89 protein-coding genes and 1 pseudogene are annotated in these 90,493 nt (G+C 63.6%); 61 read left to right on the top strand and 29 right to left on the bottom strand.

Annotated elements, in window-relative coordinates; all coding sequences use genetic code 11:
- Nucleotides 1-80: 80 nt before the first annotated feature.
- Nucleotides 81-575 (bottom strand): hypothetical protein, encoded by a 495-nt coding sequence (locus tag ABEA12_RS17300; protein WP_210101361.1) that lies wholly within the window; start codon nucleotides 573-575, stop codon nucleotides 81-83.
- 391 nt (nucleotides 576-966) lie between these two features.
- Here ABEA12_RS17300 and ABEA12_RS17295 point away from each other — a divergent pair, with 391 nt between their 5' ends.
- Nucleotides 967-1,677, top strand: a complete 711-nt coding sequence (locus ABEA12_RS17295) for a hypothetical protein (protein ID WP_210101360.1) — start codon at nucleotides 967-969, stop codon at nucleotides 1,675-1,677.
- Between the two features lie 815 nt (nucleotides 1,678-2,492).
- Entirely contained in the window at nucleotides 2,493-3,185 is a 693-nt protein-coding gene (locus ABEA12_RS17290; protein WP_210101359.1) for a GntR family transcriptional regulator, read from the top strand.
- Between the two features lie 83 nt (nucleotides 3,186-3,268).
- Here ABEA12_RS17290 and ABEA12_RS17285 read toward each other — a convergent pair whose 3' ends face one another.
- The 5 genes from ABEA12_RS17285 to ehuB form a co-directional block, all read right to left on the bottom strand.
- Nucleotides 3,269-4,750, bottom strand: coding sequence for a M24 family metallopeptidase (locus ABEA12_RS17285; protein ID WP_210101358.1), 1,482 nt, complete (start codon nucleotides 4,748-4,750; stop codon nucleotides 3,269-3,271).
- A 244-nt stretch (nucleotides 4,751-4,994) separates the two neighbouring features.
- Nucleotides 4,995-5,843: an ectoine/hydroxyectoine ABC transporter ATP-binding protein EhuA gene (gene ehuA, locus ABEA12_RS17280; protein WP_425571800.1), complete on the bottom strand. Its 849-nt coding sequence runs from the start codon at nucleotides 5,841-5,843 to the stop codon at nucleotides 4,995-4,997.
- On the bottom strand, nucleotides 5,827-6,495 hold the full coding sequence (gene ehuD, locus ABEA12_RS17275; RefSeq protein ID WP_210101357.1) for an ectoine/hydroxyectoine ABC transporter permease subunit EhuD: 669 nt from the start codon (nucleotides 6,493-6,495) through the stop codon (nucleotides 5,827-5,829). The genes ehuA and ehuD overlap by 17 nt, the downstream gene beginning before the upstream one ends.
- A complete protein-coding gene (gene ehuC, locus ABEA12_RS17270; RefSeq protein ID WP_345469076.1) occupies nucleotides 6,492-7,220 on the bottom strand; it encodes an ectoine/hydroxyectoine ABC transporter permease subunit EhuC in 729 nt (242 codons plus the stop codon). The genes ehuD and ehuC overlap by 4 nt, the downstream gene beginning before the upstream one ends.
- A gap of 152 nt (nucleotides 7,221-7,372) precedes the next feature.
- The gene (ehuB, locus tag ABEA12_RS17265; protein WP_210101356.1) at nucleotides 7,373-8,293 is read right to left on the bottom strand and encodes an ectoine/hydroxyectoine ABC transporter substrate-binding protein EhuB; all 921 of its coding nucleotides are present in this window, start codon (nucleotides 8,291-8,293) and stop codon (nucleotides 7,373-7,375) included.
- Between the two features lie 394 nt (nucleotides 8,294-8,687).
- On the opposite strand from ehuB, the gene ABEA12_RS17260 reads away from it, so the two are divergent.
- The 3 genes from ABEA12_RS17260 (at nucleotide 8,688) to ABEA12_RS17250 (ending at nucleotide 10,830) form a co-directional block, all read left to right on the top strand.
- The gene (locus tag ABEA12_RS17260) at nucleotides 8,688-9,458 is read left to right on the top strand and encodes a GntR family transcriptional regulator (protein WP_210101355.1); all 771 of its coding nucleotides are present in this window, start codon (nucleotides 8,688-8,690) and stop codon (nucleotides 9,456-9,458) included.
- A gap of 160 nt (nucleotides 9,459-9,618) precedes the next feature.
- Entirely contained in the window at nucleotides 9,619-10,377 is a 759-nt protein-coding gene (gene dapB, locus ABEA12_RS17255) for a 4-hydroxy-tetrahydrodipicolinate reductase (RefSeq protein WP_210101354.1), read from the top strand.
- A gap of 6 nt (nucleotides 10,378-10,383) precedes the next feature.
- Nucleotides 10,384-10,830: a hypothetical protein gene (locus tag ABEA12_RS17250; RefSeq protein ID WP_210101353.1), complete on the top strand. Its 447-nt coding sequence runs from the start codon at nucleotides 10,384-10,386 to the stop codon at nucleotides 10,828-10,830.
- Nucleotides 10,831-10,884: 54 nt separating this feature from the next.
- On the opposite strand, the gene ABEA12_RS17245 is transcribed toward ABEA12_RS17250, so the two are convergent.
- On the bottom strand, nucleotides 10,885-11,580 hold the full coding sequence (locus tag ABEA12_RS17245) for an SDR family NAD(P)-dependent oxidoreductase (protein WP_210101352.1): 696 nt from the start codon (nucleotides 11,578-11,580) through the stop codon (nucleotides 10,885-10,887).
- A gap of 128 nt (nucleotides 11,581-11,708) precedes the next feature.
- Between ABEA12_RS17245 and ABEA12_RS17240 the strand changes: the two genes are divergently transcribed.
- Entirely contained in the window at nucleotides 11,709-12,089 is a 381-nt protein-coding gene (locus ABEA12_RS17240) for a DUF952 domain-containing protein (protein WP_210101351.1), read from the top strand.
- Nucleotides 12,090-12,305: 216 nt separating this feature from the next.
- Nucleotides 12,306-12,509, top strand: a complete 204-nt coding sequence (locus tag ABEA12_RS17235; protein WP_210101350.1) for a hypothetical protein — start codon at nucleotides 12,306-12,308, stop codon at nucleotides 12,507-12,509.
- A 688-nt stretch (nucleotides 12,510-13,197) separates the two neighbouring features.
- On the opposite strand, the gene ABEA12_RS17230 is transcribed toward ABEA12_RS17235, so the two are convergent.
- Complete coding sequence (locus ABEA12_RS17230) at nucleotides 13,198-13,461, bottom strand: SRPBCC family protein (RefSeq protein WP_210101349.1); 264 nt, start codon at nucleotides 13,459-13,461, stop codon at nucleotides 13,198-13,200.
- 367 nt (nucleotides 13,462-13,828) lie between these two features.
- On the opposite strand from ABEA12_RS17230, the gene ABEA12_RS17225 reads away from it, so the two are divergent.
- The gene (locus ABEA12_RS17225) at nucleotides 13,829-14,512 is read left to right on the top strand and encodes a VOC family protein (protein WP_210101348.1); all 684 of its coding nucleotides are present in this window, start codon (nucleotides 13,829-13,831) and stop codon (nucleotides 14,510-14,512) included.
- A 100-nt stretch (nucleotides 14,513-14,612) separates the two neighbouring features.
- Here ABEA12_RS17225 and ABEA12_RS17220 read toward each other — a convergent pair whose 3' ends face one another.
- From ABEA12_RS17220 to ABEA12_RS17210, 3 genes are all read right to left on the bottom strand, one after another.
- On the bottom strand, nucleotides 14,613-16,136 hold the full coding sequence (locus ABEA12_RS17220) for a GntT/GntP/DsdX family permease (RefSeq protein WP_210101347.1): 1,524 nt from the start codon (nucleotides 16,134-16,136) through the stop codon (nucleotides 14,613-14,615).
- Between the two features lie 11 nt (nucleotides 16,137-16,147).
- Entirely contained in the window at nucleotides 16,148-16,690 is a 543-nt protein-coding gene (locus ABEA12_RS17215) for a gluconokinase (RefSeq protein ID WP_210101346.1), read from the bottom strand.
- A gap of 65 nt (nucleotides 16,691-16,755) precedes the next feature.
- Nucleotides 16,756-18,000 carry a heparan-alpha-glucosaminide N-acetyltransferase domain-containing protein gene (locus tag ABEA12_RS17210; protein ID WP_210101345.1) on the bottom strand — a complete coding sequence of 415 codons (1,245 nt, stop codon included), beginning with the start codon at nucleotides 17,998-18,000 and terminating at the stop codon, nucleotides 16,756-16,758.
- 64 nt (nucleotides 18,001-18,064) lie between these two features.
- Between ABEA12_RS17210 and dapA the strand changes: the two genes are divergently transcribed.
- The 12 genes from dapA to dapF all read left to right on the top strand — a co-directional run bounded on the left by dapA (nucleotide 18,065) and on the right by dapF (nucleotide 31,514).
- Entirely contained in the window at nucleotides 18,065-18,982 is a 918-nt protein-coding gene (gene dapA / locus ABEA12_RS17205) for a 4-hydroxy-tetrahydrodipicolinate synthase (protein WP_210101344.1), read from the top strand.
- Nucleotides 18,983-18,997: 15 nt separating this feature from the next.
- Nucleotides 18,998-20,704, top strand: coding sequence for a ribonuclease J (locus ABEA12_RS17200; RefSeq protein WP_210101343.1), 1,707 nt, complete (start codon nucleotides 18,998-19,000; stop codon nucleotides 20,702-20,704).
- Nucleotides 20,705-20,824: 120 nt separating this feature from the next.
- The gene (locus ABEA12_RS17195) at nucleotides 20,825-23,713 is read left to right on the top strand and encodes an FtsK/SpoIIIE family DNA translocase (protein WP_210101342.1); all 2,889 of its coding nucleotides are present in this window, start codon (nucleotides 20,825-20,827) and stop codon (nucleotides 23,711-23,713) included.
- A gap of 9 nt (nucleotides 23,714-23,722) precedes the next feature.
- A complete protein-coding gene (gene pgsA / locus ABEA12_RS17190) occupies nucleotides 23,723-24,337 on the top strand; it encodes a CDP-diacylglycerol--glycerol-3-phosphate 3-phosphatidyltransferase (RefSeq protein ID WP_210101341.1) in 615 nt (204 codons plus the stop codon).
- A 58-nt stretch (nucleotides 24,338-24,395) separates the two neighbouring features.
- Entirely contained in the window at nucleotides 24,396-24,908 is a 513-nt protein-coding gene (locus tag ABEA12_RS17185) for a CinA family protein (RefSeq protein ID WP_210101340.1), read from the top strand.
- 201 nt (nucleotides 24,909-25,109) lie between these two features.
- On the top strand, nucleotides 25,110-25,541 hold the full coding sequence (locus tag ABEA12_RS17180; protein WP_210101339.1) for a helix-turn-helix domain-containing protein: 432 nt from the start codon (nucleotides 25,110-25,112) through the stop codon (nucleotides 25,539-25,541).
- A gap of 143 nt (nucleotides 25,542-25,684) precedes the next feature.
- Entirely contained in the window at nucleotides 25,685-25,909 is a 225-nt protein-coding gene (locus ABEA12_RS17175) for a DUF3046 domain-containing protein (RefSeq protein WP_210101338.1), read from the top strand.
- Nucleotides 25,910-26,111: 202 nt separating this feature from the next.
- Complete coding sequence (recA, locus tag ABEA12_RS17170; protein WP_210101337.1) at nucleotides 26,112-27,158, top strand: recombinase RecA; 1,047 nt, start codon at nucleotides 26,112-26,114, stop codon at nucleotides 27,156-27,158.
- 4 nt (nucleotides 27,159-27,162) lie between these two features.
- Nucleotides 27,163-28,032, top strand: a complete 870-nt coding sequence (locus ABEA12_RS17165) for a regulatory protein RecX (RefSeq protein WP_345469065.1) — start codon at nucleotides 27,163-27,165, stop codon at nucleotides 28,030-28,032.
- Nucleotides 28,033-28,085: 53 nt separating this feature from the next.
- Nucleotides 28,086-29,609 (top strand): tRNA (N6-isopentenyl adenosine(37)-C2)-methylthiotransferase MiaB, encoded by a 1,524-nt coding sequence (miaB, locus tag ABEA12_RS17160; RefSeq protein WP_210101336.1) that lies wholly within the window; start codon nucleotides 28,086-28,088, stop codon nucleotides 29,607-29,609.
- A gap of 11 nt (nucleotides 29,610-29,620) precedes the next feature.
- On the top strand, nucleotides 29,621-30,526 hold the full coding sequence (miaA, locus tag ABEA12_RS17155; protein ID WP_210101335.1) for a tRNA (adenosine(37)-N6)-dimethylallyltransferase MiaA: 906 nt from the start codon (nucleotides 29,621-29,623) through the stop codon (nucleotides 30,524-30,526).
- A 34-nt stretch (nucleotides 30,527-30,560) separates the two neighbouring features.
- On the top strand, nucleotides 30,561-31,514 hold the full coding sequence (gene dapF, locus ABEA12_RS17150) for a diaminopimelate epimerase (protein WP_210101334.1): 954 nt from the start codon (nucleotides 30,561-30,563) through the stop codon (nucleotides 31,512-31,514).
- A 15-nt stretch (nucleotides 31,515-31,529) separates the two neighbouring features.
- Here the strand turns inward: dapF and ABEA12_RS17145 are convergent, their stop codons facing one another.
- On the bottom strand, nucleotides 31,530-32,147 hold the full coding sequence (locus tag ABEA12_RS17145; RefSeq protein ID WP_210101333.1) for a class I SAM-dependent methyltransferase: 618 nt from the start codon (nucleotides 32,145-32,147) through the stop codon (nucleotides 31,530-31,532).
- A gap of 593 nt (nucleotides 32,148-32,740) precedes the next feature.
- Between ABEA12_RS17145 and hflX the strand changes: the two genes are divergently transcribed.
- Entirely contained in the window at nucleotides 32,741-34,273 is a 1,533-nt protein-coding gene (gene hflX, locus ABEA12_RS17140; protein WP_459257595.1) for a GTPase HflX, read from the top strand.
- A complete protein-coding gene (locus ABEA12_RS17135) occupies nucleotides 34,266-36,272 on the top strand; it encodes an ATP-dependent DNA helicase (RefSeq protein ID WP_210101331.1) in 2,007 nt (668 codons plus the stop codon). Before hflX ends, ABEA12_RS17135 begins: the two co-directional genes overlap by 8 nt.
- A 122-nt stretch (nucleotides 36,273-36,394) precedes the next feature.
- Here the strand turns inward: ABEA12_RS17135 and lexA are convergent, their stop codons facing one another.
- A complete protein-coding gene (gene lexA / locus ABEA12_RS17130; protein ID WP_210101330.1) occupies nucleotides 36,395-37,114 on the bottom strand; it encodes a transcriptional repressor LexA in 720 nt (239 codons plus the stop codon).
- Nucleotides 37,115-37,401: 287 nt separating this feature from the next.
- Here lexA and ABEA12_RS17125 point away from each other — a divergent pair, with 287 nt between their 5' ends.
- From ABEA12_RS17125 to ABEA12_RS17090, 8 genes are all read left to right on the top strand, one after another.
- Entirely contained in the window at nucleotides 37,402-37,806 is a 405-nt protein-coding gene (locus ABEA12_RS17125) for a LysM peptidoglycan-binding domain-containing protein (protein WP_210101329.1), read from the top strand.
- Nucleotides 37,807-37,922: 116 nt separating this feature from the next.
- The gene (locus ABEA12_RS17120; protein ID WP_210101328.1) at nucleotides 37,923-39,038 is read left to right on the top strand and encodes a histidinol-phosphate transaminase; all 1,116 of its coding nucleotides are present in this window, start codon (nucleotides 37,923-37,925) and stop codon (nucleotides 39,036-39,038) included.
- 121 nt (nucleotides 39,039-39,159) lie between these two features.
- On the top strand, nucleotides 39,160-39,780 hold the full coding sequence (hisB, locus tag ABEA12_RS17115) for an imidazoleglycerol-phosphate dehydratase HisB (protein WP_210101327.1): 621 nt from the start codon (nucleotides 39,160-39,162) through the stop codon (nucleotides 39,778-39,780).
- The gene (hisH, locus tag ABEA12_RS17110; protein WP_210101326.1) at nucleotides 39,781-40,416 is read left to right on the top strand and encodes an imidazole glycerol phosphate synthase subunit HisH; all 636 of its coding nucleotides are present in this window, start codon (nucleotides 39,781-39,783) and stop codon (nucleotides 40,414-40,416) included. It begins immediately after the preceding gene.
- A 3-nt stretch (nucleotides 40,417-40,419) separates the two neighbouring features.
- Complete coding sequence (locus tag ABEA12_RS17105; RefSeq protein ID WP_210101325.1) at nucleotides 40,420-40,569, top strand: hypothetical protein; 150 nt, start codon at nucleotides 40,420-40,422, stop codon at nucleotides 40,567-40,569.
- 64 nt (nucleotides 40,570-40,633) lie between these two features.
- Complete coding sequence (priA, locus tag ABEA12_RS17100) at nucleotides 40,634-41,377, top strand: bifunctional 1-(5-phosphoribosyl)-5-((5-phosphoribosylamino)methylideneamino)imidazole-4-carboxamide isomerase/phosphoribosylanthranilate isomerase PriA (RefSeq protein WP_210101324.1); 744 nt, start codon at nucleotides 40,634-40,636, stop codon at nucleotides 41,375-41,377.
- Nucleotides 41,378-41,675: 298 nt separating this feature from the next.
- Complete coding sequence (locus ABEA12_RS17095) at nucleotides 41,676-42,590, top strand: SseB family protein (protein WP_210101323.1); 915 nt, start codon at nucleotides 41,676-41,678, stop codon at nucleotides 42,588-42,590.
- The gene (locus tag ABEA12_RS17090; protein ID WP_210101322.1) at nucleotides 42,587-43,942 is read left to right on the top strand and encodes an MFS transporter; all 1,356 of its coding nucleotides are present in this window, start codon (nucleotides 42,587-42,589) and stop codon (nucleotides 43,940-43,942) included. Before ABEA12_RS17095 ends, ABEA12_RS17090 begins: the two co-directional genes overlap by 4 nt.
- A gap of 130 nt (nucleotides 43,943-44,072) precedes the next feature.
- Here ABEA12_RS17090 and ABEA12_RS17085 read toward each other — a convergent pair whose 3' ends face one another.
- A complete protein-coding gene (locus ABEA12_RS17085; protein ID WP_210101321.1) occupies nucleotides 44,073-44,438 on the bottom strand; it encodes a DUF1844 domain-containing protein in 366 nt (121 codons plus the stop codon).
- A gap of 327 nt (nucleotides 44,439-44,765) precedes the next feature.
- On the opposite strand from ABEA12_RS17085, the gene infC reads away from it, so the two are divergent.
- The 7 genes from infC (at nucleotide 44,766) to ABEA12_RS17050 (ending at nucleotide 49,987) form a co-directional block, all read left to right on the top strand.
- The gene (gene infC, locus ABEA12_RS17080) at nucleotides 44,766-45,719 is read left to right on the top strand and encodes a translation initiation factor IF-3 (RefSeq protein WP_425571799.1); all 954 of its coding nucleotides are present in this window, start codon (nucleotides 44,766-44,768) and stop codon (nucleotides 45,717-45,719) included.
- Nucleotides 45,720-45,843: 124 nt separating this feature from the next.
- Nucleotides 45,844-46,038, top strand: coding sequence for a 50S ribosomal protein L35 (gene rpmI / locus ABEA12_RS17075; protein WP_210101319.1), 195 nt, complete (start codon nucleotides 45,844-45,846; stop codon nucleotides 46,036-46,038).
- A gap of 105 nt (nucleotides 46,039-46,143) precedes the next feature.
- A complete protein-coding gene (gene rplT, locus ABEA12_RS17070) occupies nucleotides 46,144-46,815 on the top strand; it encodes a 50S ribosomal protein L20, sunset domain variant (RefSeq protein ID WP_210101318.1) in 672 nt (223 codons plus the stop codon).
- An 85-nt stretch (nucleotides 46,816-46,900) separates the two neighbouring features.
- Nucleotides 46,901-47,815: a TrmH family RNA methyltransferase gene (locus ABEA12_RS17065; RefSeq protein WP_210101317.1), complete on the top strand. Its 915-nt coding sequence runs from the start codon at nucleotides 46,901-46,903 to the stop codon at nucleotides 47,813-47,815.
- A 156-nt stretch (nucleotides 47,816-47,971) separates the two neighbouring features.
- Nucleotides 47,972-48,919, top strand: coding sequence for a cation diffusion facilitator family transporter (locus ABEA12_RS17060; RefSeq protein WP_210101316.1), 948 nt, complete (start codon nucleotides 47,972-47,974; stop codon nucleotides 48,917-48,919).
- A 4-nt stretch (nucleotides 48,920-48,923) separates the two neighbouring features.
- Nucleotides 48,924-49,358 (top strand): (deoxy)nucleoside triphosphate pyrophosphohydrolase, encoded by a 435-nt coding sequence (locus ABEA12_RS17055; protein ID WP_210101315.1) that lies wholly within the window; start codon nucleotides 48,924-48,926, stop codon nucleotides 49,356-49,358.
- A complete protein-coding gene (locus ABEA12_RS17050; RefSeq protein WP_210101314.1) occupies nucleotides 49,355-49,987 on the top strand; it encodes a pyroglutamyl-peptidase I in 633 nt (210 codons plus the stop codon). Before ABEA12_RS17055 ends, ABEA12_RS17050 begins: the two co-directional genes overlap by 4 nt.
- On the opposite strand, the gene ABEA12_RS17045 is transcribed toward ABEA12_RS17050, so the two are convergent.
- Nucleotides 49,984-50,643 carry an SIMPL domain-containing protein gene (locus ABEA12_RS17045; protein WP_210101313.1) on the bottom strand — a complete coding sequence of 220 codons (660 nt, stop codon included), beginning with the start codon at nucleotides 50,641-50,643 and terminating at the stop codon, nucleotides 49,984-49,986. The genes ABEA12_RS17050 and ABEA12_RS17045 overlap by 4 nt on opposite strands.
- A complete protein-coding gene (locus ABEA12_RS17040) occupies nucleotides 50,640-51,050 on the bottom strand; it encodes an eCIS core domain-containing protein (protein ID WP_345469053.1) in 411 nt (136 codons plus the stop codon). Before ABEA12_RS17040 ends, ABEA12_RS17045 begins: the two co-directional genes overlap by 4 nt.
- A gap of 249 nt (nucleotides 51,051-51,299) precedes the next feature.
- On the opposite strand from ABEA12_RS17040, the gene ABEA12_RS17035 reads away from it, so the two are divergent.
- A complete protein-coding gene (locus tag ABEA12_RS17035; RefSeq protein ID WP_210101311.1) occupies nucleotides 51,300-51,956 on the top strand; it encodes an LppM family (lipo)protein in 657 nt (218 codons plus the stop codon).
- Nucleotides 51,957-52,074: 118 nt separating this feature from the next.
- Here ABEA12_RS17035 and ABEA12_RS17030 read toward each other — a convergent pair whose 3' ends face one another.
- The gene (locus ABEA12_RS17030) at nucleotides 52,075-53,973 is read right to left on the bottom strand and encodes a penicillin-binding transpeptidase domain-containing protein (protein ID WP_210101310.1); all 1,899 of its coding nucleotides are present in this window, start codon (nucleotides 53,971-53,973) and stop codon (nucleotides 52,075-52,077) included.
- A gap of 154 nt (nucleotides 53,974-54,127) precedes the next feature.
- Between ABEA12_RS17030 and pheS the strand changes: the two genes are divergently transcribed.
- A complete protein-coding gene (gene pheS, locus ABEA12_RS17025; protein WP_210101309.1) occupies nucleotides 54,128-55,216 on the top strand; it encodes a phenylalanine--tRNA ligase subunit alpha in 1,089 nt (362 codons plus the stop codon).
- Between the two features lies 1 nt (nucleotide 55,217).
- Nucleotides 55,218-57,758 carry a phenylalanine--tRNA ligase subunit beta gene (gene pheT / locus ABEA12_RS17020; RefSeq protein ID WP_210101308.1) on the top strand — a complete coding sequence of 847 codons (2,541 nt, stop codon included), beginning with the start codon at nucleotides 55,218-55,220 and terminating at the stop codon, nucleotides 57,756-57,758.
- A gap of 204 nt (nucleotides 57,759-57,962) precedes the next feature.
- On the opposite strand, the gene ABEA12_RS17015 is transcribed toward pheT, so the two are convergent.
- From ABEA12_RS17015 to ABEA12_RS16985, 7 genes are all read right to left on the bottom strand, one after another.
- Nucleotides 57,963-58,844, bottom strand: a complete 882-nt coding sequence (locus tag ABEA12_RS17015; RefSeq protein ID WP_210101307.1) for a carbohydrate ABC transporter permease — start codon at nucleotides 58,842-58,844, stop codon at nucleotides 57,963-57,965.
- Nucleotides 58,844-59,749, bottom strand: a complete 906-nt coding sequence (locus ABEA12_RS17010) for a carbohydrate ABC transporter permease (protein WP_210101306.1) — start codon at nucleotides 59,747-59,749, stop codon at nucleotides 58,844-58,846. Before ABEA12_RS17010 ends, ABEA12_RS17015 begins: the two co-directional genes overlap by 1 nt.
- A gap of 93 nt (nucleotides 59,750-59,842) precedes the next feature.
- On the bottom strand, nucleotides 59,843-61,135 hold the full coding sequence (locus ABEA12_RS17005) for an ABC transporter substrate-binding protein (protein WP_210101305.1): 1,293 nt from the start codon (nucleotides 61,133-61,135) through the stop codon (nucleotides 59,843-59,845).
- A gap of 108 nt (nucleotides 61,136-61,243) precedes the next feature.
- Nucleotides 61,244-62,461: an ROK family transcriptional regulator gene (locus ABEA12_RS17000; RefSeq protein WP_210101304.1), complete on the bottom strand. Its 1,218-nt coding sequence runs from the start codon at nucleotides 62,459-62,461 to the stop codon at nucleotides 61,244-61,246.
- A 460-nt stretch (nucleotides 62,462-62,921) separates the two neighbouring features.
- Complete coding sequence (locus ABEA12_RS16995; RefSeq protein WP_210101303.1) at nucleotides 62,922-63,725, bottom strand: GNAT family N-acetyltransferase; 804 nt, start codon at nucleotides 63,723-63,725, stop codon at nucleotides 62,922-62,924.
- 105 nt (nucleotides 63,726-63,830) lie between these two features.
- A complete protein-coding gene (locus ABEA12_RS16990; RefSeq protein ID WP_210101302.1) occupies nucleotides 63,831-64,277 on the bottom strand; it encodes a DUF6157 family protein in 447 nt (148 codons plus the stop codon).
- A 31-nt stretch (nucleotides 64,278-64,308) separates the two neighbouring features.
- Nucleotides 64,309-64,854 (bottom strand): maleylpyruvate isomerase family mycothiol-dependent enzyme, encoded by a 546-nt coding sequence (locus tag ABEA12_RS16985; protein WP_345469047.1) that lies wholly within the window; start codon nucleotides 64,852-64,854, stop codon nucleotides 64,309-64,311.
- A 36-nt stretch (nucleotides 64,855-64,890) separates the two neighbouring features.
- Here ABEA12_RS16985 and ABEA12_RS16980 point away from each other — a divergent pair, with 36 nt between their 5' ends.
- On the top strand, nucleotides 64,891-65,727 hold the full coding sequence (locus ABEA12_RS16980; RefSeq protein WP_210101300.1) for an AraC family transcriptional regulator: 837 nt from the start codon (nucleotides 64,891-64,893) through the stop codon (nucleotides 65,725-65,727).
- Nucleotides 65,728-65,753: 26 nt separating this feature from the next.
- Here ABEA12_RS16980 and ABEA12_RS16975 read toward each other — a convergent pair whose 3' ends face one another.
- Nucleotides 65,754-66,542, bottom strand: a complete 789-nt coding sequence (locus ABEA12_RS16975) for a CDP-alcohol phosphatidyltransferase family protein (protein ID WP_210101299.1) — start codon at nucleotides 66,540-66,542, stop codon at nucleotides 65,754-65,756.
- A gap of 119 nt (nucleotides 66,543-66,661) precedes the next feature.
- Between ABEA12_RS16975 and ABEA12_RS16970 the strand changes: the two genes are divergently transcribed.
- From ABEA12_RS16970 to ABEA12_RS16950, 5 genes and pseudogenes are all read left to right on the top strand, one after another.
- Nucleotides 66,662-67,657: a zinc-dependent alcohol dehydrogenase gene (locus ABEA12_RS16970; protein ID WP_210101298.1), complete on the top strand. Its 996-nt coding sequence runs from the start codon at nucleotides 66,662-66,664 to the stop codon at nucleotides 67,655-67,657.
- 122 nt (nucleotides 67,658-67,779) lie between these two features.
- Nucleotides 67,780-68,160 carry a 6-pyruvoyl trahydropterin synthase family protein gene (locus ABEA12_RS16965; RefSeq protein WP_210101297.1) on the top strand — a complete coding sequence of 127 codons (381 nt, stop codon included), beginning with the start codon at nucleotides 67,780-67,782 and terminating at the stop codon, nucleotides 68,158-68,160.
- Between the two features lie 112 nt (nucleotides 68,161-68,272).
- The gene (locus ABEA12_RS16960; RefSeq protein WP_210101296.1) at nucleotides 68,273-69,199 is read left to right on the top strand and encodes a glycosyltransferase family 4 protein; all 927 of its coding nucleotides are present in this window, start codon (nucleotides 68,273-68,275) and stop codon (nucleotides 69,197-69,199) included.
- Nucleotides 69,196-70,008: a class I SAM-dependent methyltransferase gene (locus ABEA12_RS16955; protein WP_210101295.1), complete on the top strand. Its 813-nt coding sequence runs from the start codon at nucleotides 69,196-69,198 to the stop codon at nucleotides 70,006-70,008. The genes ABEA12_RS16960 and ABEA12_RS16955 overlap by 4 nt, the downstream gene beginning before the upstream one ends.
- Nucleotides 70,009-70,084: 76 nt before the next feature.
- Nucleotides 70,085-70,807 (top strand): annotated as a pseudogene (locus tag ABEA12_RS16950) (lysylphosphatidylglycerol synthase domain-containing protein); the annotation flags it as partial.
- A 48-nt stretch (nucleotides 70,808-70,855) separates the two neighbouring features.
- Here the strand turns inward: ABEA12_RS16950 and ribA are convergent.
- Entirely contained in the window at nucleotides 70,856-72,280 is a 1,425-nt protein-coding gene (gene ribA / locus ABEA12_RS16945) for a GTP cyclohydrolase II (protein WP_345469043.1), read from the bottom strand.
- A gap of 346 nt (nucleotides 72,281-72,626) precedes the next feature.
- Between ribA and ABEA12_RS16940 the strand changes: the two genes are divergently transcribed.
- A complete protein-coding gene (locus ABEA12_RS16940) occupies nucleotides 72,627-72,980 on the top strand; it encodes a VOC family protein (RefSeq protein WP_210101293.1) in 354 nt (117 codons plus the stop codon).
- 97 nt (nucleotides 72,981-73,077) lie between these two features.
- On the opposite strand, the gene ABEA12_RS16935 is transcribed toward ABEA12_RS16940, so the two are convergent.
- Nucleotides 73,078-74,046, bottom strand: a complete 969-nt coding sequence (locus ABEA12_RS16935; RefSeq protein WP_210101292.1) for a quinone oxidoreductase family protein — start codon at nucleotides 74,044-74,046, stop codon at nucleotides 73,078-73,080.
- 153 nt (nucleotides 74,047-74,199) lie between these two features.
- Between ABEA12_RS16935 and argC the strand changes: the two genes are divergently transcribed.
- From argC to ABEA12_RS16895, 8 genes are all read left to right on the top strand, one after another.
- Entirely contained in the window at nucleotides 74,200-75,231 is a 1,032-nt protein-coding gene (gene argC / locus ABEA12_RS16930; protein ID WP_210101291.1) for an N-acetyl-gamma-glutamyl-phosphate reductase, read from the top strand.
- Nucleotides 75,228-76,406, top strand: a complete 1,179-nt coding sequence (argJ, locus tag ABEA12_RS16925; protein WP_210101290.1) for a bifunctional glutamate N-acetyltransferase/amino-acid acetyltransferase ArgJ — start codon at nucleotides 75,228-75,230, stop codon at nucleotides 76,404-76,406. The genes argC and argJ overlap by 4 nt, the downstream gene beginning before the upstream one ends.
- Nucleotides 76,407-76,500: 94 nt before the next feature.
- The gene (argB, locus tag ABEA12_RS16920) at nucleotides 76,501-77,421 is read left to right on the top strand and encodes an acetylglutamate kinase (RefSeq protein ID WP_210101289.1); all 921 of its coding nucleotides are present in this window, start codon (nucleotides 76,501-76,503) and stop codon (nucleotides 77,419-77,421) included.
- Complete coding sequence (locus tag ABEA12_RS16915; RefSeq protein ID WP_210101288.1) at nucleotides 77,418-78,662, top strand: acetylornithine transaminase; 1,245 nt, start codon at nucleotides 77,418-77,420, stop codon at nucleotides 78,660-78,662. The genes argB and ABEA12_RS16915 overlap by 4 nt, the downstream gene beginning before the upstream one ends.
- A 12-nt stretch (nucleotides 78,663-78,674) precedes the next feature.
- Nucleotides 78,675-79,643, top strand: coding sequence for an ornithine carbamoyltransferase (gene argF / locus ABEA12_RS16910; RefSeq protein WP_210101287.1), 969 nt, complete (start codon nucleotides 78,675-78,677; stop codon nucleotides 79,641-79,643).
- The gene (locus ABEA12_RS16905) at nucleotides 79,640-80,161 is read left to right on the top strand and encodes an arginine repressor (protein WP_210101286.1); all 522 of its coding nucleotides are present in this window, start codon (nucleotides 79,640-79,642) and stop codon (nucleotides 80,159-80,161) included. Before argF ends, ABEA12_RS16905 begins: the two co-directional genes overlap by 4 nt.
- Nucleotides 80,162-80,199: 38 nt before the next feature.
- Nucleotides 80,200-80,376, top strand: coding sequence for a hypothetical protein (locus tag ABEA12_RS16900; protein WP_210101285.1), 177 nt, complete (start codon nucleotides 80,200-80,202; stop codon nucleotides 80,374-80,376).
- 70 nt (nucleotides 80,377-80,446) lie between these two features.
- Nucleotides 80,447-80,887 (top strand): SRPBCC family protein, encoded by a 441-nt coding sequence (locus tag ABEA12_RS16895; RefSeq protein WP_210101284.1) that lies wholly within the window; start codon nucleotides 80,447-80,449, stop codon nucleotides 80,885-80,887.
- Nucleotides 80,888-81,316: 429 nt separating this feature from the next.
- Here ABEA12_RS16895 and ABEA12_RS16890 read toward each other — a convergent pair whose 3' ends face one another.
- Together ABEA12_RS16890 and ABEA12_RS16885 are read right to left on the bottom strand one after the other, a co-directional pair.
- Nucleotides 81,317-81,877 carry a macro domain-containing protein gene (locus ABEA12_RS16890; protein ID WP_210101283.1) on the bottom strand — a complete coding sequence of 187 codons (561 nt, stop codon included), beginning with the start codon at nucleotides 81,875-81,877 and terminating at the stop codon, nucleotides 81,317-81,319.
- A gap of 233 nt (nucleotides 81,878-82,110) precedes the next feature.
- Complete coding sequence (locus tag ABEA12_RS16885) at nucleotides 82,111-82,521, bottom strand: ankyrin repeat domain-containing protein (protein ID WP_210101282.1); 411 nt, start codon at nucleotides 82,519-82,521, stop codon at nucleotides 82,111-82,113.
- Between the two features lie 194 nt (nucleotides 82,522-82,715).
- On the opposite strand from ABEA12_RS16885, the gene argH reads away from it, so the two are divergent.
- The 6 genes from argH (at nucleotide 82,716) to tyrS (ending at nucleotide 89,942) form a co-directional block, all read left to right on the top strand.
- Nucleotides 82,716-84,131, top strand: a complete 1,416-nt coding sequence (gene argH / locus ABEA12_RS16880) for an argininosuccinate lyase (protein WP_210101281.1) — start codon at nucleotides 82,716-82,718, stop codon at nucleotides 84,129-84,131.
- Between the two features lie 97 nt (nucleotides 84,132-84,228).
- The gene (locus ABEA12_RS16875; protein ID WP_210101280.1) at nucleotides 84,229-84,972 is read left to right on the top strand and encodes a maleylpyruvate isomerase family mycothiol-dependent enzyme; all 744 of its coding nucleotides are present in this window, start codon (nucleotides 84,229-84,231) and stop codon (nucleotides 84,970-84,972) included.
- Nucleotides 84,973-84,996: 24 nt separating this feature from the next.
- On the top strand, nucleotides 84,997-85,650 hold the full coding sequence (locus tag ABEA12_RS16870; protein WP_345469036.1) for a DNA-3-methyladenine glycosylase: 654 nt from the start codon (nucleotides 84,997-84,999) through the stop codon (nucleotides 85,648-85,650).
- A 30-nt stretch (nucleotides 85,651-85,680) separates the two neighbouring features.
- On the top strand, nucleotides 85,681-86,196 hold the full coding sequence (locus ABEA12_RS16865) for an adenine phosphoribosyltransferase (protein ID WP_210101279.1): 516 nt from the start codon (nucleotides 85,681-85,683) through the stop codon (nucleotides 86,194-86,196).
- Between the two features lie 111 nt (nucleotides 86,197-86,307).
- Nucleotides 86,308-88,596 (top strand): HelD family protein, encoded by a 2,289-nt coding sequence (locus ABEA12_RS16860; RefSeq protein ID WP_210101278.1) that lies wholly within the window; start codon nucleotides 86,308-86,310, stop codon nucleotides 88,594-88,596.
- A 56-nt stretch (nucleotides 88,597-88,652) separates the two neighbouring features.
- Nucleotides 88,653-89,942, top strand: a complete 1,290-nt coding sequence (tyrS, locus tag ABEA12_RS16855) for a tyrosine--tRNA ligase (RefSeq protein WP_425571801.1) — start codon at nucleotides 88,653-88,655, stop codon at nucleotides 89,940-89,942.
- The last annotated feature ends 551 nt before the right edge of the window (nucleotides 89,943-90,493 follow it).

The following is a 90,493-nucleotide window of genomic DNA, read 5'->3' as shown; positions in this document are numbered from 1 at the left end:
GCCAGGAAACGGGCCGGAAGACGTTGCCGTCCGTGGTCAAAACCGTTGCCGCTGGTGGTCAGTCCAATTGCCGCTGGTGGTCAGCGGGGATCGCCGCCTATGGTCACTTTAGAACTTCCGCTGACAGGGGCCTCGGATCCGAACGTATCGCGGTATTGGACCCGGAAAGGCGATATCCGTACGTCGGTTATTTCGCTGGTGTGGACACCTACGAGATACTTCTGGACCTCGGCCTTGGGCCCGATGCCGATGAACACATCTCCTCCGGGCGCCGTGGACTCGGCAGTGAACCGGAGCCTGCCGACGTCGAACGGGACATCGGTGACGTTGATCTGCGCCGGGGGAGAGATGAGGGCGTAGGACGTGGTGGAGAAACTGCGCGTTGGTGCGGTGAGATATCCGTCCCCGCCCTGGTGGTTCAGGACCGCGGCAGACGCCGTGCCTCCGATGATCCCTCCCACGCCGACCAAGGCCAGGAGGATCCCCAGCACCAACGCGACGATGGCGCCCGCTTTTGATCCGTTCCGGGTTGCCGGGCCAGGTGTGTGACCTTCATGCATTGGAACATTGGTCATATCATCACGGGCCTCTCGTTAATGGCCAGTGTTTCAGAACAATGGACCGTGACCATGGGGAGGAGGCCGCCGCCAGGTCCGTGAACCGACGCGGTGGCCTGTTGATTCCCAGCGTCGGGTCCCTGGGGCGAAGGGGTTGGCGTGGAGTGGGCGGTCCGAGAGCGAATTCGTTGGCTACCAGGTCACTGGTCCCTGGCTAGTCCACTGATAACCGAGGCAGCTGGCGTTAGACCCAAACGTTGTGTTCCGTTCCTCCATCGCTCCACGTGTTGCCCGGGCCTTGGAATCCTGGACCGTCCCCGGGTCCGGCCAGTGTTTTTCAGGAACGTTTCTGGCATGTGGAAGCCGCGAGAAGCCGAACCAGCCGCGTTACTGTTGGAGTGCGGCGCTGATGACCGCCTTGAAACGAGATGGGTGCCAGGACATGGCGGGAACATCGGCGGCGACGCGTCCGCAGGAATATCTCTACCTTGGGCTCTACGCGTTCGCTCTTTTGGGACTCGAGCTGGTCCTTGCAGCCATTGAACCGGCGCTTGGCCTACTCTCAGGTAGCCTCCGTGCCTCGGTTGTCCACTGGGTGCTTTCTGCTGTGATCTGGCTCGGTGGTGCGACCGGCTTGGTGGCATGGGCTCGTCATCGAACCGGGTTCAAGCTCCGTGGTGAAGCCGGGACACGGATCGGAGTTCTGCGATGGCTGGTGGTTGCCGGGCTTGTTGTTCTCACGGTGGCTGCCCAATGGACTCTTCGGGGCGGCGTTTTTCCTCCGGTCGCGGAGCGCAATGCGTTTTTGGAACTCTTCGGCGATGCAGGGGCCGTAGCCTGGCTCGTGCAGGTTGCCTACTACGTCGCCGAGGCAGTGGTTGTTTCCTTGATCATTGGATTTGGGCAGAGGGCGGGCGAACGGTGCTCCGGCGCGGGACGGGTTCCTTGGGGCGGGATCATGCTCGCGCTTACCTGGGGCCTTGTCCACTTCCTCACCCAGGATTTTGCCACGGGGATCTACGGCATCGCACTCTCTTTGATCATGGGGACCGTCCATGTCCTGACTGGAAAGAACCTCTTCACCACGTACCCCATCGTGCTCGTTATGTTCATCCTCTGAATAGGACAAGGCGTTGCGTTGCATCAAGGCCCGTCTTCTCGCGATAACCATGGGCATCTTCGGCTTCCTGGAATAGTCGCCACGCAACGCGCGGCTTCTCAGAGGTAGCTTGTGGCTGTGCTCGCAACATGGATCAGAGCAATCAGGGGCGCCGGAATACGTGTGGATTATTTTTGAAGGTAGAGGCCCACAGATGTGAAGTAGACGGAGGGGCAGCACCGCCATCATCACCAGAAGCATCGGGGTGATCGGCATCGCGAAGTGCAACCTCCAACAGCACCAGGTATCCGACCAGTCACCCCAGGACCGCCGTGGTGAAGGCCTTCTTGGTGCCACCGGGTGGTCCGACGGGTGTCGACCCCCCCCGGGTATGAGCAGGGCAACCATCAGTGACCGGCATAGGGTTCCGGCCACTACGATGAACGCAAGCGTGGAATGACTCGCCTGCAGGAGGGATAAAACAGGCGGGAGAAGTATCCAGGCGACGTTCGGGGTCATCGGCAGCAAAAAGGCGATGGGCACTGTAGGGAAAAGCCGAACCTGTACTTCGTCGTGCAACGTTTCCCCGGGCTTCGGTCCGGGCGGCTGCGCATGCTCCGTGTATGCCGCCGTGCCAAAGGCGCGGCCGGTCTCCAATGGCCGCTGAACGAAAGTGAATCGTGTTTCGGTGCGGACTTGCGCAGCCATCCCACGGTGCCGCTGGCCCTGGCCTCGGCACACGGCCCGGCGGCCGTTGGACGGATCGGGCCAAGGGAGCCAAGAGGTTGTAGGATTGTCTGCATCAAGACGAGTTATCGCAAGTGAGGAACGCCAACATGGCCGCATCGAGCCTTGAACCGCTGAAGCAGGAATCCACGCCGGCGATCATCGCGCGCAAGATCCGCTCGGCGATCGGAAACGGTGAATTCTCACCCGGTGCCCAACTGGGCGAGGCAGACCTTGCCCGGCGGCTGGGGGTCAGCCGAGGCCCGTTGCGTGAGGCCATGCAGCGCCTGACCCAGGAGGGATTGCTGGTGAGCATCCGCAACCGCGGATTGTTCGTCGCGCAGTTCACCCATGCCGACATCAATGACATCTACTTGACGCGCACCGCGGTCGAGCGCGGCGCCGCGCTGAAGATCATCGAGGTCGATCACACCAACCGCCATGCCGGCGAGGAGCTGATGGGGATCGTTGCGCAGATGGCCGCGCTTGGCGCCAATCCCTCGGCCGTGAGCCAGATCGACATCTCCTTCCACGAGGCGCTGGTCCGGCTGGCCGGGAGCCCGCGGCTGAGCCGGGTCCACGACACGTTGGTGACCGAGACGCGCATGTGCCTTTCCGCACTTGAACAATTGGATTTCCCCATCGCGGACCGGGTCGCCGAACACCGGCGCATCGCCCAAGCCATCCTTGAGGCGGACGTACCCGAACTGCACTCCGCGCTTGCGGACCACATGGACAGCGCCATCGCGCAGCTCCTGGATCCGCTCTCGGCGACGCCCTACCGGGACCACGAAGCTTCCTGACCCACGGGATCGATGCAAGACCCGGCGCCAACCTGCTGGGACCACGCTTGAGCGGTTCCGGCAGGTTAGCCGGTTATCGAAAGTCAGGTGCGATCCTCCCTGGAAACGATGCCGTCCTCTGGCTCGCCCACCACCGGGTTGGCCGGGGGCCAGGCGGGGTCCCGGTCTGCCCATTCGGAGTTGCGCGGAACGATGCTCATCGACCCGGTCATGGTTTCCTCGTCCGGGGTGGTGAAGCCGAATCGAGGGGTGGACGGGCGCCGCGGTTCCACCATCGGTGGCGGGACCCTCGCCAGCCCCGGACCCCCGGGAACGGTTCGCGCACCGGGATTGCCCAACAAGGTGACCGATTCGGCATTGGCAGTGCTGGCGGGCACCAGCCCGCGCGGGAAGGAGGTGAAGCACTCCACTCCGGTGTCCGTGACCCGGATGGACTCGGAGACCTCATAGCCATATCCCTCCATCCACATGCCGCACATCAGGTGGAAGGTCATGTTCTCCTGCAGGATGGTCTGGTCCTCGCTGCGCAGCGAGATCGTGCGCTCGCCCCAGTCCGGCGGGTAGCCCACGCCGATCGAGTAGCCGATCCGCGAGGCCTTCTCGTAGCCGTATTCAAACAAAGTCCTGTTGAAGACCTGGGATAGTTCCCGCACGGGGGTGCCCGGGGCCACGGTCTCCAGGACAGCGGCCAGCGCGTGGTCGGTCGCCTGTGCCAGGTGGGCCAGTTGCGGTGTGGGCGTGCCCGCCATGAAGGTGCGCGCCATCGGTACGTGGTAGCGGCGGTAGGCGCCGGCCAGTTCCACGATCATTGCCTGATCAGGCTCCAGCTTCTCGTCGTTCCACGTCAGGTGCGGGGTGTCGGCGGATTCTCCGGTGGGCAGCATCGGGACGATCGCCGGGTAGTCGCCGCCGGTTTCCTCGGTGCCCAGGATCTGGGCCTGGCTGATGGCAGCGGCGACGTCGCACTGCCGGGCGCCGACCTCGATGGCGTCCCGGGCCGCGTGCATCGCCAGGTTGGTGAACACCGCTGCCTGTCGCATCAACTGGATCTCCGCCGGGGACTTGATGGCACGCACCCAGTTCACCAGCTGGAAGCAGTCCACCAAGGTCCACTCGGGCAGGGCGTTGACCAGGGAGCGGTAGCCCTTGGGGGTGAAGAAGTGAGCGTCCATTTCCAGGCCCACGCAGCCCTTGGTGGCGGGTGCGATCAGGTAGCGGGCGCGCAGCGCGTAAGCGACCCAGTCGAAGGGGTGCAGGTGCGGGCGATGCACATAGCGTTCGGGGTAGCCCACGATGTTATCGGGTTCCAGCCAAGTGGTGCGGAAGGCGCCATTGGCGTCCATTTCCCGGGCGAAGAGGATCATGTCCCCTTCCATCGGGACGAAGACCAGTTGCGGGGTGTAGAAGGACCACGCGTTGTAGCCCGTCAGGTAGTAGATGTTTCCCGGATCGGTGACCAGCAGTGCGCTGAGGCCCTGCTCGGCCATGCGTACCCGTGCCGCGGCCAAACGCGCGGCGTACTCCTCGGTGGTGAAGAGCATTGGCGCGACGCCCACATGTTCCATTCAGACTCCTCAAACGTTGTTGGTAGATTGTTGACAACTCTAGTTTGTGGTCTGGCTCACTGGCAAGGGGCCGGAGATCAGCGGCGTGGTTCCGAGAAGGGCCTGGGCCGCGAATCCTCCCTTGGAAGGCAAAACGAAGACCTCCGGAGCGTCGCGGTTGTCCTTCGAGACACCACGACACCCGGAGGCCTTCGTGTACTTCTGCAACCACGCACGTTCTCGCCGATGCCCGCGGTTGATGGAACTAGTGGGTACCGATGGTTCCCTCGTCGTTGCCGAGCACCGCATGAAGGAAGTCCTTGGTGCGCTGGTGCTTCGGGTCGCTGAACATGACCGATGGGGGAGCCTCCTCGACGATGGAACCACCGTCGAACATCAACACGCGGTTCGAGACATCCCGGGCGAACTGCATCTCGTGCGTGACGATCAGCATCGTGATGTCGGTGGTCTCGGCGATATTGCGCAAGATGGCCAACACCTCCCCGACGATCTCGGGGTCAAGGGCACTGGTCACCTCGTCCAGCAGCAGGATCTCCGGGTCCAGCGCCAGCGATCTGGCGATTGCCACGCGCTGCTGCTGCCCGCCGGAAAGCGAGGTGGGGTGCTGGTTTGCCTTGTCGGCCAGGCCGACCTTTTCCAGCAGCTCCATGGCCTTGGCCGTGGCCTCGGCCTTGGACTGGCCCAGCACGTGCACCGGGGCCTCGATGATGTTTTCCAGCACCGACATGTTCGGGAAGAGGTTGAACTGCTGGAAGACCATGCCGATCCGCTGGCGGATGCGCTTCTGGTCCTTCTTGGAGCGCGCGACGCGCTTGCCGCCGCGCTCCTCGTGGGTCAGCGGCTCGCCATCGACGAAGATGTAGCCGCCGGTGGCCTCCTCCAGCGTCATGACCAGACGCAGGATGGTGGTCTTGCCAGAGCCCGAGGGCCCGATCAAGGTCACGCGGTCGCCCTTGGCGACGGAGAAGTTCAGGTTGTGCAGCACCACGTTGTCGCCATAGGACTTCTCGACATCGCGGAACTCGATCACCGGTGCGCTCCTGGTGGTGCTGGGAGCCGTCGTGCTGGTTTGGGTATCAGGTGTTGAAGGCAAGGCGCTTTTCCAATCTGCCAATCAGGAGTGAGGTCGGGTAGCTGGCCAACAGGAAGATGATTCCTATCAAGGTCAGCGGCTCGACGTAGCGGTAGGTGTTCCCGCCGAAGATCAGTCCGGCGTTCACCAGTTCGACAACGCCGATGACCAGAAGGAACGGGGTGTCCTTGAACATGGAGACCGCGTAGTTGCCCAGCGCCGGAACGGTGGCGCGCACCGCCTGCGGGATGATGACGGCCATCCAAGTGCGGCCCGTTGACATCGACAGTGCGGTGGTGGCCTCCCACTGGCCCTTGGGCACCGAGTCGATTCCGGCGCGGTAGACCTCGGACATGTAGGTGGAGTAGTGGATGCCGAAGATGATGACACCGATCGTCACCCCGTCCAGCGAGAGGAACGCGTAGTAGGCAAACAACAGCTGGACCACGATGGGGGTCATCCGAATGAAGTTGGCGATCCACTTCACGGCGACGGATATCGGCTTCGGTGCCATGCGGATGGTCATCGCAATGGCCAAACCGAGGATGGCGGCAATGACGGTGCTCAGGACGGTGACCACCAGGGTGATCTTGAAGAACGCGGTGAGCAGCTCTGGCAGGACCTCCCAGGTGCTGTCCCAGGACCAATCGATGGCGGTGTGGATGGAAATCATCGTCTTTCTCCTGCCAGTGCGCCGGTTCCGGGCGTCGGGCTCAGTACCTTGGTGAGCTTGATGCCCTGGCCGAGCTTGCGCTTAGCTCCGCGTTCAAGGCGGTCCATCAGGAAGGTCAGGACCAAGGCGAGCACGAAGTAGCTCAACAGTCCGACCAAGCCGTAGGCGAAGACGGTGTCCGTGACGCGCTTGAGCTGGTCAAGGTGGTAGGTGAGGTCGGCGATCGTGATGAAGGAGACGATGGCCGTTCCCTTCATCAGGTGGATGAGCAGGTTGGACAGCGACGGGATCATCAGGGCCCATGCCTGCGGGAAGATCACGCGGTACATCCGCTTCACCGGGCCCAGGGACAGTGCGGTGGTTGCTTCCCATTGGCCGGCGGGAACCGCATTGATGGAACCGCGAACCACTTCGGCCCCGTAAGCGCCATAGTTCAGGCCAAGGCCGATGATGCCGACCAACACAGGGGACAGGTTAACGCCAAGCAGCGGAAGTACGTAGAACAGGAAGAACAGCTGGACCACGAGCGAGGTGCCGCGGAAGAATTCAATGATGATTCGAGCGGGGATGCGGGCTGCCTTGGAGGGGTGCGCGGCCGCGAGGCCCAACACCACGGCGATGGCGAATGCCGCCAAGGCGCCGAGGACGGTGAGCTCAAGGGTTATCAAGACCCCGTCCAGCAGCCGCGGCATGGCCTCACCTAGCGCCGCAAATTTTTCGTCCACAGGTGCTGGACTCCTTTGTATCGTCGGTGTCGACGGCCGGGACCGCGGGAACCCGCATAAGCCGTGAGCTCAATGCGATGTTCCCGCGTGGGGCGCCGGCCGGGGTGTTGCTGCCGGCGCCCCGCCCGTCCGGGCGAGATCACTGAGGCCGATTAGCCCTTGCAGAGTTCCTCGGTGGTCAGGTCCTTCGGGGGAAGGTTCTCGGCGGTGAAGCCGTATTCTCCGACGACGTCCAGGTAGGATTCCTCGGACTCGGTGATCTTCGCCAGGCCCTCGTTGTAGGCATCGCGCAGTTCGTCATCGCCCTGGGCGAAGACGGTGGCGCCGGCGCCGATCTGCGGCTTTCCGTCGATGTCCTGAACGAACGCGTCGGTGACCTCGATGTTGGCATCCTTGTTCTGCTCCGCCATGAAGTTCAGTGAGATCGCTGTCATGGCGAATGCGTCGGCTCGGCCGTTGTCCACGGTGTCCATGCCGGTCTGTGCATCCGGAACGGACTGCACCTTCAGTCCCAGCGACTTGGCGTAGCCGGCCTCGATGCCACCGGCCAGGACGGCTAGCTTGATCTTTTCCCCGTCGTCGATCTTCTTCTTCACGGAGTCCAGGTCGCTCAGGGACTTGGGGTTGCCCTTCTGGGTCATCAACGCGGTGGTGTACATGATCTCCGGGTTGGCAAAGTCGGCGTTGGCGCAGCGATCCGGGAGGATCGACATGCCGGCACTGACTGCATCGGCGCGGCCGGCGGTCAGCCCGGGGATCAGGCCGTTCCAGTCGACCAGCACCGTTTTGACTTCCTTGATGCCCATGTCGCCGAAGATCTTTTCTGCCAGCGCGATGGTGGCGCCGGTGGCCTTGCCGCCTTCCTCGTAGGAGTACGGGGCTTCGCCGGCGATCGAGACGGTGATGGAGCCCTTGTCCTTCAGCGCCTGGAGCTTCCCGTCGCCTGCGGGTGCGGCGGAGCCTCCCTCTTGCTCAGTGGTTGTCGATCCGCTGCAGCCACTGAGTGCGAGTGCCAGTGATGCAAGGACTGCGCCTGTGGCCAACAGGGGCTTCTTCGGGAAGCTGAGCTTCATGGTGAACCTCTTTCGAAGGTGCGATGGCCAAGTCTGCCCAGTACGTACGCCGCCTCCCTCCCGGGGGTGCGGAAACCGTGATGAGGCAGACCCGACCCGTTTGTGAGTGGGGTGTTGATCCGTATGGTCCTGATCACGCTAGTCACAAAAAGCCCAATTGACAATCCGACCTTCAGGACGTTGGATTGTTGACTAAGTGGGAAAACTCTTGGGTCATCCGCTCGAACCACGCGAGATGACACGGAAAATGCAGCCACCGCCACCGTGGCGTTATACCGATTTGCCAGCGCCCCCGGGCTAAGTCACGATTAAGTTACGATTGGGGCCGCGGGCAGGGCAAAAGGGGGCTTGGGAGCCGATATCGCAGCACCGAAACACGACGAACGGAGTACCCATGATCACCGGTCAGCAGCCTTGGGCGACAGGCATGGCTCGGGTGCAACGCTCCTCGACGATCGACCTGATTACGCACCAGCTGCGAAACGCCATTTATGAGGGCCTGCTCATGCCCGGGGCCCCCATCCAGGAGTCGGAGGCCGCCAAGCAACTCGGTGTGAGCCGCGGTTCACTGCGTGAATCCACCCAGCGGCTCGTCCAAGACGGCCTGCTGATTGCCATCCCCGGCCAGGGCCTGAGCGTTGCCGACATCCGCCCGGGTGACCTAGAGGAGCTGTACGCGACGCGACTAATGGTGGAGGGCACCGCCATACGGGTCATCGCCGGACTCCCCGGGGCCGCTGAACGCTCGCAACGGATGGAAGCGGCAACAGCCGCACTCACCCGGCTCGAAAAGCTCTCCACCGGCCCCGAAGCCCTTGAATCCCCCCGCTCCATCGGCGACGCCGACCTGGCCTTTCACTCCGAGACGGTCCGTGCCGCCGGCAACCTGCACCTGACCAAGTACATGGCCACGCTGGTCATGGAGACGCGCCTGGCCAGCCTTGGCAAACCCGGCGGCTACGTCATTCGCACCGACGTCCACCTCTCGCATCGCGAACGCCTGGAACTCGTGCTCGCGGGCGACGGAAACGGCGCCGTCGACCTGCTTGAACGCCACTTCAGTGACACCGTCGACCGGCTGACCGGAGTCCTGGGCAAGCCGGTCGCAACGGCCAGGGTCCCGCTGGACGAGGCAGGAGCGGAACTGGGACCCATCGGGAGCTGAACCCGGTCCTGGAGCCGAGCCAACGCAAGAAATCCGCTTCGCGTTCACGGCATAGCGCAGCTGGTCCCCTGGAGCACTGTTAGGAAGACCACTGCGACCATCGGTGCCCAAACCGTCACCGACGCAAAGCGCACGGCAAATTCCCGATACTCTAGAAATCATGAGTGCACCACTGAAAATCGCCGTCCTGGGCGCATCGGGACGAATGGGAGCCGAGGCCGTCAAGGCCATCGAGACGGCTACGGACATGGAACTTGTTGCAGCACTGGGCCGCGGTGACTCCCTGGATACGCTTCTGGAGGTCGGCGCCACCCACGTGGTTGACCTGTCCGTGCCATCGAGCACCGAGACCAACGTCCGGTTTGCCGTGGAACACCGGATGCACGCCGTCATCGGCACCACCGGGTGGGACGAGGCCAAGCGCGAATCGCTGGCCACGCTGCTTGCAAAGAACCCCGGCACCGGCGTGCTCATAGCCCCGAACTTCGCCCTGGGTTCGGTGCTGGCCTCGGCGTTCGCCGCCACCGCGGCACGCTACTTCGAATCGGTGGAAATCATCGAGCTCCACCACCCCAACAAGGTCGACGCACCATCGGGCACCGCGGTACGCACCGCGGAGCTCATTGCCGCTGAACGTGCCAGCGCCGGAATGGATCCAAGCCCGGATGCCACCGAAACCCAGATTGAGGGCGCCCGCGGCGCCGTTATCGACGGGATCCACGTTCACTCCGTGCGCCTGCGCGGCCTGGTGGCCCACCAGGAGGTCCTGCTCGGGGGCACCGGCGAGCAGCTCACGCTGCGCCACGACTCCTACGACCGTGCATCCTTCATGCCCGGGGTGCTTCTGGGACTGCGCACCGTTGCCTCGCGCCCGGGTCTGACCTACGGCCTAGACGGCTACCTCGAGTTGGGACGCTAGAAAAGCATGAAAACCAAGATCTGGGTCGGCGCCATCCTGCTGCTCTTCGTGTTCTACCTGGTTGCGGCATTCGGCTCCGCGGCGCGCTTCATCACCGCCGAGGAACCGATCGCCAAGGTCATCGGTGTAGCCGCCCTGGTGATCCCGTTGATTGGCGCGTGGATCCTCATCCGCGAGGTGCTCTTCGGCTCACGCACCCAAAAAATGGCATCCATCCTGGAATCCGAGGGCCTGCTGCCCGAGGATAACCTGCCACGCACTCCGTCGGGGCGCATCATCAAGGCCTCCGCGGACGAGGACTTCGTGCAATACAAGGAAGAGGTCGAGGCCAACGAAGCCTCCTGGAAGTCCTGGCACCGCCTCGCGCTGGCCTACGACGCGGCAGGGGACCGACGACGTGCCCGCGAATCGATGCGCACGGCCATCGGACTCTACCAGCAGGGTCTCAAATAGGGCTTCAAACCCTTCTGCCAGCCGATTGCCGTCGCGGCGAATCGTCCGCCGGGTCTAGAGATCCGCAAAGGCCGCTGCCGGCAGGTCCTTCTCCCCGTCAGTGATGGCATCCACGATTCGCTGGGCGACCGCCTCAACACCATGCGCGGTCCCCAACGGCGGGGCCTGTCCGGCAACCGGGCGGGTGTGCAGGCCGGTGTCGGTGTGTGGAGGGCGCACATCAAGGACGCGGACCTTGTGCCTGCGCAATTCAGCACCCATGGCGGTGCTGAATCCGCTCAAGGCAGCCTTGGCCGCCGAGTAGACGGCCATGTTCTTCATGGGTGTCTCGGCGACGACGGCGCTGAGGTGCACCACCACCGAGCCGGCATTGAGCTGCGGCAAGATCTCGCGCAACAACCGCACCGGGGCAACGAAATCCAGCAACAGCACCTCGTCAAAGGTGTCATCGTCCAACTCGCCCAGGGGGCCGAAGGCCACGACTCCGGCGGCATAGAGGACTCCGTCCACCCCGGTATCGCTCTGTGCGGCGGAAGCGATGGCTGCCGGACCCGAGGGGACGCTGAGATCCGCTGCAATGGTGGCGACAACGGCTTCACCGAGCTCCCGTGCCAAGGCCGCCAGCTTGTCCGGGTTCCGCCCCGAGAGGGTGAGGCGGGCACCTTCCCGGGCCAGAAGGCGGGATATGGCCGTGCCAAGCCCTCCGGTCGCGCCGACAACGATCCAGTGGCCACCCTTTAGCTCAGTCATGGCCGAAGCGTACCAATCGGGCATACATCACCACAATGGCAAGGTCGAGGCCCCGAGGCATCGGTTGAATTCCGTCACCGGCGAATGATCCGCACCGATGGGTCCGGTCCTATGCATACACTGGTCGGATGAGACGAATCCTGCATCTGGCCGAACTCTGGGATTGGGAAGCCGCCCAAGTCGGAGGCCTGTACCGGTGTTCCACGCGCGGTGCGACACTCGCCGAGGTCGGCTTCATCCACTGCTCCGAGCCGGAGCAGCTGGGAAGGGTTGCCTCCGTGGTCTATGCCGACTATCCCGGTCAGCTGGTGGTCCTGGAGCTTGATGAAGCCGCGATTGCCGATGCCGGGGCCCAGATCCGTTGGGAGAACGGGGGCGACGGGGAGGAATTCCCGCACCTCTACGGCGAACTGAAGATCGGTTGGGTCCGGGCGATCCACCCGGCAACCATGGACGGAACGCAGCTGGTCTCCCCGGGACTCTTCCCTGAAACCGGGAAGCGCGCATGACCCAGGTTCCGGAATCACCGCGGTGTCGATGGGTGAGGGCCAGAAGCACCTCCGCGACCTGGATACTGATGGCATCAGCCCTTGGAACCACGTTGTTGTTGCCTGACTGGAGCGGGAACGGTTCCTTGGAGGTGTAGCGCCTTGGCACCCGGTCACCTTGGCGCCGGGCCCAGAAGTGTTCAACGGCACCGAACCCCTGGCTGCTAGCTTGGCCAGATGGCACACACCACGGAGATCGAGTCGTTCTACCTGGACGACCAGAAGGCCGGCGCCTTGGTACGCCGGTTATCCTCCAATCCCATCCAAACAACCTTGGCCTTCAAGATCGTGGACGGCCCGGTGATCCACCTGTTCCAGCTGACCCGGTTTCCAACCTACGTGCAGCAGTGGAGCGAATATCAGGTACGTCGACCACCTTGAAGGCACCGACATACAGGTGCGGGCGGATGCAGAACCGTTGCTGCGTGATCCGCCAGGCCAGCCGATCCCGAGCTACGCCGCCCACGTGGTGCCGAAGGAATTCCTGGCAACGGATGAACCCCGCCGGGGGTTTACCCAGTTAAGCGAGGGCGCTGCGTTGCACATAGTTCCCGCTGCCTTCGTGCGGCAGGGGACCGAGGCAGTTCAGAATTCGTGGGGATAGGGCGAAGCCGTGAAAGTGGTCCTGGAAGTCGATGGCCGGGCCGGGAACACATTCTGGTGAGTGGAGATGTTGGTGATGAAGTCCGATTGGCAAGGGGCGACGTCCAATTCAACCAACCACATCGATTCGGCGCTGGTGGATTTGGATGCTGGCGTGCAAGCACGCCTCGGATCCGCCCTGGCCTAGTTCCCCAAGAACCCAGGCAGCTGAGCCACTCCCGGTCCCGCGGCCCAGCGGACCACTCCACCGGACCCGATCCGGTGGGATGCCGGCTCTGGACTCCTTTGGCTTGCCGCCGTTGAAGAAGGGGGGTCCGGTCGACTCACGCGTCGGCAAGCTCCTGGTACGTTGACCAGAACTCGGCGAGGGGACGTGGTTGGCCCAAGAGAAGCCCTTCCAAATACAAGAGGTGGGTACGCCAGCCGGGCTAGTAGTTCGCCGCCTCGCCACCGAGCCCGTCATGCATCAGCAGCAACCCGGTTCATCGCCATCCCCGGTGAGCTCGATCCGCACCTGCGAGAGCGGTTCGTCCAGGAACATGCACGTCGTGCCCAGCAGTTTTTCCGGTTCGCATTCCAAGATCCGGCTCACGCAGGAATACTCATCCGCGTGCTCGATGGTTGCGCAATTGCCGGCGACGAACGATCCCGACGTGAGGATTCCCATCCAGTGGGGCAGTGCGCTTGGGTTGGTGAGGCCCCACCAGAGCCGGTCCGGGGGTACTGGCATGGACCAGCCTATGGATACGCTGTCAGCCGCTGTCTGGATGGAACGGCTGATCAGGGGCGTGACCGCAGGCTAGCGCACTTCACGGCGATTTGGGGCCGGCCCCGCGATCCGGGCAGGCCTATTGGGTGTCATGCCGGTGCCGGGGGAGGCCGGCTCGATAACGCCCTGCACGGTGGCGAAACGTTTGGCCGGAGGACCACCGTTGCGCCAAGGGCGCAGTTTCCCGGACACCTCGGCCACGAATCATTTCGTCCCGGGACGGAGCTCGATGTTTGGATGGGTTGCACGTACCGTGGAGGGCACATCTCCGGCTCTCCGGTTCATCGTCGGGGGGAGCCTGGTCCCGATCAACGCTGAAGGTGCAGTCATGAAGATTCTGAACGTCGCGCTCACGGTTCACGATCTCGCTGGGGCCGTGAGGTTCTACCGCGACGTCTTGGGAATGCCTGTCGATCAGGACACGGATCATGCAGTGGTTTCCGCCGGCTCGAGCCGATTGTCGTTGACCCAAGGAGACGCGTTTAACGGCGTGCACCATCTGGCCTTTGGAATCCTGCCCTCGGAGTTCGAGAGGGCGCACGCCTGGCTCGGTGCGCGGGTCCCTCTGCTTGCGAAAAACGGCCAGGAGACCTTTGCCGGCTCAGGCGGGTGGGACTCACGATCTGTATATTTTTTGGGACCGGAAGACATCATTTTGGAGTTCATCGCCCGCGATGCAGACGCCAATCTCGAAACCGGCGACCAGGAAAACCCGCTCATCCTCTCGATCAGCGAAATCGGAATCGCCGTTGCCGACGTGCCCTCAGCGGCTGAGCGGCTATCGACCGAACTGGGACTACCGCAGTTCTTCGACCACGACGAAACCTTCGCTCCGGTGGGAAACCATGATGGCCTGCTGATCCTGGTCCGGCCCGATCGTCTCTGGTTCCCCACCGACTCGCTGCGCGCCGCCAGTGGCCGACTGGCTGTCGGCATCGAGTCGGCAATCGAGAACACACAGTTGGACCTAACCCCGGCAATATCCATCACCACGGTCCAGGGCACACACTAAAGCGAAACCTGCACCCCCCACCGTGGACTCCAAGGCATCCCACGAATCAGGAACATGGTTGCTGGCCGGAGCCTGGTTCAGTACTTCGCGGTTGCAAAAGCTAGACAAAGACCGCCAGCAACATCGTCAGCAGCAGGCCGATCACTGAAATCAGGGTTTCCATCACCGACCAGGTCTTGATCGTCTCCCAGATGGTCATCCCGAAGTACTCCTTGACCAGCCAGAACCCCGCATCGTTCACGTGGGAGAAGAACAACGAACCGGCCCCGACGGACAGGACCACCAAGGCCAGTTGGGCTGGCGGCAAGCCGGCGGCCAGCGGGGCGACGATGCCCGCGGCCGTGACCGTGGCAACGGTCGCCGAACCGGTCGACACGCGGATCAGCACCGCAACGATCCAACCCAGCACCAACGCGGAAAGGCTCAACGCCACGGCGACCTTCCTGATCGCCAGGCCGGTGCCCCCATCGACGAGGACCTGCTTGAATCCGCCGCCGGCACCCACGATGAGCATGACACCCACGATGGGAAGCAGGCTTTCGCCGATCTTCTTGCCCAGGGCCTTGGCACTGAAGCCAACGGCCGTACCGAAGGTGACCATGGCCAGCAACACCGCGATCAACAGGGCCACCACCGGGTCTCCGATGATGTTCAGCACCTTGTACAGGGAGCTGTCCTGATCGAGCCACAAGTCCGCCGCCGCCTTGAGCAGCATCAGCACCACCGGGGAGAGCACCGTGAACAGTGTCCACCCGAACGAGGGCACGCGTTTTGCCTCCGGGTCCTTGGCGCCGGCGGGATGCCCGGATCCAGAGGTGGCGCCGGTATGGTGCTTGCCCGCCGTGGTGGTGGTTCCTCCCGTGGATCGTTGTTCATCCGAGGCGGTGCCGGCGGCGGCGGCGCCCACGAAGGAGAGCCCCGCACCGGCGGGACCGATCGGTACCCAGCGGGCCGCAAGGTGGCTGAAAAGCGGACCGGCGATCGCCACCGTCGGGACGGCAATCAACAAGCCAAGTGCCAAGGTGATGCCGATGTCCGCATGCAGGATCCCGACAGCCGCCACCGGGCCGGGGTGCGGGGGGATGAAGCCGTGCAGGACGGACAGGCCAGCCAACGCCGGGATGGCCAGCAACATGGCCGGACCCTTGGACCGGTGGACGGCAAGCATGATGACCGGCACCAGGAGGACCAACCCGACCTCGAAGAACATCGGGATCCCGATGATTCCGGCGATCAACGCCATCTTCCACGGAAGGGAGGCCTTGCTGCCATGCAGCAAGGTGTCAACGATCTTGTCGGCGCCGCCGGAGTCGCCGAGCAGCTTGCCCAGCATTGCCCCCAACGCGATCAGCACCCCGACGTACCCCAGGACGCCGCCGACCCCGGTCTCGTAGGACTTGGTGACGGTATCCAGCGGGATGCCGGAAAAGATCCCGACCAGCAATGCGGCGATGGTCAAGGCCAGGAAAGCGTGCATCTTGGCCCAGATGATCAAGACGACCACCAGCGCGATGCCCAGGGCAGCGACGATGATCACCAAGGTGTCGTGTGAGTCCCACGGTTCGTTCATTTTGTCTGTGGTCGTATCGGCGAGGATGCCAACGGCCATGCTCAAGGTATACATGGTTCTTCCGTTCAGGTACGGGTATCCAGTCCCAGTTCATCGATGATGGCTTGGGTGATTTGTTCCGGCGAGGGACCGATGTCGATCTCCATCGAAGGTTCGTCCCGCGCGGGTTCCTCGAGGTCGGCAAATTGGCTATCCAACAGGCTTGTGGGCATGAAATGCCCGTGCCGGGCCGCCATGCGCTCCCCGATCAGCTTCCTGGACCCCGCAAGGTAGACGAAAAGAACTCCCGCACCCCGGCGATCGAGCACATCGCGATAGGAGCGCTTCAACGCCGAACACGTGATGATGCCGTTCTTCCCGGCGTCGGTTTCCTTTTCGATCCAATCGGCGACTTTTTCCAGCCATGGCCAACGGTCCTCGTCGGTCAGCGGGTGCCCGGCATGCATCTTGTCCACGTTTGATTGCGGGTGAAGCTCGTCGCCCTCTTCGTAGTCCCAGCCCAGGTGCTTTGCCAGCAATTTGGCAACAGTGGTCTTGCCGCTGCTTGAGACCCCCATGAGAACCAATACCCGTGGATCGTCTGCAGCTGCCGCGCCCGTGTCGCCCATATGCCCATGATGGCACCGCGGGCCGCCAAAGTCAGCAGCTGTTTCCCGGAGTTTTTTCCCGGGCGCTACGTGCTGCGCCCCAGCGTCCGGGAGGTCGAATGTACCAATGCTTCCAACGGTCCGCGCCGGCCCGTGATCTTCACCACGAGCCCGAACACCAGGCAGGCAACGCAGTATCCGATGAACACCGTGATGTCCGCGGCATCCGCGCTCACCTCGCTCAACAGGTCAAGTGCCACCAGATGTCCGGCATAGAGGGTGAGCGTTGCCGCGCCGGCGCCGGTCAACGGCCACAGCAGCACCTCCCCGGCTTTGGAGAGCAACGCGGTCAGCGCCATGCACAGCAGCTGTGCGGCGCCAAGGGCCGCCAGTGCGCAGCCGGTCACATGCAATGCATCAAACGGGGCACCGGAATGCGGCGCCGAAACCCCGAGGAACCAGGGGGTGTCCATGGCCCCCTCAAGCCCCTGCCCCGTCACCAACCCCACCGAGAGCTCCCGGGACGGGGCCCCGGTCGCCAAGGCCAAGGACTTCAGCGCGCCTTCGGAGGCCAGCAGCCATCCAGAGAGCAGCTTTGTGCTAACCGCGAGCCCTGTGCCGCCCACCGCCAACGCCAGGGCGACCGGCCGGCGCCCCAGCGCCAGGCGGCCCACGCACAGCCCGGCCAGGATGAAACCGAACCAGATCACCAGCGGGTAGTAGCCGGTGACGAACACATCGGCGAGGAACACCGAGGGGGTTGCCAGATCCTGGGGCAGCGGGGAGGCGCCCAGCCGGAACAGCTCCATCGACCCGACGAGCCAGGGGCGCAGCAGGTAGAGGGCCAGCGGGGAGAGCAGCAGCCAGCCGGCGGCCCAGAACCCCAGGGTGCGGGCACCGGCGCCAAGGAAAGGGATCGCGAAGATGAACAGCAGTCCGTAGTGCACCAGGATCACCGCCACATGGGTCTCCAGCAGCCCCAACCCCAATCCCAGCACGAAGACCAGCAACGCCCGCACGGCCACCGAGCGGCGCACCTGCGCCAACCCGGCACCGCCAAGCCGCGATTGGCCGCCGGAAAGCAGGCCGAGCCCGACCCCGGACAGCAGTACGAACAGCGCGGAGGACCTCCCGGCAAAAAGCTCGGCCGCCCACGTGGATTCCGTTTCCCCGGCTTCGGTGGTGAGAGCAAGGGGCACGATGTGCACCGCAATCATGCCCAGGAGCGCGATCCCGCGTGCTGCGTCGACCCCGGCGAGGCGGGTGCCGATGCCGCTTCCGGCCCCGGGGGCGCTCCGTGCGCCGGCAACGGGGGAGGAGAAATGCGTCATCTTTACAGCCTAAATGCACAGGAGGAATCATCCCTTGGTGCGCTCAAAGTGTAACGTTGGTGTCATGGCTGAAACTGCGTTGCATACCCCGGGCAAGAACCACACCTTCGGAACCGTGCTCACCGCCATGGTGACCCCTTTCAAGGACAACGGGGAGGTCGACTATGTCTCGGCCGCGAAGCTGGCCAACAAGCTTGTCGACGAGGGCTGCGACGGGCTGGTCGTCACCGGAACCACGGGGGAGACCTCGACATTGACCGACCCGGAAAACGTTGAGATGTTCGCCACCGTGGTCAAGGCGGTCGGGGATCGTGCCAAGGTCTTGGCCGGTTCCACCACCAATGACACCGCGCACTCGATCAGGCTTTCCCTCGCCGCGAAGGACGCAGGGGTCCACGGCATCCTTGTCACCGCCCCGTACTACAACAAGCCTTCCCAGGCAGGTGTCATTGCCCACGTCGAGGCAATCATCGATGCAGTGCAGCTGCCGGTGATGCTCTATGACATCCCCGGACGCGCCGGCATTGCCATGGCACCGGAAACGATCATCGCCCTTGCCAAGAACCCTCTGGTCGTCGCACTGAAGGATGCCAAGGCCGACTACCAGTCGACTACCACCGTGCTGGCTAACACCGACCTGGACGTGTACTCCGGCGATGACGGACTGACCCTGCCGCTGATGGCCGCGGGCGCGGTCGGCGTGGTCTCGGTGAGCGCACACGTTGCCGCCGCCAAGTACCGCACCCTGGTCGACGCGATGCTCGCCGGGGACCTGGCCACCGCACGGGCCACGCACTTCGAACTCGACCCGATCCAGCGCGCCGTGATGGGCCATGCCCAGGGCGCCGTGACGGCAAAACACATACTTCACTGGCAGGGTGTCCTGCCGAACACCGTGGTCCGGCTGCCGCTTGTGGCACCGTCGGAAACGGAACTCGAATCCATCCGCACCGATTTGCGCGAGGGCGGATGGGAGCTCTAGAAAGGTAAGTAATTCATGACCGATTCCTCCAACGTGGGCACCGATACGGTGCTGCACAACCTTCCGCCGAAGCTTGACAAGGGAACCCTGCGCATCGTGCCGCTCGGTGGCCTGGGTGAGATCGGGCGGAACATGGCCGTCTTCGAAATCGACGGCAAATTGCTGATCGTCGACTGCGGGCTGCTCTTCCCCGAGGAGCACCAGCCCGGCGTGGACGTTATCCTGCCCGATTTCAGCTACATCAAGGACCGCCTCGATGACATCGTCGGCGTCGTGCTCACCCACGGCCACGAGGACCACATCGGTGCCGTACCGTACCTTCTGCGACTGCGCGCGGACATCCCGCTGATCGGCTCGCGCCTGACCCTCGCGCTGATCTCGGCGAAGCTGGAGGAGCACCGCATCAAGCCGGTGCTGCGCCAGGTAGCCGAGGGCGACGTCGAGACATTCGGCCCGTTCGAGACCGAATATGTGGCAGTGAACCACTCGATCCCGGACGCGCTTGCCGTCTTCATCCGCACCAGTGCCGGCTCCGTGCTACACACCGGTGACTTCAAGATGGACCAGCTGCCCCTGGATGGCCGCATCACCGACCTGCGCCACTTCGCCCGCCTGGCGGACGAGGGCGTGGATCTGTTCATGACCGACTCCACCAACGCGGACGTCCCCGGCTTCACCACCGCGGAAAAGGAAATCGGCCCGGTGCTCGAGGGCCTCTTCGGCCAGGCGCGCAAGCGCATCATCGTCGCCTCCTTCTCCTCGCACATGCACCGCGTGCAGCAGGTCATCGACGCCGCCCAGGTCCACGGCCGCAAGGTCGCCTTCATCGGCCGCTCGATGGTGCGCAACATGACGATCGCCGAGAAGCTTGGCTACCTGCACATCCCCGCCGGGATCCTGGTGGACATGAAGAACGTGGACAAGCTGCCGGACAACAAGGTGGTGCTGATGTCCACCGGTTCGCAGGGCGAGCCAATGGCTGCGCTCTCGCGCATGGCCACCGGCGACCACCGCATCCAGGTCGGCCCAGGCGACACCGTCATCTTGGCGTCCTCGCTGATCCCGGGCAACGAGAACTCGGTGTTCCGCGTGATCAACGGGCTGATGCGCCTGGGCGCGGACGTGATCCACAAGGGCATGGCCAAGGTGCACGTCTCCGGGCACGCCTCGGCCGGCGAGCTGCTCTACTGCTACAACATCGTCCAGCCGCTGAACGTGATGCCGGTGCACGGGGAAACCCGCCACCTGATCGCCAACGCGCGCCTGGCCGCCCAGTCAGGCGTCCCTGCCGAGAACGTGCTGCTCACCGAGGACGGCTCGGTCGTTGACCTCAAGGACGGCGTGGCCAAGTTGGTGGGCCAGGTCGACTGCGGGTTCGTCTACGTCGATGGCTCCAAGGTCGGCACCATCACCGACGAGGACCTCAAGGACCGCGTCACCCTGGCCGAGGAGGGCTTCATCTCGGTGATCTCGGTGATCAACCGCCAGACCGGCCAGCTGATCTCCGGACCGGAGATCCACGCCCGCGGCGTGGCCGAGGACGACTCGGTCTTTGACGAGATCAAGCCGAAGATCGCCCAGGCCATCGAGGAGGCCGTGCGCAACAACCCGGCGCACACCTCCGCGCAGCTGCAGCAGGTCGTGCGCCGGGTGATCGGTTCATGGGTTTCGCGCAAGCTGCGCCGCAAGCCGATGATCGTCCCGGTAGTGCTCGAGGCTTAGTCAGATAGCTCACAACACCTTGAGGGCCCCCGTCGTTCCGTGCCCTTGGCACGGTGCACCGGGGGCCCTCTTGCGTGTAAATCCGGGCTGCGGGCGCGGCTTCCCTGTAACCTAGGTGCTATGGCCACCAGTACTCCCTCCAAGAAACCCAAGGCTTCGGGCCGTTCCGCGGGCGGCTCCGGGGGCACTTCCAAGACCACCCGCAGCACCAAGGCAACCCCCGCACCGATCCAACACGACTTCCCGTTGCCGGTGCGCATGGTGCGCGCCGCCTGGATGGGCATCGCCCGCGTCGTTGCCGGGGCGTTCCGCAAGATCGGACGCGACGTGCACCCGCCCTACGAGGTGCGCCGCGACGGCACCGGGCTCTTCCTGGTCATTATCGCCATCATCATTGCCTCGGTGGAGTGGTGGGGATTGCGCGGGGTCGGCTGGTTTGGAGGGTTCGTGCATTCGGTTGCCGGGGGGACCTTCGGGTTCATGGCCACCTTGATGCCACCGATCCTGCTCATCGGCGCTATCAGGCTCTTTCGCTGGCCCGAGGAACACCGAGCGAACAACCGCGTGGGCATCGGCCTGGCCCTTGCCTCGATCGCCGGATCAGGGATCTGCCACGTCGCCGGGGGACTGCCCGGCATCGCCGCGCCCTTCGATCAGCTCTGGGCCGCCGGAGGGATGCTCGGGGCACTTGCAACGGTTCCGCTGGCCGGGCTGATCACCGGCCCCGGCGCTCTGGTGGTCATGATCGCCCTGGCCCTGCTGAGCCTGATGATTCTCACCGCCACCCCGTTCCGGCACATCCCCGCGCGTTTCCGCGAGGGCTACGAGAAGCTCATGGGACAATCCCCGCAGGACACGTACAGCGTCGGGGTGGACCTGGAATCCTCGGACCACGACCAGTCCTACCTCTACGACGAGGCCAAACCCGCCAAGAAGCCACGCAAGAAGATGCGGCTCTTTTCCAAGGACCGTGACGCCGAGGAACAGGCTGCCAGGGACTCCCAGGAGTACGCCCGGGACGTGGCCTACGACCAGGCAGTGATCACCGACGACTTCACCCGGGCTCCGGCACCGGGGGAGAATCCCGAGGAGCTGTACTCCGAGGGGGTCGACACCGCCCACGAGGAACCGGCGATCCGCCCGGGGATGCGCCGCCCCACCAAGGACGAGCGCGAACGGGCCGCCATCATGGACGCCGTTGGACTGGGCACCGAGCCCGAGGTCGATACCCAGGCCATGAGCGCCATCGATTTGTCCTCCTATGACGCCAACGCCACCATGGCTGTCCCGCACACCCCGGTGGCACAGGCAGCCCCGCTGCCCCCGATCCCGGCACGCACCGAACAGCTCCAGCTCTCCGGGGACGTAACCTACACCCTCCCGGCCTCGGACCTGCTGCCCGCGGGCCCGCCCTCGAAGGAACGCTCCGCGGCCAACGACGCGGTGGTCGCCGCGCTGACTGACACCCTTGACCAGTTCAAGGTCGATGCCAAGGTCACCGGGTTCTCCCGCGGGCCAACGGTCACCCGCTATGAGATCGAACTGGCCTCGGGCACCAAGGTCGAACGCGTGACCGCCCTGTCCAAGAACATCTCCTACGCAGTGGCCTCCTCGGATGTGCGCATCCTTTCCCCGATCCCGGGCAAGAGTGCGATCGGCATCGAGATCCCCAACGCTGACAAGGAAATCGTCGTGTTGGGCGACGTGCTGCGCAGCCACAACGCGCGCAAGTCCGAACACCCGATGGTCATGGGCGTGGGCAAGGACGTCGAGGGCGGCTTCGTCGTGGCGAACCTGGCCAAGATGCCCCACCTGCTGGTGGCAGGTGCCACCGGCGCGGGAAAATCCTCGTTCGTGAACTCGATGATCACCTCCATCTTGATGCGTGCGACCCCCGACGAGGTCCGGATGGTGATGGTGGACCCCAAGCGCGTGGAGCTCACCGCCTACGAGGGCGTTCCCCACCTGATCACCCCGATCATCACCAACCCCAAGAAGGCCGCCGAGGCGCTGCAGTGGGTGGTCCGGGAGATGGACACCCGCTACGACGACCTGGCAAACTTCGGGTACAAGCACATCGATGACTTCAACAAGGGCGTGCGCAACGGCAAGGCCGTTGCGCCCGAGGGCTCCAAGCGGATCATGAAGCCCTACCCGTACCTGCTGGTGATCGTTGACGAGCTCGCGGATCTGATGATGGTCGCACCGCGCGATGTCGAGGACTCGATCGTGCGCATCACCCAGCTCGCACGTGCCGCCGGCATCCACTTGGTGCTGGCCACCCAGCGCCCGTCCGTGGACGTGGTCACCGGGTTGATCAAGGCCAACGTGCCCTCGCGCATGGCCTTTGCCACCTCCTCGGTCACCGATTCACGCGTGGTGCTTGACCAGCCCGGGGCGGAAAAGCTGCTGGGCCAGGGCGACGCACTGTTCCTGCCGATGGGCACCTCCAAGCCCATGCGTGTCCAGGGTGCCTGGGTCACCGAGTCCGAGATCGCCTCGGTCGTCGAACACGTCAAGGGCCAGCTGAAGGCCGAATACCGCCATGACATCGCCGTGGAGGCACCCAAGAAGCAGATCGACGACGACATCGGAGATGACCTGGAGCTGTTGCTGCAGGCCACCGAACTGGTGGTGACCACGCAGTTCGGTTCCACCTCGATGCTCCAGCGTAAGTTGCGTGTGGGCTTCGCCAAAGCCGGGAGGCTCATGGACCTGCTCGAATCCCGCGGCGTCGTGGGGCCCTCCGAGGGTTCCAAGGCCCGCGACGTGCTGGTCAAGCCCGATGACCTGCCCGAGGTGCTCGCGGCAATGCGCGGGGACCAAGAAAGTGCGGGCGAGGCCGTGCCCACCGCGCAGGAGGCGGCGCTGGCGGAGAACGCGAACGCCAACCACTACGGCACCGACCTGGTCGCCGAGGACCTAGAGAACTACACGGAGGCCGTGGGGTACAACGACGGCGCCGAGGATCCGGGGTCGGAAGACGCCTGGAACCTTACCGGAAGGTAGCCTTGTAACGTGACTGAAACCCCTGCGAACCCGCCAGCTGCCCCCGTCCCGACCCTGAACATTGCCAACGTGCTCACCACGCTGCGCATCATCATGGTCCCGTTCTTTATTTGGGCCTTGGTCGCCGACGAGTCGCACTACGGGTGGATGCGCTGGGTGGCCGTGGCGATCTTCGCCGTGGCCATGTATACCGACAAGCTTGACGGGGACCTGGCCCGCAGCCGCGGACTGATCACCAACTTCGGCAAGATCGCGGACCCGATCGCCGACAAGCTGCTCACCGGCTCGGCCCTGGTGATGTTCTCGATCCTGGGCGAGCTTCCCTGGTGGATCACCACCGTGATCCTGGTGCGCGAGTGGGGCATCACGCTGATCCGCTTCGCGGTCATCCGCTACGGGGTGATGGCCGCATCGCGCGGCGGCAAGCTCAAGACGGTGCTGCAGACCGCAGCGATCCTGCTCTACCTGCTGCCCTGGACCCATACCCTCTCCTGGCTCTGGGTCGTGGCGTTCATCGTGATGCTGCTGGCGCTGGCCATCACCGTAATCACCGGCCTGGACTATCTGAGCAAGGCCTGGGCGCTGCGTGCCTCCGCCACCAGCGGGGATACCCAACGCAGCTAGGCGCCAAGCACCCGTCCTAGCCGGCTGTCACCGAAACACCAAGGAAAGGCCAGCATCCATGAACGGTTCCCAGGTTCCCCTCCAGTGCGCGGCACGGGCGCGTGCCGTCGTCGCCTCCGCAACCGCGGCGCAGGTGACCCTGGCCACCGCGGAGTCGTTGACCGCCGGAATGATCGCCGCAGCCCTCGCCGAGGTGCCCGGCGCTTCGGCGGTGCTCAATGGCGGGGTCATCAGCTACGCGAACTCCGTGAAAACAGGTGTCCTGGGTGTGGACCCGGGTCTGCTGGAAACCAACGGATCCGTCGACGGGGAAGTCGCGCGGCAAATGGCTGCCGGGGCCATGGTGGCGTGCGGCGCCGACCTGGCGGTCTCGGCAACCGGGGTCGCCGGACCAGAAGCCCATGACGGCAAGGAGGTGGGCACCGTGTTCATCGGATACGCAAAGGCCACCGACAGCGGATTCACCGAGCACCGCTTTACCGGGGACCGGGCGGGGATCCGAGCCTTGAGCACCCTCGCGGCACTGGATTCGCTAGGTTCACACCTATTACCCAGCGACCGCACAGCTTAGTGGTGCATTGTTGCATTGAATCGTTTTGTGACAACATTGCGCATCGATTCACGGTTGCTGTGGAAAACGAACGCCGCTTATCGCTAAGGTGGGGGCGTGGGGAACAAAAAACGGCAATCGGTAGTTGTAACCCATGACGGGCACAAAACTGTAGCCCGCACCGAACGCCCCACAAGGCATTAGGACCGGAGAACAAAGGCAATGCACACGGTCAAACAACCAGTATCGGTAAACGGTGTGGTCCGTTGGCGCGATGTGGGCCTACAGAGCGAGGTCCGCCGAGGTAAAGAGGAGCGCAAGATGGTAGTCCTTCGACACGAAATCGGTGATGTACTTCGCGATGTTCGTCAACGCCAAGGACGTACCCTGCGCGAAGTTTCCCACAGCGCCCGCGTCTCACTCGGATATCTCTCCGAGGTCGAGCGTGGACAAAAGGAAGCTTCTTCCGAACTTCTCTCCTCGATTTGCGGAGCCCTTGAGGTCCCGCTTTCACTGATGCTCCGCGAAGTCAGTGACCGCGTCGCCCTCGCCGAAGGCATCACCATCCCCGATACGGTCCCCGTGGACCTCACCAGCGAATTCGCTGGCGACTACCCGGTAGAACTCGACAAGCGTCTGACCCCCAGCCGCTAACACAACGACATCCGGATATCCAGTGGTGTACCTGGTTTCCGCGCAATCGGCCCCATGCCCGTACTCCTGGTCCTCGAGACCAGGAAGCCGGCACGGGGCTTTTGCGCTTAATGCCCCAAGGTTCCTATGGCACAATTGCCAACGTGCGATTGAGTGATTTCTGGCGTCTGATGGACGATGAGTTCGGTGCGGGCTATTCCCGCACATTGGCAACCTCCTTGGTGCTTTCCGAGGTCGGGGGCCTGACGGCTGCCGAGGCCTTGAACAAGGGTGTCGCGCCGAGGGCGGTGTGGCGGGCGATGTGCAAGATGCAGGACGTTCCCGCGGAGCGCTGGCTTGGCCGCGACATTGCGGCCAAGGACGAATAACTAACCTCCTTGGCAACGAACCCTGACCCTGTTCGAATATCTGTTCGGAAGAGTGTAGTGTTCAAGGTGAAGATTCGTTCGGCGTCTGTTGTGGGTTATGCACAGTGTGAGCGCCCGAAATCCAAAGTGTCGGCCACCGGTCGTACGCTCAGGAACAGACAAAGAGCAACGGCCCCGCAAGGGCCTCAAACAACCGAGGTGAATGATGGCCGCAAATAATCGTGAAAAGGCCCTCGAAGCTGCACTCGCGCAGATCGACAAGGCGTACGGCAAGGGATCGATCATGCGATTGGGCGATGACACCCGGGCGCCGATTGCCACCATTCCTACCGGCTCGGTGGCCCTGGACATCGCTTTGGGCATAGGCGGGCTGCCACGCGGCCGCGTCGTGGAGATCTACGGACCCGAGTCCTCGGGTAAGACAACGTTGGCCCTGCACGCCGTCGCCAGCGCACAGAAGCTCGGCGGCATCGCCGCATTCATCGATGCCGAGCACGCCCTTGATCCCGAATACGCCAAGAAGCTCGGCGTCGACACCGACGCATTGTTGGTCTCCCAGCCCGATACCGGCGAGCAAGCCCTGGAAATCATGGACATGCTTGTGGGTTCCGGGTCGGTCGACATCATTGTGATCGACTCCGTGGCAGCACTGGTGCCACGCGCCGAAATCGAAGGCGAAATGGGCGACAGCCACGTTGGTCTTCAGGCCCGTTTGATGAGCCAGGCGTTGCGCAAGATCGCCGGACGTCTCTCGCAGACCAACACCACCGCGGTCTTCATCAACCAGCTGCGCGAGAAGATCGGTGTTTTCTTCGGCAGCCCGGAAACCACCACGGGCGGCAAAGCCCTGAAGTTCTATGCCTCGGTGCGTATCGATGTGCGCCGGATCGAAACACTGAAGGAAGGCACCAACGCGGTCGGCAACCGCACACGTGCCAAAATCGTGAAGAACAAGATGGCACCGCCGTTCAAGCAGGCCGAATTCGATATCATCTACGGCCACGGAATTTCGCGCGAAGGCAGCCTCATCGATATCGGCGTGGATAACAACCTGGTGAAGAAGTCCGGTGCTTGGTTCACCTATGACGGTGACCAACTAGGCCAGGGCAAGGAAAACGCACGCAAGTTCCTGCGCGACAACCCGGATTTGGCCAACGAGCTCGAACGCCAGATCCTCGAGAAGCTTGGAATCAACCAAGAGCCCGAGGTAGACGGCGGGGATACGTTGCGCGTGGTCGAGGGATCTTAATCCAGTGAGTACCACCAAAGGCCAAGGCGGTTCGTCCGGTTCCCCGCAAGGGACCGGACGGCCGCTTTGGTCGTTTCCGGTTGATGGCAATTCCGGTTGGGGTGACCCCACTGCCATGCCGGCCTGGGCCGACGCCGAGGTGGCCGCGGAAGCGCCAACCCCGGAGGAGTCGCCGGGGCCTCTCGATGCCAAGCAGGCCTTCGGGGAACGCTCGGGGCGTGCAGGACACATCCCGGCTCGCAGTACGAAGCGCGAATCCGGCTCGCGCGGTCGGAGCCAGTGGGGCAGCAGCCCACGATCAAGCACCAAACGGTCTGCGGAGAGGCCCCCGCGGGCCCGCAGCACTAAGCCCAAGGTGCCCGCCGACCCCGTCGAGCTGAGCGATGAGGAATACGCCACCAAGGGGCGGGCAATATTGCTGCGCCAGCTCACCGCTTCCTCGAAGAGCCGTGCGCAATTGAAGACCAAGCTGTTGGAAAAGGAAATTCCCGAGCACATCGCTGAGGAACTGCTTGAACGCTTCGAGGAGATCCTGCTCGTGGACGACGAGGCATTCGCCGAAGGCTGGGTACGCGCCCGTGCACGCAGCCGCGGGTTGGCACGCTCGGCGATCCGCCGCGAATTGCGCGAGAAGGGCATCGATGGGGACATGGCCGAAACCGCACTCGAGCAGCTCGACGATGACAGTGAGGAAGCCACCGCCCGCGAGCTTCTCGAACGCAAGCTCAGGGCTCCCTCGATGTGGGTCGACAAGGAGAAGAGCGTCAGAAGGCTGGTGGGAATGCTCGCCCGCAAGGGTTACGCGCCCTCCATGGCCTTCCGTCTGGTCAACGAGGCCTGGGACGAACGTTTCGGACCGGACGCGGAGCACTAGACCCCGATCGTCGTCTTGGCGATCCCGCTACCGTGATTAGGTACCCTTGAGGAGTGACTGCGAGCATTTCAATTCCCCAAAAGCAAGAACTGGCCGATTCGACACGCACCTATGAGGTGCGGACCTACGGGTGCCAGATGAACGTCCACGATTCCGAGCGCCTGGCAGGGTTGCTGGAAGACAGCGGACTGACCGAACGGCCCGGCGACGAGGTCGCCGACGTGGTGGTTTTCAATACCTGCGCCGTGCGTGAAAACGCCGACAACAAACTTTACGGAAATCTAGGCATGCTCGCCCACATCAAGGAAGGGCGCCCTGGGATGCAGATCGCCGTTGGTGGCTGCCTGGCCCAGAAAGACCGCGAGACCATCCTGCGCAAGGCGCCCTGGGTGGACGTGGTCTTCGGAACCCACAACATCGGGTCGCTGCCGGCACTGCTGGAGCGTGCCCGGCACAACAACGAAGCCCAGCTCGAGATCCTCGAGTCCCTCGAGGTCTTCCCCTCGACGTTGCCGACCAAGCGCGACTCGGTGCATTCGGGATGGGTGTCTATCTCCGTGGGCTGCAACAACACCTGCACCTTCTGCATCGTCCCTTCGCTGCGAGGCAAGGAACGCGACCGGCGCCCCGGTGAGATCCTCGCCGAAATCGAGGCCCTTGTCGCCGATGGAGTCATCGAAGTGACACTGCTAGGCCAAAACGTGAACTCCTACGGAGTAGAATTCGGCGACCGGTTGGCTTTCGGCAAGCTGCTGCGAGCCTGTGGAAAGATCGAGGGACTCGAACGGCTGCGCTTCACCAGCCCCCATCCGGCGGCTTTCACCGACGATGTCATCGAAGCCATGGCTGAAACCGACAATGTCATGCCCCAGTTGCACATGCCGCTGCAATCCGGTTCGGACAAGGTACTTAAGGACATGCGCAGATCCTACCGATCACGGAAGTTCCTGGGGATCCTGGAAAAGGTCAGGGAACTGATCCCGCACGCGGCCATCACCACCGACATCATCGTGGGTTTCCCCGGCGAAACCGAAGAAGACTTCCAAGCCACCTTGGATGTCGTTGAAGCCTCGCGTTTCTCCAGTGCCTACACCTTCCAATACTCCAAGCGCCCGGGCACCCCGGCAGCCGAGCTGCCCGACCAGCTGCCCAAGGCCGTCGTCCAGGAACGCTACGAGCGGCTGACCGAATTGCAGGACAGGATTTGTGCCGAGGAGAACGCCAAGCAGGTCGGACGCACCGTCGAAGTGCTGGTCACCGAACATGCAGGGCGCAAGGCAGCCCAGACCCAGCGGCTCACCGGGCGCTCCACCGATCAGCGCCTGGTTCACTTCTCTATCCCCAAAGGCGGAGAAACTCCGCGGCCAGGGGACCTGGTGACCGTGCCGGTGACCGGTTCCGCGGCCTTCCACCTAGTCTCGGACCCCGATTCGATTGGACGGTACACGGTGCGGCGTTCGGCCGCAGGTGATGCCTGGGATCGCGCGCAGGCCGATTCCTGCGGTACCGGCACGGCAGGGACCTCGGCCAAGGTCGGAGTCTCGCTGGGCATGCCTACGCTTCCGGCACGCAAGTAAGCCGCCGTCGAATGGCACTTCCGGTGATTGCCGTCCTGGGACCAACCGGAACAGGCAAGTCCGACCTCTCCATCGCCCTGGCCCAGGAACTTGGCGGGGAGATCGTCAATGCCGATGCGTTGCAGTTCTACCGAGGCATGGACATCGGCACCGCCAAGCTGCCGGTCCATGAGCGAGGTGGCATACCCCACCACCTGCTGGACATCATGGACGTGCGCCAGGAGGCGAGCGTCGCCCGTTTCCAGAAGGACGCCAGAGAGGCATTCGAGTCGATCCGTGAACGTGGCGCGGTGCCCATCCTCGTCGGCGGCTCGGGCCTGTACGTGCGTGCGGCCCTTGACGAGATCGATTTCCCTCCGACAGACGCCAACGTGCGTAGGCGGATCGAAGCGGAGGCCGCCGCAACGGGAATCGGTTCCCTCGCCGAGCGGTTGGCTGCGGTCGACCCTATTTCAGCGGCAAGGAACCTGGATGACCGGAGGCTTATCCGCGCCTTGGAAGTCCACGAAATCAGCGGCAAGCCGTTCAGTTCCTTCATGCCCCAGCGCAAATACCACTCCCCAGCCATCCAAATCGGCCTGGACATGGACCGCACCCTGCTCCATGCGCGATTGGCCTCCCGTGTGGGCACCATGGTCGAGCTCGGGCTGCTTGACGAAGTCCGCCGGCTCGATCGCGAAGGCCTGCGCGAAGGGAAGACCGCTTCGCGTGCCATCGGATATGCACAATTTCTGGCGGCTCTCGACGGGACGATGTCCTTCAAGGAAGCAACGGAAAAGACCGTCATCGCCACGCGGCAGTTTGCCCGGCGCCAAGTCACATGGTTCGGAGCCGACAAACGGGTCTCCTGGTTCAACCCCGTCTCCGACTCGATGATGCCCGGGGTCCTGGCGCGAATCAAGGAAACCGCGAAATAGCTTCGGACAATTCACGGCACGTAGAGTTGGGCACATGAGCACCACCGATCACACCATGGAACCCACCGACCTTCAATCGGCCGTAGGCAGGCTCAACTATGCCAAGGGACACGGGACGGGAAACGACTTCATCCTAGTCTCCGACCCAGAGAACCAACATGATCTTGGCCAGCGCCAGGTCGCAGCACTGTGCGACAGGCACCGGGGCATAGGCGGCGACGGACTGATTCGCGCCGTTCCCTCGGACACGCTGCCAGAGGGACGCAAGATCCTGGAAATCCGGCCCGATGCCTACTGGTTCATGGACTACCGCAACGCAGATGGAACGATCTCGGAAATGTGCGGCAACGGTGTGCGTGTCTTCGTCCATTTCCTGCTCAAGGAACAGCTCGTGGACCTGCCCGTCGGTGGCCAACTGCCCGTCGGCACGCGCGCAGGCCTCAAGGTCGTGACGCGGCTCGAAGATGGCTACGCCGTGGACATGGGCCCCTGGGAGTTCGTCCACGCACAGGCAGCCCAGGAGAACGGGTTGGATTCCATCGTGTCCACGGCCAAACTGGACAAGGCCCGCGGCGCGTTGAGCGTCTCGGTGGGCAACCCGCACACGGTGGTGGCGGTTGCCACCGCCGCGGAGCTGGACAACCTTGATCTCTCAACAGCACCGGAAGTCGAGCCGACAACCCGGAACGGCACGAATGTAGAGTACGTATTGGTCGAAGGGGCCGTGTTGGACGAAGACCGCGCCGTGCTTCGGATGCGCGTCCACGAACGCGGGGTCGGAGAAACGCTCTCCTGCGGCACGGGTGCCTGCGCCGCAGTCATCGCTACCCGGCACTGGGCCCAGGGCAATGCCGCTGGGCAATGGACGGTGCAGGTGCCGGGAGGGGAGCTGAGGGTGGGATTCGCCATCGCCGAAAGCGGCCAGGAACACGTGATTCTCAGCGGTCCGGCGGTCCTGGTTTCCCGTGGTGAGGTTCTGGGCAGCTAGAAGCGCACCGAAGCATCAGGAAGTTTCAGGACGTCCCACATGCAGGATCCGGAAGGCCTTGTCGGTTGATACCCGTTCAATGGTCCATTCCGGGGGCATCACGGTGCCCAGCCACTTCTGCAGGGAATCGGCACCCAGGTTCTTTTGCACGACCAGCCACGCATTGCCGCCCGGTGCCAAGCGGGGCAACCACAGAAGCAGCAACTCGTGCAGCGCTTCCTTGCCGATCCGGATCGGTGGATTGGACCAAATGGTGTTGTAGCTGATCAAGGGGTCAACCTCCCCGGGCAGCGCGACCACCACGTTCTTCAGCCCAAGGGACACCGCGTTGTCCCGGGTGAGCCCAAGGCTGCGTTCATTGACGTCGACCGCGTAAATTGTTGCCTCCGGTGAGGCCAGTCCCATCGAAAGTGCGATCGGTCCCCATCCGCAACCGATGTCCAGGAGGTTGCCTTGGGAATCCGGTGCCGGAACACCACGCAAAAGAACCGCGGTTCCCTTGTCGATGCGGTCAGGACTGAAGATGCCGCCGGAGGATTTCAGCCTGCGTGTGGCACCGCCCAATTCGACGCTGATGTCGCGCCGTTTCTCGGGAGTGGAAGGCTGTGCGCTGAAATAATGGTCCGGGCTCATGTTGGCAGGTTAACCGCCTGCGGGTGACAAACCCAAACTCGGCCCCCGATTCGGGCCCCCAACCGACTGTGAGATACATCAAGGCGCGCAGCCGGATGAAGTGATAGAGTTTTCCCTATGACTAAGCTGTAAGACGCACTAAACCCACGAATGTGCCGCGTCCTTCCCACCGAGCCTTTGGCTCCGTGAGGCCAAGTAGACCAACAACGGGCCATGCTGTGTACCGCCGAATAGTCACTCCTTGATTCAAGCCTCGAGGAAACCACCCCATTTTCTCGTACCCGGGCTGACAGGAAGCCTGGCAGGGCAAAGCCGGGTTCCGGAGCATACGCGTGACGTGGCCCAATACAGCCGCAGCCCATGCACCCGTGAGCGATCGCATCACCCGCGGTCCCGGACCAAGTAACCAGGGCGGACCGTCCCCGTACGGAGCCCAGCAAGGACCAACCATGCAAACACCCCACGTACCTCACCCCCAAGAAGGCCAATCCACCGGCGAAGACGCATCTGTCGGCCCGGGGCACTATTCTGGAATACAGCAAGCAAAGGGGAACATGACCAATCCACAGCCCAGCGGCCCGCAGGACAACGAGATGGACGACGCACAGCTTCAGTCCGCCATCGAACGGATCCTTGCCAGCGACGCTGCCGCAGCCAGCAAAAGCACACACTTTGGCGCTCCCGAGGATGAAGGCATCCTCGCAGGCCGTGCCCAGGCGCTGAGCAGGCTCACCGACGAGCACACCTCATTCGACGGGGACCAGGACGAACTTGAAGCCAGAAGGGGGCTTCGCCGATCGGCAAGCCTGTCCACCGAGCTCGAGGACGTCACCGAGGTTGAAAACCGGCAGCTGCGCCTCGAACGTGTGGTTTTGGCAGGCATCTGGAACGAAGGCACGGCCGAAGACGCCGAGAACTCGCTCAGGGAACTGGCGGCACTGGCCGAGACCGCAGGCTCGGAAGTCCTTGACGGCATGGTCCAACGCCGTGCAAAGCCCGATGCAAACACCTATCTAGGTTCCGGCAAGGCCATGGAACTGCGAGACATCGTTTCAGCCACCGGGGCAGACACCGTCATCATCGACACCGAACTCGCGCCCTCCCAACGTCGCGCCCTCGAAGACGTAGTCAAAGTGAAGGTCATCGACCGCACCGCCTTGATCCTTGACATCTTTGCACAGCACGCAAAAAGCCACGAGGGCCGCGCGCAGGTGGAATTGGCCCAACTCGAATACCTCCTGCCGCGCCTGCGCGGTTGGGGTGAATCGATGTCACGCCAGGCAGGTGGCCGCGTGGGCACCGCCGGTGGCGGCATCGGCTCGCGTGGTCCCGGCGAAACAAAGATCGAAATGGACCGCCGGCGCATTCGCGACCGCATGGCCAAGCTGCGCAAGGAAATCAAGGGAATGCTTCCGGCCCGGGAAACCAAGCGCGCCAATCGCAAGCGCAACATGGTTCCCTCGGTGGCCATTGCCGGATACACCAACGCCGGGAAGTCCTCGTTGCTCAACCGGCTCACCCACGCCGGGGTCCTTGTCGACAACACGCTGTTTGCGACGCTGGATCCCACCGTCAGGCAAGCCGAAACCAGCGACGGGTTGACCTACACGCTGGCGGACACCGTCGGGTTCGTGAAATCGCTGCCCACCCAACTGGTCGAGGCCTTCCGCTCCACGCTGGAGGAAGTGGCCGACGCCGATCTGATCCTGCACGTGGTGGATGCCTCGCACCCGGACCCCGAAGGCCAGATCCAGGCGGTCCGTGAGGTTTTCAACGATGTTGACGCCCGCGGCATCCCCGAGATCATCGTTTTGAACAAGGCTGACGTGGCCGATCCCTTCGTGGTGGAACGCCTGCGCCAGCACGAGCCCAACCACGTCATCGTCTCGGCACGTACCGGCGAAGGCATCGAGGAACTGCTGGCGAAAATCAGTGATGCAATTCCGCGGCCGGATGTCCAACTAGAATTGATGATTCCCTATGATCGAGGCGACGTGGTCAACAGGCTCCACGGCGCCGAGGCCGAGATCCTGGCCATCGAGCACACCGAAGTGGGAACCCGCATGATGGTCAAGGTCCGCGAAGGCTTGGCCGCAGAAGTGGAGCAATTTAGTATTCATGGCTGAGGAATCAGAGGTCATCGACCTATTGGACACCGCAGTGTCCACCATGGGCGGGCAAAACCGGCCGGGGCAACACGAAATGGCCCGACAGGTCGTGCGCGCCATGGAAAGTGGTGAACACTTGCTCGTGCAGGCAGGAACCGGCACGGGCAAGTCGATGGCCTATCTGGTTCCGGCACTTGCCCACGCTCTTGGATCGGAGAAGCCGGTGGTGATTTCCACCGCAACCCTGGCCCTGCAGGCGCAGATCGTTGGGCGCGATGTGCCTCGGCTGCTTTCCTCGCTGAAGGACAAACTGCCGCGGGAGATGGACGTCGCCCTGGTCAAGGGCCGTTCCAACTACGTGTGCCAGTACAAGCTCGGGGGCGGGTACCCCGACGATGACGAAGGCGCATTGTTTTCGATGGACTCCGGCACCCCCGTTGCTGGTGGCTCAAGCGATGGGCCCAACTCCGCGTTGGGCCAGGAAGTGGTGCGGCTCCGGGAATGGGCAGAGCGCACCAACACCGGGGACCGGGACGACATCAGCCCCGGAGTCAGTGACAAGGCCTGGCGCCAGGTCTCGGTCAGCGCCATGGACTGCCTGGGTGCGCAAAAGTGTCCCATGGCCGCCGAGTGCTTCAGCGAGTTGGCTCGTTCCCGGGCAGCGGACGCCGACGTGGTGATCACCAATCACGCAATGCTGGCCGTCTCGGCCTTCGAAGGCCTCGCAGTACTGCCGGATTTCGACACCGTCATCATTGACGAAGCCCACGAGCTGCAGGACAGGGTGACCAGTTCGGTGACGCGGCCCCTGTCGGTGACCATGGTCCAGACAGCAGCCTCGGCCGCGCGCAAGCACTGCTCGGTCAGCGTCGACGCGCTGAACCAGGGGGCCAAGGCACTGGCCCGGTCCCTCGAAGGCGTTCCCACCGGACTCATGGCCAAGGGACTGAACGAGGAACAGCAATCGGCGCTCAACCAGATCTCCGAGGCCGCGCGGGTGGTGCTCTCCGATTCCAAGGCCGAAGCCAATGCACCGGCTGACGGCGGTCGCCAGATGGCACGCTCCCAGGTGATGTACCTGGTGGAGCAATGCAACAAGATGCTTGAGATGACCGAGGAGCGCGAAGTCATCTGGGCCTCCAGGCCCGGCCATTTCTCTGCGGGGGAGGGATACGTGCAACCTGACGAGTCCACCCAGCCGACCCTGAACGTGGCCCCGCTCTCGGTGGCCGGAAAGCTTCGGGAGGGCCTCTTCGACGGCCGTACCGTGATTCTCACCAGTGCAACACTGGCCATCGGCGCGGCCTTCGAGCCGGTTGCGGGCACCTTGGGGCTGGTCGGGGACGGGGCGCCGACCTGGAACGGTGTCGATGTGGGAAGCCCCTTTAACTATCCCAAGCAAGGCATCTTGTATGTCGCCAAGCACCTGCCCAAACCAGGGCGCCAGATGTCGCAAGAAACACTATGCGAGATCGAGGATTTGATCAACGCCTCCGGCGGAGGGGCGCTGGCACTGTTCACTTCGCGCCGGGCGGCCGAGGATGCCGCCGAGATCCTGCGGGCGCGGCTGGATATCCCAATCCTGTGCCAGGGCGAATCGAGCATGAAGGCCCTTGTCGACCAGTTCTCCGCCGAGCCGGACACCTGCTTGTTTGGCACGATGACGTTGTGGCAGGGAGTGGACGTGCCCGGCAACGCCTGCCGGTTGGTCATCATCGACAAAATACCCTTCCCGCGCCCCGATGACCCGCTGTCCTCGGCACGCAGCCGTGATGTCGCCAAGCACGGTGGCAACGGGTTCATGGCAGTGGCCGCGAGCCACGCTGCTGTGCGTCTGGCGCAGGGGGCGGGACGTCTGATCCGCTCGGTAAATGACAAGGGCGTGGTCGCCGTGCTTGATTCACGTTTGGCCACCGAGCGGTACGGAACATTCCTGCGGGCGTCGTTGCCGCCACTGTGGGCCACCCCCGACAAACCCACGGTTATTGCGGCCCTTGAAAGGCTCGCCGAAGGCTAGGTTGGTCTTGCCATCTCCTGCTTCGTGGAGGACGTACGCCCCTGAGGAGCGAAATACCAGAGGGCCGGTCAAGTTGACCGGCCCTCTGGTATTTGCGGGGGGATGTGTTCCTGGGTGCGTTCCTAGATCGAACGCATGACCGATACGACCTTGCCCATCACCGTGGCGGAATCGCCCAGGATCGGTTCGTAGCGGGAGTTCTGAGGCAAGAGCCATGTATGGCCGTCCCGCTGCCGGAAAGTCTTTACTGTGGCCTCGTCATCGAGAAGTGCCGCGACGATGTCTCCGTTGATTGCTGTAGGTTGGCGCCTGACAACCACCCAGTCGCCATCGCAAATGGCGGCGTCAATCATCGAATCTCCGCTGACTTTGAGCATAAAAAGTTCTCCGTGTCCCACCAACTGGCGCGGGAGGGCGAAAACGTCTTCCACAGCCTGGTCGGCGAGGATTGGTCCACCGGCGGCGATGCGCCCTACCAATGGCACCATCGCGGTGTCCGCAGAGGTTGTCAGCTCGGAGACGTTCATTCCGTTCGCTGCCTTGAGCTCCGTACCGCCCTCTACCAACTGCAGCTTTGATTCTCCCTTGAGCTGGAGCGGAAGCAGGATCTCCATGGCGCGGGGCCGACGTGGATCGCGGCGGATATAGCCGAGCTTCTCGAGTTGGCTGAGCTGGTGGGTCACGCTCGAAAGGCTCGCGAGCCCAACGGCATCCCCGATTTCCCGCATCGACGGCGGGTAGCCATTGGTACTTACGGAACGTTGGATGGTCTCGAGGACCTTTTTCTGGCGAATCGTCAGACTCTTCGCGTCGCGTCGAGGGGTTCGTTCTTCGGTCGTCATTGTCAGTGCCTCATCCCGATCATCGCGGGGTGCCCGCGCGTGCCGCAAATTGTAGGTGTGTGTTGATGTAGTAAATACATCGCTTCACGACTCCAAGCTTAGTAGATAAAGACACTACTTTCAAAGATTTGTTCGAACATATATGGACACGTGTCGTCGAAAGGTGCTAGAAATAACCTACGCACTACGAACATATCTTCGAAAGATTTGTACTAATAACAGTCTCCTGTTCGAGTCTGGGCCACATGCCCTCGTCGAACAAGTGAATTCAGAGGAAAGGCAAAGACATGGCAAGCACTGCTCTCTCGGCCCCGCTCCACCTAATTACGTCCCCCGACTACATCCCTGCTCCGCGTTCAGCACAGGGAAACGAATCCGACCTCGCTCCTTTGCGACTTACCCGCCGCGGCAAGTTCGTGATTATTGGACTACCAATCTTTCTTATCAGCGTCGTGGCATTGATGCTCCTGGGCGTATTCCTGTCACCCGCGAATGCCTCGGACGTGAACCCGGTTGGCGTTGACGCCTTAAGCGTCACCGTCATCGAGGGGGACACCCTCTGGGGATTGGCTCGTGAATTTGCCCCGCAGCTCGAACCCCGCGATGCCGTGCAGCAGATCGGTGATCTGAACAACCTCAACAGCTCGGTACTGCAGCCGGGAGCGGAACTCTTCGTTCCCATCGGAAGCTGAAGATTGTTAACCCAAAGGGTGCGGAACTACGCTGCACCTCCGCATTGCTAACGGATTATGACCCTTGGTGCCGGCGCTGATTCTTGGAGGGCGGGAAGCCACCGTAGACTTGAGCGGTGAATGAACGGCTAAATCGCCTGGCAAATCTGCCCCTGCGAGAGAATCTCCAAGGTCTCAAACCCTACGGTGCACCACAAATTGACGTACCCATCCAGCTGAACGTCAATGAAAACACTCATCCGCTTCCCGCCGAGGTCCATCGGGCGATTGTGGAAGAAGTCTCTGCAGCGGCCGTTGGCCTGAATCGTTACCCCGACCGTGAGTTCACCGAACTACGCGAGCGACTGGCCGCTTACCTTGGCCACGGACTGGAAGCGGACAATGTCTGGGCGGCCAACGGCTCCAACGAGGTCCTCCAGCAAATACTGCAGGCCTTCGGAGGTCCAGGACGCACCGTCATGGGATTCCCTCCCACTTACTCCATGTATCCGCTGCTGGCTTCCGGAACCGACACCACCTACGTGGCCGGGGTTCGCACCGAGTGCTACGGGCTTTCCGCAGCCGACGCCGCGGTCCAGGTACGCGAGACTGCGCCGAACATCGTCATGCTGTGCTCACCGAACAACCCAACCGGCACTGCGCTGGGTCTGGATGTCGTTGAGGCCGTCTACGAAGCCGGGGAAGCAAGCCACGCGATCGTGATCGTGGACGAGGCCTACGCGGAATTCGCCCATACGGGAACGGCCTCGGCGCTCTCGCTGCTGCCGGGGCGTGAGCGGCTGATAGTTTCGCGCACCATGTCCAAGGCCTTTGCCTTGGCCGGTGCCCGCCTGGGCTACCTTGCCGCAGCGCCTGAAGTCACCGACGCCATTCGGCTGGTCCGCCTGCCGTACCACCTCTCGGCGATCACCCAGGCAACAGCGAACGCCGCGTTGAAACACGTCGATGCACTGCTGGCCAACGTCGAGGCAATCAAGGTCCAACGTGACCGTATCGTCAACGAACTGACCCGCATGGGGCTGGAGCCAGCTTCCAGCGACTCCAATTTCGTCTTCTTCGGCGGACTTGCGAACCCCAAGGCCATTTGGGAAGGCCTGTTGGAAGCGGGGGTCATCATCCGCGATGTAGGGATTCCGGGCCACCTGCGGGTCACCGCTGGCACCGAGGCCGAGACCACCGCGTTCCTGGTTCGTCTCGAGGAACTGCTCCATCAGGGTCCTCACACGCTCTAGGGCTAAACTTGACACAGTGGCGCTAACCGCCGGCACGGAGGATTCCACCTCCAGAACCCGGGACCCATCGCAGTCACTGTCCGCCATCCCCACTCTCAACGCCTGATCCAAAGGAATGTGCATGTCTGCCGAACTACTCACGGGTCGTCGCGCTCGCCTCGAACGCGTCACCAGCGAGTCCTCCGTCTTTGTCGAACTCGATCTGGACGGCACCGGCCGCTCCGAAATCAGCACCAGCGTCCCGTTCTACGACCACATGCTGACCGCGCTGTCGAAGCACTCGCTGATCGACCTCACCGTGCGTGCTACCGGCGACGTCCACATCGACGCCCACCACACCGTCGAAGACGTAGCCATCACCATTGGCGAGGTGCTGCGCACAGCACTGGGCAACAAAGCCGGGATCCGCCGCTTCGGCGAAGCCACCGTCCCGCTGGACGAAGCGCTGGCCAACGCCGTCGTTGATATCTCCGGCCGGCCCTACCTGGTGCACGGCGGGGAACCCGCAGGTCAGGAGTACCACCTCATCGGCGGACACTTCACCGGTTCGCTGACCCGCCACATCTTTGAATCGCTGACTCTTCACGCACAGATCTGCCTGCACATGACAGTGATCGCCGGCCGCGACCCGCACCACATCGTCGAGGCCCAGTTCAAGGCCCTTGCCCGGGCGTTGCGCCAGGCAGTGGAACCGGACCCGCGCATCGGCGATGCCATTCCTTCCACCAAGGGCGCGCTGTAGATGGCAGCGAAGACCGTCACGGTCCTGGACTACGGATCGGGCAATGTCCGATCCGCGGTCAGAGCCCTCGAAGCCGCCGGTGCACAGGTAAAGCTCTCGGCCAAGCCCGAGGACATCGCCGAATGCGACGGGCTCTTTGTTCCCGGGGTGGGCGCGTTCGCCGCGGTCATGCAGGCGCTCAAGGACGTCGGGGCGATACGTTGGATCGGACGCCGAATCGCTGGGGGCCGACCGGTCCTCGGTGTTTGTGTCGGACACCAGGTCTTTTTCGATGAAGGAGTGGAACACGGGATACGCACCCCGGGACTGGGCGAATGGCCTGGCACCGTGGAGTTGCTCAAGGCCCCTGTCATCCCGCATATGGGGTGGAACACCGTCACACCGCCCGAAGGAAGCAAGCTTTTTGCCGGGATCGAGAACGAACGCTTCTACTTCGTGCATTCCTACGCCGTACAGGAATGGAACTTCGAGGTCGCCCAACCGAAGATGACCCCGCCACAGGTCACTTGGGCCGAGCACGGGGTCCCTTTCATCGCGGGCATCGAAAACGGTCCGCTGTGCGCCCTGCAGTTCCACCCGGAGAAGTCCGGGGATGCGGGTGCTCGCTTGCTGCGCAACTGGTTGGAGACCCTCTAGATCATGTGGTCAGTCATTCTCATGGGCGTCGCCGGTATCCTGGGCGGCGGGGCGCTGTCCATGCGCCAGCAACGCGCACACATCTCCTGGATCATCACCGCATGGGCGCTAGCAGGTGTGGCGCTCTTCGGAGCCTACGTCCTCACGCTTTAACCACAGGCCGGCGGGCATGTTTTGCTGCCCAGCCGAGCGCCGACACAGAACCTAAGGATCGATCATGACAGAGAACAAAAACAGCATCCTGGAATTGCTGCCCGCCGTTGATGTGGCCGACGGCGAAGCCGTGCGCCTGGTCCAGGGCGAGGCCGGAAGCGAAACCGGATACGGAGATCCGCTCGAGGCGGCCCTGTCGTGGCAGAACGCCGGTGCCGAATGGGTGCACCTGGTTGACCTCGATGCTGCCTTTGGCCGTGGCCACAACACCGAGATCCTCGGACGCATCGCCAAGGAACTGAGCATCAAGGTTGAGCTCTCCGGCGGCATCCGCGACGATGAATCCCTCGAGCGCGCCCTCGAGTTCGGGGCGACCCGAGTGAACCTGGGGACCGCAGCCCTGGAAAACCCCGAGTGGACCGCCCGTGCCATCGCCCGTCACGGGGACAAGATCGCAGTGGGCCTCGACGTGCGCGGCACCACGCTCTCTGGCCGCGGCTGGACCAAGGAAGGCGGGGACATCTGGGAAGTCCTGGCGCGGCTCGAAGAGGCCGGCTGCGCGCGCTACGTGGTCACGGACGTGACCAAGGACGGAACACTGCGCGGACCCAACGTCGAACTGCTGGCCGAGATGTGCAAGCGCACCTCCAAGCCAGTGATCGCATCCGGCGGAATCTCAAGCCTTGAGGACCTGCGCGTCTTGCGTGAACTGGTCCCCAACGGCGTCGAGGGTGCAATCGTTGGCAAGGCCCTGTACGCAGGAAAGTTCACCATGGGCGAAGCCCTTGATGTTGCAGGCCGTCGATAAGACGAAGACCAACTGCCTCCCGGGCAGCCAATAGTCACCAAGACTTCAGGCAGGACCGCACCGCGACCCTGCCTGAAGTCTTGCTTCCGTTCTGCAAGATGCCCAAGAACGATGTTCCGGGCCACGGGCCACGGGCCCAGGAGCAGCCAACCGCGAACGAAGCGCACCTAGGGCGAGCTTAGCCACACTAGGTAATTTACCCGATCCCCGGGGTACTCCCCGGGACACATGGGGCCGGACACCGGCAATGCCCGCCGGGGGATCGGCCCGCGGACTTGGCGCGAGATAGCATGAACACATGAGCGCGAATTCTCCTTCTTCCCCCCTTAACCAGGAATCCGAACGACACCTGCCCGGACATATCGCCGCGGCCCTTTCACGCGCCGGCGGCAGAACTGATTCCGCGGGCCAAAGCTGGGACGGACGGGACCTTAGCGGTGAAGGCAACCCGTTGCACAACTTCGACAACGACGACGGGCTGATCGACGCGAAACTCGAATCCGCCCTCGAAGCCCTGAAATCGGGTACGGGCAGCGAACAGCTGGTCCAGGCAGCACTGGCCGAAACACGCGTCTACATCGCAGTGGTTGCCCAATTGGCCGAAGGCGGCCTGGGTGAACACGGCGTCACCGAGGACAAGGAAGCAGACATGTCGCTGGTGACGCTCACCGCACCGGACGGACGGACCGCCTTGCCCATCTTCAGCAGCGTGGACAACCTGCAGGCCTGGCACTCCGAGGCCAGGCCAGTGGCCGTATACGCGCCGCGCGCCGCGCTTTCCGCCGTCAGCGAGGAAGCAGATCTGTTGGTGCTGGACCCGGGCGCCGACTTCACTTTTGTTTTGCGCCGACCGGGCCTGTGGGCACTGGCCCAGCAACGCGAATGGATCCCCAGCTACCTCAACGAGGACCTTGCCGCCGTGGTGGCCGAGCAGGCGTTGAGCGAGGACGCTCTAGCCTCGATCCATATGGAACCCGGCCACGGGGTGGCCACGCGCACGGCCGAGGGCACCGCCGTGCTCGGCGGGGGCCCGGGCCCGGAACTGCGTCTCGAGTTCACCTTCGCCCTTGGCATCGAGGAAGCCGAGGCCCGCGAATGCGTCGCCCGGATCCATGCCAAGCTCTCCGCCATCGAAGAATTCGTGCAAAACGTCGACTCGCTCGAGGTCGCGCTGAAGTCCAATCCTGAATCCGGTTCCGGCATGCCCTCATGAAGTTCGGTCGCTATGGCCAACTTCTGAAGCAACGCGGGGTAGCGCCCCTGCTGCTGATCGGCATGGTGGCCCGGCTTCCGCACTCCGCGGTCGGAATGCTCCTGCTGCTTCACCTGGTCAACGACCTGGGCCAAGACTGGGGTTCGGCAGGACTTGTTGTCGCCTTGATGACCATCGGCATCGCGCTGGGTGCTCCTTGGCGTGGGCACATCGTGGACATCTACGGCCTTCGCCGTGCGTTGATCCCCTCGGTCATCGCCGAGGCGGTGGTATGGAGCATTGTCCCGCAGGTGTCCTTCACCTGGATTTTGCCCCTGGTGTTCCTTGGAGGGCTTTTCTCGGTTCCCGTCTTCTCCGTGGTGCGTACCTCCCTGGGAGTGATGACCACGGGGGACAACCGGCGATCGGCGTTCGCGCTGGATGCGATGGCCACCGAATTGGTCTTCATCGTCGGGCCCGCAAGTGCAGGCATCGTTGCCACTTCATTGGACACCACCATCGGCATGATCGGGATCGCGGCGGCCGCCTCGCTGAGCGGGCTGGCACTGATGATCCTGAATCCACCCACGCGCTCGGACCAGCCCGGGGCCGTAGCGCAGAAGCCGAATCCCCATGAGGAGCGCCTTGGCGCCGAGGCCTCGCTGATTGCCGCGAGTCCAGGAGGCCTGGCCAGTGTCGAGGGCGAACTGATCCTTGCCGGCGCCAAGTCGACGCGGGCGCGGATCGCGGCGCACGGGGAGGACTTCCGGGACAAGTTCGGCTGGATCAGTGCCTCGGTCATTGCCGTGTTCATCGCCTCATCGGGCGCAGGCCTGGTGCTCTCGGGAACGGAGGTCGGGATCCTTTCGCTGCTTGAGGAGCACCAGTCCGAGGGACAGCTTGGCATCGTGTTCCTTTTTTGGTGCGGGGCCTCACTGCTTGGGGGACTGGTTTACGGCAGCCTGAGCCGGCGTGTTTCACCCATCGTGTTGTTGCTGGCCATGGCGGTGCTGACCATCCCGATGGCCTTTGCCACGGACACCTGGTCCTTGGCGCTGCTTTCGATCCCCTCCGGGATGCTCTGCGCCCCGGTGCTCTCCGCTGCCTCGGAGTGGCTGACGGACTTGGTGGCGGAGAAGCGACGGGGAGAGGCCATGGGATGGTACGGTTCGGCGCTGACCGGCGGCACCGCGTTGGGTTCCCCGATTACCGGCGCCACAGTGGACGGGTTCGGTGCCAACGCCGGATTCATCACGGTCGGCGTGATCGGCGCCGTCATTTGTGCCGTGGCCCTGGGCGCCCAGCAGCTCCGTCGCCGGCGGGCCCGTGGGCGAGCGCGCAGCCGTGTGCGCACGCTTCTTGCCGAGGACTGATCACGAGGGCAAAGGTCCGCGAATGCAGTAATGCCCCACCGGTGGCGGGGCATTACTGTTTCTGGCTATGTGATTTCTCTCGGCCGCGACCGGCCTTTGGCGTTGCGCTCTCCGGTGGAAACCGCGGGTGCTAGTTCACCGGCCCCGTGAGCTTTTCGCCCGGGCCCTTGCCCGGCTCGTCCGGGTAGGCCGAGGCCTCGCGGAAAGCCAGCTGCAGCGAGCGCAAGCCATCGCGCAACGGGCCAGCGTGCTGTGAACCGATTTCCGGGGCAGCTGAGGTGACCAAGCCGGCCAAAGCGGTAATAAGCTTGCGCGCCTCGTCAAGGTCCTTGAGTTCCTCGGCGTCCGGGCCCTCGGCCAGACCGCATTTGACTGCGGCGGCGCTCATGAGGTGCACGGCGGCGGTGGTGATGATTTCAACGGCGGCCACTTCGGCTATGTCGCGAATTTCGTTGGTGGCGTTGTTGGAGTCCGGATTGGTTTCAGGGGTGCTCATACTGCTAAGCTTTCCATAGACCGACTGAATCCGTGTATTTGGCCGTGACGTCCGAAAGGGTGAAGCGACCAGGCATGCATGGGATCAGTACGCAAGTGGAGGCCACTCCCACCCGCAGCAGCCGATTCAGGCGGCCGGGTAGATTCGGCGCCAAACTTTCCCGCGGGATTGGTTGGCTAGATGATACTTCATCAATCGAGTTTGTGGCCTTCGCCTGCACCAGCAGCCGAGGGCCTTTCCTTTTGTTGCGGGGGCCTGAAACTACGAACTACTCAGGAGCAACTAATCAGCGATCCACGCATTAATGATCGAATCCGCGTCCCAGAGGTGCGGCTTGTCGGCCCTGCCGGTGAACAGGTTGGCATTGTCCGTATTGAGGATGCTCTTCGTCTTGCCGTCGAGTCCGACCTTGATCTCGTGGAGGTGGCGCCTACCGCGAAACCTCCCGTTTGCAAGTTGATGGACTTCGGGAAGTACAAGTACGAGGCTGCCGTCAAGGCTCGCGAAACTCGCAAGAACCAGACCAACACGATCCTGAAGGAAGTTCGCTTCCGTCTGAAGATCGACACGCACGACTACGAGACCAAGGTCGGGCACGCCCTTCGCTTCCTCGGAGCCGGTGACAAGGTCAAGGCCATGATCCAGTTCCGCGGCCGTGAACAGCAGCGTCCCGAAATGGGCATTCGCCTGCTGAACAAGTTTGCCGAGGCGGTTGCCGAAGTCGGCGCGGTGGAGTCAAGTCCCCGCATCGATGGCCGCAACATGGTCATGGTTGTCGGCCCGCTGAAGAACAAGGCGGAGGCCAAGGCCGAAGCCCGCCGCGTGGAACAGCGCGATGCGGACAAGGCCAAGGCAGCCAACCCCAAGGCGAAGATCGATACCTCCGAGCCCCAGGGCGAGGTAGGCGGCTCCGTCGCCGATGTCATCGAATCCGACATCATGGAAAAGCTTGCCAAGGTGCGTGCGGAAGCAGCAGCCGAAGAGGCCGCCGCAGCAGCAGCACCCAAGGTAGTCCCTCCAGTGGCCAAGGCCCCCGTCAAGGCAGCACCGGCCCGCGAGGCTCCGAGCCGACCTGCAGTTGCCAAGGCGCCCGTGCGTCCGGCAGCCAGCAAGCCGGCAACGACCCCGGCTCCGGCCGCCAAGCCGGTCGTTGCAGCCAAGCCGGTTCCAGCACCCAAGCCGATGGCGATTCCGAAGCCAACGGCCATGGCACCAAAACCAGCGGGCAAGCCGGGCCCCAAGCCCGCAACCCGCGCAGCCAAGCCCGGGACGACCAAGTAAGGTCCCCCCGAGCAGGGCACGCTCGCAAGAGCAACACCAGAACCACGGATTCCCCCAAACGCGGGAGTTCGCAAGAACCCCCGGCCCGACAGGTCCCCGGGAGCAAGTAAGGAGAACGGCGGATATGCCGAAGTTCAAGACCCATAGTGGCGCCAAGAAGCGCTTCAAGCTCACTGGTAGCGGCAAGATCATGCGCCAGCAGGCCAACCGCCGTCACTACCTGGAGCACAAGTCCTCACGACTTACCCGTCGCCTGGCTTCTGACCAGATGGTCGCCAAGGCGGACGTCAAGACCATCAAGCGGATGCTCGGTCTCTAACACCAGTCCGTCCTGGAAACCCGCGCTCGGGCTTCCGACCACATAAAGATTTTCGCCAGCCCGCCATGTTGCGGCTAGGCGAGACAGAAACAAAGGAGTACACACGTGGCACGTGTGAAGCGGGCAGTCAACGCCCATAAGAAGCGTCGCGTCATTCTTGAACGCGCCAAGGGCTACCGCGGTCAGCGCTCGCGCTTGTACCGCAAGGCCAAGGAGCAGCTGCTCCACTCGTACGTCTACAGCTACGGTGACCGCCGCAAGCGCAAGGGCAACTTCCGTCGCCTGTGGATCCAGCGCATCAACGCTGCAGCCAGGGCCAACGGCATGACCTACAACCGCCTGATCCAGGGCCTGAAGGCTGCCTCTGTCGAGGTTGACCGCCGCATGCTGGCGGAGCTGGCCATTTCGGATGCCAACGCATTCGTCGCGCTGGTTGCCGTTGCCAAGAACGCACTGCCTGCTGACGTCAACGCCCCGAAGGCCGCTGCCGCGGCCCCGGTTGCTCCTGCCGCCAAGAAGGCTCCGGCCAAGAAGGCTGCCGCTCCGGCCGCCGAGAAGACCGAAGTCGAAGGCGCCGTCAAGGCCGTTGAAGGCGAAGACGCTCCTGAGGGCTTCATCATCAAGGGGAACGCCAAGGCCAACAAGTATCACGTACCGGGTTCGACCTGGTACGACCAGACAGTCGCCGAGTTCTGGTTCAACAGCATTGAATCAGCAAAGGCTGCCGGCTTTGAGCCTGCAGGTGGCGAATCTCGCCAGCAGATCAAGGACGCCTAGTCCTTGAGCTTCTAAGCTCTTGACCAAAGGGACGGAATCCATCGTGATTCCGTCCCTTTGGTGTATCCCCGGTAAAGTCGGTTCCATGAACCAAGCCGGGTATAGCGAAGAAACCATGACCAACGTGCGTGCCGAGAAGGTCCGTGAGGTTGCCCGCCTGGCCACCCGCACCGGGCGCGCCCGGAGCGGGGAATTTTTGGCCGAGGGGCCCCAATCCGTACGCGAGGCGATGGCCTTGCATCTGCACAACGCCGGGCACGGCGGCCAGCCGGTCGTGCGTGCGCTCTACGCGACGGAGGAATGCCTTGACCGTTACCCGGAATTCGAGGAAATGGCCGCCAAGGCCAGCGGCGTGCGAACCCGGCTGGTCAGTGCCGAGGTCTTGTCCGCGATGGCCGACACCGTCACCCCGCAGGGCATCGTGGCCACCTGCCTGATCCCGGAAACGAGCCTCGAGGCTGTGGCCGGGCTTAATCCACGCCTCGTGGCGGTGTTGTGCCGTGTCCAGGACCCGGGAAACGCCGGGACTATCCTGCGGGCGGCAGCAGCAGCCGGTGCAGACGCAGTGGTGTTCACCTCCGGCAGCGTCGATATCTACAACCCCAAGGCGGTGCGCTCAACGGTCGGTTCGATTTTCCACCTGCCTGTCATCACCAATGCCGACTTCGGCCATACGATCACCACCCTCAAAGCCCAGGGTTGCACGGTCCTGGCCGCCGACGGCTATGGCGCCGCGGACCTCGATGTGCTCCAAGACGACAGCGCCGCACGCCGCAACGAAAACCAAGACAAGGCCATGCTGGAGGAGCCCCGGTTGGAATCTCCCACGGTGTGGCTCTTTGGCAATGAAGGCCAAGGTCTTGAAGAAGCCGAAATGGCCCGTGCAGACCATCGGGTGGCGGTACCGCTGTACGGGAAGGTCGAATCGCTGAATGTGGGCACCGCCGCGACGGTGTGCCTTTATGCCTCGGCGCGCGCGCAACGCCGGAACTGTACCTAGTACACCGGCCTCGGACGCTGTGAAAGCCCCTGCCATAGGATTGGGGAAATATTATTCGAATACCATCCACGTGCGCCACGGCGGGCACTATATTCTTAATGCGCGGCATATCGTGCCCGCTTCGCCCATAACCTACGACAGAAGGCAGAATCAGACATGGCATCATCCGGCGGTACGAAAGCCGTGGTCGCCGCACTGGCAGCCAACCTGACCATTGCAGTGTTCAAGTTTGTGGCCTGGGCCGTGACTGCGTCATCTTCCATGCTCGCCGAGGCAATCCACTCGGTGGCCGACTCCGGCAACCAGATTCTGCTGCTCGTCGGGGGGAAGAAAGCGCGCCGTGAAGCCGACGTGGAGCACCCCTTTGGCTATGGCCGCGAACGCTACGTCTATTCATTCATCGTTTCGATCGTACTCTTTAGCGTCGGTGGCCTCTTTGCGCTGTTCGAGGCGTGGCAGAAGTTCAAGGATCCACACGGTATCGAAGGAAAGTGGTGGTGGGTACCGCTGGCGGTGCTGGGCGGTGCGATCATTGCCGAGAGTTTCTCGTTCCGCACGGCCATCAAGGAGTCGAACCTGGTGCGCGGGAAGCAGACGTGGGCCAAATTCATTCGCACCGCCAAGGCCCCCGAACTTCCGGTGATCCTGCTCGAAGACCTTGGTGCGCTCGTCGGCCTGGTTCTGGCACTGTGCGGAGTCAGCCTCACGCTGGTGACAGGAAACGGCGTATTCGATGCGGCCGGCACCGCTTGCATCGGCTTGTTGCTGGTGGTCATCGCGATCGTGCTGGCACTGGAAACCAAATCGTTGTTGCTTGGTGAATCGGCAACGGTGGAACATGTCAACCTGATTTCGGCCGCAATCTCGGCACAGGGCGCCAACGTCATCCACCTCAAGACCCTGCACCTGGGCCCCGAAGAGATCCTTGTCGCCGCCAAGGTGTCGGTGCCGGTGAATGCCAGCGGTGGGCAGATCGCCGCGGCCATCGACGGGGCGGAATCACGCATACGTGCCGCGGTGCCGCTCAAATGCGTCATCTACATCGAACCCGACATCCTGGAGGCGACCGAAACGAAAAACCAGACCAGTGTTGAGCAAGGATAGTTCCATGGCCTACAAGCAAATCGTCGCAGCAGCGATCCTGGACTCGCTCGAGGCCCCGCGCAAACTCCTGGCCGCGCGGCGCACATCACCGCCGGCACTGGCCGGGTTATGGGAATTCCCCGGTGGAAAGCTTGAGGCGGGGGAGATCTGCGAGGCCGGCGTCAGACGCGAACTGGCCGAGGAACTCGGCATCGAGGTCGCTCTTGGAAGCGAGGTCTTCGGGCCGGTGCCCCAAGGCTGGATACTGGACGAGAACGCGGCGATGCGTGTCTGGTTTGCCGAGATCACAGCAGGTACCCCCGCGACGCTCGAGGACCACGACCAATTGGCTTGGGTGGATTTAGACACCGAGGCCCTGGAAGCCCTGGACTGGATCCCTGCGGACCTCCCGATCGTGCAAGCAGTCCTCGCCTACACCACGGCCGGAGCAACCCGATGATCCTGCTGACCGGCTTCGAGCCCTTCGGTGATCGCGGGTTCAATCCCTCATTCGCGATTGCCCAACAAGCCGCCGCAATCCTGGTTGAACAGGGAATTGAAGCAAAGGCCGCACAGCTTCCGTGCGTGTTCGCCACTGCGCCGGCGCAGCTTGACGCATTGCTGGAGCGCTACAGCCCCAGCGTCGTGATCGGCCTGGGCTTGGCCGCCGGAAGAGCCACGATGGCTCTGGAAAAGGTGGCCATCAACCACATCGATGCCCGCATCGTGGATAACTCAGGGGCCCAACCGATCGATGTACCGGTGTGCCAGGACGGACCGAACGCCTACTTTTCCACGCTTCCGCTCAAGGCTGCCGTGCAGGTGCTGCGTGAATCGGGCGATGAACGTGCAGCCATCGACGTAAATATTTCCTACACGGCGGGCAGTTTCGTGTGCAACCAGATGTTCTATTGGCTGATGCACAGGTTGGAATCGACACCCGGGGTCCGTGGTGGATTCATCCACGTCCCGTGGATGGATGAGACCGACCAAGGCTTGGGGCAAATGGCACAGGCCGTGGCCACCGTGGGGCTGTTGGCCTCGAGCGACGTGGCCGAACCGCTGATCAGCGCCGGTACGGAGTACTAGCCGGTCCCTGCATCGGGTTCTTGGGCATCGGCAACCAGCTCCCATTGCACTTCAAGTGCCACGGCCAGCTCGCGGCTGCCGGCAACGACCGGCATCGATTTAGCGGCCATGGGTGATGCCGTGACCCGTTTGAAATGAGGTGGGGGAGCCTCGGGGGATTCGCGGATCCGCAGCGGGGCACCGAGCCGGACACCTGCCAGCAATGCCAGGTGTCCGGCCTTGGCCAGTGCATCGGCGAAGGCCAACTCCCGGGCCTTTTCCAAGGCAAGAGAAGGATCGGTGAGATCGGCACACAGGGAATCTATCCGCAGGGAATCGCCGCCGGCATCGACTGCTGCCAACAAGACCAAGCCCACGGCATCCACCGCCAAGCCAGTGGCCGCCAGGGTGGTATGGGCGTCATACCCGATCATTACCGATTCGTCGGTGCGCCAGTTGGTCCGGGGTGCAAGGGTGATTCCAGTGGTGGCCAAGGAGGCATTCGGGGCAACTTCGAGGATTGCGGCGATGACTTCGCGCGCCGAGGCCGAGGCGCATGCCAATGATTCGGCACCTTGTTCATGATGGGCGTGGACGGTGAGGGAAATGCCCATGGCATCTGGGATAGCCGAAGTGGCTGCGGCCCCTGTGACCGTGATCGTGGGTGTCGGGTTCATGCGGTGCCTCCTGCAAATGGCGGGGGAGAAGAGCGCCGCGGGATCCGGCCAAGGACCCTGCGCGATCCGGCTAGAAGCACAGGCATTAGCGGCCGGCTGGGAAATTCGCAATAGCCGCCTGTCTGAAGGCCTGCGGCACGTTCAAAGGGATTCATGGATGCGGAATCAGAGGTCCGCAGCCATGAGTAGCCTGCCGCCACGAGATACAGCGGGAGGAAGGGCAGTCCCAGGAACAAGGCGTATTGGGTGGCGTGGGTTTCCTCATGGGCCAGCAACCCGGCGGGCGAATCCGGTCCGCTTAGCCGGGCCCGCAGGAAGACGACGTTTCCTACGGTGAAGGCCCCGGCCTTGGGCCACGGGAGCGGGTAGTTTCGTGCCAAGAGGATTCCCCGGTGTCCGCGCACCATGCGACACCGGCTGACAGTCGCGAGCCCCAACCCGGCGAGCGTGCTGAGATTGAGCCAATTTACCGCTTCGCGTGTGCATGCCCACGTGTCCATGGTCCCCCAGTGTAGTGCCCGGCCCCTGGGGAGCCTTGGCGATCCCGGGCGCAGGGTGTTGTGGCAATTCTTGGGGCGGGCATCGCAACCACTACAGTTGACTGTTGAACCGGGAGCATCCTTGCCGAACAATGCCCCGTATGTGGAGGAGAATTCATGAAGAAGATCGTATCCGTCATTGGTGTCATGCTGGCATTGGTGTTGAGCCTGACAGGTTGCATGAAGGTGGATGTGGATCTGCTGGTCTCAAGCCCGGAAAAAGCATCACTGGACATGGTGATGGCCTTTGATCAGAAGCTCATCGGTGATGCAAGCGTCGACGAGATGCTGGGCCAGATGGGCACCTCCGAGGCAGAGCTTTTCAAGAGCTTCCCCGCCGATGCCACGAAAGCTCCCTACGACAAGGATGGCTTCAAGGGCTATACCTTCAGCGTGAAGGACAAATCGCTGACTGAAATGAGCGATATCTCCGGCGAGCTTGGCCCGAAGCTGGACATCGAGTTCCGCGACGGACTGTACTACTTCTCGGCCCAGGGGCTAGCCGGTGCCGATCCCGCGACACTCTCAGAGTCAACGATGACCATCACCTTCCCCGGTGAGGTCACCTCCGCCAGCGCCGGCGCGGAGATCGACGGAAACACCGTCAGCTTCGACATGCGCGCTGCCAGCGGTGACATGACCGCAGTGGCCAAGGAAAAGGACAACACCTCGTTGTACCTGTCCCTCGGATTTGGTGTGCTCGCCATATTGGGTGCCGTCGTTGCCGTGGTCATGATGCGCCGCCCCGAGGAAACCTCGCAGGCACACGCTTAGGTCTTCGTCGAGCTCGACCAAGCGGTTCGGCCGCACAAAGCTAAGGGACCGACCGGTCCCGGAAATTTCCGGAACCGGTCGGTCCCTTAGCTTCGTGCCTGGGGAACGTCGTTCGACGCTACGGGGTCTTTGCCAGGAAGCCTGCAAGAATCGGGCCGGCTGTCTGCGCACCGCCACTGCCGTCGCCCACGAAGACCGCGACAGCAAGGTCACCGCGGGCGGCAATGACCCACGCGTGCGCGTTGCGTTCGGAGTCGTATTCAGCCGTTCCGCTCTTGCCGATGATCTTGGGATCCGAAGGTTGCTTGAGGTCCTTCAAGGTGCCGTGGTCAACGACTTCGGCCATCATCCCGGCCAACGCCTTGGCTTCGGCCGCGCTTAAAGGGATCTTGGGCGCGGGCGCCGGATCGGCACCGTCCACGAGGTACGGGGACACCGTGGCCGCGTTCTGGACCGAGGCAGCAACCGTGGCCATGCCCAGTGCCGAGGCCTCGACGGTGCCTTGGCCAATGCCGCCGGCCGCCAGGGCCGTCCCCGTCGACTTATCCGGTACCGACCCCAGGAAGGCGTCGGCTCCCGTGGAAGGGCTCGGGTTCAGCCCCAGGGAGGCTGCTGCCTCAGCGAGGGCCGGCGCCTTGACCTTGGTGGCACCTTCGAGGAAGACGGTGTTGCAGGATTGCGCCAGGGCCTCGGAGAGCGGGATCTTTCCCAAAGCACTTGAGGGGTAGCCGTCGTAGTTCTTGAAGCTCTTGCCGTCCACCGTCATGGTGGCCGGGCAATCGACGGTGGAGTCCGGGGTCTGGCCCGAGCGCAGCATGGCCAGGGCGGTGATCACCTTGAACGTGGAACCTGGGGCGTACTTGCCCAGCAGCGCTGTGTTTTGCGCGTTGCTGCTCGGCCCGCTGGCTGCGGCAAGGATCGCCCCGTCGGAGGGCCGCACCGCAACCAAGGCGCTGTCGCTGTCCGAGTCTTCGATCAGGGACTCGGCCAGCTCTTGGGTATCTGCGTCCAAGGAGGTCTTCAGGTCCTTGCCGTCAACCGCTTTACGGGAGACCAAGTCCGAGACCGCTTGCTTGTCCTTGTCGTAGATGCCGATGCTGTAGCCCTTGGTTCCGGCGAGCTGGTCCTGGTAGGTCTTTTGCAGGCCGGAGAGCCCTACCTGGTCCCCGGGACCGATGCCGCCCTTGGAATCGGCCAGGATTTCGGCAGTTGCCTCGCCAACGGTTCCCAGCACCGCCCGGGCAAAGGTGCGGCTGGGTGCCAACGGCAAAGAATCCGGTTTGGCCAGCACACCGTGGATGTTTTGGAGCTGGGCATCGGTGACGGTGCGGTCGTTGTCATCGCGTAGCGTCAGGGCCACGACGAAGGCGCTTGCTCCGCCGGCAGCGACCCGCGAGGCATAGGCCTTAGCATCGATGTCCAGCAGCTTCGCCAGCTTCTTGGCAGAAGACTCCCACTGTCCCTCCTCAAGGGAATGCTTGTCGATCCCGATGCGCAGTACGGATCGGTCGGTCATCAGTGTCTGGTCCTTGTCGCCAAGGATGTCCCCGCGCTTGGCGATGGAAGCCTTCTTGCCCACATATTGACCGGCCTCAAGACCGGGAACCGCGATGGAGGGGGAGTATCGGGCCATCCACGTCTTGGAATCCTTGTCGAATTCCAGCGTTGCGGTGGTCTGGTAGCTCCAGTCCTGATCGGAGGAATCGATGTCCCACACCGTGGTGTAGGTGGCCGTTGCGGTCTTGGGATCCTTCGATCCCTCGTCCTCGCCGACCGAATCCAGCACGACGGTGTGATCGAGGGACTCCAGGGACTTCAGCGCGTCGGCCAGTTCCGCATTCGCGGTGCTGGCATCGGTCCCGGCGAGCGGAACAGCGGAAAAGTCCATGGACTGAAGGGAAGCCGCCAAGGACTCGGCGGTGGATTCAGGGGAGGGAGGTGTTGAGCAGGCGGCCAGTGAGCCGACCATCAACAGGGCTGCGGCAGGCAGGGCAAGGAACCGTTTGGGTCGAGACATGGGTTCAACTATTGCCTAAGCCCCTAGTGACTGTCCACAAGTGACATGCGGTAACGCATTGCGGGCGGCGATTCAAGGCTCACCGGGCGAAGCACCTAGAATAGGTGGGAAGAACAAGCTGCACAATCAACAGTGAAAAGGGCCGTAGAACCCCATGTCTGAATCCACCCATCCGGAAGTGGCCGTAGCGAACGACCAACCACCGGTCGTCCCGCACCCCACCGACGGCCCCGGCATCGACGCCGTGGTGCAAGCGGCGCTTGCCGCATTTGCCGCAGCAAGCAACCTGGATGCGCTCAAGGCCGCGCGCCTGGGGCACACCGGGGAAAAGTCTCCGCTGGCGCTGGCCAACCGCGAAATCGGCCGCCTCGACAAGAGCGAAAAGGCCACCGCCGGCAAGCTCATGGGTGCTTCCCGCGGCCGGGTCAACAAGGCCCTCGCCGAACGCACCACGGTGCTCGAGGCGGAGAACGCCGCCCGTATCCTGGCCGAGGAAACCGTTGACGTCACCGCCGCGCCGCGCCGACGCCGCGCTGGCGCACGCCACCCGCTGTCCACCTTGCAGGACCGCGTCTCGGACATCTTCGTGGGGATGGGCTGGGAAATCGCCGAGGGCCCGGAGATCGAATCCGAGTGGTTCAACTTCGATGCGCTGAACTTTGCCCCGGACCACCCGGCCCGCGAAATGCAGGACACTTTCTTCATTGAGCCCGTGGACTCGCACCTGCTGCTGCGCACCCACACCTCCCCGGTGCAGGTGCGTTCTATGCTCGAGCGCGAACTGCCGATCTACGTGCTGTGCCCGGGACGGGTCTACCGCACCGACGAGCTCGATGCCACCCACACCCCGGTCTTCCACCAGTTCGAGGGCCTGGCCATCGACAAGGACCTGACCATGGCGGATCTGCGCGGCACCCTTGAACACTTCGCCCGTCAGATGTTCGGCGAAGACGCCTCCATCCGCCTGCGCCCCAACTTCTTCCCGTTCACCGAGCCCTCGGCGGAACTGGACATCTGGCACCCTGGCGCCAAGGGCGGACCGCGTTGGATCGAATGGGGCGGCTGCGGCATGGTCAACCCCAACGTGCTGCGCGCAGCTGGCATCGACCCGGAGCAATACTCCGGTTTTGCCTTCGGCATGGGCGTGGAGCGGACCCTGATGTTCCGCAACGAGGTCCCGGACATGCACGACATGATCGAGGGCGACATCCGCTTCAGCGAACACTTCGGGATGGAGATCTAACATGCGTATTCCCCTTTCATGGCTGCGCGAATACGCGCAGGTACCGGCCGATGCAACGGCCGAAGACGTCATGGCCGAGCTGGTCAAGGTCGGCCTCGAGGAAGAGGACGTGCACCGTCCCGCCGACGAGATCTCCGGGCCCATCGTGGTGGGACAGGTGCTCTCGGTCCTGAAGGAAGACCAGACCAACGGCAAGACCATCAACTGGTGCCAGGTCCGGGTCGTTCCCGAAGGTGCGGCACAGACGCTTGAGCACGAGGGCATCGAGCCCTCCGGGATCCAGGGAATCATCTGTGGTGCGCACAACTTCGTTGCCGGCGACAAGGTCGTGGTCACCCTTCCAGGTGCCGTGCTGCCCGGGGACTTCAGGATCAGCGCCCGGCAGACCTACGGCCACGTCTCGGCCGGCATGATCGCCTCGGCCAAGGAACTGGGCCTGGGCGAGGACCACGACGGCATCATCGTGCTCTCCCGGATGGGCCTTGACCCGGAAATCGGCACCGACGCGATGGAACTGCTCGGTCTCTATGACCAGGCAGCCGAAATCAACGTCACCCCGGACCGTTCCTATGCGTTCTCCATCCGTGGGGTGGCCCGCGAATACGCCCACGCCACGAACACGCCCTACACCGACCCGGCCTCACTGGTTTCCGTGGATGCGCCAACCGGTCCCGGCCACCCGGTTAAGCTGGCCGACGCTGCGGGGATCTACGGCAAGGACGGCTGCGACAGGTTCGTCACCCGATTAGTCACAAACGTGAACACCGCGCTGGCGACCCCGCCGTGGATGGCCAGCCGGCTGAACCTTGCCGGGATGCGCTCGATCTCACTTATCGTCGACATCTCCAACTACGTGATGCTCGAACTGGGCCAGCCGCTGCACTTCTACGATGCGGACAAGCTCACCGGGCCCATCACCGTGCGTCGCGCCAATCCCGGGGAAACACTGCTCACCCTGGATGCCAAGGAACGCAAACTGCACGTCGAGGACCTGTTGATCACCGACGAGACCGGTGCCATCGGCATTGCCGGTGTCATGGGCGGGGCCTCCACGGAGGTCTCGGGGACAACCAGCACCGTGCTGATCGAGGCTGCGCACTTCGAACCGATCACCATTGCCCGTTCGCGCCGACGCCACAAGCTGCCCTCCGAGGCCTCGAAGCGCTTTGAGCGCGGCGTTGACTGGGAGATCGCCGATACGGCAGCCCAGCGCGCGGTCGACCTGCTCGTCGAGCTGGCCGGCGGCACCGCCACAGGGCAGATCACCGACGAAGGCACGGCCCCTGCCCCGGTGCTCATCGAGTTGCCTGCAGACTTCGCCTCAAAACTGATCGGCATCGACTACACCGAGGACCAGATCACCTGGGCCCTGGGAGAAATCGGCGCGGAAGTCCGAAAAACCGAAACCGGCTACACGGTCACCGCACCATCCTGGCGTCCGGATTTGGAAACCAAGCAGGACCTGACCGAGGAAATCGCCCGGCTGGTGGGCTACCAGCTGATCCCGGCCACGCTGCCCACCGCCCCTCCGGGGCGCGGCTACAGCCGCGTGCAGTCCCAGCGACGACGCGTCATCCAGGCCCTGGCCGACTCGGGACTCACAGAAGTGCTGTCCTACCCGTTCGTCACCAAGGTGCAGAACGACACCTTCGGTGCGGCCGAGGCCGGGGAGGTACCCGCGGTGAAGCTGAACAACCCCATGTCCAGCGAATTCGGGTTCATGCGCACCTCGATCCTGCCGGGACTGCTGGGCATCGCCCGGCGCAACCACGGCCGCGGATTCCGCGACCTGGCGCTCTACGAAGCAGGCCAGGTCTTCCTCCCCGGGGACACCCTGGGAACCGCCTCGGTTCCGCCGCTGGGCATCAAGCCCTCCGAAGCTGAACTGGACGCGCTCTACAACGGCTTGCCGCACCAGCCCACCCACATCGCCGCGGTGCTCACCGGTCATGATTCCCCGGTGGCCGCGGACCACACCCCGCGCGTCTTTGACTGGGCCGATGCCCTGGACACCGCCAAGCTCATCGGCGACGTGCTGGGTGTCGAGGTGGTTGTGTCCCAGGGAGAGCACCAGGCGTTCCACCCGGGCCGCACCGCGGCACTGGCCCTGCGCAACGGCACGCACGTTGGCTACGCCGGTGAGCTGCACCCGAAGCTGCTGGCCGAGCTGGACCTTCCCGAGCGCACCGTGGCGATGGAAATCAACGCCGACGAGCTTTTCGAGGCCGCCGCCGATATCATTGTCGCCAAGGAAATCTCCACCTTCCCCATGTCCACCCAGGACGTTGCCCTGGTCGTGGACGCGGACATCGTGGCGGCTGACGTGCTTGAGACGCTGCGCGAGGGCGCAGGGGAGTTGCTGGAGGACATCGCGCTCTTTGACGTGTACTCCGGCACCGGCATAGAGGAGGGAAAGAAGTCGTTGGCCTTTGGCCTGCGCTTCCGCGCCTCCGACCGCACGCTGACCGCCGACGAGGCCTCCGAGGCGCGCACCGCCGCGGTGGCCCTGGCGGCCGAGCGATTCGCGGCTGTGCAGCGCTAACACCCACGAATAGCTGCGAAGCCCGGATGTCTTGACCTGGTGAGGGGAAGACATCCGGGCTTCGCTGTTTTGCGCGAAGACGGATCGGGGGGCCTCCCCGTTGCCAAGCGCAGCACCGGTTTCCAGCTCGATGCACCGAGGGCTGCCGCCCACCCCCTGCGGGGAAGGCGGCAGCCCTTGGATAGAGGGTCCCGGGGGAGCGGATCAGCCCTTGACGGAGCCGCTCATCAAGCCGCCGACAAAGTACTTGCCCAGCAGGATGTAGACGATCAGCGTCGGCACCGAGGCAATCAACGCACCGGCCATCGACGCGGCGTAGTCGGTGAGCTGGCCACCGGCCAGGAAGCTCAGCGCGATGGTCACCGGGCCGTTGCGTCCCGAGGAGAAGAACGCGGCAAACAGGTAGTCGTTCCAGGCCGAGGTGAACTGCCAGATCAGCACGACAACGAAACCCGGTGCCGAGACCGGGAAGATCACCGAGGCATAGGTGCGCAGGATCCCGGCGCCGTCCATGCGTGCGGCCTCAATGAGTTCGGAGGGAACCGACTCATAGTAGTTGCGAAAGATCAGCGTACAGATCGGCAACCCGTAGACGATGTGCAGCACCAGCAGCGAAGGGATGCCCTGGGGCACACCGAGGTTGCTCATCAGCTGGGTCAGCGGGATCATGACTGCCTGGTACGGGATGAACATACCAAAGAGGATCAGCGTGAACACGATGTTGGCACCGGGGAAACGCCACTTGGACAGGACGTAGCCGTTGATCGAGCCCAGCGTCGCGGAGATGAGCGCCGCGGGGATCACCAGGGCGAAGGTGCGCCCCAGTGCCGGGGCCAGCGTGGTCCAGGCCTTGACCCAGCCGTCGGTTTCCCAGGTGGTGGGAAGGAACCAGGCCCGCGAAGGGTCAGCGTCGGAAGGTCCCTTGAAGCTGGTGATGAACAGGACGTAGGCGGGGATCAGCACGATGGCGACGAAGAACAGCAACAGCCCATATTTCAGCGTCCGGTTCATCCTCCGGCGCCCGGGGTTCGGTGCGGTGGCCGCGGCCGGGGCCTCGGGGGCACGGTCAAGTGTTGAGGTGGCCATTAGCGCTTCTCCGCTCTCGAGGTGTACATGAGGTAAGGGATCACTACCAGTGCCACGAGCACCAGCAGGATCATGCCGATGGCGGCGGCATCAGCATAGTCGCTGCCAATGTACTTGACCCACATCATGGTCGCCGGGACCTGGACGTCGTAGGTGTTGGCGTCCGGGACGATTGCGCGGATGAGGTCGAAGAGCTTCAGCGACATGTGTCCGATGATGATCACTGCCGAGAGCATCACGGGGTGCAGCTGCGGGAAGATCACGTGGCGGTAGAGCTTCCATTCGGTGCAGCCGTCGATGCGTGCAGCTTCGCGCAGTTCCTCGGGGATGCCGCGGAAACCTGCCAGGAACAGTGCCATGACGTAGCCCGAGAGCTGCCAGATCGCGGGGACCGCGATCGCGGCTATGCCCCAGGTCGGGTTGGACCACCAGTCGTTCTGCAAGACGCCCAGGCCGATGGAGTCCAGCAAGCGGTTCAGGCCGGTGGCGCGTTCGCCACCGGGCTGGTCGGTCTGCAGGCTCGAGAGGAGCCAGCGCCAGACAACACCGGAGGCGATGAAGGAGACGGACATCGGGAAGAGGTACACGGCGCGGAAGAATCCCTCGCCCTTGGCGGGCTTTTCCAGGATCCAGGCCCAGAGGAACCCGATGACCAGCGTTCCGCCCAGGAAGACAACGGTCAGGATCAGCAGGTTCCACAGCGAGTGCTGGAAGTTGGAATCGGCCAAGAGGTTGGTGTAGTTCTCGAAGCCGACATATTTATTGCTCGGCTTTGCCGTGTGCTGGTTGGTCAGGCTGACCCGAAAATTCTCGATGATGAGCCAGTAGACGAATACGCCCACGAGGATGATGGTGGGTGCCAGGAGCAGTAGCCCCGGGCCCCAGTGTTTTACGCGCCTAAGCATGGGGTTCCTCCCTGGAGAAATGGGCGCCGCATGAAGGTGGGGGCGGTTGTTGCCTGCTCGGCCACTACCGCCCCCACACCCATGGTCTTGTTGCTAGTTGGCGAACTTCTGCGCGGTCGCTGCCGCGGAGTCCTGGAGGCCGGCAACGTCGCCGTCGCCACCGAACTTGCTGACCGCGGTGCTCAGGTCGTTGAGCCAGGCCACCGGAACGGCTGCCCCGTGGGCAAGGGAGGAAACGATCTTGTCCTTGGAGAAGTCCTCGATGGCGCTCTTCTGGTACTCGGAGAAGTCATCGGTCTTGGCAGTGGTGTTTGCCGGGATCGATCCCTTGACCTTATTGAAGGCTGCCTGTCCCTCGGCCGAACCAATGGTGGTCAGCCAGGCCTTGGCGCCATCCGGGTTCGGTGCGCCAACAGGAAGGGTGAAGGAGTCGGCGAGGAAGTTGAATACGCCAGCGGTTCCCGGCATCGGGAAGTAGGAGTAGTCGGTGCCGGCTTTCTTGCCGTCCTGTGCGAACTTGGCCTCGGCCCAGTCGCCCATGAGGTTGTAGGCCGCAGCGCCGTCCTCGACCAGCTGCGTGGCCGGGGCCCAGTCGCTGAGCGAGTCGCGGTCGGAGTTGGTGTAGCTCAGTGCTTTCTTGTAGGACTCGATTGCCTTGGTGACATCCGCGCCTTTCCAATCGGTTTTGCCGTCCCAGAGTCCGTTGTAGCCGTCAACGCCAAGGCTTGAGAGCAGGACGTTTTCGAACAGCTGGACCTGGGTCCAGGAGCCGGCAACCGCTAGGGGCGTCTTGCCCTTGGCCTTGATCTTGTCCATGTCGGCGAACCAGGCATCGAGGTCTTCGGCTGGCTTTTCCGGGTCCACGCCGGCGTCCTTGAGCACATCGACGTTGGCCCACACCACGTTGGAGCGGTGGATGTTCGATGGAACCGAGTAGATCTTGCCATCGACGGTGAGTCGGTCAACGAGGTCCGCGGGGAACTGCGCGGTCAGGTCGCTGGCCTTGTAGAAGTCGGTGAGGTCCTCGAGCTGGTCGGCATCGATGTAGTCCTGGAGCTCCGCACCGGCGTGTGCCTGGAACGAGTCCGGCGGGTTGCCGGCCTTGAGCTGGGCGGCAAGCACGCTCTTGGCCTGTGAACCTGCGCCGCCAGCGACGGCCAAGTTGTCGAACGTGAGGTTGGGGTAGTCGGTTCCGAAGACGTCAACAAGTGCGTCCAGGCCGGCCTTTTCCGAACCGTCGGCCCACCAGGTGAACACGCCGACGGAGCCCGTGGCTTCGCTGGCAGGTGCCGCACTTTCGGCGGGGCTGTCGCTGGATCCGCCGCACGCGGTGAGCGTGAGTCCCAATGTCGCGGCCGCTGCGATCAACGTAAGGCTACGTCGCATGTCTGCTCCTAGATTTGTTTGCAAATGTGAGAAATTGTCGAAATGTGTTTCAGTGCCACCTAATAGTTACCTGTGTCACTGGTTTCAGTCAACTACTGAACACAATTGTCATCGATTTGTTGCATCCGGCAGTTGAACTATTGTGGTGGATCTGTACTTGCGAAGTATCAGGGCCACGGCGCCAAGCGCCTCGGCACGGTCACCGAGCATTGACATGTGCAGTGCGGTGTTTTCTGCAACCAGCGGGATGGCGTGGCGGTTTAGACCTCTGCGGATGGGAGCCAGCAGGAAGTCCCCCAGTGGCGCCAGCGGACCGCCGATGACCATTGCTTCCGGATTTATCAGGTTGGCGATATTCGCTAGCGCATGCCCAACGGCGACCCCAGCGTCATCAATCACGCGCAAGGTGGCTGAATCCCCGGAAAGGGCCCGTTCGATAACGTCCTCCACACTGATGGGCCGCCCTTCCGCTTGGGCAAGCAGCTCGATCATCGTGGAGGTCGACGCGGCGGTTTCCAGACAGCCTCGATTTCCGCAGCGACAGATGGCGCCTTGGTCAAAGATGGTGGCATGCCCGATCTCGCCGGTGATCCCCAGGTGGCCGTAGTACAGCGCGCCGTTGAGGATCAAACCCGATCCGATGCCGGTGCCGATCTTCAAGAAGCAGAGGTCTTCACACGTTTGGTGCTCGCCCCAAGTGATTTGGGCCAGGGCCCCAAGGTTCGCGTCGTTGTCGATCATCACCGCAATGCCCAAGGCGGAGCGCAACTGCCCGGCAATGTCAATGCCGACCCATTCCGGAAGGATGGCCCCGTGGATGACCATGTTGTTCCTGTGGTCAATGGGTCCGGGCACCCCGATGCCGGCCCCCAGCAGCTCTTGCTGCTTGATGCCGGTGCGTGCGCACGCCTCGGCAAGCATTTGGGCTGCGACAACAATGCTTTCTTCGGCGCAGTGCCCGATCGATAGTGATCTGAAGCTCTCATCGAGTAAGCGGAACCCGGGATGGGCCAGCACCACGCGGACATTGCTACGCCCGAAGTCGATGCCTGCTGCCACATCTGCGACGTCAAGGAGGGCCACCCCTTGGGCGCGACGACCGGAGCTGGTCACCGGGGCCGTTTGTACTCGGTGTTGGGCAGTCAAGGATTTTACGATGTTGGAGATGGTCGCGCTGGACAGCCCGGTGGCGCGCGCCAATTCGGCCTGCGTCAAGGTGCTTTGGGCGCCGAGGGTGTCAAGGACCCGCTGCTCATTGAGCCTGCGCAGGGCGGACTGCGACCCGGGGTTGGTTCCCTCAGGAGTGGTTGGTGTGACGTCGTTCATGGTCGGAGATGCCCCAAAATTACATTCTTGTCAAGAAGTGAAGACAGTTTGTTTCTTAGGCTTACGAAGTTGAATGCGAGATGTTTGGTTGTTCGAGTCGGCTAACCCTGCTGGTGCAGTGGTGACGAGTATGCGGCCCTTTTCACTTGCCGGCCCAATCCGCCCTTACCCCGATGGAGCTCGCTTTTTTGGGGGTGGCGTGCGCATCCTCGGCGACATTAAGGCCAGCAACGTGGAATGGTGAGGCACCGGGGGCGGATTCACTGCGCGGGGTATTGGCCAGCATTTGCCCTGTCCCACACGGTCTTTCATGCCTTCCCGGCAGCGGTCGTCCCCGGACGAGGGGGTGGAGGGCTCGATTTCCCCCACAGATCGGCATGGTGCGGGCGAAGGACACCTCCCTGGCATCTGCGGACCGTGGCCCGACGGGTGGTCAACAACGACCTCGCTACGGTCTGGTTTAGCGTGTCCAGCGATAGGGCGTGGTCGTTGAGACCTTCAGGAGCCCGAACCGTTCCAGGATGGGGCGTGAGTATTCGGTGGAGTCGCTGTGGATGAGCGACTTGCCCATGTGCAGTGCCGAGCGCGCCCGTGCAGCGGTCAACGCGCGGTAGATCCCGAGTCCGCGCCATTCCTTGCGGGTGGTGCCTCCCCAGATCCCGGCAAAGCCGCTGTCCTGGACCGGCTCCAGCCGTCCTGCGCCGACGATTCTGCCATCGGCCTCGGCTACCCAGAGTTCCATCCCGTCGTCCAGGGCCAAGCGACGCAGCAATGCTTCGGCCATTTCCTCGGAAACCGGATCGCCAAAGACTTCGCCCTGCATCGCGCTCATCGCCCGCACATCCGAGTCCTCGCTCAACTGCCGAAGTGCCACACCCTCGGGCAAGGGGAGATCGATCGCTAGCGCCGAGGCCGCACCGATCATGATCGATTCGGTCTCGTCCCGGATGAACCCATGCTCCAGCAGGGCCTCGTGCAGTCCCGGGGCGTGGTCGTGCCCGCGGGTCTTCCACTCCACTCGGGTGATTTTCGGGCTGTCCCGGTAGTGGTCCATGGCCCCGGACACGAGACGGCGGATGGCATTTCCACCTGCCGCGCCGAGGTCCTGGTACGTCACGAATCCCCGTCCATGCATGAATGTCACCAGGCGCAACGGACCCAGAATGCTCACGCTGGTGGCGCTGGGTGTCTCGGCGTCGGTGCGCAGCTGATCGTCGTAGGCGGCCAGGAAACGTGCCCTTGGTGTCGATTGATTGTGGGTCATGTGTCCATCTTTGCCCACGGAGCGCGCCCGTGGACAACACATGCGCGGAGTGATCATGGAACCGGGCCTTGGTGATGCGTGGGGGACTCCTGCGGGGGACAGGCGTCAGCGCCGGCCTGAGCGCATGGCCTTGAGGACCGTGACTGGCCTTTCAGCAGACTGAAGTGTGTCATTCGGTAGTCGACCATCCGTTGAGAGCGCCAGGTACTCGGCGGAACCAATCGCGTAGAGGGCGATGCGCCCGTCGTGGTTCGCGTGGATGCCCCAGCCGTATCTCTTGCCGAGGTCCGATGCCCGCAGGCATGCTCGCGGGGTGATGAAGTAATCCTCCCGCACCAGCGGCCGATCCGAGTGCGCCATTTCGGCTCGGTCCGCGTAGACCGTGTAGATGACATCGTCCGAGGTGTACCCGTAGGGGTTGTGCGCGATCAATGCGAAGGTGCGCGAGGCTATCGAGGGGTTCGCGGGTTTCACCGGCGGAATGACCCCGTGGTCCGCAGGGCAGTCATCGGCGACCGCGATGGACGTGTTCACGTAGTTGGTCGTGTGCATGATTCTTTCTCTTCCGTGGGTCGGGTGCGGGTCAAGCGTGCCGGCCGAGCCTGGCCAGGACCGCGGTCATCCGGTCCGCATCGGCGGGTGCGGGCACACCGGGCTTGCAGATCCCGTCCATGTAGAGTGCGTCGCCGAAGCCGGAGATGCCGCGTTCAAGCCGATCGATCTCGGTGCTGGTCAATTCCGCCTCTAGGCCCGTACCCCGGGCGATGTCCCATCGATGGGCAATCATGTCCCACACGTAGAACTGTACGAGGGTCTCACCGATGGTTGATGGTCCGAAGCCGCCGTCGAACCCCGCTGATGCGACAGCATCGTCGGCTACCGCATCAAGCACCGAGGCACTGTGCAACCTCCATGTCGTTGCCGGATCGACACCGGGTGGAGGGTCTGAGAGACCGATGTCGTTGCGGATCAAGAAATCACGCTGCGTGTGGATCAGGTGGCTGACAACATCAGCCACCGTCCATTGCTCGCACGGCGAGGGGTTATCCCATTGTTCGGCACCCACCCCGTGAAGGAGCAGGGACAAGGGAATGCTTGCTGCCTGGTAATCGGCTGTGGTTGAGTTCATGGGCATAACGTATCTCCGCCTCGAGATCGGCGATTGATGAAACCCGACACGAACGCCCAACGCCTTGATCCGATCGAGCGCGCGCATCTGCGAGACCCGCAGGACCTCTCGCACACCATCCACAGATACCCTCCGCAAGCGGAATTCACCGATTTCATTGGCCGCTTCTGGTTCCCGGTGTGGTCGGTGCCGTCGGGTGCTCGAGCCGTCCAGCGGGTGCTGCAATATCCCGTATGCCTCGTGGTTGTCACCGCCGAGTATTCCCGCTTCTACGGTGTGGTCTCCGGGTTGTCCACCACCGCGCTCGCCGGAGATGGCTGGGCGGCCGGGGTGATGCTCACTGCTGCCGGTGGACATCGGCTCACGGGGCGGTCCGTGGATGAATTCACCGATCGACACGTCGATCTCTCCCAGGTTCTTCCCTCCAACGGCGCGCAGCTGACCGCAGAGATCCGACGTCTCATGGCGGAGCATCCAGCAGCCGAAGATTCCCACCGTGCCGTGATGGCGGTGTATGAGAAGGCTCTTCGCGGCTTTCTGCCCATCGACGAGGAGGGGCACCTGGTCAACGAGATCGTGGGATACGTGGAGAGCAATCCCGAGGTGTTGCGGGTCGCCGGGATATGCGCACACTTCGGCTTGTCCGAGCGTACCGTGCAGAGGCTGGTGCGACGCCGGCTGGGCTTGACGCCAAAATGGCTGATCCAGCGCAGACGCCTGCACGAAGCGGCCGAGCGGCTGCGCGAATCGCCGGCGTCCACCGCAGAACTGGCGATTCTCCTGGGCTACGCCGACCAAGCTCATTTCATCCGGGACTTCAAGAAGGTCACGGCCCTGACTCCAGGCCAGTTCTCCGCCCAAAGCCGCGGCTGATCCCCAGAACACGCCCAAGCCCCGTCCTAGGACCTTGGCGGGGTTCCCTTCCCGGTGCCGGAGGCTGCGGCTTCCGTGCGGACCCGTGCGGGCAAGGTGTCATGCCGGCGTTCCAGGGCAATGATGTCACGAAGGAACGACGCGCTTAGCAAGGCCAAGCTGAGTCCCAGGACGCTCGCGGCCAGGGACTCTGGCACCACGGGAACCAGCGCGATGACCAAGACAACTGCCTGGATGGCGGCCGTGATCCTGCGGAATTGGCTGAATTCCAGTGGTGCCCGCAGCGCAGGACGCCACCACGAAAGAGCGACGAATCCATAGCGCATCAGACCGATTGCCAGTACCCAGGGCCCCAACGTGAAGGCCAGCGGCACCGTGAGTGCCAGCATCAATGCCGCATCGGTTTCCATGTCCAGCCTGGCACCTTGTGCGGTGGCCGTGCCGGTGCGCCGGGCGACCGTCCCGTCAACGGCGTCCAGCAGCACCGCGGGGGCCGCCAGCAGCACCAGCCACCACGAGCGGTGCGGCAGTGAGCCCAGGGCGGCCAATACGATGATCGTGGCGCAGCCCCCACCTAGCACGGCGCGGCCCAAGGTCACACGGTCAGCCGGGGTCGAGAATAAAGGCCTGCGGCGCACGATGCCCAGAACGGCTACGGAGACCAGGGCCAGCCCGCCGGTCACCGCCGCGAGGCCTTCCCAGCCGGGGGCCCGCCCGAACTGCACCACCACAATGCCCAGCCCCACGGAACCCAAAACCGTGCACAGCGCATCCACGAGCGCCTTGCGCTGCGTGCGGTCACTCGAGCGGTGCATCGTGTTCCTTCCGTTTTGCCTTGGGTACCTCGCCCAAAGTCTACTGGCGCCCCGCGGGGAATTCGTGGCCCCGAGGTCGGGAACCGCTGGGGCGAAGGCCGTGAAGCTAGGGTTGGACCATGGATCCACACCAGCCTCTGCAGGGCACCGCATATTGGACGACGGGTTTTCAGGCCGGCGAACTCCGCCTCGGGCAGCTGCCAGCTCCCGGGCCGGGCGAAGCATTGGTGCGCAGTCTCTACTCCGGGGTCAGCCGCGGCACCGAGATGCTGGTCTACCACGGAGAAGTCCCGGCGTCGATCGCCTCCAGGATGCGGGCGCCCTTCCAGGAAGGGGACTTCGATTTTCCCGTGAAATACGGCTACCTTTCGGTTGGCGTCGTCGAACAGGGACCCCCCGGGTTTTTGGGGCGACGGGTGTTTTGCCTGTATCCCCACCAAGACCGCTACGTGGTGCCTGTGGACGCGTTGAGCTTCATTCCGGAGAATGTTCCCAGCAAGCGTGCCATCCTGGCCGGGCCGGTGGAGACGGCGTTGAACGCACTGTGGGACGTTGCGCCCTGCATGGGGGATCGCGTTGCCGTGATCGGCGGCGGGATGATCGGTTCCTCGCTGGCCGCATTGTTGCGCAGCTTCCCGCTGGCGGAACTGCAGCTAGTGGATCCCGATCCGTCCAAGCGGGAGATGTCCCAAAGCATGGGTATCAAAGCGGTCACGCCGGAACAAGCAGCGGGGGGATGCGACATCGTCTACCACGCCTCCACCACCGACGAGGGCCTGGCCCGGGGACTTGAACTGCTCGCCGACGAAGGAGAAATGGTTGAGCTCTCATGGTTTGGTTCCCATGTTCCCGGGGTGCCGCTCGGTGCCGACTTCCACGCCCGCCGCCTGCGCATCACCTCCAGCCAGGTCTCCATGATTGGACGGGCCCGCAAGCACCGGCATACCCACGCATCGCGCATGGAACTGGTGATGTCGGCACTGGGGGATCCGGTGTTCGACGCGCTGATCAGCGGAGAATCGGCCTTCGTCGAGTTGCCGCGAGTCATCGCGGATTTGGCCAGCGGGGCCCTGCCGTCGCTGTGCCGTGCGATCAGCTACCCCGGGAACAGCTAGGAAACGGTGGCGCTGTCCATCGCAGCGCACCGCGGCATGATCCGTCCCGGTAGGCTCGTTGCACGTGCCGTGATGCCCCAATGGGGGCATTCGCGGTGAGGACCCGCCAGAAAGGCCCTTGAATGTATTCCTTGACCGTGCGAGACCACGTCATGATTGCCCATAGCCTCCCGGACCCCTTCTTCGGCCCCGCCCAAGGTTTGCACGGCGCGACCTTGGTCATCGAAGCGACATGGAGACGTGCCGAACTTGGTCCGCAGTCGGTGGTGATGGATATCGGGGCGGCAACCGCCATGCTTTCGGAAGTACTGGAGACCCTGAGGTATTCAAACCTCGATGAGCATCCCGCCTTTGCCGGACGCCTGAGCACCACCGAAGCGGTTGCCGGGTACATCGGCAAGGAACTGTGCTTGCGCTTTGACACGACGAAGTTCGCTGGACTCGAGATCCTGCTGCGTGAGCACCCGGATGCTTGGGCCTCCCATGCCGTCACCTTCGGCTGAGTCCTCCGGGGTCACGTTCCTGGCTCCTGCAGGCTTGCCCGGACCCAGCGGGGGGAGTCGCTACAACGCTGCCCTGGTACTGGCCCTCCAAAGAATGGGGTATCCGGTCACGATGAGGGCCATCCCCGGTGCCTGGCCGTGGCCGGCACCGGGCGATCTTGACGTGTTGCGCGCAGCGATCACCCCGGGCTCCCGAATAGTCATCGACGGCCTCATCGCCTGCGCTGCACCGGCCGAAATTCGGGAGGCCTGCGCATCAGGAACCCGGGTCCACGTCCTGTTCCACCTCTCGTTGCTGGCAGAATCCGGCCTGCCTTCCGGGGAGCGGGAAGCACTGCGTGAGAAGGAACGGCAGGTGGTGCAGGAGGCGCACAGCGTCATCTGCACCAGCGAATGGGCGGCGCAGGACCTGCAGGGCCGCTATGGCCCGTTGCCTACGCACGTCTTGCTTCCGGGCACCGACCCGGCATTGCCGGCCGTAGGCAGCACCCCGCCACAGATGCTCCTGTTGGCATCTCTCACCCCCCGCAAGAACCACTTGGCCATCCTGCGTGCCTTGTCCGGCCTGCAGGATCTTTCGTGGCGGATCATGGTCGTTGGTCCGGACACGGCGGACCCCGGTTATGCCAAGGACGTCCGCGAGTTCGTGGGCAACGCGTTCGACGAAGGACGGGTGCAGGTCATCGGGACTCGAACCGGCAGCGAGCTGGAAAGCATCTGGATGGCCACCGACCTGCTGCTGCTGGTCTCGCGCGCCGAGACATTCGGGATGGTGGTCACCGAGGCCCTCGCCCACGGGATTCCCGCCGTCGTCGGTTCCGGAACCGGATCACAGGAGGCCTTGGCCTTGGCCGGGTTCCCGGTGCCCGGAGCCGAAGTGCCGCCCGATGACCCGGCGGCACTTGCATCGGTGTTACGACGCTGGCTCACCGATGCCCGGTTGCGCTCGGAATGGAGCGATGCCGCCGTGGCCACCCGCGATAGACTGCCGACATGGAACCAGACAGCACATCAAATGCAGCGGATCCTCACCTTGTGAACGAACTCGAACGCCCGATTGCCAGCGATTGGCTGGCCTTGCGTCGTGAAGCCGACGAGCGAGCCCGCGAAGCTGCCAGACCCTTGCTGGAGAGACTCGCCGCGCATTTTTCCGGCACCGTCGTGGAGGTCATCGATGTCGGGGCGGGAACCGGCGCCAACCAGGCTTGGCTCGCACCCCGCCTCGGTTTCGAGCAGAGATGGACGCTGCTGGATCACGACCCGGCACTGCTGGCGCTGGCCGGGGAGAGCCGGAACGAGGGATCGGTGGAGCGCATCAGGCGGGTTGTCGCCGGGATCGAGGACCTGGCGACGCTGCCCCAGGCAGCAGCCGAGCACGTTCTTCTCACCTGCTCGGCGCTGCTTGATTTACTCAGTCTGGACCAGCTTGATGGATTCTGCGATTTCCTGATAGGCAGGGACATCCCGGCCTTACTCTGTCTCAGTGTCACCGGGGTCGTGGAGGTGGTTCCGGGGCACAGCTTGGACGAGGCTGTGAATACGGCCTTCAACGATCACCAACGCCGCGCTTGCCTGGCTGGACCTCAGGCCATCGGGCATGTCGCGGAGCGGCTCCGGGCCGCGGGCATGGACGTCCAGCTCACGGACACGGACTGGACCCTGGGCCCGGCCGAGAGCGCGTTGGTCCGTCGCTACCTGAATGATCGGGCCGACGCCGTCATGGAGCATGAAACGGCCGGGGACATCGGTGTGGCCCGGTGGTTGGCCGATAGATTGGCCCGTGAGCGTGAAGGTGCACTGCGTGTGCGTGTCGGGCACCAGGACCTCTTGTGCCTACCGCGGCCATGAAGGGGTGTACCGGGGTGAAGTTAGGCGCCTGGGCAGTGCGGTGGCCCCAGTGAGACGCCGTCCCCTGGTCCTGGGCATGGTGCAAGTTGCCGTGGCCGCCGGAATCCTGCTCTGGATAGTTGGCCTGTGGGGTGCCGGTCCTTTTGCCGCGGCCGCTTCGGTCCTCACTCTTCCGGCAGTTCTCGGAGCACTGCTCTTGGGTTTGGTTGGCGTTGCGGTGCAGGCCCAAAGGTGGAGAATGATCGCCCTCGGCCAAGGTATCGACGTGGGCCTTGGCTCAGCGGTGGGGCGTTGCTGGCAGGCGGCCTTTGTCAATGCGGTGCTTCCGGGCGGGTTGGCCGGAGACGTATTGCGTGCCGTGGAAGAGCGCCCGGGTGCGGGCCTGCTACGCAGGGACGTGCTGAAGCGAAGCGTGGGCGCTGTCTCGGCTGAACGCCTCGCGGGTACATCCGTGGTCTTTCTTGCCGCGGGAATCCCCTTGATGGGCTTGAGTCCCGGGGTCGGGCTGCTGTCATTGGCCGTGGCGGCCGCGGCAGCGACAATCGCTTGGCAGTGGCTGCGCAGGCTCACCAAGCGGGGCATCGGATTGGTGTCCGTGCTTTCGGTGGTCGGTTGGTGTGCCTTTGCGCTGTTGTTCTTGCTGGCTTGCCGTGCCCTGGCGCCGGAATTGCCCTTTGCGCAGATCCCCGTCCTGGCGGCCATCACCTTGGCCGGCATGTCCATCCCGCTTAACATCGCAGGGTGGGGTCCTCGGGAGGGCGCGGCCGCGCTGGGATTCATGTTGCTCGGGCACTCGGCCGAACAAGGCGTGGGTGTCTCTGTGGCCTATGGCATCCTTGCCTTGGTTTCAGTGCTTCCCGGCGGACTGGTCCTGCTGATTCGGACCCTGCGCAGCAAGCGGGAGGGTGGCGGTGAAGTTGAACTCCGTGCATATGTCCTCGCCGAACACGAACCTGCGGACAGGGGCGGACAAGGCTCCGGAGAGGGCGTCGGTCCCCTCGAAACGGATGCCGGGGACACCGTCACCGACCAACAGCGGGGCAGTAGTCAGGTAGAGGCGGTCCAGGACACCTGCATGCAGGAACCGGGACACAGTTAGCCCCCCACCCTCCACCAATACCCGGCGCAGGCCCTTTTTCGCCAGAAAACCAAGGATCGCCGCGGGCTCGAAATCTTCCTCGTGCTTGAACCGGTGGACGGCCACGTGCGGCGACAACGCCTCCGGCGTGTTGGCTTCGGCACCGACGAGCCACAGGGTCGGCGTGGTCTCATCTGTCAACACCGTGGTCGTGTGGGGTATGCGTGCGTGCGGGTCAATGACCACGCGTACCGGATTGGCTCCGCTGACGGCGCGGACGGTGAGTTGGCAGTCATCTGCCTGCACGGTCCCGGCGCCAACGATGACCGCGTCGACCAGTGCCCGCAGGCGGTGCAGATGCTCGCGATCCAATTCCCCGGTGACGAAGCAGGCATCACCGGTGCGCGAGGCGATGAACCCATCCATGCTCTGTCCGAGCTGGGCGATCACCAGTTGCGGGCCCGCCTCGAGGAGGGGTGCATAGCGCTCCACCAGCGCTTCGTCGCCGGGGGACAATGCTCCGTCGGGAAGGCAGCCATCAGCCAGTGTGTCCCACGTGTTGCGCTCAGGAGGTGCGTCGTGGCTCATCCGCGCGCGTTTCGTGGCCAGGTAGCCGGAATTTTCCAGGCGGTCCGCCACATTAAGCCGGATCCGGGCCTCAACGGCTATGCCCTGGGCCTCCAGAGCCGCTTGCTTGGCGGGATTCGAGGACAGCAGCCTGACCTGCTCGATTCCCAGATCGCGCAGAATCTGCGCGCTTTGGTGGTAGTCGCGGGCATCGACCGGAAGCCCGAGGCGGGTGTTTGCATCCACGGTGTCCTCGCCCGTGTCCTGCAAGGCGTAGGCCCGAAGCTTGTTCATCAGCCCGATACCCCGGCCTTCATGGCCCCGCACGTAAATCAAGATGCCCCGTCCGGCTTCGTCAATGGCGTGCAGGGCGGCGTCGAGCTGCTCCCCGCAGTCGCAGCGATATGATCCCAGGGCATCGCCGGTCAGGCACTCGGAATGCAGCCGCACCAGCGGGGCAGGACCGTCGATTGCGGCGATCTCTCCGCGAGTGAGGACCATGTGCTCAACACCGGCCACGTCGCGGTAGCCGAGCAGTTTGAATTCACCGTGCCGCGTGGGCAGCTTGGTGTGCACCATGCAGGTGACCTTCATCGATCCATCTGGCGTCAGGGATTCGAGTGACATGGCTTTACCCTATACGTCTCGTCGCTCATCAAGGTGCCGCTCCGGTGCGCGCCGCCGGCTTTCAGCGAAGGGGGAGCGGGTCTCGAAGTTGGCTCCATTCGCGGGGTGCCGAACGGAGTGGGTGGGCATGAGGCGTGCATGGTCTCACCGTCACACGGGACCGCCAAGCGGGCAATGCCGACCTCCCGGTCCGTGGAACGGATGGCGAAGGCGCTGGGCTGCCGTGCCACGAGCGAGGAGAGTCATCGGCGGCTTCCATCCAACAGCGCATTTTTGCCGGCCAAAACAGAACCATCCGCGCGGCCGGGGCCGCGGAAGCCTCGTAGCGATGGAATATGCTCGAGCGATGGCACTTGATTGGGAACAAATCGTCATTGATTCAAAGGACGCGCAGACGCTCGGTCGTTGGTGGGCAGATGCCTTGGGCTGGGTCGTCACGATTGACAGCCGAGAGGAGTTCGAGATTCGCCCGACCGTGGATTTAACACCGGGGATGATCTTCGTCCCGGTGAAGGATGACAAGAGCGCAAAGAACCGGGTGCACCCGGATTTCCGGCCCCTCAACCAGCAGGCCGAAGTGGATCGGTTGCTGTTGCTGGGCGCTCGCCGGGCCGATATTGGCCAGGGCGAACAAGATTGGGTCGTCCTGGCCGACCCGGAGGGAAATGAGTTCTGCATCCTCGGGGACGGTGGCAGCTAAGAGGCACCGGCCGCGTTGTTCGAATTTGTTCGTGATTCTTGTCCTCCAAGGCGACGCGGTGGAGGAGAGCGGATCCGCTCTCCGTCGCACCAAGTCGCTACGGCACCAGGATGGTTTTTCCCGTTGTGGCCCTGGTCTCGAGGGCGGTGTGCGCGGCGCCTGCATCGGCCAGCGCGAACTGCGCCCCGATCCGGACATGGAGCCTGCCGGCGGCAACGAGGTCGAAGATCTCACTGGAGCGCCAGCGCCGTTCCTCGGCATCGAGCAGGAAGTCACCAAGCTTGGGGCGAGTCACGGTGAGGGATCCATGGGCGTTGAGCCGCTGGAGGTCAAAGAGCGGGACCTGGCCCGATGCCCCGCCAAAGAGCACCAGCGTGCCGCGGATCTTCAGCGCCTTGAGTGATCCCTCGAAAGTGTCCTTGCCGATCCCGTCATAAACGACATCCACTCCGCGGCCTTCGGTGAGCTCCACTACGCGTGCCGGGACCTGGTCGTAGTCCAGGACATGGTCGGCGCCGGCGGTGCGTGCCAGCTCCGCCTTCTCCGGGGTCGAGGTGGTGGTGATGACGGTGGCGCCGCGCAGCTTCAGCAGCTGGATCAGCAACAGTCCGACTCCGCCGGCGCCGGCATAGGTAAGCACGGTGTCTCCGGGTTGCACGGTGTAGCTGGAATTGATCAAGTAGTGGGCGGTCAGCCCCTGCAACGGCAACGCTCCGGCGATTTCCAGGGAAACGCCCTCCGGCACCGGAAGGGCCTTCTCTGCATCGAGCAGCGTGTAGCTGGCGTAGGCCTTGGATCCTTCGGCCGTTGCCACCCGATCGCCCACGGCGAAGTCGGTGACGCCGTCCCCGACGGCTTCAACTATCCCGGCGCATTCGCTGCCCGGAACAAGGGGATACTGCACCGGGTAGACGCCCGAGCGCTGGTAGGTCTCGATGAAGTTCACGCCGATGGCCGCGACCTTTACCAGTAGCTGCCCGGTGCCGGGGGAAGGAACCTCGGAGGACACATAGTCGAAAACTTCGGGACCGCCGGCCTGACGGGCGATAATTGCATGGGGGCTCACGTGTGGGACTCCTTGGTCGGCTTTTGGTTTTGGGACAACCCTAGCGGTGGAACCTGAAATGGGCGGATCCTGTGCTCGGAATGTCGCAGGATCGGGAGACGATCAGTGAATACTTATTAGCCATCATGTATAAATACGTTGTAAGGTTGGTTTATGACTATTTCAGTAGCTGTTTCCGGAGCCAGCGGATATGCCGGCGGCGAGGTCCTGCGCCTGCTTTCCAACCATCCGAACGTGACCATCGGCGCCATTACCGCCCACTCGAACGCCGGACAGCGACTGGGAGAACTCGCGCCGCACCTGCATTCGCTCTCCGAGCGCATCCTGGTTGAAACCACCGTCGAGCAACTGCGCGGACACGACGTGGTCTTCCTGGCGTTGCCGCACGGTGCCAGTGCCGAGATCGCTGCCAAGTTGCCGGACGATACCCTAGTCATTGACGCGGGAGCGGACCACCGCCTTGAATCCGCAGAGGCCTGGGAAAAGTTCTACGGCAGCCCGCACGCCGGTAGCTGGCCCTACGGCCTGCCAGAACTCCCCGGTGCCCGTGCCAAGCTCGTGGGAGCCAAGCGGATCGCGGTGCCGGGCTGCTATCCGACATCCGTCCAGCTGGCCTTGGTCCCCGGATTCGCCGCCAACCTGCTGGAGCCCGATGACGTGGTGGTGGTTGCGGCCTCGGGAACATCGGGCGCGGGCAAGAGTGCCAAGGTCAACCTCATCGGATCCGAGGTCATGGGTTCGATGAACCCGTACGGCGTTGGTGGCTCACACCGCCACACCCCGGAAATGGAACAGGGGCTCTCCAACGCAGCTGGCGTCCCGGTGACGATTTCCTTCACCCCGACCCTCGCCCCGATGCCACGGGGCATCCTCACCACAGCCACCGCCAAGGTGAAGCCCGGCGTGGACGAGGCGACACTGCGCGCGGCCTGGACCGCCGCATACAAGGACGAGCCGTTCGTCCACATGCTTCCCGAGGGCCAATGGCCAGCCACCTCTTCGGTCATGGGATCGAACCACGCGCAGGTCCAGCTGGCCTTCGATGCACACGCCAACCGTGTCATCGTCTCCACGGTCATCGACAACCTCACCAAGGGAACCGCCGGCGGCGCCGTCCAATCCATGAACATCGCCCTGGGCCTGAGCGAAACCGCCGGCCTGGCATTTGAAGGAGTCGCTCCGTGAGCAATGCATCCACCGGAATCACCTTCCCCGCGGGCTTCAGCGCCTCGGGGATCACTGCCGGACTGAAGACCTCGGGCAAGTCAGACCTGGCCCTGGTGCGCAACAACGGCCCGCGCTTCGATGCCGCGGCGGTGTTCACCTCCAACCGTGTGGCAGCTGCCCCGGTGCACTGGTCGCGCCAAGTGCTCTCCGACGGCCGCGCCGACGCTGTCGTACTGAACTCCGGCGGGGCCAACGCCTGCACCGGCGCCGAGGGCTTTGCCAACACCCACGCCACTGCCGAACACGTGGCCAAGGTCCTGGGAATCTCCAGTGGCGACGTGCTGGTGTGTTCCACCGGCCTGATCGGCGAGCAGCTGCCCATGGACAAGATCCTTCCCGGTGTCGAGGCCGCGGCCTCAGCACTGGATGACGGGAGTGAATTCGACGGGGGAGCGGCGGCTGCCACGGCCATCATGACCACCGACACGGTGAACAAGCAGGCAGCCTTCTCGGGGACCGGGTACGGCATCGGTGCCATGGCCAAGGGCGCCGGCATGCTGGCCCCGGGACTGGCCACGATGCTCGTGGTCATCACCACCGACGCCGTGCTCGAACCCTCCCAGCTCGATACCGCACTGCGCCAAGCCACCAATGTCAGCTTCGACAGGGCTGACTCCGATGGCTGCATGTCCACCAATGACACGGTGATCCTCATGTCCTCGGGTGCCAGCGGCGTCATCCCCGAGGTTGCCGAGTTCTCCGCGGGACTCGCCGAGGTCTGCGTCAACCTGGCCAAGGCGCTGATTTCCGATGCGGAGGGCGCCGCCCATGAGATCACGATCCGCACCTTCAACGCCGCCACCGAGGACGAGGCCGTTGAGGTCTCGCGCAGCGTTGCACGCTCCAACCTCTTCAAGACCGCGATCTTTGGCCAGGACCCCAACTGGGGCCGGGTGCTCTCAGCGGTGGGAACCACCCAGGCCGCCTTCGAAGCCGAGGAACTGAACGTCACCATCAACGGCATCCAGGTATGCCGTAACGGCGGAGTGGGGGAGGACCGGAACCTGGTGGACCTCACCGGGCGCAACGTCCTGGTGGAAATCGATCTCAACGCGGGAAGCCAGGAAGCCAGCCTGTGGACCAACGACCTGACGCACGACTACGTCCACGAGAATTCGGCCTACAGCAGCTAATCCAAGGCAACGGCTCCGGGATGGCGGGATTCGAACCCGCCCCCTTGGGCCGATCGCCTCTGGCCTGTGAATCCAGTGAGGAATAACCCCGAGCATGACTGAGAAGCAAGCCACCCCCATGGGTGTGGCACAACGCAAGGCCGAGGCCCTGATCGAGGCGCTGCCCTGGATCCAACGCTTTGCCGGAACCACCATGGTCATCAAATACGGCGGCAACGCCATGATCAACGAGGACCTGCGCCGCGCGTTCGCCGAAGACATCGTCTTTCTGCGCCACGCCGGGATCAACCCCGTCGTCGTGCACGGCGGCGGCCCGCAAATCAACTCGATGCTCAGCCGCCTGGGCATCGAATCCGAGTTCAAGGGCGGGTTGCGGGTCACCACCCCCGAGGCCATGGACGTGGTCCGCATGGTGCTCACCGGCCAGGTGCAACGCGAACTGATCGGCCTGATCAACTCGCACGGACCCTACGCCGTGGGACTCTCCGGGGAAGACGGCGCATTGCTGCGCGCAGTGCGCACCGGCGCCTATGTGGCAGGACAACACGTGGACCTGGGACTGGTGGGTGAGGTCACCGGGGTGAAGCCCGACCAGATCCTTGACCTGCTGGCCGCCGGCAAGATCCCGGTGGTCTCCACCGTGGCTCCCGAGGTCGACGAGCACGACAACCCCACCGGGCAGGTGCTCAACGTCAACGCCGACACTGCCGCGGCGGCACTGGCCAGTGCGCTGGGGGCTTCGAAGATGGTCATCCTCACCGACGTCGAAGGGCTCTATGCGGCTTGGCCTGATAGGTCTTCGCTGATTTCCTCCCTGGACACCGAGCAGCTGCGCGCGCTGATGCCCTCACTGGAATCGGGGATGATCCCCAAGATGGCAGCCTGCCTCAAGGCCGTGGACGAGGGAGTGGGCCAGGCCCACATCGTCGATGGCCGCCAACCACACTCGATGCTGTTGGAGGTCTTCACCTCCGCCGGCGTCGGTACCCAAGTCATTCCCAAGGACGAGGCATGAACGAGATCATTGAACACGAGGTCGGCGCCCTGAGCGCACTGCCGGGCAGCGAACTTCTCTCCCGGTACAACAATTCGCTGCTGGGGGTCTTCGGCGCCCCGCAACAGGTACTGGTGCGTGGCGCCGGATGCCATGTATGGGACGCGGACGGCAATCAATACCTAGACCTGCTGGCAGGGATCGCCGTCAACGCGCTGGGTCATGCCCACCCGCTGGTGAACTCCGTGGTTTCCTCCCAGCTGGCGACGCTGGGGCACATCTCCAACTTCTTCACCAGCCCGACCCAGATCGCGCTGGCCGAAAAGCTTCTGGAGATCAGCGCGGCGCCGACCGGTTCCAAGGTGTTCTTCACCAACTCCGGCACCGAAGCCAACGAGGCGGCCTTCAAGCTCGCCCGGCGCAATGCCGGCACCGAGGATGCGCCGCGCACCAAGGTCATTGCGTTGGAGCACGCCTTCCATGGCCGCACCATGGGCGCGCTGGCCCTGACTTGGAAGCCCGCCTATCGCGAACCATTCGAGCCGTTGCCCGGCGGTGTCCAGTGGGTTGCCGCCGGGGATATCGAGGCGCTGCATGAAGCGGTGGATGAAAACACCGCAGCGGTGTTCATCGAACCCATCCAGGGCGAGGCCGGAGTCATTGAGTTCGCTCCTGAATACCTGCAGGCAGCACGCGAAATCACCGCAGCTGCCGGCGCATTGCTGATCTTCGACGAAGTGCAGACCGGCATCGGCCGCACCGGAGCCTGGTTCGCCTCCGCCGGGGTGCTCCCTGACGCGATGACCCTGGCGAAGGGACTGGGCGGCGGTTTCCCCATCGGTGCCATGATCGTTTTCGGCCCCGAGGCCACTGGACTTCTCACACCAGGACAGCACGGGACCACCTTTGGCGGAAACCCCGTGGCCACAGCGGCGGCCCTGGCGACCTTGCATGTCATCGAGTCCCAGGGGCTGTTGGAGCAGGTGGTGCGCGTGGGTGAGGACGTGCGCGGAAAGCTCGCGGCGATGGATTTCGTAACAGAGGTGCGCGGACGCGGACTGCTCATCGGCTTCGACCTGGAAGCCGCCGTTGCCCCGGCGGTGGTCAAAGCTGCCCTGGATGCAGGGTTCATCATCAACGCACCGGGCCCGAACACGCTGCGCCTTGCACCGCCGCTGATCATCACCACCGAACAACTCGACACCTTCGTTGCAGCACTGCCGGCGCTATACGCCGCGGTCGTTGCCGGCACCCAGGAATAGGACCCCACGACAATGACCAACACAGTTCGCCACTTCCTGACCGACCTTGATTTGACCCAGGCAGAGCAGACCGAGGTCCTTGATCTGGCCTTGGCCATGAAAAAGGACAAGTACGGGTACAAGCCCTATGCCGGACCCCAGACAGTGGCCGTCTTCTTCGACAAGACCTCCACCCGCACCCGGGTCTCCTTCGCCGCCGGCATCGCCGAACTCGGCGGATCACCGTTGATCATCAACTCGGCCGAATCGCAGCTCGGGCACAAAGAATCTATTTCCAACTCGGCAAAGGTGCTCGAGCGCATGGTTTCCACCATCGTGTGGCGCACCTACGCACAGGCCGGACTCGAGGAGATGGCGGAAAACTCCGGTGTTCCGGTCATCAACGCGCTCTCCGATGACTACCACCCGTGCCAGCTGCTGGCCGACCTGCTCACGGTGCGGGAACACAAGGGCACCCTGGCCGGACTCTCCATGGCCTACCTGGGGGACTCGGCCAACAACATGGCCAACTCCTACCTGCTGGCCGGCGTCACCGCCGGGATGCACGTGAGGATTTCCGGTCCCGAAGGTTACCTTCCGAACGCGGAGATCATCGCCGCGGCAACGGCGCGTGCGGCCGAAACCGGTGGCTCGGTGCTGGTGACCCAGGATGCCTCCCAGGCTCTTGCGGGGGCCGACGTGGTGGCCACCGACACCTGGGTTTCCATGGGCCAGGAAGAGGAAAAGGCCGAGCGCATGGAGCTGTTCCGCAACTATGCGGTTGACGCCGCAGCCATGGCGCATGCGTCCCCGGACGCCGTCGTGCTGCATTGCCTGCCGGCCTACCGTGGATACGAAATTGCGGCAGAGGTCATTGACGGTCCGCAGTCGGTGGTCTTTGACGAAGCCGAAAACCGGGTCCATGCCCAGAAGGCCATCATGGCCTGGCTACTGGCCAAGTCGGGACTGGCAGAGGTTGCCGGCGTGGGTCTTGACCGATGAGCACACCGGCATCGCTCCAGCCAACGACGAAGATCGCCCGACAGGCCCGGGTGGGATCCATCCTCTCGACCCGGACCGTACGTTCCCAGGCGGAGTTGGCGGCTCTGTTGGCCGACGAGGGCTTGGCGGTCACCCAGGCCACTCTTTCCCGGGATCTGGTTGAGCTGGGCGCGGTGCGCGTACGCGGCGTCGATGGTGGACTTGTCTACGCAGTGCGCCAGGAAGGTGGCGACCGCAGCCCCCGGGCCGGGGTCAGCCCGGAAATCCACGATGCCAAGCTTGCCAAGCAATGCGCAGAACTGCTGATCACTGCCGAGGCCTCGGGAAACATCGTGGTGTTGCGGACCCCGCCGGGGGCTGCGAATTTCCTGGCGTTGTCCATCGACCACTCCACGATGCCGCAGATCCTTGGCTGCATTGCCGGGGACGACACCGTTATGATGGTGACCCGCGAGGTCGATGGTGGTGCCGAGGTGGCGGCGCGTTTCTTGGCCTTGGCCGACCCGCAGCAGCAATGACCAAGAAACCGCTTAACCCCAAAGCACCGAAGGAACGAATGGAACCGTCCAAGAAGGCCGCGATCCTCGGAGCGATCCTGGGGGTCGTGATCCTGCTGGGGATCGTGGCTGGCCTCATCATCGGGACAACCGGCATACTCAAGGGTGCCGGAGAGGCTCCCGGTTTGGTGATCGGCTTGCCGGCCCTTCACGCCCTGGCGGGCACCGGTTTGTAAACCCTTGTGCTACTTAGGGCCTTGTGCAACCATTTGGTTGCACAAGGGGCTAGCGCTTTGGGGGAAACACATGGGCAACGTACGGCAAGACGTCATTGAGGCAACCGTCGACATATTCGCGACTGTCGAAGCCGTATGGAAACTGGTCAGCGAGCCCGGATGGTTCATCAATGGCGGCGCCATCGCGCCTCACAAGATCGAAACCGATGGCGCGTTCTCCACCGTCCACGACGCCATCTACGGCAAGTTCGTTTTCGAAACCGTCACGTTGGATGCTCCCCACTACGCCGCCTTTCGGTCATTGGGAGGGGACTACTGGGACGATCCGGTTCCCAACACGATGGTCGAATTCTGGGTGGAAGCCACCAATGCCGGGGCGACACGCCTCCGTGTCATGGAAAGCGGATTGGCTGCTTTCGTTGACGGGGAGCATGCCCGTGTCATCAGCACGAAGACCCAGGGGTGGACTGCGGAGATGCTCGCGGCACAACGCCACCTGAGCCGGAATTGACCAGATCCCGACCCTCGGGCCCCACACAACTGATCTTTGCTGCCTTGTTCGGATGAAAGCCGTAGGGAGGTGCTCAGGCAACTAGGGGGCAGTGCCTCTAGTGCCTCGCGTTTAAGTGCCTCCCTGGGTGCTGGCCGTCAACAGTGGGCAAGCACTTGGGGATCCTGATTGATGCTGGCCTCGCCAGACGGCGCAGGAACGGGCGGGCGATCGGTTTTGAACTAGTCCCGCACGGTTTGGAGCCTGCGACGAAACACATCGAAGCACTCCCAATGGCCCCGACAGGCACCGTTTCGCCCGTGATAGCTCCGCCCGAGGTGTAGATCGAGACCTTAGGAATCCTCCCGTTTCCATGTAGCCATTCTATGGCCCCATGAGCCTTTCCGCGATCCGCTGCCTGGGCGACTCGGGCCCAGGCAGCGTTCGGGGCTAAGGCCTGTGGACGAGTTCGCTCTCGCTGTGTGGAGAGTCAAAGACCTTGCGGAAGGCGGCTTCGACATCATCGTTGTGGACGACCAGGACGACCCGGTGGATGGAGGTGGAGTGCGAATACATCTCGAACCAGTCATTGATCGCGTGTGATGCGGTCGAGGCAACATCCTCCGGTGCCCAGCCGTAGGACCCCGCACCTATGGCCGGGAACGCGATACTGCCGGCCCCAAGCCGCGATGCGACATACAGGGAGTTCGTGAAGCACTTGGCCAGGGTCTTGGGATTCGTTTGTCCTACGTGGCGGTTGGGCCCGGGGGAGTGGATCACCCAGCGGGCCGGCAGGTCTCCGGCGCCGGTGGCAAGGGCAAGCCCGGAGGCAATCCCGTCGGGATGGGTCGTGGCCCGGAGCTTCCGGCATTCCGCAAGGAGCGACGGACCTGCTGCCGCATGTATGGCGTCGTCAACGCCGCCGCCACCGAGCAGGGAGGGGTTTGCTGCATTGACGATCGCATCGACCTTTTGCTCGGTGATGTCTCCTCGCACGATCTCGATATGCATTTCTGGGCTCCTGTCAGTGATCTGAAACACTTGGTACGCACCACGATACGCCGGAGCGTTGGACTTGTGGAGGGGACATGGTGGATTCTCGACTGTGACTAGAGCAAAGCCGTGCCTGGGTCGGATTTCGGGTGCCGAGGAGGTTCCGTAATGGGGACACGCGCCGCCGGTGTCGACGGCGCATGGCGGGACCAACGAACCCCATCGGTCGGGGTTTTTGGCTGGAGCCGAGCCTAGAGGTATTCCTCGATCACGGCTGCGAGCTCGGGCAGCTCGAACATCTTGGCTACGGCGAGGGCATTTTGCGAACCGAGGTGCGGGTCCGCGCCCTTGGACAGCAGCTGGCGCACCAGCGGTTCGTTCTTGCGGAAGACCGCACACGTCAGTGCGCCCTGGCCCTTGTCGTTGAGTCGATTGAGATCGGTCTTGCGCTCAATGAGGCCCGAAACAATGTCGTCATGCCCGTTGTATGCGGCCAAGATCATCAGCGTGTTGCCTTTGGGGTCGGTGAGGTCACCCGGAATGCCCTGGTCAACCAGGAGCATCAGCTTCTCGGTGTTCCCCTCGCGCGCCAGATCGAAAATGGAGTGCAGGAACGCAATATCCTCGTCTGATAATTCGTCAGGAGTGTTTGGTTCTGTCATAAGTAGATCCTACCGTTTGGGCGGTGCGGGGGGCCGATTCACGACAAAACATCTGAATATTTATGTAGACTTATGAATAAATATAAGAAAATCGATGTTGAGTCGAGGGCCGGCGAACGGCCCTGCACTACGATGAACAGTGGATTTGGACACCTCGCGACCCGGCGCCCACCAAGGCGCACGGAAGGATGAACATGGGATCGGCAACAAACGAAGGTGCACTCTGGGGCGGACGCTTTGCCGGTGGCCCGGCTGACGCACTGGCGGCACTGAGCAAGTCCACGCACTTTGACTGGCGGCTGGCCCGCTACGACATCGCAGGCTCCCGTGCCCACGCACGGGTGTTGAGCAGTGCCGGACTGCTTGACGCTGCCGAGCTCGAAGGGATGATCAAGGCCCTGGACACACTGGAAGCCGACGTCGTCTCCGGTGCCTACGTCGCCTCCGACTCCGATGAAGACGTCCACGGTTCCCTGGAACGCGGGCTGATCGAGCGTGCGGGAACGGCCTTGGGCGGCAAGCTCCGCGCGGGCCGTTCACGCAATGACCAGATCGCTACCCTGGGACGCATGTTCCTGCGCGACCACGCCCGCGTCATCGCCCGAGGGGTGCTGGCCACCATCGATGCGCTGATCGAGCAGGCCGAGGCGCATCCCAATGCCGCAATGCCCGGACGCACGCACCTGCAGCACGCACAGCCGATCCTGCTATCACACCACCTGCTGGCACACGCCTGGGCCTTGCTTCGCGATGTCCAGCGACTGGCCGACTGGGACAAGCGCGCCGCGGTTTCCCCCTACGGCTCCGGTGCCTTGGCCGGCTCCTCGCTGGGCCTTGACCCGAACACCGTGGCAACGGAACTCGGATTCAACTCCGCCGCCTGGAACTCCATCGACGGCACCGCGTCCCGGGACGTCTTTGCCGAGTATGCCTGGGTGGCAGCCATGATCGGCGTCGACCTCTCCCGGGTCTCGGAAGAGGTCATCCTCTGGGCCACCAAGGAATTCTCATACGTCACACTGGATGACTCCTACTCCACCGGTTCCTCGATCATGCCGCAGAAGAAGAACCCGGACGTGGCCGAACTGGCCCGGGGCAAGGCCGGGCGCCTGATCGGCAATCTCACCGGGCTGCTTGCCACCCTCAAGGCCCTGCCGCTGGCCTACAACCGCGACCTGCAGGAAGACAAGGAGCCGGTCTTTGATGCCACCGACACCTTGGAACTTCTGCTTCCCGCGGTATCGGGCATGATCGCCACGCTGAAGTTCAACACCGCTCGCATGGCCGAGCTTGCACCGCTGGGCTTCGCACTGGCCACCGACATCGCCGAATGGCTGGTCCGCCAGGGCGTGCCGTTCCGCGACGCACACGAGCTCTCCGGCGCCGCCGTGAAGCTGGCCGAGTCCAAGGGCGTGGAGCTCTGGGACCTTTCCGACGAGGACTACTCCTCGATCTCCGCCCACCTGACGCCAGAGGTCCGCACCGTCCTGTCCACCGAAGGATCGCTGAACTCGCGCAGCGCGCAGGGAGGCACAGCGCCCTCCGCTGTGCTGGCCCAGCTTGGCGCGCTGAAGGAAGCCTTGGTTCCGGTGCGCGCCTACGCAGGCTAGGGCAAACCGCTAACGGTGTCGCGGGCCGGGTCCGCCACATCGGTGATGGACCCGGCCCGCGTGATATTCGGATCTTTGTGCGGATATGGTGTGGGGTATGAGTGAGCTGACCCAACAGGACCTGGCGAGCAGGATCCTCGCCGCATTGACATCCCTACGCGAATTGCTGGCCACCCTGGACGACGAGGCCACGGCCGCGCCCAGCGTTCTGCCGGGGTGGACCCGGGCCCACGTGGTGGCCCACATCGACGGTTTCGCCAAGGCCGCGAAACGGCAACTGGACACCGCCGGCACCGAAGATCCCTCCCCGATGTACGACGGGGGCCCCGAGGGCCGGGACTCCGACATCGAGATGGCCGCCCTGATGCGCTCCGGCCCCCTGGTCGCCCGCACCAACGAGTCGTTGGGCGCCCTGGAATCCGCCGTCCGCGCAACCGGGACCGGGCAATGGGACCTTGCCACGGGGTTCCGGGGTGGGGGAAGCGTCGCCGAACTCTTCCACGCCATCTGGCGCGAACTGGTCATCCACACCAGCGACCTGGCACTGGATCGCACCGTCGCGGACTGGGAGCCCGAGTTCTGCGCCCACCTTTTTGACGAGCTTGTCGTCCGGGTGCCCGAAGGCAGGCGCTACGTCCTGCAGCCACACGGGGCCCAGCGCATCATCCTGGGTGACGGAGAGGACGCCACGGTGCTCAGCGGCACTGACTTCGACCTGGCGGCATGGCTGGCCGGGCGCGAACCTGTTGGCCCCGTGCAGGCCACCGCGGATGGCGACGGCACCGACCTGCCCGAGCTGGGCCCCTGGCCCTCCGGGCAGAAATCCAAGAAGCAGGTCTAAGGCAGTCCACCGGAAGGCACCGACGTGGGGACAGGAAACCGCGAGGAGCTCTTGGCTCTTCCCTCGATGCAATTGGCTCCGCACCTGCTCGGTGCCCATGTCTCCAGCTTCATCGACGGCCAGCTGGTCATCGTGCGCCTGACCGAAGTCGAGGCCTACGACGGTTCGATGGACCCCGGGTCGCACGCCTACAGAGGCAAAACAGCCAGAAACGCCGGCCTCTTTGGCGCTGCGGGAACCGCATACGTGTACTTCACCTATGGCATGCACCATTGCGCCAACGTGGTGTGCGGATCCGAGGGCACCGCATCGGCGGTGCTGATGCGCGCCGGTGAGGTTCTAACGGGACTGGAAACGGTCCTGGCCCGCCGGGGACATCCGCGGGCACCGGAGACCAAGTTGCTCGCCGGGCCCGCGCGGCTGGCCCAGGGGCTGGGACTGACCCTGGCCAACAACCTGGCAAGCTACGCCAACGGGGTTGCTGCGCCCCCGGGCCCCGCACTCGGGCTGGAAAATCTCACCGGTTCCCCTGCCTCCTACCTGGTGGGTCCCCGGACCGGTGTGGCCGGCCCCGGAGGCACCGAGGAATATCCCTACCGATTCTGGCTTCCCGGCGAACCAAGCGTCTCGACCTACCGCAAGGCGGCACCGCGCAAGGCACGGGGATTCGAGGTCTAGACTTGTTGGGTGATTCCACAGCCTGAAAGCATGAGCGACCTTCTTGACCGACTTAGCGAAATTGTTCCCGATTACCCCTCCAAGGGCATCTCGTTCAAGGATCTGACCCCCGTCTTCGCCGACCCCATCGGGTTGCGCCGTGTCATCGACGCGGTCATTGCGCCATTCGCCGGCCAGTTCGATGTCATCGCCGGGATCGAGGCCCGCGGATTCGTGATGGCCGCTGCCGCAGCGTACGCCACCGGAACGGGGATGATCGCGGTGCGCAAGGCAGGAAAGCTGCCCCGCGCGGTGCACAGCGATGAATACACCCTCGAATACGGCACCGGCATCCTGGAGCTGCACCGCGATGATATTGTCCCCGGTGCCCGGGTGCTGATCCTCGATGACGTGCTTGCCACCGGAGGAACCGCAGGATCGGCCGCGCGCCTGCTGGCCATGGCCGGGGCAAGGATCGCGGGAGTCGGTGTGGTCCTGGAGCTTGAGGCCCTCGGCGGCCGCGACAAGCTCGCAGGCCTGAACGTACATTCCCTCCAGCGGGTCTAAGCACCGCCAACCTCCGGCCGGGTCCTGGAAACCGGCCGGGATGTCAATTGCCAGTTGCTTGAGAGCGTAAACTGGTCTGTCCACGTTTTCGTCCCATCATCGGAGTGCTGAATGCCAGAGTCCACGACCGTTCAACCGGAGCTCGAAGCCGAACGCGACTACGTCTCGATGCTCTACAACCGCCTGGATGAGCTGCGTGCCGAAAAGCTCGAGCAACTGACCCGTACCCGGCGCACCGGTCCGCAGGGCTCGATCCAGAACGTGTCCGAACGCGACTCCTTTGCTGCACTCTATGAAGACCGGCTGGCGCAGCTGAACGCGGTTGAAGACCGTTTGGTGTTCGGCCGCCTGGACCTGGACGAGGACGCCAACCGGGCAGGCGAGGACGCCGGCTCCCCGCGCTACATCGGACGCATCGGCATGACCGATGACGAGCTCAGCCGGCTGATGGTCGACTGGCGCGCACCGGAGGCCGCGGCGTTCTACCAGGCCACCGCCTTGCACCGGCAGGGCGTGCGTCGCCGCCGGCACCTGATGCTGCGCGGACGCACGGTGCTGGGCATCGATGACGAGGTCCTGGACACCGAACTTTTCAGCGAAAACGACAACCACCAGGGTGAAGGCGCACTGATGGCCGCACTAACCCAAAAGCGCACCGGGCGCATGGGTGACATCGTGGGCACCATCCAGGCCGAACAGGACCGGATCATCCGTTCCCCGCTGGCCGGGGTGCTGGTGGTCCAGGGAGGACCCGGAACCGGAAAGACCGCCGTCGCGCTGCACCGCGCGGCCTTCCTGCTCTACGAACACCGCGAACGGCTCAAGACCGCCGGGGTGCTGCTGGTCGGGCCATCGTCCTCCTTCATGCGCTACATCGAACGCGTCCTGCCGTCCCTGGGTGAGACCGGGGTCGTCATGTCCTCGGTGGGGGAGCTCTACCCCGGGATCCGTGCCGTGGCCGAACACAACCGCGAAACCTCCAGGGTCAAGGGCAAGGCCTTCATGGCCAAGGTCGTGGCCAAGGCCGTGTCCAACCGCCAGCGGCTGCTCGCCGAGGACCGCCGCGTGGTGGTCGAAGGCACCCGCTTGGTCCTGGGTCGGGGCCAGGTGCGCCATGCACGGGAAAAGGCACGGGCCTCGCGCAAGCCACACAACGAGGCCCGGGAGGTTTTCACCAAGACCCTGGTGCGCGAGCTTGCCGAGCAACTGCAACTGATCCTTGAGGAATCGTCGGGCAACGGCAACGCGGTGGACCGCAGCTACCTGATCCAGGAAGTGCGTGAGTCCCGCGACGTGCGCATCGCGCTGAACCTGTGCTGGATGCCGATGACCCCGGAGTCGCTCCTGGAAGAACTTTTCGCCAAGGAACACCTGCTTGCTGCGGCAGCACCGCAACTGAACAAGCAGGAGCTGAAAGCCCTTCACCGTGAGCCCGGCGCCGCGTGGACGGAGTCCGACGTACCGTTGCTTGACGAGGCGGCGGACCTGCTGGGCGAGTTCAAGGTCGTGGGCAACCAAGAAGGCGGTGCCGAGGCCCAGCTCAAGCGCGACGTGGAGAACGCCGAGGCGACGTTGCGCAATGTCAACGAAATGCTCTTCAATGCGGGCATCGACGGATTGGTGGAGGCCGAGGACCTAGCGGCAATGAACCAAGAGACCGAAGCCCGGCAGACCGCTGCCGAGCGGGCGGTAGCCGACCGTGACTGGGCCTACGGGCACGTGGTGGTCGATGAGGCCCAAGAACTTTCACCGATGCAGTGGCGCTTGTTGATGCGCCGTTGCCCGCTGAAGTCCTTCACCGTGGTAGGGGACATCGCCCAGACCTCTTCGGCCTCGGGCGCTAGCAGCTGGGCCCAGGCCATGAAGCCGTTTGTGGCCGAGCGCTTCACCCTGGAAGAACTGACTGTCAACTACCGCACCCCCATGCAGATCGCCGCCGCCGCTACACGGGTGGCGCATGCAGCCGGGCTGACGATCTCCACGCCCAAGGCCGTGCGCGAGGGCCAATGGCCACCGCTGGTGGACCGTCTCGAACCCGGACAACTGCTGCCCAAGCTGCGCGAGGTGCTGCCCGGCGAGGTAGGAATCGCCGACGGCGGCCTGTTGGCCGTCATCGTGCCCGAGTCACGTCTGGCCGCGATACGCGCCGCAGTTGTCGAGCAATTCGGTCGCCGTGTGGGTACAGGGTCCGGCGGGCTAAGCCAAGACATCGTGGTGCTCGGTGCTCGCGAGGCCAAGGGCCTGGAATTCGATGTGGTGCTCATCATCGAGCCACAGGAAATGATCGATGAAGTAGATGGAAGCGTCGGTGACTTGTATGTTGCCATGACGCGCACCACTCAACGGCTTCGGATCCTGGCCGAGGGCGCGATTCCGGCGGGTATTGACACGGAAGCGTAAAACCGCCCGGAGACTGCTAATTTAGTAGGGTGTCTGAAATTGAGCAGAATCCCGCACTGGTGGGACAAAGTAATGATTCGTCGTTTGCCAACGTCTGGCAGGAGCTGAAGTGGCGTGGCCTGGTCCATGTGTCCACCGATGAGACTGAGCTGGAGAAGGTTCTCTCCGAGGACTCCATTACGTATTACTGCGGTTTCGACCCAACGGCCCCGTCGCTGCACCTGGGAAACATGGTCCAGTTGCTGAACATGCGTCGCCTGCAGCTGGCCGGCCACAAGCCCCTGGGCCTTGTCGGCGGCTCCACCGGACTGATTGGCGATCCGCGCCAGACGGCCGAGCGCGTATTGAACACCAAGGAAACCGTGGGGGAGTGGGTCGGTCGGTTGCAGGCCCAGGTCTCGGGCTTCCTCTCGTTCGAAGGTGAGAATGCCGCGCGCATGGTCAACAACCTTGACTGGACCGCGCAGCTGAGCGCCATTGACTTCCTGCGCGAGGTTGGCAAGTACTTCCGCGTGGGCACCATGATCAAGAAGGAAACCGTTGCTGCCCGCCTGAACTCGGATGAGGGGATCAGCTACACCGAATTCAGCTACCAGGTGCTCCAGGGCTATGACTACCTGAAGCTGAACCAGCTCTACGGCTGTACCCTGCAGACCGGAGGCTCGGATCAGTGGGGCAACCTCACCAGCGGCACCGACTTGATCCGCAAGGTCGAGGGCAAGGGGGCGCACGCCTACGGCACCCCGCTGATCACAAACTCCGACGGAACCAAGTTTGGCAAGTCCGAAGGCAATGCCATTTGGCTGGATCCCGAGATGTGCAGCCCGTACACCTTCTACCAGTTCTGGCTGAACACGGCCGACGCCGATGTGGTTTCCCGCCTGAAGGTCTTCACGTTCTTGAAGCGCGCGGAAATCGAGGAGTTTGGTCAGGAAGTGGCCGAACGTCCATTCGCCCGCAAGGCACAGAAAGAGCTCGCCTACCTAGTGACCTCGATGGTCCATGGAGCGGACGCCACAGAAAAGGTCATCGCTGCCTCGGCGGCGCTCTTTGGCCAGGGTGAACTCTCGGATATGGATGAGGCAACGCTTCGTGCCGCGACTCAGGAACTCAAGAGCACCACGGTCACCGATGAAAACCTCGATGTTGTTTCGATCTTGATGGCCTCGGGCCTTTCCGAAACGAAGTCCGCAGCCCGCCGCACGGTAAGTGAAGGCGGTGCCTACATCAACAACGTGAAGTACTCGGATCTTGCTGCAGTGGTGAGCAAGAACGACCTGTTGCACGGCCGCTACCTTCTGGTTCGTCGCGGCAAGAAGAACCTGGCAGTTGTAGAAGTCGCCTAAGAAAGCGACATAAAAGCAGGATTTCCGGTATCGCAAGTGGGCCGGGGTGTGCGAAGTGTCGCGAGTCACGGCTGGGTCCACGCCCCGGCCCCTTGCCATTCCGGGGTCAGATTTTTAGGAAAACCATTCTGACTAAGGGCTTTGCCGAACCAAAAAGGGAGGAGAGCGGCGATTTGCCGTCTCCAGCAAACGTGTGTATTGTTTTCTAAGTCGCCGCGGCCAAGGCAAGCGAAAAGCAGCCGGACGCGAACGACAACAACATTCTTTCGAAGAAGTAATTCATTGAAAGAATGTGAATATTTATAGCAGGTTGGATCAGCGAAAAGCCGATTTGACACCGCGAAGAATATGAAATAAAGTTTTATACATCACCCCGGAAGAAACACCGACTCACCTTTGGTCGCACGGATGGCGAACCGGGAGCTGTCTGTTGTTTGAGAACTCAATAGTGTGCCAAGTTTGTTGATACCAATTTATTTATTTTATTGGTGAATGGTTTTTAGGTGTACACCTCCGTGTGCATGCTAGGAGCAATTTGCCGGGATTTTTTT

Source organism: Paeniglutamicibacter antarcticus, assembly GCF_039544305.1.
In the GTDB taxonomy this organism is placed as follows: domain Bacteria; phylum Actinomycetota; class Actinomycetes; order Actinomycetales; family Micrococcaceae; genus Paeniglutamicibacter; species Paeniglutamicibacter antarcticus_C.
The sequence above is the reverse complement of the archived record's forward strand: the minus strand, read 5'-3'. Positions and strand labels throughout refer to the sequence as shown.

Excerpts from the sequence above, each read along its gene's own strand:
- ABEA12_RS16890 (WP_210101283.1), bottom strand. The coding sequence starts at position 81,877 with ATGCATATCGAGATCGTGCGAGGAGACATCACCGAGCAAAAGGTCGAT.
- ABEA12_RS16865 (WP_210101279.1), top strand. The coding sequence starts at position 85,681 with ATGAGCGACCTTCTTGACCGACTTAGCGAAATTGTTCCCGATTACCCC.
- pheS (WP_210101309.1), top strand. The coding sequence starts at position 54,128 with ATGTCTGAATCCACCCATCCGGAAGTGGCCGTAGCGAACGACCAACCA.
- ABEA12_RS16940 (WP_210101293.1), top strand. The coding sequence starts at position 72,627 with ATGGCACTTGATTGGGAACAAATCGTCATTGATTCAAAGGACGCGCAG.
- ehuB (WP_210101356.1), bottom strand. The coding sequence starts at position 8,293 with ATGAAGCTCAGCTTCCCGAAGAAGCCCCTGTTGGCCACAGGCGCAGTC.
- dapF (WP_210101334.1), top strand. The coding sequence starts at position 30,561 with ATGAGCACCACCGATCACACCATGGAACCCACCGACCTTCAATCGGCC.
- ABEA12_RS17105 (WP_210101325.1), top strand. The coding sequence starts at position 40,420 with ATGTGGTCAGTCATTCTCATGGGCGTCGCCGGTATCCTGGGCGGCGGG.
- ABEA12_RS17060 (WP_210101316.1), top strand. The coding sequence starts at position 47,972 with ATGGCATCATCCGGCGGTACGAAAGCCGTGGTCGCCGCACTGGCAGCC.
- ABEA12_RS16915 (WP_210101288.1), top strand. The coding sequence starts at position 77,418 with ATGAACGAGATCATTGAACACGAGGTCGGCGCCCTGAGCGCACTGCCG.
- ABEA12_RS17000 (WP_210101304.1), bottom strand. The coding sequence starts at position 62,461 with ATGAACGACGTCACACCAACCACTCCTGAGGGAACCAACCCCGGGTCG.
- ABEA12_RS17225 (WP_210101348.1), top strand. The coding sequence starts at position 13,829 with ATGAAGATTCTGAACGTCGCGCTCACGGTTCACGATCTCGCTGGGGCC.
- pheT (WP_210101308.1), top strand. The coding sequence starts at position 55,218 with ATGCGTATTCCCCTTTCATGGCTGCGCGAATACGCGCAGGTACCGGCC.
- ABEA12_RS16965 (WP_210101297.1), top strand. The coding sequence starts at position 67,780 with ATGTATTCCTTGACCGTGCGAGACCACGTCATGATTGCCCATAGCCTC.
- ABEA12_RS16975 (WP_210101299.1), bottom strand. The coding sequence starts at position 66,542 with ATGCACCGCTCGAGTGACCGCACGCAGCGCAAGGCGCTCGTGGATGCG.
- ABEA12_RS17045 (WP_210101313.1), bottom strand. The coding sequence starts at position 50,643 with ATGAACCCGACACCCACGATCACGGTCACAGGGGCCGCAGCCACTTCG.
- dapA (WP_210101344.1), top strand. The coding sequence starts at position 18,065 with ATGGCTGAAACTGCGTTGCATACCCCGGGCAAGAACCACACCTTCGGA.
- ABEA12_RS17040 (WP_345469053.1), bottom strand. The coding sequence starts at position 51,050 with ATGGTGCGCGGACACCGGGGAATCCTCTTGGCACGAAACTACCCGCTC.
- ABEA12_RS16970 (WP_210101298.1), top strand. The coding sequence starts at position 66,662 with ATGGATCCACACCAGCCTCTGCAGGGCACCGCATATTGGACGACGGGT.
- ABEA12_RS17240 (WP_210101351.1), top strand. The coding sequence starts at position 11,709 with ATGAGACGAATCCTGCATCTGGCCGAACTCTGGGATTGGGAAGCCGCC.
- argH (WP_210101281.1), top strand. The coding sequence starts at position 82,716 with ATGGGATCGGCAACAAACGAAGGTGCACTCTGGGGCGGACGCTTTGCC.
- ABEA12_RS17220 (WP_210101347.1), bottom strand. The coding sequence starts at position 16,136 with ATGTATACCTTGAGCATGGCCGTTGGCATCCTCGCCGATACGACCACA.
- ABEA12_RS16985 (WP_345469047.1), bottom strand. The coding sequence starts at position 64,854 with ATGAACTCAACCACAGCCGATTACCAGGCAGCAAGCATTCCCTTGTCC.
- ABEA12_RS16875 (WP_210101280.1), top strand. The coding sequence starts at position 84,229 with ATGAGTGAGCTGACCCAACAGGACCTGGCGAGCAGGATCCTCGCCGCA.
- ABEA12_RS16960 (WP_210101296.1), top strand. The coding sequence starts at position 68,273 with ATGAGGGCCATCCCCGGTGCCTGGCCGTGGCCGGCACCGGGCGATCTT.
- ABEA12_RS17035 (WP_210101311.1), top strand. The coding sequence starts at position 51,300 with ATGAAGAAGATCGTATCCGTCATTGGTGTCATGCTGGCATTGGTGTTG.
- hisB (WP_210101327.1), top strand. The coding sequence starts at position 39,160 with ATGTCTGCCGAACTACTCACGGGTCGTCGCGCTCGCCTCGAACGCGTC.
- ABEA12_RS17215 (WP_210101346.1), bottom strand. The coding sequence starts at position 16,690 with ATGGGCGACACGGGCGCGGCAGCTGCAGACGATCCACGGGTATTGGTT.
- ABEA12_RS17260 (WP_210101355.1), top strand. The coding sequence starts at position 8,688 with ATGATCACCGGTCAGCAGCCTTGGGCGACAGGCATGGCTCGGGTGCAA.
- ABEA12_RS17015 (WP_210101307.1), bottom strand. The coding sequence starts at position 58,844 with ATGGCCACCTCAACACTTGACCGTGCCCCCGAGGCCCCGGCCGCGGCC.
- ABEA12_RS17055 (WP_210101315.1), top strand. The coding sequence starts at position 48,924 with ATGGCCTACAAGCAAATCGTCGCAGCAGCGATCCTGGACTCGCTCGAG.
- ABEA12_RS17125 (WP_210101329.1), top strand. The coding sequence starts at position 37,402 with ATGGCAAGCACTGCTCTCTCGGCCCCGCTCCACCTAATTACGTCCCCC.
- ehuD (WP_210101357.1), bottom strand. The coding sequence starts at position 6,495 with ATGATTTCCATCCACACCGCCATCGATTGGTCCTGGGACAGCACCTGG.
- hflX (WP_459257595.1), top strand. The coding sequence starts at position 32,741 with ATGGACGACGCACAGCTTCAGTCCGCCATCGAACGGATCCTTGCCAGC.
- ABEA12_RS17065 (WP_210101317.1), top strand. The coding sequence starts at position 46,901 with ATGAACCAAGCCGGGTATAGCGAAGAAACCATGACCAACGTGCGTGCC.
- ABEA12_RS17135 (WP_210101331.1), top strand. The coding sequence starts at position 34,266 with ATGGCTGAGGAATCAGAGGTCATCGACCTATTGGACACCGCAGTGTCC.
- priA (WP_210101324.1), top strand. The coding sequence starts at position 40,634 with ATGACAGAGAACAAAAACAGCATCCTGGAATTGCTGCCCGCCGTTGAT.
- argB (WP_210101289.1), top strand. The coding sequence starts at position 76,501 with ATGACTGAGAAGCAAGCCACCCCCATGGGTGTGGCACAACGCAAGGCC.
- ABEA12_RS17195 (WP_210101342.1), top strand. The coding sequence starts at position 20,825 with ATGGCCACCAGTACTCCCTCCAAGAAACCCAAGGCTTCGGGCCGTTCC.
- ABEA12_RS17285 (WP_210101358.1), bottom strand. The coding sequence starts at position 4,750 with ATGGAACATGTGGGCGTCGCGCCAATGCTCTTCACCACCGAGGAGTAC.
- ABEA12_RS16980 (WP_210101300.1), top strand. The coding sequence starts at position 64,891 with ATGAAACCCGACACGAACGCCCAACGCCTTGATCCGATCGAGCGCGCG.
- recA (WP_210101337.1), top strand. The coding sequence starts at position 26,112 with ATGATGGCCGCAAATAATCGTGAAAAGGCCCTCGAAGCTGCACTCGCG.
- ABEA12_RS16860 (WP_210101278.1), top strand. The coding sequence starts at position 86,308 with ATGCCAGAGTCCACGACCGTTCAACCGGAGCTCGAAGCCGAACGCGAC.
- ABEA12_RS17085 (WP_210101321.1), bottom strand. The coding sequence starts at position 44,438 with ATGAGCACCCCTGAAACCAATCCGGACTCCAACAACGCCACCAACGAA.
- hisH (WP_210101326.1), top strand. The coding sequence starts at position 39,781 with ATGGCAGCGAAGACCGTCACGGTCCTGGACTACGGATCGGGCAATGTC.
- ABEA12_RS16995 (WP_210101303.1), bottom strand. The coding sequence starts at position 63,725 with ATGACCCACAATCAATCGACACCAAGGGCACGTTTCCTGGCCGCCTAC.
- ABEA12_RS17300 (WP_210101361.1), bottom strand. The coding sequence starts at position 575 with ATGACCAATGTTCCAATGCATGAAGGTCACACACCTGGCCCGGCAACC.
- ABEA12_RS16990 (WP_210101302.1), bottom strand. The coding sequence starts at position 64,277 with ATGCACACGACCAACTACGTGAACACGTCCATCGCGGTCGCCGATGAC.
- ABEA12_RS17005 (WP_210101305.1), bottom strand. The coding sequence starts at position 61,135 with ATGCGACGTAGCCTTACGTTGATCGCAGCGGCCGCGACATTGGGACTC.
- ABEA12_RS17185 (WP_210101340.1), top strand. The coding sequence starts at position 24,396 with ATGAACGGTTCCCAGGTTCCCCTCCAGTGCGCGGCACGGGCGCGTGCC.
- ribA (WP_345469043.1), bottom strand. The coding sequence starts at position 72,280 with ATGTCACTCGAATCCCTGACGCCAGATGGATCGATGAAGGTCACCTGC.
- ABEA12_RS17295 (WP_210101360.1), top strand. The coding sequence starts at position 967 with ATGACCGCCTTGAAACGAGATGGGTGCCAGGACATGGCGGGAACATCG.
- ABEA12_RS17095 (WP_210101323.1), top strand. The coding sequence starts at position 41,676 with ATGAGCGCGAATTCTCCTTCTTCCCCCCTTAACCAGGAATCCGAACGA.
- ABEA12_RS17200 (WP_210101343.1), top strand. The coding sequence starts at position 18,998 with ATGACCGATTCCTCCAACGTGGGCACCGATACGGTGCTGCACAACCTT.
- argC (WP_210101291.1), top strand. The coding sequence starts at position 74,200 with ATGACTATTTCAGTAGCTGTTTCCGGAGCCAGCGGATATGCCGGCGGC.
- ABEA12_RS17230 (WP_210101349.1), bottom strand. The coding sequence starts at position 13,461 with ATGCCAGTACCCCCGGACCGGCTCTGGTGGGGCCTCACCAACCCAAGC.
- ABEA12_RS17245 (WP_210101352.1), bottom strand. The coding sequence starts at position 11,580 with ATGACTGAGCTAAAGGGTGGCCACTGGATCGTTGTCGGCGCGACCGGA.
- ABEA12_RS16885 (WP_210101282.1), bottom strand. The coding sequence starts at position 82,521 with ATGACAGAACCAAACACTCCTGACGAATTATCAGACGAGGATATTGCG.
- ABEA12_RS16895 (WP_210101284.1), top strand. The coding sequence starts at position 80,447 with ATGGGCAACGTACGGCAAGACGTCATTGAGGCAACCGTCGACATATTC.
- ABEA12_RS17050 (WP_210101314.1), top strand. The coding sequence starts at position 49,355 with ATGATCCTGCTGACCGGCTTCGAGCCCTTCGGTGATCGCGGGTTCAAT.
- ABEA12_RS17145 (WP_210101333.1), bottom strand. The coding sequence starts at position 32,147 with ATGAGCCCGGACCATTATTTCAGCGCACAGCCTTCCACTCCCGAGAAA.
- ABEA12_RS17090 (WP_210101322.1), top strand. The coding sequence starts at position 42,587 with ATGAAGTTCGGTCGCTATGGCCAACTTCTGAAGCAACGCGGGGTAGCG.
- ABEA12_RS17235 (WP_210101350.1), top strand. The coding sequence starts at position 12,306 with ATGGCACACACCACGGAGATCGAGTCGTTCTACCTGGACGACCAGAAG.
- ABEA12_RS17030 (WP_210101310.1), bottom strand. The coding sequence starts at position 53,973 with ATGTCTCGACCCAAACGGTTCCTTGCCCTGCCTGCCGCAGCCCTGTTG.
- ABEA12_RS17250 (WP_210101353.1), top strand. The coding sequence starts at position 10,384 with ATGAAAACCAAGATCTGGGTCGGCGCCATCCTGCTGCTCTTCGTGTTC.
- rpmI (WP_210101319.1), top strand. The coding sequence starts at position 45,844 with ATGCCGAAGTTCAAGACCCATAGTGGCGCCAAGAAGCGCTTCAAGCTC.
- miaA (WP_210101335.1), top strand. The coding sequence starts at position 29,621 with ATGGCACTTCCGGTGATTGCCGTCCTGGGACCAACCGGAACAGGCAAG.
- ABEA12_RS16900 (WP_210101285.1), top strand. The coding sequence starts at position 80,200 with ATGGAACCGTCCAAGAAGGCCGCGATCCTCGGAGCGATCCTGGGGGTC.
- ABEA12_RS17290 (WP_210101359.1), top strand. The coding sequence starts at position 2,493 with ATGGCCGCATCGAGCCTTGAACCGCTGAAGCAGGAATCCACGCCGGCG.
- argF (WP_210101287.1), top strand. The coding sequence starts at position 78,675 with ATGACCAACACAGTTCGCCACTTCCTGACCGACCTTGATTTGACCCAG.
- ABEA12_RS17010 (WP_210101306.1), bottom strand. The coding sequence starts at position 59,749 with ATGCTTAGGCGCGTAAAACACTGGGGCCCGGGGCTACTGCTCCTGGCA.
- lexA (WP_210101330.1), bottom strand. The coding sequence starts at position 37,114 with ATGACGACCGAAGAACGAACCCCTCGACGCGACGCGAAGAGTCTGACG.
- dapB (WP_210101354.1), top strand. The coding sequence starts at position 9,619 with ATGAGTGCACCACTGAAAATCGCCGTCCTGGGCGCATCGGGACGAATG.
- ABEA12_RS17180 (WP_210101339.1), top strand. The coding sequence starts at position 25,110 with ATGCACACGGTCAAACAACCAGTATCGGTAAACGGTGTGGTCCGTTGG.
- ABEA12_RS17210 (WP_210101345.1), bottom strand. The coding sequence starts at position 18,000 with ATGACGCATTTCTCCTCCCCCGTTGCCGGCGCACGGAGCGCCCCCGGG.
- ABEA12_RS16905 (WP_210101286.1), top strand. The coding sequence starts at position 79,640 with ATGAGCACACCGGCATCGCTCCAGCCAACGACGAAGATCGCCCGACAG.